The following is a 91,483-nucleotide window of genomic DNA, read 5'->3' on the forward strand; positions in this document are numbered from 1 at the left end:
CATGATCGGTGAGATGGGCGGCTTCGACGCGGTGGCGCTGCAGAAGTTCCACTTCGTGGAGAAGATCAACCACGTGCACCACGGCGGCAACAGCTCGGGCATCGTCGACGGCGCCGCGCTGGTGCTGATCGGCTCCGAGGAGGCAGGCAAGGCTTCGGGCCTGACCCCGCGTGCGCGCATCGTCGCGACCGCCACCAGCGGCGCCGACTCCACCATCATGCTGACCGGTCCCACCCCGGCCGCCAACAAGGCGCTGGCCAAGGCGGGGCTGACCCTCGACGACATCGACCTGGTCGAGATCAACGAGGCGTTCGCCTCCGTGGTGCTGAAGTTCCAGAAGGACCTGAACATCCCGGACGAGAAGCTGAACGTCAACGGCGGCGCCATCGCGATGGGCCACCCGCTGGGCGCCACCGGCGCGATGATCACCGGCACCATGGTCGACGAGCTGGAGCGCCGCAACGGCCGCTACGCGCTGATCACCCTGTGCATCGGCGGCGGCATGGGCGTCGCGACCATCATCGAGCGGGTCTGACCCCAACCGACAGCTGAGAATTCAAGGAGACACAGAGCTGTGAGCGAGACCAACATGATCGGTTGGGAGCAGGATTCGGACGGCATCGTCGTGCTGACGATGGACGACCCGAACCAGGGCGCCAACACGATGAACGAGCTGTACAAGAAGTCGATGACCGCGACCGTCGACCGACTCGAAGCCGAGAAGGACAGCATCACCGGTGTGGTGCTGACCTCGGCGAAGAAGACCTTCTTCGCGGGCGGCGACCTGAAGAACATGATGAAGGTCGGCCCGGAAGACGGCCAGGCCCTCATGGACGAGCTGGGCACCATCAAGGGTGCGCTGCGCCGCCTCGAGCAGCTGGGTAAGCCGGTCGTCGCCGCCATCAACGGCGCCGCGCTCGGCGGTGGCCTGGAGATCACCCTCGCGACCCACTACCGCATCGCGGCCGACGTGCCGGGTGTGCAGCTGGGTCTGCCCGAGGTCAGCCTGGGCCTGCTGCCCGCCGGTGGCGGTGTTACCCGCACCGTGCGCATGCTTGGCCTCCAGGGTGCGCTCATGCAGGTGCTGCTGCAGGGCCAGAAGTACCGCCCGGGCAAGGCCAAGGAGATCGGCCTGATCAACGAGGTCGTCGGCTCGATCGAGGAGCTGGTCCCCGCCGCCAAGGCGTGGATCAAGGCCAACCCCGAGGGCGGCGTGCAGCCGTGGGACAAGAAGGGCTTCAAGATCCCGGGCGGCACTCCGTCGACCCCGGCCTTCGCCGCCAACCTCCCGGCCTTCCCGGCCAACCTGCGCAAGCAGATCAAGGGCGCGAACATGCCCGCGCCGCGCGCCATCATGGCGGCCGCGGTCGAGGGTGCGCAGGTCGATATCGACAACGCCTCGCTGATCGAGTCGCGCTACTTCGTCCACCTGCTGACCGGCCCGGTCGCGAAGAACATGATCCAGGCGTTCTTCTTCGACCTGCAGTCGATCAACAACGGCGGCTCGCGTCCGAAGGACGTGCCGAAGAAGGAGATCAAGAAGGTCGGCGTGCTCGGCGCGGGCATGATGGGCGCGGGCATCGCGTACGTCTCCGCCAAGGCGGGCTACGAGGTCGTGCTGAAGGACGTCACCATCGAGGCGGCCGAGCGCGGCAAGAACTACTCCGAGAAGATCGAGGCCAAGGCCCTCTCCCGCGGCAAGACCACCGAGGAGAAGTCCAAGGCGCTGCTCGACCGGATCAAGCCGTCCGCCGATCCCAAGGACTTCGACGGCGTCGACTTCGTGATCGAGGCCGTCTTCGAGAACACCGAGCTCAAGCACAAGGTGTTCCAGGAGATCGAGGACATCGTCACCCCGGACGCGCTGCTCGGCTCGAACACCTCCACCCTGCCGATCACCGGTCTCGCGACCGGCGTGAAGCGCCAGGAGGACTTCATCGGCATCCACTTCTTCTCGCCGGTCGACAAGATGCCGCTGGTGGAGATCATCAAGGGTGAGAAGACCTCGCCCGAGGCGCTGGCCCGGGTGTTCGACTACACCCTCGCCATCAAGAAGACCCCGATCGTCGTCAACGACAGCCGCGGCTTCTTCACCTCGCGCGTGATCGGCACCTTCGTCAACGAGGCGATCGCCATGCTCGGCGAGGGCATCGACCCCTCGACCATCGAGCAGGCGGGCTCGCAGGCGGGCTACCCGGCCGCGCCGCTGCAGCTGTCGGACGAGCTGAACATGAAGCTCATGCTGAAGATCGCCAAGGAGACCGAAGAGGCCATCGCTCGCGGTGACGCCGCCATGGGCAAGACCCGGCACCCGGCCATCGACGTCATCGAGTACCTGGTGAACGAGGGTCGTCCGGGTCGCCTGGAGAAGGCCGGCTTCTACGAGTACGACGAGAACGGCAAGCGGACCGGCCTGTGGCCGGGCCTGCGCGAGCACTTCAAGTCGGTCACCGACTTCAACGTGCCGATCCAGGACCTGATCGACCGCATGCTGTTCATCGAGGCCATCGAGACCCAGAAGTGCTTCGACGAGGGTGTGCTCGAGACCACCGCCGACGCCAACATCGGCTCGATCTTCGGCATCGGCTACCCGGCCTGGACCGGTGGTGTGCACCAGTTCATCGTCGGCTACCCGGGCGGCCAGGAGGCCTTCGTGGCTCGCGCCGACGAGCTGAAGGCCAAGTACGGCGCCCGCTTCGAGGTGCCCGCCTCGCTGCGCAAGTAATCGCGCCGCGTAGGTAATCGCGCAACGGCGAAGCCCGCCACCGCTTTTCGCGGTGGCGGGCTTCCGTCGTCTCGGGCCGGTGTTCCGACTGCGTTCACCGCGCGGTTCGCGAGTGCCGCTACGGTGTGGCGCGTGGCAGTGCGCAGACGAACCGGATTCCCGCTCGCCCTCGCGATCGGCGTCGTCGCGCTGACCGCGGCGCCCGCGGCGCACGCCGAACCTGCCGTGCGGCTGCTCGGCGAGCGGATCCTGCCGCACGCGATGGACTTTCACGGCACCACGGTCGGCGGTCTGTCCGGCATCGACTATCGGCCTGGCACAGGCGAGTACGTACTGATCAGCGACGACCGCTCGGAGCGCGCAGCGGCCCGCGGTTACACCGCCCGCTTCACGGTCGACGCGAACGGCGTCGGCCCGGTGGCTTTCACCGGCACGTTTCCGCTGCGCACCGCCGCGGGCACGGTCTACCCCTCGAAATCGGTTGATCCCGAGGAGATTCGCGTCGATCCGTGGACGGGCGACTACTTCTGGACCCAGGAGGGCGAGCGCGCGGACGGCGTGCTCGCCGACCCGTCGGTGCGCGTCGCGCGGCCGGACGGGACGTTCGTCGCCGAACTGCCGATCCCGGACGACGAGCGGATGCGGCCGGACGCCGGGCCGCGCCGCAACGCCGCGCTGGAGGCGGCGACCTTCGCCGCGGGCGGTGCGCTGTTCGTGACGGCAGTCGAGGGCCCGTTGCTACAGGACGGGCCTGACGCGACGGTGACCTCGGGCGCGATATCCCGTATCACCGTGCAGGCGCGCTTCGGACCTTTGCTCGCGCAGTACGCGTATCCGATGGAGCCGGTGTTCGCCGAGTCGCGGCCGGAGCCGGGGCGCGGCGGCAACGGCGTCGCCTCGATTCTGGCCGCCGATCCGCTCGATCCGGCGAAGTTCCTGGTGCTGGAGCGCGCGTACGTCGAGGGCGTAGGCAACAAGATCCGCATCTACGAGGCCGACACCGCGGGCGCGACCAACGTGCTCGACGCTCCGATCGGCGACGCACGCCCGGTCGCCAAACGGCTGCTCGTCGACCTGGCCGATGTCGGGGTCACGGATATCGACAACCTCGAGGGCATGACCTGGGGGCCGCGGCTGCCCTCCGGTGAGCGGACGCTCGTGCTGGTGAGCGACGACAACTTCGCCGCGAATCAGATCACCCAGCTCATCGCGCTCGCGGTGCGCTGAGCTCAGTCGGCGCGAAGCTCTTCCGTCGCTTCGAAATACGCGTCGGCGGCGCGGCGGAAGTAGTCGAACAGCAGCTCGCGCTGCTCGGGCTGGTACCCGGCGATGATCTCGCCGATGCGCCGCCGGGCGGGTGCCAGCACGCGATTCAGTTCGGCGGGCGTTTCGACCAGTTCGACGGTGATCTTGCGCCGGTCGCCGGGGACCGGAACCCGCCGCACGTACCCGGCCTCCTCCAGCCGGTCGACCAGCCTGGTGGTCGGTCCGGTGGTGAGACCCGTGCGCGCGCCGAGTTCTCCCGGCGTCATCGCGCCGCTGAGTTCGAGGACGTTGAGCGCGTAGAGGTCGGTGGCGCCCAGGTCCACCGCCCGTGCTCCGGCTTGTCCGTGCAACATGAGCGCGCTCAGGTAACGGCGATAGATCGCACTCGCCTCCGATTGCGCCATCGCCTCTGAGTGCCCTGGCTCCGATGGCCCCGGGTCCGATCGCGCTGGATCCACTCGCCGTGGATCCGTTTGCGCCACGTCCGATCGCGCTGCGTTCGATCGCCCTGTTGACACGATTACCACCATTCCTTAATCTCTTCCTCAACGAAGAGAAATCTTCGACGAAGAAAGTGCTTCTAAGCAGAAATCTATCACGGAGGACGTCATGACCACCATCGATTCGGCCGCAACCAACACCGCGCACCCGCGTCGCCGCAAGGCGGTCCGCGTCCTCGCGGCGTCGGCACTCGTCCTCGGGCTCGCCGTCGGCGGCGGATACCTCTGGCTGGACAAGACCACCGAGGTGCGCAATGTTGGGAGCTCGGACTGCGCGGACGTCGTCCCGTCCGGTGCGGCCGCGACGCCGGAGGCCGTCGCGGAGATTTGCGCGGTCCTCGACCGGCTCACCGAGGCGTGGGCCGCGGGTGACGCCGACGCCTTCGGCAGCGTCTTCACCGAGGACGCCACGTACACCACCTACGTCGGCACCTACTACGAGGGCAAGGCCGATCTTGTAGAAGCGCATCGCACGCTGTTCGATGGTTTCCTGAAGGGCACCAAGCTCGCCGATTCCTACCTCGGCATCCGTTTCTACGGTCCCGACACGGCGGTGGTCACCAGCCGCGGCGACACCTACAAGGGCGAACGCAAGAGCGCCGACGAGCTGACCAAGACCCAGACCTACACCCTCGTCGAGCAGGACGGACGCTGGCTGATCGCGGCCTTCCACAACACCAAGCGCAGCAACGTCATGGAGCGGATCTCGTTCCTGTTCGCGCCCGATACCAGGCCGGCCGCCGAGCGCTGATCGCGCGGCCGTCGCGGGTGGGGAGGCTACTGCGGCAGATCTTCACCCAACCGGCCGTACACCGCGCTACGTTGGAGTATGCGCAGACGATTCGGGCACCGGGTGGTCGACGGTGCCCGACGTCGGCATGTTCCACGATCGCCGGTGACGCCGATTCGATGTGAATTCGAGGTGGTCACGTGAATCCACAGGCGGGTTCGGGCAAGGTGAGTCCCGGCGCGTCCCAGGCTGATTCGAACGCCCAGCGCGGGGTGGACCCGCGCGCCGCGGAAACGCAGCGCGTCGGGGAGACTCGACGCGGCACGGACACCCAGCGCACCGAGCCGATCGCCATCGCCGATGAGCTCGAGGTCATGGGGCTGTCCGGCGCCGTCGAGATCGGCCGGGGCGGATTCGGCGTGGTGTACCGCTGCCTGCAGACCGCGCTGGAACGGGTCGTCGCGGTGAAGGTGCTCTCCTCCGAGATCGACGTCGAGAGCCGCGAGCGCTTCCTGCGCGAGGAACAGGCCATGGGCAGGCTCTCCGGCCACCCGAACATCGTCGACATCCTGCAGGTCGACGTCACCGCCAGCGGGATGCCGATCATCGTGATGCCGTACTGCACGCACGGCTCGCTGGAACAGCTCATCCGCGAACGCGGCCCGCTCACCTGGGCCGATTCGCTGCGCGCCGGGGTGAAGCTTGCGGGCGCGATCGAGAGCGCGCACCGGGCGCAGATCCTGCATCGCGACGTCAAGCCAGCCAACGTGCTGCTCAGCGGCTACGGCGAGCCGCAGCTCACCGATTTCGGCATCGCCAGGATCCCCGGCGGCTTCCGCACCTCGAGCAGCATGATCACCGGCTCGCCCGCGTTCACCGCGCCGGAAGTGCTCAAGGGCGAGGAGCCGACCGTCCGCTCCGACATCTACGGTCTCGGCGCGACGCTGTTCGCGCTGCTCACCGGCCACGCCGCCTTCGAGAGGCAGGCGGGGGAGAAGGTGGTGGCGCAGTTCCTGCGGATCACCACCCAGCCGGTGCCGGATCTGCGCGAACAGGACATCCCGCCCGATGTGGCCGACGCGATCGAGCGGGCCATGGCGCCCGACCCGGCCGATCGGCCCGGGTCGGCGTTCGAATTCGGCATGCTGCTGCGCACGGTGCAGCGGGAGCACGAACAGCTGCCCGACGAGATGGCGTTGCTCGACACCATCGAGTCGCTCGAGGAACACGATGGCGAGCACCCCGTGGAAGCACAACCGTCCACGCGCACCCGCCACGCGGTCACGCGGCGCAGCTGGCCGCTGACGCTGCGTCCCGCCGTGTCGCGGCATCCGAGCGGGTCGGCCACCATGCCGCCGACGGCCGCGACGAAGTTCCACCCGCCCACTCCGGTTCTCGAACCGGTGCCGCGACCCCGCCTGCTGGATATTCTGCGTGGCGGCGGCCGTCGCAGGCTCGCGATGATCCATGCCCCCGCCGGGTTCGGCAAGAGCATGGTGGCCGCCCAGTGGCGCGCGGAGCTGGCGAGCGGCGGTGTGCCGGTCGCGTGGATCGGCGTCGACCAAGACGACGACAACGAGATCTGGTTCCTCGCCCACCTCATCCAGGCCATCCACCGGGTGCGTCCCGACATCGGCGCCGGTCTCGACCGAGTGCTGGAGGAACGCGCGGGCGATGCGGTCGCCTTCGTCATCACGACCCTCATCAACGAGATTCACGCGGGCGAGGAGACCATCGTGGTGGTGGTCGACGATTGGCATCGGGTCAGCGATCCAGGCACGCATCGCGTGATGGAGTCGCTGCTCGACAACGGCTGCCATCACCTGCGCTTCGTGGTGACCAGCAGGGAACAGTCCGGCCTGCCGACCAGTCGGATGCGGGTGCACGACGAACTGGTCGAGATCGGCTCGGCGGCGCTGCGGCTGACCATGGCCGAGACGAAGCAGATCCTGGTGGAGCGCAACGGTTTCGCGCTCACCGAGGCGCAGCTGGAGCAGATCCACGAGACGACCGATGGCTGGCCGGCCGCCATCCAGCTGATCAGCCTCTCGCTGCGCGGCAACGTCGACGCCGACCAGTTGATCGCAACGCTGTCGGAGGGCAGTCACGGCATCCGCGAATATCTCGCGGAGAACGTGCTCGACGCGCTCGAACCGAGAATGCTGGACTTCCTCACCGCGATCTCGGTGACCGAGCGCGTCTCGGCTCCGCTGGCCGCCGCGCTGTCCGACGACAGCGAAGCCGAGCTGCTGCTGGCCCAAGCCGAGCAACGCGAGCTGTTCCTGCGGCGCATCGAGCACGATCCGGAGTGGTACCGGATGCAGCCGCTGTTCGCCGAGCACCTGCGGGCGCGGCTGGAGCGGACCCAACCCGGCAAGCTGAAGTCGCTGCACCGCAAGGCCTCCCGCTGGTACGCCGAACATCAGCTGCTGCGCAAGTCGGTGGACCACGCGCTGGCCGCGGCGGATCTGAAGATGGCGCTCGACCTGCTCGAGGGCGGCGGCATGGATCTGATCGACGCCTCCCGGCTGGCCACCCTGCTCGGCACGGTGTCCAAACTGCCGGTGCAGCAGGTGGCTTCGCGATCGAAGCTGTTGATGGCGGTGGCAAGGGCGAACGTGAATCTGCAGCAGTCGAGCGCGGCGCGCAGTGCGCTCGGCAGGCTGTCGAACATGCTGGCCCGCGACTCGTCGGGCGACGCCGACGTAGTCCAGCAGCGGTGGGAGGCCACGGTGCTGTCCGCCGCCGACCAGGTCGCGCGGGACCACACCGAGGGCGTGCTGGAGCGGATCGAGGGATGCCTGGATCATGCCGACGAGCTGCCCGCATGGACGGTGTCCACCGCGGCGAACCTGATCTCGTTCGTGCGGCTGTGCGAGTTCGACTTCGACGGCACCCGATCGACCCAGGAGTGGGCGGCCGCGTACCACGCCGTCTCGAAGGATCCGCTCGGCGCGGTGTTCGGTCTGTGCGTGCAGGGCGCGGCGGCCTACGAGCAGCTCGATATCGCCACGGCCACCCAATGTTTCCAGCAGGCGTGGGAGACGGCCAGGCTCCGCTCGGGCCCGCGTACCGACGCGGTGCGGGTGGCCTCGGCGCTGCTCGGCGAATTGAACTATCGCCGAGGCGATCTCGACACCGCCGACCGGCTACTGGACGAAAGCCACCAGCTGGTCACTCGGGTCGGCCCGGTCGACTTCCTGATCTCGACGTTCGTCACCGGCGCCAGGGTGAAGGCGGTGCGCGGCGATCTCGCCACGGCGGCGGCCCGGCTGGACGAGGGCGCCCGCGTGGCCGCCGAGCAGCGGTTGGTCCGGCTGGCGGCGCACATTCGCGCCGAACGGCTGCGCCTCGGCCTGCCCGTCGAGGGCGGCGGCGACGGGCAGGCGGAAGCGCCCGGCGTCGTACATCACCGCTTGATCGGCTCCGCCGCGCTCACCGCCGAAGCCGAGGAGATCGCCGGTATTCGCGGCCTGCTCGCGCGCAAGGTCATGCACTCGGACGACACCGCCGTGCGCCGCGCCCGCGCCCTGCACGGCCGGATGCTCGAACAGGACCGTCCCCGTGCGGAATTGGACACCGCCCTGCTGCTCGCCGAATGCCTCGCCGCCTCCGGCTGGGTCGGCGAGGCCGCGGGCCTGCTGCTCCCCGCCGCCGCCACCTGCGCCGAATTGGGTTGGACCCGTCCGCTGCTGGACGCAGGACCGGGTGTGGTCGGCATCCTGCGCGTGCTGCGCACCGAGATGCACGCCACGCCCGATCAGCTCGAGGACGTGACGCTACCCGCCGTGTTCCTGGAAGAACTCCTGGACTGAGCGACGGGTAGCGCTACGGCGTTCCGCGCGCATCGGCAGGTACACGTCGACCGGCTGAGCGGAGCGATGCCGGTCGCGGACCAGCGTCCTACTTACGCCTCCCACCAAGGACGCAGCGGGACCGTCCACGATCCGTCGGCGGGCAGCTTGACGCCGAGCACCTGGTGCAGCTGAACCACGTTGCGCTGGAAGCCGAGCCGGCAGCCCGCCATGTACAGACCCCAGACCTTGGCGGTGCCCTCGCCGACCTCCTCGACGCAGGCGTCCCAGTTGGCGACCAGGTTCTTGCACCACTCGTGCAGGGTCAGCGCGTAGTGCTCGCGCAGGTTCTCCTCGTGCAGCACCTCGAGCCCGATGTTCTGGATCTCGGAGATGATGCGGCCGGAGCCGATCAGCTCACCGTCCGGGAACACGTACCGGTCGATGAAGTCGCCCGCCTTGGTGGTGCGGGTGTTGTCCGGCCGGGTGATGCAGTGGTTCAGGAACAGGCCGCCGTCGCGCAGCTTGCCCTTGATGAAATCGAAGTAGAACGGGTAGTTGTGCACGCCGATGTGCTCGGTGAGGCCGATGGAGGACACGGCGTCGAACTCGCCCTCCGGCACGTCGCGGTAGTCCGAGTGCCGCACCTCGGCGAGATCGGAGAGTCCTTCCTCGGCGATCTTGCGCTGCGCCCAGTCGGCCTGCTCCGCCGAGAGCGTCGCGCCGATGACCTTCACCCCGCGCCGCGCCGCGTAGCGCACCATGCCGCCCCAGCCGCAGCCGATGTCGAGCAGCCGGTCGCCTTCCTTCAGGCGCAACTTGTCGAAGACCAGGCGGTACTTGTTCTCCTGGGCCTGCTCCAGCGTCCAGTTCTCATCGCCGTAGGCCGCGCAGGTGTAGGTCATCGACGGGCCGAGGACGTGCTCGTAGAAGGCATTCGAGACGTCGTAGTGGTGGTGGATGGCCTCCGCGTCGCGAGTCTTGGAGTGACGCAGGCCCTCGAACGCGATCCGGCGCCAGCGCGGCAGCGTCTCCTGCGGCGGCGGCGCGACCGGCTTGAGTCGCTCCCAGCCGAGCGAGCGCGCGATGGTGACGAGCGCGAGTGCCGATGGCCGCCGGAACTTCAAGTCCTGTATCGCCTTCAGCAGGTCGTACGGGTCGCCGGGGTGGACGCCGGAGGCGGTCATGTCGCCCGCGATGTAGGCGCGCGCCATGCCGAGATCGCCGGGCGCGGTGGCCAGGTAGTTGATGCCGCGCGGCGTCTTGATGTCGAGGGTGTAGTCCGAATCCTCCGGCCCGGTCGCGCTGCCGTCGTAGGCGGTCAGGCGAATCGGGACCTCGCCGTCGACGAGGGTCTCGAAGATCTCGGCAATGCTCAGCTTGGTTCCCAGATCCGCGAACACGTCGGAACGGTCCTTGAAAGTCGTCATTTCCTTTGCACCGCCTTCGAATACAAATCCAGCAAGCGCTGGTCCGGGTCGTAGCGTTTCTTCAGTTCGGTGTAGGTCTCGCCGCCGTAGAGCGCCGCGAACTCGGCCTCGTCGTAAAAGGCGTCCGAGTACAGCGATTTGTGCCCGTCGAATTCGGTCACCGTGCGTTCGATGGCGCGGTTGGCCGCGCCCTCCTGCTGTCCGGGAACGGTGGGCACGGCCGACCAGAATCCCACGTTGACGTAGGTCCGGTCCGGCTCGATCGGGTAGAGCGGCCAGGCGCGTCCGCTCGTCGCGGCGGGCGCGCCCGTGTCCCGCAAACGCAGCGGGCACAGCCAGATCGGCTCGATCGGGATCTCGCGCAGGAACCACTCGACGAAATCCGCGGTGCGCTCCACCGGGACCTCGATGTCCTGCACCACCCGTTCCCGCGGCGGGTTGCCCTTGCGGGCCTCCAACTTGTCGCCGATGTCGTATTTATGGTCGAGGGCGACCAGCTTCCAGTAGAAACTGCTGCGCCGGTAGCGTTTCGGCCAGAACCGCCGGATCTTCGGGTTCTGCGTGCCGAATGCCCGCGAGCACCAGAACCAGTCGGTGTCCCAGCGCCACAGGTAGTCGTGGATAGTGAGACGATCGCGCTTGGGTTCGGCGGATCCGTGCTGGATCGAGCGGTAGTAGATGTCCATCCCGGTGTAATCGCTGACCGGGCCCGGCTCGTCGGTCTGCCTGCCGAGGGTCAGGTAGCTCTCGTCGGCGGTGAACACCACGCCGTCCAAGTAGTCGACTCGCTCGCCGTCGTAGGACTTCTCGTCCACGATCCGCGTGATCGCGGCCTCCAGCTCCCGCAGGTCGCGAAACCGCACGTGACGCAGCGCCACGTAGGGCTCGACCTGCTCGAGCTCGATCTTCAGCCGGACGGTATAGCCGAGCGTGCCGTAGGAATTGGGGAAGCCGCGGAACAGATCCGCGTGCTCGCCGTCCGGCCGCGCGGTGATCAGCTCACCCGCCCCGGTCAGCACGTCCATCTCCAGCACGGATTCGTGCGGGAGGCCGTTGCGGAACGAGGTGGACTCGATGCTGAGGCCGGTGACCGCGCCGCCGAGGGTGATGGTCTTGAGCTGCGGAACCACCAGCGGCGCCAGCCCGTACGGCAGGGTCGCGGCCACCAAGTCCTCGTAGGTGGTCATTCCCGCGACGTCGGCGGTTCGTGCGTCCCGGTCCACCGCGATGACCGAGGTCAGGCCCGAGACGTCCAGTCCGGGTGCGGTGTTCTTCGCCCTCGCCCGGAACAGGTTCGAGGTCTTCTTCGCCAGCCGCACGTTGGCGTTCGCGGGTATGGCGCGATAACTCGCCAAAAGGCGATCCACACCCGCTCGATGCGCGGCAAACCCTGATTCGCGTGCGGCCGGACCGTGACCGGCCTTCCCCAACAGACTCACTGCCACCCCTCGACGCTAGTACGCACCGTGACCTACAGCCACTGAGAATTGATCGAGCCGGGATAAATGTCACGGGAATGTTGCATCGGGAATACCCGGTGTTCGGCGCGCCAGTGGCGTGATCGAACACGGAGCGAAACGCCGTCGGGCTGGACGCCGTCCCTGCGGGGGCGCAGGGCAGGATAGGGGACGGTCGAGACACCGCACCCGGACAAGGAGCTCATTGTGGGACAGGTCAGCGCCAGCAGTTCGATTACCGTCGCCGCGGACCCGAAGCGCGCGCTGGAGGCCATCGCGGACTACGACACGGTGCGTCCGCGCATCCTGTCTCCGCACTACCGCGACTACAAGGTCGTCGAGGGCGGCAAAGGCGCGGGCACCGTGGCCGAATGGACCCTGCAGGCCACCGAAAAGCGCACGCGGAATGTGCACGCCGTCGTTTCCGTGTCGGATTCCATTGTCACCGAGCGTGATTCGAACTCCACCATGGTGAACACCTGGACCGTGACACCGGAGGGCGACAGCGCGCAAGTCACGCTGCGCACGACCTGGAAGGGCGCGGGCGGCATCTCGGGCATCTTCGAGGGCATCTTCGCACCGCTGGGCCTGAAGAAGATCCAGGCCGAGGTGCTGGAGAACCTGCGACGCGAATTGGCCTGAGCTCGAATCGCTTCGAGCGCGAGACGAGTCGAGCGTGACCGCGGCCGGTCCCAGGCGGGGCCGGCCGCGGTCGGCTGGCGGAGTCAGGGCCGATCCATCCTTCGTTCCGGCCCAGCGGCGTCCTCGGGCTCGTCGGCGTCGGCTATGCGGCACCGATATCGAAGAGGTTGCCCTCCGGGTCGGCCAGCGTTGCCCACTGCTGCCCGTATTCGTCGAAATCGGCGATGTGCTTCGCGCCGAGGGCGACCGCGCGCTCGGCCTGTTCGGGCCAATCCGGTGCGGCCAGGTCGAGGTGCACGACGTTCTTGCCCGGCGTCTTGTCCGGCACCTTGATGAACATCAGGACCGGCGAACGTCCCGAGGCTCGTCCGACGGTCGCGAAGAACTCACTGGCCTCGTCATCGACGGGCAGCTCGAGCAATTCCGCCCAGAATCCGGCGAGCGCGGCGGCGTTTTCGCAATCGAAGGTGACGTTGGCGATGGACAGCGTCATGGTCGTTCTCTCCTGTCTCAGCGTCCGCCGATGGGCCAGCAGACTTCGGTGATGTATTCGGTGGGGTCGTCGGTGTCGTTCGGGGCCACCAGGTAGAGCTCGCGCACCGGCTCGGGTAGCGCGGTGTCGTGTTCGGCGACATGGCTGCCCAGCGCGCCGTAGGTGCGGTCGAAGTCCTCGAAGGCGCCGCTGTGCACGGCGACGGCGAAGCGGCGCGCGGGAAGTTCGAGCACCGAAAATCCTTCGGGCGGTTCGATGTCCTCGCGCGTGGCGATCGGCACGAAGGCCACCACCTCGCCCGCATCGTCTTCGAAGAACTCCATCGCGTAGGTGGCGCCGCCGACTCCGGCGGGTGTCACGCCCGCGGCCGCCAAGGTCTCGTAGAGCAGCGTGAACGAACGACCGCACCACGAATCGATCCCGTCGCGCTCGACGAAGCCGGTGACGGCCAGTGCCGGAAATGCCGGAACCGAGCGGTAACTCACCGAGATCGGCGCCGCCTCGGTCAGCAGCGAACGCAGCGAGGCCACCACCGCACGCGTCCGCTGTAGTTCCGCCTCCATGCGCTCCAGATGCGCACGCAGCGCGCTGTCGCGTCCCGCGGTATCGGGCGCGGCCAGTACGGCCTTGATCTCGGGCAGCGGCATGTCGAGACGGCGCAGGCGCCGGATCAGATGAGCCTGCGCCACCTGTTCGGTGGAGTAGCGCCGGTAACCGGTGCCTTGGTCGACCGACACCGGCTCGAGCAGCGCGATGTCGTGGTAGTAGCGCAGCGTCTTCACGCTCAGATAGGTCAGCCTGGCGAACTCACCGATCGAGACGGTCGCGGTCATGCGCTCAGCGAACACCCTCCAGTGAGGGGAGAGTCAAGCGACCCGGTCAGGCCAGCGCGAAGGTCAGCAGCAAGGTGGTCTGCATCGCACCGCGCCACCACGAGTAGCCGAGCCACACGCCGGGGGTCACCTCGCGGATCTCGTCGTAGAGCGGCGGGGTCGGTGACGGGCTGTAGTTCAGCGCCCACGCCGGGCCGCCGTCCAGGATCGCGGGCGCGCGGTACACGTCGGCGCGCCAGGCTTCCACGCCCGCGCCGGTCAGCCGGTTCAGCAAGTAGCCGCCGTCGGGTCCGGTGTAGAAGGTCTTGCCGATCCACAGGCTGGGCGTGATGCCCTGGATGTACGCGGGACGGACCACCCAGCCGTTCGTGACGCCCATCGGCACCGCGCCGGGCGACGCGTCGTGGAAGATCGCGTCCTGCTGCTCGGGCGAGCAACGCAAGCGCAGCGAATCCAGGGTGGCCGCCTTGTCATCGGGATACAGCACGCAGCCGCCGCCGTAGTCGGCCGCCGCCGGGATCACCTCGGGATCCGCCGGGTCCACGCCGGAGTCCGCTGAGGCCACCGGAGGGACCGGACCGAGGAACAAGCTTGGAAAGAGGGCCGAAACCGCCATGGCGCCTGCGACAAGTACGCGGTTTGTGTTCATGCTGTCTCCAGAATCACCGAACCCGTATCCCGACCCACATCGAGGCTATGCGGGCCGGGGTTGGCTGTCTCGGCATATGCGGGAAGACTACGCTGAACCGTGACAATCTCCCCAGAGAGGACGAGCCGTGCAGCCTGAGGGTCAGTTCGACATGCAGCAGTTACTCGCCCAAGCTCAGCAGATGCAGCAGGCGGTGATGCAAGCGCAGGCCGAGATCGCGGCTTCCGAGGTGGAGGGACAGGCCGGCGGCGGTCTGGTCCAGGTGCGGATCAAGGCGACAGGCGAGGTGCTGTCGCTGACCATCGACCCGAAGGTGGTCGACCCCGACGACGTCGAGGGCCTGCAGGATCTGGTGATCGGCGCGGTCAACGACGCGATGAGCAATGCACAGCGGCTGGCGGCCGAGCGCCTCGGACCGCTCTCCGGTGGCGGTTCGCTGCCCGGGCTGCCGGATTTCTGATCGAGGACGGGACGGTTGTACGAGGGTCCGGTACAGGATCTGATCGACGAGCTGGGCAAGCTGCCCGGCGTCGGTCCGAAGAGCGCGCAGCGCATCGCATTTCATTTGCTTCAAGTGGAGCCACCGGAGATCGACCGGTTGCAGGCCGCGCTGCAGAAGGTGCGCGACGGCGTGCAGTTCTGCGTGGTGTGCGGCACCGTCTCCGACGGCGAGCTGTGCCGCATCTGCGCCGACCCTCGCCGCGATCGCAGCATGATCTGCGTGGTCGAGGAGCCCAAGGACGTCCAGGCGATCGAGCGCACCCGTGAATTCCGCGGCCGCTACCACGTGCTCGGCGGAGCGCTCGACCCGCTCAGCGGCGTCGGGCCCGACCAGCTGCGGATTCGGGAGCTGTTGGGGCGCATCGGCAATCAACAGGACGGCGTGGACGTCAGCGAGGTGATCATCGCGACCGACCCGAACACCGAGGGCGAGGCGACGGCCACCTACCTGGTGCGGATGCTGCGCGATTTCCCCGGTCTCGCGGTGACGCGGCTCGCCTCCGGTCTGCCGATGGGCGGCGATCTGGAATTCGCCGACGAATTGACCTTGGGCCGGGCCCTTTCCGGCAGGCGCGCGCTGTAAGCGCATCAGCGCCTTCTGCTCTGATCCCCTGCTTCGTCCGGTCGCGCGGATTACAGTGCGGGGGATGAGCATCGAGTTCTTGCTGACGACGCTCGTCATCGTCGCCACCCCCGGCACCGGCGTCCTGTTCACTCTCGCTGCCGGGCTTTCACGCGGGGTGCGCGCGAGCGTCGTCGCGGCCTTCGGCTGCACCCTCGGCATCATCCCGCACATGATCGCGGCGGTGACCGGTCTCGCGGCGCTGTTGAACGCCAGCGCCGTCGCCTTCCAGACGCTGAAGTACCTCGGCGTCGCCTACCTGCTGTACATGGCGTGGAACACGGTGCGGGACAAGGGTGCGCTCGCCATTCCCGACGCCGGAAACGATCGCGCCGCGCCGAGCGCCCGCCAGGTGATCACCTCGGCGGTGCTGCTCAACATCTTGAACCCGAAGCTGACGATCTTCTTCTTCGCGTTCCTGCCGCAGTTCGTGCCCGCGGGCGCGCCGAAGGCGCTGGCCCGCATGCTCGAGCTGAGCGGCATCTTCATGCTGGCCACGTTCGTGGTGTTCGCGGCTTACGGCGCGTGCGCCGCGGCGGTGCGCACGTATGTCATCGCGCGACCGATGGTGGTGACGTGGATGCGGCGGGTGTTCGGTGCGTCGTTCGTTGCGCTCGCGGGGCGGCTGGCCGTGCAGAACCAGTAGCCGGTCAGAACTCCACGCGGGTCCACGGGACGCGGGCGAGCGCGTCTCGCTCGCCGGTGGTCCACGCCCAGATCAGGTCCGCGACCGTGGCCGGGTCCTCGACGGTTGCGCCGTAGTGCCGATCGGGTCCGCCGTCGCGGTATTCGACCGTGTATTCGCCTGGCTTGCCGCGGTAGGTCTGGATGTAGTCGTGGTCGGCCCGCTCGACGATCAGGTATGGGTTCGGCGCCGTGAGCTCCGGAACCCACTGCCGCACAAGCGTTTCGGTGAGATACGGGAACGCGCCCGCGCCGCCGTGGGTGACGGCGACCGGCACGTGCCCCGCCGGGTCGATCAGCCAGGCCAGCTGCGGGTCGTAGATCGCGTAGTCCCGCGGCGTCGCGATGTCGAACAGCAGCTCGCGCACGTAGCCGATCGCGTCGTACGGGCACGCCACGTGCAGCACGGCGCCGTTCGCCGCCCCGCCCACCGACTCCTCGCTGAGGAAGCTGTCCTCCTCCGGCAGCTCCAGGTTCCGCTCGTTGATCTCCGCCGCCATCTCCGCGACCACCGCGGCCTCGGCCACCCCCTGCTGCCCGGTCAGATACGCCTCCACCTCGGTCGGGTTCGCGGCAACCCCGGACGGCAACAACACGTGGTCGTAGTTCACCCGGCCAGCGTACGGGGAGCTACCTGTCGGCTCTCCGCCCACCGGGGGACCGAGGATCGCGGGCTGACCTACGATTACTGCGACTACCAGCCTTAAGGACGGTCACCGTGTCGGAATTGTTCGACTGGTCTTCGCCGAAGACCTACATCCTGCCGGTAGATATGGACGACTACCTGGCGATGCCCGAAGAGATGGCGCGCGACGTCGAGGTCAAGGACGGGATGATCGTTCATTGTGAGTCGGCCTCGCCCAATCACAACGCGATCGCGCGCAACATCGAACGCGCATTGCTGGAAGGCCGGGCCAAACGCGATTCGGCCGAGCCCTGTCTAAGGGTGAATCGCGACATCGACATGCTCGTCTCCGAGGTCCCGCTGCACTACAAGCGCCCGGATGTCATCGTCTACCGCTGCATCGAACAGCCAAGAGGCAAGTGGAAGATGAAGCCGACCGTCGCCGATACCGTGCTGGTCGTCGAGGTCGTGTCGCCGACGACCGTCACCGCGGATCTGATCGACAAGCGCGCCGAATACGCCCGCTTCGGCATCCAGAACTACTGGATCGCCCGGATGGCGAACGACGACGGGCCAGCCCTCTCGATCGAAATGCTGACCCTGAACTCCGCGGGTGAGTACGTTTCGGCCGGGCACCGCAGCCGTGGTGGCAGCTCCGCGGCCATCGAGGCGGTCGTGCCGTTCGAAACGTATGCCACCTGGCAGGACTTGGACGACGGGATCGACTGATCCCGAGGCCGTCAGGCGCGGCGGCGGTTGGGGGTGTCGGTGGTGCAGGAGCAGCCGCCCGCTATGTCGCCGCAGTCGACGACGAAGGCGTGGCGGATGTGGGCGAAATCGGTGCAGCCGTTCTCGGTGCATTCGGGCATACGGCCCGCGTGGACGATCAGGGTTCCGTGGCAGTGGTCTACCGCGGATTCGCAGGATGTACAGGTCACGCGCATCGGACCTCCTGACGAGATCGGTTGGTGATTCGGTCTTAGCACTCGTCCGCGGCCGGTGGTGGGAGGCCGGGACGGGCGTGTCGTCGGATTTCGCGGTGTGCGGCATTGTGAAAATCGGTGCGCGCCAGACCCGGACGCCCCCGGCACGGGTCGGGCAATCGCATCGCAACCGCCGTGTCGAGAGGGGTTGACACACCGCGACTCGGGTTGATCGGGGGATTCACGTGCGAAGATGGCTGCGAGGTCGACCGGTATCTGTACGCACGGCATCCTGGATCCGCATCCTCCGGCGACCGGTCGGCGACCGGTGTGGTGCGGACCGGACGCCCGTGGGTCACGGCCGGCGCGCAACGTCTGACAGCGGAGGTGAGGTCGGCATGGTCGCCGATGCGGTGCCCCCGGCGGCGACTGCCGCCGACGTGCGAGAACAGATCGCCGAGCAGTTCGCGCGGTATCGGGCGGAGGGCGGGCACAGCGGCGGTTACGACGAATGCGGCAGGCCGACCGGCGGCTACTACGACGAACTGGTCGACGCGGACGGCGCGGTGCGGCCGATGTGGTCGGAGCTCTCGGCCGACTTCGTCGAGATCGGCATCGCCGGGCTTGGCAGGCTGGACACCCGCGTGCGCAGGCTGATCGAGGACGACGGCATCACCTACACGGAGGTGGTGCGGGCGGGCGAGGCCGCGATTCCGACGCCGTGGCGGCTCGACCCGATCCCGCTGCTGGTCTCGGCCGACGACTGGACCAGGCTGGAGGCCGGTCTCGTGCAGCGCTCCCGGGTACTGGACGAGGTGCTCACCGACGTCTACGGCTCGCGTCGCACCATCACCTCCGGTCTGCTGCCGCCCGAGGTGGTGTTCGGCAACGCGGGCTATGTCCGCGCCGCGCACGGCATCACGATTCCCGGACGGCACCAGCTGTTCCTGCATGCCTGCGACATCAGCCGGTGGAGCGACGGCGAATTCCGCGCCATCGCCGACTGGGCGCAGGCGCCGTCGGGCGCCGGTTACGCCCTGGCCGACCGGCGCGTGGTCTCGACCGCGATCCCGGAGGCGTTCGAGCACTCCAGCCCGCGCCCGCTCACGCCGTTCGCCAGGGCGATGCGGTTGCTGCTGATCGAGGCGGCGCCGGTGGCCGACGACGACCCGGTGGTGGTGGTGCTGAGCCCGGGCGTGCACTCCGAAACCGCTTTCGATCAGGCGTATCTCGCGTCGCGGCTGGGCTTTCCGCTGGTGGAGAGCGTCGACCTGGTGGTGCGCGACGGCGCGCTGTGGATGCGCTCGCTCGGCACGTTGCGGCGGGTGGACGTGGTGCTGCGGCGGGTGGACGCGGAATTCTCCGATCCGCTCGACCTGCGGCCCGATTCGCACCTCGGGGTGGTCGGCTTGGTCGAGGTGCTGCGCCGCGGCGCGGTGACCGTGGTGAACACGCTGGGCAGCGGATTGCTGGAAAACCCTGCGCTGGCGGCGTTTCTGCCGCGAATATCGCGCGCGCTGCTCGGCGAGGATCTATTGCTCGACAGCGCGCCCACGTACTGGGGCGGCGACCCGAGCGAGCGTTCGCATCTGCTCGCCAATCTGGAGAGGCTGATCATCCGGTCGACGGTGGACGGCGCCACGCTGTTCGGGCCGGATCTCACGGCCACCATGCGCGAGGAGTTGCGGCGGCGCATCGAGACGAGCGGCTGGCGATGGGTCGGTCAGGAACCGGCCCAGTTCTCGGTGGCCCCGGCCGTGCAGGGTTACGGCGGCTTGGCCGCGGCGCCGGTGGGCATGCGGCTGTTCTCGATGGCCCGCCGCGGCGGATACACCGCGATGGCGGGCGGCCTCGGTCAGCTGCGCCAGCGCACCCAGCCGGACCGGGTGGTGATCAAGATCGCGGCCAAGGATGTCTGGGTCCGCGCCGCGCCCGCCGCGACGACGGCCGTCAGCGCCGAGGCCCCGCAGGAGGCGCGCGAGCGGCGGACCGCGCCCGTCGTCGAGGCGATCAGCTCGCCCCGCGTGCTCAACGATCTGTTCTGGATGGGTCGCTACGGCGAACGGGCCGACGCGGCGGTGCGCCTGCTCATGGCGACCCACGACCGTTACCAGGACTTCCGCTACCGGCCGTGGATGGAGGGCGCGGAGGCGGTGACCGTGCTGATGTCGGCGCTGGCCGCGATCACCTGCACGAACGCGCCCGACGCGGTGGTCGACGACATGCGTCCACCGCATCCCGCGGACGCCGAATCGCACGGCGCAGCAACAGGTTTCCCTGCCGAAGCGCACCCACCCCCGGCGGAGGGCGCCGAGCACGGCAACGGCGGGGGCGCCGCGGTGGCGGGTGCGTCGCGCGAGGGACACGACTACCTCGAATCGTTGACCATCGATCGTGAACTGCCCGGATCGCTTGCGTTCGCGATCGATCGGTACGGCTCCTCGGCGCGCGCCGTTCGCGACCAGCTCTCGCAAGACACCTGGATGATCCTGAGCTCGATGGACCGTGCGCTCGCCGAATACCGTGGCAGCGGCGGCGATCAGGAGACGGCGCTCTCGGCGGTGCACGCGCAGACGCTCGCCGCCCTGCTCTCGCTGGCGGGCATCTGGTCCGAATCCGTGGTGCGCGACATCGGCTGGTACGTCACGGATATCGGCAAACGCGTCGAGCGCGGACTCGCCCTGACGGCGCTGCTGTCGGCGGCATTGATCGAGACCTACCCCGCGGAGGCTCAGCGCGTGGTCACCGAGGCGGTATTGCAGGCCGCCGAGTCCTCGGTGAGTTACCGTCGGCGGCACCGGGATTCGGTCCGTGTCTCAGCCGTGGCCGGGCTGCTGCTGTTCGACAGGAGCAACCCGCGGTCGCTGGTCTACCAACTCGAACGGCTCGAGAAGGATTTCGCCGCGCTGCCAGGCGCCTCGGGATCCTCACGGCCGCAACGATTGCTCGCCGACGCCCAGCGGATGCTGCGCCGCCTCGACCCGGACGAGCTGGAGGTCACCGACGAGAACGGAAGGCGCACCGAATTGGCCGACCTGCTCGAAGGCGTGCACCTGCGACTGTGCAAAGTCGCGGAATCCTTCGAGACGACGAAACTCTCGCTGCCGGTGGGCATTCAGCCGCTGTGGGGCAGCACCCGGGTGGTCGGATGATCGGCGGCGACGGTGCGACCAGGCGGTATCGGGTGGCGCATCGCACCACATACTCCTACTCCGAGCAGGTCACCAGCTCCTACGGGCGCGCCTATCTGACCCCGCGGGAGTTCCCTGGGCAGCGGCTGCTCGCGCACGACGTGCACATCGATCCGGCGCCGTCGGACCGGTCCATCGGCACCGACGTCTACGGCAACACCACCTGCTATTTTCACGTCACGGCCGAACATCGGGAGCTGGTCGTCAGCGCCGAGTCCACGGTCGAGGTCGATCCGCCCGCCGAACTGACGGACGGGCCGGCCCTGCTTCCGTGGGAGTCCGCCCGCCCCGGCCACGGAAACGGTCCGCTGGCCGTGGAATTCACCCTGGACCTGCACCCGCCGGAGATCGCCGACGAAGTCACGACGTACGCCGCGCAATCGCTGACGCCAGGCCGTCCGCTGCTCGCCGCGGTGAGCGAGCTGACCACCCGCATCCACCGCGACTTCGCCTACCGGTCCGGCTCGACGAACGTCTCCACCAGAGTCATCGACGTGTTCGCCGCGCGCACCGGCGTCTGCCAGGATTTCGCCAGAATCGGCGCGGCCTGCCTGCGGTCGCACGGGCTGGCCGTGCGGTACGTGTCCGGCTATCTGGCCACCGACCCGCCGCCGGGCAAGCAGCGCATGATCGGCGCGGACGCCACGCACGCCTGGGCGGCGGTGTGGATACCCGGGGAGAGCCCGGCCGAGCGCGCGGGTCGCTGGATCGGCTTCGACCCAACCAACGATCAGCTCGCCGACGAGCGCTACGTCGTCGCCGCGTGGGGTCGCGACTACGCGGACGTGCCGCCGTTGCGCGGCATCATCTACACCGAGGCCAAGGAAAGCACGATCACCGTGGCGGTGGACGTCGCTCCGGTCGAGGTGTGAAGTCCATGCCACCCCGTCCGACAGCGCGTCGATCAGGCGCGGAGGCGTTCGCGGCGCAGTTGGTCGACCTCGGGGAGGTTCAGTGTTTCCAGGGTGTCGACGCCGAGGGCTCGGGTGAGGAGCAGGTCGGCCAGCTCGGGGTTGCGGGCGAGGGCCGGGCCGTGCATGTAGGTGCCGATGACCGAGCCCTGGACCACGCCTTCGAGGCCGTCGCCGACTCCATTGCCGACGCCCCGGGTGACGCGCGCCAAGCCGCTCGCCTCGGGGCCGAGTTTCGTACCGCCACGGTGGTTTTCGAAGCCGGTGAGCGGCGCGGCGAGACCCGCGAGCATGGGGCTGGTGGTCACCTCGCCTATGGCGCGCTTGGCTTGCGGGGAAGTGGTCACATCGATGAGGCCCACGCCGTCGACACGCTCACCGGACGAGGTCTCGTACCAGTTGCCGAGCACCTGGATGGCGGCGCAGATGGCAAGCACCGGAGCGCCTTTCGCGGCCGCCTCCTGCAAGCCCGGATAGCGCTGCAGGTGCCGGGTGGCCAGCCGCTGCGCCGAATCCTCGGCGCCGCCAAGGGTGTAGATGTCCAGCGAGTTCGGAACCGGTTCGGAGAGTGTGATTTCCACGATCTCGGCGTCGTAGCCGCGCATGCGCAGGCGCTGGCGCAGCACGAGGGCGTTGCCGCCGTCGCCGTAGGTGCCCATCACATCGGGCAGTACCAGGCCGATCCGTACGGTCGAGTCACCCATGATTCTCCAAGTCGCGGTTGAGGTCGCGGAACGCGGTGTAATTGGCGAGCACCTCGACCTGGCCGGGCGGACAGGAAGCGATGGCGCGCAACGGATCCGGCACGGTGGTGTGCTCGACGCCCGCGTAGGTGAGGCGCACGGCGAGGTCGGTGGCGCGCTCGCCGGAGGCGACCACCTGCACGCCCTCGAAGTGCTCGAAACGCACGTCCCACAGCCAAGACAGGTCCTCGCCGTCGGGCACCTGCCCGTTCACCGCGATCACCAGTCCGGCCGCCGTCGGCTCGATCATCGACAGCGCTTCCTGCCAGCCCGCGGGGTTCTTGGCGAGCAGCAGTCGCGCGGAGTGCTCACCGACCTGCACGGTGCGGTAGCGCCCGGCGATCTCGCGCACCGTCCCGGCGGCCACGACGGCCTTGGCCGCTTCCGCGCCGAGCGCGACCGCGGCGGCCACCGCCTGCGCGGCATTGCCCCGGTTGGCCCGGCCGGGCAACGCCAGCTCGAGCAGGTGGCGTTCCCCGTCGGGGCCGACGAGGTCGTTTCCGTCCAGCCACCAATCCGGTTGCGGCCGTTCGAAATCCGCTCCGGTACTGCGCCAGTGCGTGCCCTCCCACACGATCGGCTCACCGGAGCGCGGACAGCTCGTCGCATCCATCGCCCAGCCGCTGCCCGCGGCGACCCACACCACGTTCGGGTGGTCGTAGGCGATGGAGGTGACCAGCACGTCGTCGCAGTTCGCGATCACCACGGTGTCCGGGTGGCTGGCCAGCCCGGCGCGCAGCTTGCGCTCGATCATGTTGATCTCGCCGACCCGGTCCAGCTGGTCGCGGCTGAGGTTCAGCAGTACCACGGCGGCCGGGTTCAGCGAATCGCTGACGTGCGGCAGATGCAGTTCGTCCACCTCGATGGCGGCCAGCGGCACACCCTGGTGCGTGCTCAGCGCGGCGACGATGCCCGCGTCCATATTGGCGCCGTCGGCCTGCGTGGCGACCTGACCGAGGGTGCTCAGCGCGGCGGTGGTCATCCGCGTCGTCGTCGACTTGCCATTGGTGCCGGTCACCAGCACCGTGCGCCTGCCGCGTCCGAGCTGATCCATGATGGTCGGATCGATCTTCAGCGCGATCAGGCCGCCGATCATCGAACCCTTGCCGCGTCCCGCCTTCTGCGAGGCCCACGACGCTGCCGCCGCGGCCCGCAGGGCGATCCGCCCACGCATCGATATCTTCGCCACGCCGAGAGTCTATGTGTGGGGTGTGGGGTGTGCGGCGACAGTGTCACCGGGGGTGTGCTCACTGTCACTTCAGGGGGTGCGAGGGGTGGTTTCGATTTTCCTGGGCGTTCGCGGGTCGGTTGTCGGTCTGCACTTCCCGCTCAGGGCATGCCTGGGTTCGTCCGGTGGGCGTTGGGGACGTGGTTCCTGGTGTGGGCTTGCTCTTCATGCGCGGTTGTCCCGGGTTTTCCTCGAACGGTGCTGGGCGCGTGGGGTGGGGTACCCGACCTACCTTCCGCTGTTGGGTGCGCGTTGCTGCGGTTCCGGCGTGGTCGACCGGCTGTGGTTGCGTTTTTGGTAGGTGGCGTCGGGTGGTTTCGTTCGGTCGGGTGTTGTGGGTGGGTTGGGGGACGGGGTTCCGGGTGTGCGCCAAGCTCTTGATGCGCGGTTGTCCCGGGTTTTCCTCGAACGGTGCTGGGCGCGTTGGGTGGGGTACCCGACCTACCTTCCGCTGTTGGGTGCGCGTTGCTGCGGTTCCGGCGTGGTCGACCGGCTGTGGTTGCGTCCTCCGGGTTGCATGGAGGATGCACGTCATTTCCGCTGCCACACACTTTTCGTACGCCTCACATAGGCACCGCCTATGTGAGGCGTGCACAGAGTGTGTGGGAACGTCATCGGTGGGGCTGTTGGGGGTCGTGGTGCTGGTGAGGCGCGGTTGGCCCTCCGCGGTGTTCGGCGCGGGGTTGGCTGGTGGCGCGGATCGACGGTAGTCAAATGGTGGTGGAAATCGACGGTAGTCAAATGGTGGCCAGTTGATCTTCAAATGCCGCTATTTGACTACCGTCGATCCGGCGCAACCACCATTTCTCTATCGACGGGAGAGAAATGGTGGTTGCGAGGTTGACAGCGGCGAGGGCCCTTTTTGAATGCCGCTCTCTAGACGCAACCACAGCCGGTCGACCGGGCTGGAATTCGACGTTGCGCTCTCAACTGCGGGAGGTAAGCCGGGTACCCCACCCAACGCGCCCAGCACCGTTCGAGGAATACCTGGGCAGGTGTACCACTGCGAACGGTGCGCACTGGGCACCGTCGACCAACCGCACGCGCCGCACGAAACCCAGCCGGGCTCAGAAAGAAACCCTGGACAGGCGCACTAACCGCGCGCTGGGCGACTAAACCGCCCCCGCCACACAACACCCCGGTAGCACACCGCCCGGAAGCCCTACTCCCGCCTCAGTCCCGGTACAACTTGGCCGCGTAATTCTCCGGCGAGTAGTACCGCTCCAACTCCTCGACCGTCTCCGTGACGTTCGCCTGCACCTCCTTGACCAGGCGCGCGGCGCTGGGCAAGGTATCGGCGGCCCACTCCTCCGGCTCCCACAGGTGGCTGCGGATGAACGCCTTGGCGCAGTGGAAGAAGATCTGCTCGACGGCGACCTCGACGGCGAGGATCGGGCGGTGGCCCTTGACAACCATGTCATCGAAGTACGCCGCATCGCGGACCAATCGGGCGCGGCCGTTGATGCGCAGGGTTTCATGTCGGCCAGGGATCAGGAACAGCAGGCCGACGTGCGAGTTCGACAGGATGTTGAGGTAGCCGTCGGCTCTGCGGTTACCCGGTCGCTCCGGGATGGCGATGGTGTGGTCGTCGAGGACCTTCACGAAACCCGCAGGGTCGCCCTTGGGGGAGGCGTCGCAGTTGCCGTCGGCGTCGCTGGTGCTCATCACCAGGAAAGGGGAGTTGGCGATCCATTCGCGGTCTCGCGGGTGCAGCGCGACGCGCTCCTTGGTCGCCGCGCGCGGCATCACCGCACCGAGCAGCGCGCGCAGGTCGGCCGGGTCGGTGATCTCCGTGGTGTCGCTCATCTTTCGATTGAAGCACCGCCGCAGCGGCCTGATCGATCGAATATCGATGTACGGCAGGGAGATCCATCACAATCCGGGTGGCCCATGGCACGGGCGTGACACGGCGGCGCCCGTGGCAAGCTCGCGCGGAGAAACGCTCAGAACTGCACGTCGAACAGGTTCGGCTGACCCGCCGCATAGCGGTCGGCGTCCATGCGCCGCAACGGTTCCAGCTCGGTGGCGCGGTACAGCGTGTACATCCGGCACCGCGGCGCGTCCGAGCCCGCCACGTCGAGCAGCGCGTTCACCGCGGCGCGCGCCGACTCGTTGGCGCCTTCCATGGTGGCCAGGTCGACGTTGGTGCGCACGTAATCGCCCGCGAGGAACAGGTTTTCCAGGTCGCCGTGCGGTTCGGGGCGGTGGTCCCACGAGCCCGCGGTGTTGATCAGCAGCGGGTCGGCGTTGGTGTTGCGGCGCAGGTCGGACTGCCAGACGATCGCTGGGTCGAGGAACCAGGAGTGCAGGTCGGCGTCGCGCAGCTCTTCGCCGTGGTCGTTGAGATGGGCCTGCAACTGCGCCCATACCTCGCGCGCGATCTCCTCGTGCGTGCACTCCTTGGCGGGTTTGCCGTACAGGATGCCGGGGGTGTTCCAGTCGGAGATGTCGACCGAGAGGCAGTCCTGCACGGTGCCGTCGCCGAATTCGGCGAGCTTCCGCGTCCACAGCTGGTTCTGGCTGATCGAGGTGAGCGACCACGGCGCGTCGATGTAGGCGGTGTGACCCTTGGATATGTCGGCCGGTCTGCGCAGGTAGAACTGCATGCCGGTCATCCAGTCCACGAACAGCCGGTCCATCGCGGCCAGCTCGGGGCGCACCGCGAGCACGTCGGGCGACCACAGCGCGCGGGCCTGCTCGGCGGCCAGCGCCACCACGAAGTAATCGGCCTCGACCGTGCGGCTGCCGCCGGCGTCGACGATGCGTGCGCCGGTGATGCGACGATCGCGCACCTCGAGCCCGCGCACCTCCGCACCCAGCGCGAACTCGACGCCGAGCTCGCGCAGGAGCGCCGTCCACGGGTCGATCCACGCCGAATTGGTCGGTCCGTTCAGCACCCGGTCCAGCGCGCCGTCGTTGCCGACCTCGAACGGATTGCCGAGGAACTGCTCGCCCATGTTGCCGATGGTGCGCACACTGGCGAGGTTGTCCTTGGCGGCGACCATGATGCTGGTCAGCGTGCGCGAGATGAGCGCGCGGAATTCGTGGGAACGCCGGTGGGCGCCGACGAAATCGCGCCAGGAGACCTGCTCCCACTGGCCGAAACGGCGTGCGTCGCAACTGGTGTTGAACACCAGCAGCCGGTTGGCGAAGAAAAGTCCTTCGGCGGGAGGCATTTTGAGCGCGGTCGCGATGGCGGCGCCGACGGTCTCGAGGAAGTCCTCCGGACTCGGACTGACAGGTTTGGCGCGGAAGCCGAGCGGAATGCGGAAGTCGTCACCGCCGCGGCGGGACATGCGCGCCTCGGGCATTCCGATCAGGTTGTTCCACACGCCATCGGCATTGCCCGCGAAGGGAATCCGGCGCATGGTGTCCGGAATGTGCTGGTAGAAGCCAGGAAAGAAGCGGAAGCCGTGCTCACCGGGCAGATCGGGACGTCCGCCGGATCCGGTGCCGGGCACCGGGATGCTGCGCGCCTTGCCGCCGAGCGCGCGTCTCTCGTAGACGGTGACCTGGAATCCGCGTTCGGCCAGCTCATGTGCCGCGGTGAGACCCGCGACCCCGCCTCCCAGCACCGCGACGCGTCTGCCGTTCGGAGCGCCCGATGCGGACCCGAGCCCACCGACCGTCAGCGCACCCGCCGTCGAAACCCCCATTGCCACCGTGCCGCGAAGCATCGTTCTTCGCGAGACGGCCCATCGCTTTTCTGCCATGCGCGAGTCTGCTGCCTAGCTTTCGGTCCCTACCTTCATCGCCGCACTCACTGTAAAGCGCCTGCTCGGGACCATCCCGCCCGCCCCTGCCGCCACCGGTATCGCACCTCGGCCGCGTCGAGTACAGCGCCCCGAGACTACCGCCGCCCGCGCGCGGTGCGAGCTACTTCCCGAAACTCGCAAACCGCAGACTCAATCCGGCGCACCCTCAGAGCGATACCGGTTCGGCGACCCGGTCCGGCGCGGCCGTCTTCCCGGCCCTCGGCGCGCGGCCGGCGGTGGTGGCGACGAACGCGCCCGCAATCACGATCGCACCGCCGATCAACTGCCATGCGGTGGGCGTCTCGTCCAGCAAAGCCCAGGCCGCGGCGATTCCGACGACCGGGACCAGCAGCGACAACGGCGCGACCGCACCCGCGGGGTAGCGGCTCATCAGGAAGGTCCACAGCCCCGAGCCCGCGACGGTGCCGAGCGCGACGATGTACGCCAAGCCGATCAGGGCGGGCCACCCGGTCGGCGACGCGATGCCGGTCAGCGCGCGCCATCCGGCCGCCGGTCCCTCGGTGAGCGCGGACAGGACGAACAGCGGCAGCGGCGGTACCACCGTCATCCACAGCGTCAGGTGCAGCGGGTTGACACCGCCGCCGGCCGCGGCCAGCCGGGAGCCGATATTGCCGAAGGCCCAGCCGAGCCCGCCCGCCAAAGTCAGCAGCAGCGGCAGCAGCGGAGCGACGTGCATGCGGTCGGCCCCGATCACCACGATCCCGGCCACCGCGACGAACAGGCCCCCCAGCTGGATCGGCCGTAGCCGCTCGCCGAGCAGCAGCGCGCCGAGCGCCACCGTGAACGGTGCGGAGGATTGCAGCACCAGCGAGGCGAGCCCGGTCGGCATGCCCGTGCGCATGGCGGTGAACAGGAACGCGAACTGAAGCACGCCGAAACCCGTCCCGTACAACAGCAACCAGCGGGGCGGCACGTTCGGGCGCGGCACGAACACGAGCACCGGCACGGCGAGCACCGCGAAGCGCAGGGCCGCGAAGAACAGCGGAGGGAAGTGGTCGAGGCCGACCCGGATGGCGATGAAGTTCAGGCCCCAGAGCAGGACGACGGTGAGGCCGAACAGGCGGTCGCGATTGGTCACGCTCACCATGGTCGAGCTCGAAAACCATCAGCACAATCGAATAAAACTGCACTGATACTGTAGAAATACTTCACTGTTCGGAAAGGGGTGCGCCGGTGCCGATCGAGCCGCAAGGGCCGCCGATGTCCGTGGACCGGCTACGGGTGCTGCGCGAATTCGCCGACCGCGGAACCATTTCGGCCGTGGCCGACGCGCTGTCCATGACGCCGTCGGCGGTCTCCCAGCAGCTCAAGACGCTGGCCAAGGAGGCGGGCGTCGCGCTGCTCGAGCCGGACGGCCGCCGCATCCGGCTCACCGACGCCGGGCAGGCGCTGGTGGTTCGCGCCGACGAGGTGCTCGCCGCCGTGGACCGGGCGGTGGCGGAGATGGCGCACTACCGCGGGTCCCCGCGCGGGCGGGTGCGCGTCGCGCTGTTTCCGTCCGGCGCCGCTCTGCTACTGCCGCTGGTGCTTCCGGCGCTGGCGGGCAGCGATGTCGACGTCGTCGCCCGCGACGAGGACGTGCCGCCGAGCGGCGTGCCCCGCCTGCTCGCCGACTACGACATCGTGCTCACCCACCGCGACGAGCGCTCCGGATCGGTCGCGGGGCCGCGCATCGCCTCGCGCTTCCTGATGCGCGAGCCCATCGACGTGGTGGTCGCGCCGACGCACCGGTTGGCCGGACAGCCCTCGGTCACCCCGGCCGAACTCGCCGAGGAGACCTGGCTGAGCGTGCGCGGCGGCTTCCCGGTGGACGATGTGCTCGAATCGATCGCCACCGTGACCGGGGTGCAGCCACGAATAGCGCAGCGGCTCAATGACTTCCGCGTCATCGAGACGCTGGTGGCGTCCGGCTACGGCGTCGCGCTGATGCCGCGCTTCGCGGTCGCGCACCCGGATCTCGTGATGCTGCGGCTCGCCGGGGTGCGAGCCGCCCGCAATTACGACCTGGTCACCCGCCCGCACGCCGAGCGTCGACCCGCCATCGCCACGGTGCTCGCGGCCTTCCGTGCCGCGGCGAAGCACGTCACCGCGGAGTAGTAGCCCGGGATTGCCGCTGACGGGTCGCGTCACCGGCCGCGCTGGTTCGCTTCGAGTTGTGCCGAGAAACGAACGCGGCCAGCGAGTCCGGTTGCCGGGCCGCGACTTTCGCTCAGTGCGCCCAACGTTCAGCGCACCCCATCGCTCGGCGCGGCCCCATCGTTCGGCGCGGCCCAACGTTCGGCGCACCCATCACTCGGCGCGGCCCCATCGTTCGGCGCGGCCCCGACGTTCAGCGCGGCCGCATCGCTCAGCGCAGACCCATCGGTCCCGGGTGCTGGTACTGCTGAGCGCCGATGTATCCGAAGTCGTCGGCGACCATCGCGGCCAGCTCCAGCAGGGCCCGCCGGGTCGGCTTGCTGACCAGCTCCAGGTCGATCTCCGCGCCCTCGGCGAGGTGATCGTCGAAGGGCACCACCTGCACCGCGCGGGTGCGGTCGAGGAACAGCTTGCGCAGCTGGTCCAGGTCGACGGTGGACGCGCCGCGCCGGGAGGCGTTGACCACCACCACGGTTCGCTCGACGAGCTTGCCGTAACCGTGGTGGTCGAGCCAGTCCAGCGTGGCCGAGGCGCTGCGCGCGCCGTCGATAGCGGGGGAGGTCACCAGCACCAGCGAGCTGGCCATGTCGAGCACGCCCGCCATCGCCGAGTGCATCAGACCGGTGCCGCAGTCGGTGAGGATGATGTTGTAGAACGACTGCAGGATGCCGATCGCCTTGCGGTAGTCGGCCTCGCTGAACGCCTCGGAGACGGCCGGATCCTGTTCGGAAGCAAGCACTTCCAGGCGGCTCGGGGCCTGCGAGGTGTGCGCCCTGACGTCGGAGTACCGCGAGATCTGCTGGTCTTCGAGCAGGTTGCGGACGGTGGAGCGGGTCTGCCGCGGTACGCGGTGCGCCAGCGTGCCGAGGTCGGGGTTGGCGTCGATCGCGATCACCCGGTCACCGCGCAGCGAGGAGAAGGTTGAGCCGAGGCCGACCGTGGTGGTGGTCTTGCCGACGCCGCCCTTGAGCGAGAGGATCGCGATCCGATAGTCGCCGCGCACCGGCTGATTCACCCGGTCGACGAGGTCGCGGAAGACGACGTCGGACGCGGATTCGCCCGGATTGATCATGCCGCCGGAGGCCTTGTGGACGGCGCGACGCCACCCGCTGCGCGGCGCCCGGCGGGCCCGCTTCAGCAGGTTGAGGTCGTTGACCGAGTGGCCGGGCTGGCCGGGTTGCGGCACGTGCTGCGGCTGGAACGGCTGATGCTGCGGCTGTTGCGGGGGCGGGCCGCCCTGCCACTGCTGGCCGGGGCCGGTCAGTCCGGTCGGCGTGTGGCCGGGACCGGGCGGTGTCTGGCCGGGGCCGGTGATCCCGGGCGGCGTCGGGCCGAGCGGGGGCTGGCCCATGGGCGCCTGCGGCTCCTGGTACATCGGCGGCTGCATCGGCTGGACCGGAGGGGGCGGCGGCGCCCAGCTGTAGATCGGGCCGTTCGGTTGATGCTGTGCCGCACCGGCTTCCGGCCCGCTGTCCTGCGGAACGCGCCGGACCAGGCCGTCCGGGCCGATCTCCTGGCGGTACTCGCCGTACGGCGCGCCCTGCTGTTCGGGACCGGGCGGCGGCGGAAGATGTTCGGGGCCGGGCTGATACGGCCCGCCCTGGTAGGGGCCTTGGCCCTGCTGCTGGAACTGGCCGGTGCTGAACGGGCCGTACGACTCCGGCGGCGCGGGTGGCGCGGGTGGCGCGAATCCCTCGACGGGACCGTAGCCGGGCGGGGCGACGGGCTGCGGATATACACCGGTGGGGTCGCTCGGCCCCACCGCGCCCGGATAGCCGGGGAGCTGCGCCGGTTCCGGCGCGGCGTCGGCCTGCTCTTCGGATTCCTTGCCCTCGGGGGCTTCCTGCGCTGCCGCGGCGCCCTTTTCGGGAGCTTCGGCGGGCATCTCGTTCGTTTCGTCTTGCGCCACATACGATCCGGTGGGTTCGGCAGTGACTGCGGCCGTATCCACCGAATGACTCTGCAGCCAGGGCGGAGAGGTCGGATTGTGGTCGTTGTGTGTCACAGTTCCCCCATCTGCTCGGGATCGAGCAGAGAGCTCGGCGCTTGAATGCAAACCAACGCTAGCAGGTGAGCAAACCTTCGCGCAGGCTGTGTCCAGCTCCCGCGGCGGCCCTACCCTGGCGCGATGATCTTCGAGGCGCCACTGCTACTGCGCTGCGACGGCAAACCTTTCGCCACGATCGTCCGGTACGGCTACGAGACGCCGTGGGCGACGGCGCAGCTGCGCGCGGACGATCCGGCCGAGCTCGACAGAGCGAACCGAGCGGCCGCGCTGGATCGGTGGGCGTGCGAGCAGGCCGAGCTGCTGACGGACGACGAGTACGACGCACAATACGAGCGAGAACGCGCCCGCCTCGAACTCTCCGACGCCGATGTGCGGCACTACGAATCGGCGGCATGGACGATCGTCACCGCGGATGGGACCGAGCGCCAGGCCTATTCCCTCGACTTCATCGACGAGCACATCCAATGGCGCTGGTGATGTGGCCGGGGCCGGTGCACCCCGGCCACATCGGACGCGTCAGCTCGCGGCGCGGTTGACCGCGGAGACGACCGCGCGCAGCGAGGCGGTGGTGATGGAGGTGGCGATGCCGACGCCCCAGACCACCTTGTCGCCGACCGCGCACTCCACGTAGGCGGCGGCCTGCGCGTCGTCGCCCGCCGACATGGCGTGCTCGGAGTAGTCCAGCACTCGCACGTCGAAGCCGATGGTGGAGATGGCGTCCACGAACGCGGCCAGCGGACCGTTACCGTTCCCGGTGACCTCGTGCTCGACGCCGTCGACCTTCACTGTCGCGGTGATGGAGTCGCCGCCGCCATCGGTCTCCGATGCGGTGACCCGCTGGCGAATCCGCTCCAGCGGCCGGATCGGGGCCAGGTACTCCTCGCTGAAGACGTCCCACATCTCCTTCGGCGTGACCTCGCCGCCCTCGCCGTCGGTGATCCGCTGGATCGCCTGGGAGAACTCGATCTGCAGGCGGCGCGGCAGCGCCAGGCCGTGATCGGTCTTCATGATGTAGGCGACGCCGCCCTTGCCGGACTGCGAGTTGACCCGGATGACCGCCTCGTACGTGCGCCCGACGTCCTTCGGGTCGATCGGCAGGTAGGGCACCTCCCACACGATGTCGGCGACATCGGCGTTCTGCGCGTCGGCCGCGGCCTTCATCGCGTCCAGGCCCTTGTTGATGGCGTCCTGGTGGCTGCCCGAGAACGCGGTGTAGACCAGGTCGCCGCCGTACGGGTGGCGCTCGTGCACCGGCAGCTGGTTGCAGTACTCGACGGTGCGGCGGATCTCGTCGATGTCGGCGAAGTTGATCTGCGGGTCGATGCCGCGGGAGAACATGTTCATGCCCAGCGTGACCAGGCAGACGTTGCCGGTGCGCTCACCGTTGCCGAACAGGCAGCCCTCGATGCGGTCGGCGCCCGCCTGGTAGCCCAGCTCGGCGGCCGCCACGGCGGTGCCGCGGTCGTTGTGCGGGTGCAGCGACAGCACGATCGACTCGCGACGGGCCAGGTTGCGGCTCATCCACTCGATCGAGTCGGCGTAGACGTTCGGCGTCGCCATCTCGACGGTGGCGGGCAGGTTGATGATCAGCGGCTTCTCGGGGGTCGGCGCGATGATCTCGGAGACCGCGTCGCACACCTCCAGCGCGTAGTCCAGCTCGGTGCCGGTGTAGGACTCCGGGCTGTACTCGTAGCGCCAGTTGGTGTCGGGGTAGCGCTGCTCGACCTCCAGGCACAGCTTCGCCGCGTCGGTGGCGATCTTCTTGACCGCGTCGCGCTCGGCGCGGAAGACCACCCTCCGCTGCAGGATGGAGGTGGAGTTGTAGAAGTGCACGATGACGTTGGTCGCGCCAGCGCATGCCTCGAAGGTGCGCTCGATCAGCTCGGGGCGACACTGCGTCAGCACCTGGATGGTGACGTCGTCCGGGATCGCGCCGTCCTCGATGATCTCGCGGACGAAGTCGAAGTCGGTCTGGCTGGCCGACGGGAAGCCGACCTCGATCTCCTTGTAGCCCATCCGCACCAGCAGGTCGAACATGCGGCGCTTGCGTGCCGGGCTCATCGGGTCGATCAGTGCCTGGTTGCCGTCCCGCAAATCGACGGCGCACCAGCCGGGCGCCCGGTCGATGATCTTGTCCGGCCAGGTGCGGTCGGGCAGCGTGATCGGCTCGACCTCCTCGGCGAAAGGACGGTACCGGAAGGACGGCATGGAGGAGTTCTTCTGCGCGTTCCACGCGGGCTGGTCGGCCGGCGCGGCCTTGCTCGGAGCGGTGATCGTGCGTGAGCCGGATACGAAGGCGTCAGCAGAGGACATGCGATTTCTCCAGGGTTTGGGGGTTCCCAGTTATGGGGCGACCGGCAGGCGAAACCCCGCGACGGGAGCCGGTCCGATCAGACCCCGTCGCGGCGGCCGAGAAGAAGTGCCCGCTGCATGATTGTCACGAGTTTACAGTCTGGCGGCGCGGCGCTGGAAGCCCGGTCCGATTGCGCGTGGTATGCGGGGATGCCGATAGCGTGCCTGACGAACTGAACGCTTGTACGGACCAGCGGGTCCGACGGGACGTAGAAGGAACGCATTCGGATGAGTTGGCTCGAACTAATTGCCGTCTTCGGGGCGGGCATCGCCGCTGGTGGGATCAACACCATCGTCGGCTCAGGCACCCTGATCACCTTCCCGGTCCTGCTGGCCTTCGGGCTGCCGCCGGTGACCGCGAACGTCTCGAACACCATCGGCCTGGTACCCGGTTCGATCAGCGGCGTGATCGGCTATCGGCGCGAGCTGGAGGGACAGCGCGCCCGGTTGCTCCAGCTCGGCACGGCCTCACTGCTCGGCGGCATCACCGGCGCTGTACTGCTGCTCGTCCTGCCCGCCGAAGCGTTCAAGACGATCGTGCCGGTGTTGATCATCATCGCGCTGATCCTGGTGGTGGTGCAGCCGCGGCTGGCGGCGTGGGTGAAGCGGCGGCGCGAGAACGGCGACGCGGCCGTGCCCGAGCACGGCGGACCGATCCTGCTGGCGGCGGTGTACGCGACCGGCATCTACGGCGGCTACTTCGGAGCCGCGCAGGGCGTGCTGCTCATCGGTCTGCTCGGCATCTTCGTGCACGATGACATCCAGCGGCTCAACGGCGTGAAGAACGTGCTCGCGCTGATCGTCAACGCGGTCTCCGCGGTGATCTTCATCGTGGTCGCCGAGGTGGACTGGCAGGCCGTGGCGATGATCGCGGTCGGCTCGATCATCGGCGGACAGCTCGGCGCGCGTGTCGGCAGACGGCTGTCGCCGAACGTGCTGCGCGCCGTCATCGTGCTGGTCGGCAGCATCGCGGTGGTGCGCTTGCTCACGTCGTGAACCATGTACACCCGCGCCCTCCGCGGCGCCGACGAACAGGAGAACCATGGCGCTGGAGATGCGGACCGCATGCGAGCGCTGTGGCGCTGCGCTCGTCGCGGACGGTCCCGCGGTGATCTGCAGCTACGAGTGCACGTTCTGCACGGCGTGCGGGCGCGCCATGGACGGCGCGTGCCCGAACTGCTCGGGTGAACTGGTGGCCAGGCCGCGGCGGACGGCCGGATGACCCGGCACCGACGGCCCGCGAGTCAGGGGGTCTCGGGGGCGAATTCGTCATTGAGGATGACGACGCGCGCACGGCTCGGGGCACAGGATGGTTGGCGTGCGTAGGTGGAAGTTCGTGCTGATCGTGCTCGCCACAGTGGCGCCGGTGCTGACCGGATGCACCGGAACCCAGCGGGCGCCTGCCGTCTCCGAGCTGGTCCAGCAGGCCGACGCGGCCCCGACGCCGCGCCTCGACTGGCAGCCGTGCGCTGACGCCGATCTGCGCGGTTTCGACTGCGCTACGGCCGCGGTGCCGCTGAACTACGCCGAGCCCGAGGGCAAGACCATCGAGCTCGCGGTGGTCAGGCAGCCCGCCACCGATCCCGAACAGCGGATCGGCACACTGTTCACCGCGGTCGGCGGACCGGGCGGATCCGGTCTCGACTGGGCGCGGCAAGGCGGGCTGCTGCCCGGCGAGCTCAGCGAGCGGTTCGACGTGGTGACCTTCGATCAGCGCGGCATCGGCCGCAGCGCGCCGGTGCGCTGCTTCGCCGACGACGAGCAACAGCGCCGTTTCTGGGACGCCACGCTGCTCCCGCCCGTGAACGCCGACGAGGAACGCAGCGCCGAGCAGGCCGCGCGGACCCTCGCGGAGGGCTGCGCGCAGCACAGCGGTGAACTGCTCGGACACCTCACCACGGTCGACGCGGCGAGGGACATGGACCTGCTGCGGCGCGCGGTCGGCGAGAAGAAGCTGACCTACACGGGCGGGTCCTACGCCAGCTATCTGGGGCAGGTGTACGGCGCGCTGTTCGGCGAGCGGGTGCGCGCACTCCAGCTGACCTCGTTGATCGACCCGAAGACCTACACCGGCGACGCCCGCGCCGAGGTCGTCGGCACGGCGGCGGGCACCGCGGAGGTGCGCGCGGAGTTTCTTCGGTTGTGCGCCGCGGCGGGAAAGGACAAGTGCGCCTTCGCCGGTAGCTCGGAGCGGTCCGACCTGACCGGGCCCGCGGCGCCGCAGGAACGGCCCGAGAAGGCGGGCAGCGCAGGCCCGGTCGACCAGTCCACCACCGCCCAGCCCGCCGAGAACGCGGCGGATCGGTTGCGCGCCAGGGACGACGCCCTGCTCGAGCGCCTGCGGCAGGGCCCGATCACGGTCGGCGCGGGCGAAAACGCATTGCCGGTGCGCTACAGCGAGGTCGTGCAGACGCACGCGATGATGCTCTACGACCCGGAGCGCGGCTGGCCCGCTCTCGCCGAGTTGCTCATCGAACTGGAACGCGGACCGGCGGGCGATCCGGCGAAGGTGCGCAAGGTCCTGAGCGCGGGAACGCCGGACTACGACTTCCTGGACTCCTTCACCGCGATCACCTGCGCCGACCAGAGCGCAGGCTGGCGGCCCGCCGACTGGCCCGCCATCGCGCGCGACGTCGCCGACGCCGCACCGCTTTTCGGCCCGTTCTGGCTGGCCATGCATCAGCCGTGCACGGCGTGGCCTGCTCCGGAAGACGGCTATCCGCAACGCCACACCGGCTCGTGGACGCTCGGCTCGGAAAAACCCGCGCTGTTGCTCAACAACCGCTTCGACCCGGTGACGCCGCTGACCTTCGCCAAGGACGCGCAGCAGGAATTGGTCAACGCCAGGTTGGTCGTGGTGGCCGACGGCTACGGTCACAACCCCGGCGGCTACTGCGTGCGGCATCTGCGCGAGCGATACCTCGTCGATCTGCAGCTGCCGGCACCGGGCGCGACCTGCACCGCCGATCGGCAGCCGTTCGTGTCCTGACCGCGCCGTCGCGCGCTGGGGCAGTGACGTTTCACAGTCGCGGGCTATCGACGGACTTCGTCCGGCAGCTCGACTGGACGTACTCCCGGTCGGGCGCGCTATTCTGCGCTCGGCCATGCGTGATGAGGGAGGTGGCCTGGTGCGCAGACGCGCCTTGTTCAAGGCGGCGGGTTTGGCAGCGCTTTTCGGCGCTGCGGGATCGACGCTCGACGCGCGGCCGGCGGCCGCGGACCCGGTCTGGCACACGATGTTCCGCGATTGGGTGCCGGAAATCTTTGCGCCCCTTCCTGATCCGCCCGAGCACTCGCCCGCGATCGTGATCGGCTCCGGCTTCGGCGCCGCCGTCACCGCGCTGCGGCTGGCCGAGGCCGGCGTCGTCAACACCGTGCTGGAGCGCGGATCGCGCTGGCCGAACGACCCCTGGCGGGAGATCTTCACCGGCGACGACCTGCCCGACGGGCGCGGCTTCTGGCACCGCACCGATTTCACGGGCGTCACCAAGGTGCCGATGCGTTTCGCCAAGTTCGGCGGCGTGCTCGACTGCACCGAGTATCCCGGCATCGACGTCTGGCGGGCCGCCGCGGTCGGCGGCGGCTCGGTGATCTTCTCCGGTGCGATGATCGCGCCGGAGCGGCGCTTCTTCGACGAGGTCTTCCGCGGCTCGGTCGCCTACGACGAGCTCGACCGGGTCTACTACCCGCGGGTGCGGCAGATGCTTCGGCTGGGCCCGATTCCGCCCGACATCTACAACTCCGCGCCGTTCGCACACTCGCGCGCCTGGGACGACCAGGTGCGCAAGGCCGGATACCAGCCCCAGCCCAATGATTCGATCTTCACCTGGGACATCCTGCGCGCCGAGCTGGCGGGCGCCATGCGGCCGTCGGCCACCATCGCGCGCAGCAACCTGGGCAACTCGAACGGCGCGAAGTTCGACCTCAACCAGAACTACCTGCGATACGCACAGGAGACCGGGAGGTCGGCGGTTTTCGCCGGGCACCGGGTCGATTCCATCGGCAAGGACGGCGGCCGCTACACGGTCGTCGTCAGCAAGCTCGCGCCGACCGGCGAGGTGCTCGGCACCCGCACGCTCACCTGCGACCGGCTGTTCCTCGGCGCTGGCTCGATCGGCACCTCCGAACTGCTGGTGCGGGCAAGGGCCACCGGCGCGCTGCCGGATCTCAACGAGCACATCGGCGAGGGCTGGGGCACCAACGGCGACGTGGTGCTCGCGCGCGGCGCCAGTTCGGTGGCCGGATTCGGCCAGGGCGTGCCGAGCGCGAGCCGCATCGTGGACGAATCGACCGTGCCGGTCACCCTGGAGAACTGGTACATCCCCGGCATCCCGTTCGAGACCGGCGCGCTCGGCTCGCTCGGCATGGTGCTCGACCCGGCGCGCTCCCGGTTCGGCTACGACCGGGCGAGCAACTCGGTCGGGCTGTCCTGGTCGACGCGCAATCGCGACGAGGTGGTCGCCGCCGCGCGCGCGGTCGATCGCCGCATCGCCGAACGCGCCGGCGCGCTCGTCGAATACGGCGCCCTCGGCTACGACGCGAACGCGCTGTTCACCGCGCACCCGTTGGGCGGTGTGGTGCTCGGGCGAGCGACCGACGGCTTCGGCCGGGTGCACGGCTGCCCGGGTCTGTACGTGATGGACGGCGCGGCGATGCCGGGCAGCGCGGGCGCGGTCAACCCCTCGCTGACCATCGCCGCGCTGGCCGAACGCAATATCGAGGAGATCATCCGTTCCGGTCGCTGATGGCGAGGATTCGCCGAGAACAGCGTCCGGTCGGCCGTTTTCGGGCGGCAAGCCGATTACGCTCGGCGGGACCGTCGGTGTCGAAGGGATGCATTCCGTGACTGTCCCCACCACCAGTTTCGAGCAGGCGCCTTACGCGGGCGAGTATCCGCGTAAACCGCCCGCGCTGTGGACCGATTTCGTGATGCTCGCGCTCGCGGTGGTCTCGGTGGCGCTGGTCGTGTGGATCACCTTTTTCACGGTGTCCGACCAGACCTACCGGGTCATCGTGCTGGTCGACTACACGATCTGCGCGGTGTTCGCCGTGGAGTTCCTGTGGCGCTGGCGCAGGGCGGGTTGGTCGTGGACGTTCCCGCTCGTCTACTGGTACGAGGTCGTCGGCATGATCCCGGTGAGCAGCCCGCTGTTCCGCGGGTTCCGGCTGCTGCGCATCGTGGTGATCGCGGTGCGGCTGGCGCGCGTCGCCGACCGTGTTTTCGGCGACCGGGTGACGGCGGCGGTGGTGAACCGTTTCGTCATGACCATCGTCGACGTGATCAAGCGGCCGATGACCGTCGCGGTGCTCGACGAGGTGGCCCACGTGCTGCGCACGGGGCACTACACCCGCAATATCGCCAGGGCGCTGGAGGAGAACCGCTCCGAGATGGACGAGATGATCTTGGAGCTGATCAAGAAGGATCCGCAGGCGGGGAAGGTTCGCTACCTCCCGTTCCACGACGACATCATCCGGCTGATCGCCGACACCAGCTTCCGCATCGTCTTCCAGGTGCTCGCCGATCCGCGCACCGACGAGCTGGTGTCGGACATGATCAGGGAGAACGTGGATCAGATTCGCCAAGCCGTGCGCGACGGCGTGCGCGTCGAGCCGACCGCCTACGGCCCGACGCCCCCCGAACGCACCCTGCGTTACCTGCTCGCCAACGACAAACCGCTGCCATGAGCGGCCGCGCGCGTCAGGCGACGTGCGCGCCGTGCCGGATCTCGTCGCGCGGCTGCGCGTAGCGGACGGTCTCCCAGAGGATCAGCCCGAGGAGCACCGTGCAGAGCAGGGCGAGCGAGGCGAGCGCGGGCAGCGCGCACGCCAACGGGGCAAGCGCGAGCAGCAGCGCCGCCGCGACCACCCGCGGCACGGTGACCGTGCGAGTCGCGTAGTGCTTGAAGCCGACCAGGGCGAGCAGATAGAGCACCACGCCGCCGTAGAGCGCGAACAACGGGATGCCGTACAGCGCGTCCGTCAGGGTGTGGTGGGAGGAGTCGCCGACGTAATAGAGCACTTTCTTCAGGCCGAGCGAGAGGGAGATGATGCCGACGACCATCGGAAAGTGCCAGTACGTATAGCAATTCCGGGCGATCTTGATCTGGCGCTCGCCGTCGGCGCGTTGCAGTTCGTGTTCCACCGAGATCGCCGTGGCGTCGAAGTAGGCCCACCACAGCAGGCCGGACACCGCGAGCCCGAGCATCGAGGCGAGCGCGATCGGCCAGGAGATCGGAAGCCCGGCCACGCCGATGCCGATGGAGACGATCGATTCGCCCAGCGCGACGATGATGATCAACCCGTGCCGTTCGGCGAAGTGGGCGGCCGAATTGACCCGCCAGTCCTCGCCGGCGAACATCGTCCACAGCATGTCGCCGACGATCGCCGCGATCCACAGCCCGATCTGTACCCGGCCGTCGGTCGTAGCCGCGATCACCAGCAGGGTGGTGCCGATGGTGATGGAGCCGAGCCCCCATTTCACCAGCTGTCCGCGCAGCTGAGAGTCCTCGGTGCTGGCCAGAAAGAACACGACGAGTTGCACCAGCCGCACCAGCAGGTAGGCGATCGCGAAGACCAGCGGGCCGAACCAGCCGCCGTCCATATCGCGGAACGCCTCCGGAATCGTCAATGCCGCGAGGAACGCGCCGCCCATCGCGACGAACATCGCGACCCTGGTGACGCCTTCGTCGGCGCGGACCACGTTGCCCAACCACGCGTAGGCGATCCACACCCACCACATGACGGCGAGCACGAGCAGTGCGCGCAGCACGTTCTTGGCGCTGGTGTCGTCGGCCACCAGGCCGGTCACCATGGTGAACGCGAAAACCAAGACAAGGTCGAAGAACAGCTCGAGCTGGGTTACCGTGGCGCCTTCGGCAACCGGTTGGAGCCGAACGCGTTTCGTACCGATCATGCTGCACATCGTCGCACTCATGCGGGTCCAGCGCGGCCCGGAAAGCGGGGGCGGGCGCGGGTTTCGCTCAGGGCGTCATCGGGTGGCGCGAATTATGCGTTATCGCTATACGCATTCATGCGCAATCGCTATATGGAATGAAAATTCTCGCGCTCTGGGTAGCTTTCCGCGAATTCGATGAAGTTCTGTACCACCGTTTCATTCCAGCGTTGCACGGTGCGCTTCATCAGCAAGCCGGGCAGCGGGATACGAGAATGCAACTCCGCGTGGTACCAGACGTTGGTGCCGTCCTCGTCCTCGGTGACCTCGAACCAGCCACCGCCGCCGATGCCGCGAGAGCTGTCCACCACCGTCCAGGACGTCCGGTTCTTCGTCCATTCGTATTCCAGCACCTGCAAATCGGAACTGCCGAGCACGTCGGCGGTCACGTAAACGCGGTGCGGCCGACCTGATTCGTCGCGGGTCGCCACGCGCGCGTCCTGGTACATCGACCATTCCGGGAGCATTTCGATTGCCGCTAGAGCGTCGAGAACGTGGGCCTTACTTGCCTCGACGGCGAAGCGGATATCGGTTTTCGTGCGCATGCAATACCTCCGCCCCCCGGTGGATCGACTCGCCGATTCTGCACAGCGCTCTTCCGATCCGTCAACAACGGGGTCTACGGTGTGAAAGCTACTGGCCAGTAGGCATTTGTGGGGCGGAAACGGGCTTTCGCGTCGGCCCGGATGACCGGCGACCGACGGGCTGCGCGGTGGTCGGCTCAGCGGCCCGCCGGGTTCGGCGGGCTGGCCCGTCGCCTCGGCGGGCGGTGTGGCTCCGGCGCCTCGACGAGACGAGGCGCCGGGCGATCACTTGATGTGCTCGATTACCGCGTCTGGGCCGGGATACACCAGGGATTCGTGTCCGTCGGTGAAGCGCACGACGTAGGGCGGCGCGCCTCCGTCTCCGCGGACCTCGACGATCTCGCCGTGGCGATCACCTTCCCCAACCACGTGTCCGTGCACGAGCAGTCGGTCTCCAACGTTCGCCTCCATCGGTCCATTATCGAATGGGCGTGACGGGAGTCACAAGGTTCCGGCGAATTCGCCAAATGTCAAGCGTTCTGAACGAGTCTTTCCACCGCCGTCTCGATCAGATGGGCGCTCTGCTCCTCGGTGAAGATGTCCGGCAGCGTCAGCCGGTCCACGATCAGCCAGTTCAGTGCCAGGTAGAGCAGGCGGACGGCGTCGGCGTCGCCTGGTTGGCCGGATTCCAGGTGGTTGCGCACGTTGAAGTCGAGGTCCTCGCGCACCCGCTCGGTGAGCACCGCGCGCAGTTCCGGCCTGCGGGTCGACTCGAGGCGCAGTTCGAGCATCGCGAGATAGCCGGTCCGGAACGCCTCGATGCGCGCGACGATCTCCTTCATCAGTTCGGTGATGTTGGCGCGGGTGCGCGGCCCTTCGGTCACCTTGGCCATCGTCTCCGCGCTCGGTTGCAGTCGCTCGTAGAACCTGCTGCCCACCTGGGTGAGCAGATCGTCGCGGCTGGCGAAGTAGTTCGAGGCCGTTCCGGCGGGTACCGCGGCCCGTTTGTCCACCGCGCGGAAGGTGAGTCCGCGGGCGCCCTCGTCGGCGAGTACCTCGATCGCCGCGTCGATGAGCGCCTGCCGCCGTTCCGGGTTCGTCCGCATCTTGACACCACTCCATTCGTAGTACTACATTTCAAATCACTACAGACAGAGTACAACGTGATTGGTGGTCTTGGAATGCGAAAGCTTGTGTACTACGTGGCCGTGTCTCTCGACGGCTACATCGCAGGCCCTGCCGGGGAGTACGACTTCTATCCGGTCGACGCCGAGATGATGGCCTCGATCAACGCGCAATATCCGGAGTTCGTCCCGTCCTTCCTGCGGTCGCAGGTGGGCATGCCGCAGGACGAACCCAACAAACGGTTCGACACCGTGCTGATGGGTCGCGGCACCTATGAGCCCGGGCTCTCCGCGGGCGTGACCAGCCCGTACGACCATCTGAAGCAGTACGTGGTGTCCACGACGCTCGGCCGCGTCGACAACCCGGCCGTCACGGTGGTCGAGTCCGATCCCGCCGGACTGGTCCGCCGCATGAAGGGCGAGCAGGGCGGCGACATCTGGCTGTGCGGCGGCGGCAAACTCGCGGCCCAGCTGGTCGACGAGATCGACGAACTGATCCTGAAGAGCTACCCGGTCGTCGCGGGCGGCGGCATCCCGGCCTTCGCCGGTCCGTTCACCCCGACGCTGTTCACCCCGACCCGGCGCATGGAATTCAGCAACAACGCCCAGGTGACTTGGTACAGCCGCGCCTGAATCGCCCGCCGACCGAACCTTCCCCCGAAAGCAGGATCCCCATGCGAAATCTCGTCTACTTCGTCGGCATGAGCCTCGACGGTTACATCGCCGGTCCGGACGGCGGCATCGAGTTCTTTCCCTTGGCGCCGGACTTCACCGGATGGCTCGCCGACGACTACCCGGAGACCCTTCCGACGCACGCGCGTCCGCATTTCGGTCTCGCGGCCGACGCGCCGTGCAAGAACTTCGACACTTTGGTGATGGGTCGCGGCACCTACGAACCCGCACTGAAGGTCGGTATCACCAGCCCCTACTCGCACATACGGCAGTACGTCGTATCCAGCACTCTCGGCCGGATCGAAGACCCCACCGTCGAGCTGGTCGACGGCGATCCGGTGGGTCTGGTCCGCCGGTTGAAGCAGGAGGACGGCATGGACATCTGGCTGGCCGGTGGCGGCAAGCTCGCGGGCGCGCTCGTCGAGGAGATCGATGAACTCGTCGTCAAGAGTTATCCGGTCACGGCCGGTGCGGGCGTCCGCGTGTTCGACGGGCCGTTCCGGCCGACGCTGTTCACCCCGACCCGGCGTCAGGAGTTCGGCAACGGCACCCAGGTCACCTGGTTGACCAAGGCGTGACGGTCAACTGGCGTCGGAAAGAAACGACAGCCGCACCTGTCGTTCCGGGTTGTCCACGTTCAGGTCGACCATGGCGATCGACTGCCAGGTGCCGAGCATCAGCTTCCCGCCGATGACCGGCACCGTGGCGTAGGGCGGGATCATCGCGGGCATCACGTGCGAGCGGCCGTGCCCGCGCGAACCGTGCGCGTGCTGCCACCGGTCGTCGGCGGGCAGCAGGTCGCCGAGCGCGGCGAGCAGGTCGTCGTCGCTGCCCGCGCCCAGCTCGATGATGGCGATACCGGCCGTCGCGTGCGGGACGAAGACGTGCAGCAGCCCGTCTCCGCCCGCCGCGGCGGCGAACTCCGCGCACTGCGGCGTGAGGTCGTGCACCACCTCGCGCCGCCCCGTCGTGACCGCGATCAGTGAGCTCTTCATGTGCCCCATCATTACCCCCTCGCGAGGGCGCGCGGACTCTCATTCGAGAGTGTCTGCGCGTGTGTGCTTTTGCACAGCTCTGGGAGGTAGCGACAAATCCCGTGGACGGCGGCCGGTAGTCTTGGTGGCTGTTACCAGCCGATTGTCGATCTTGGAGGACCCTGTCGTGGCTCTCGTTGTTCAGAAGTACGGAGGATCCTCGGTCGCTACCGCCGAGCGTATCCGGCGCGTCGCTGAACGGATCGTCGAGACCAAGAAGCAAGGCCACGACGTGGTGGTCGTCTGCTCGGCGATGGGCGACACGACCGACGAACTCCTCGACCTCGCTCAGCAGGTGGCGCCCGCGCCGCCCGCCCGCGAGATGGACATGCTGCTCACCTCCGGCGAGCGCATCTCCAACGCGCTGGTCGCCATGGCGATCCACTCGCTCGGCGCGGAGGCCCGCTCGTTCACCGGCTCGCAGGCGGGTGTCATCACCACCGGCGCGCACGGCAACGCGAAGATCATCGACGTCACCCCGAGCCGGCTGCGCGAGGCGCTCGACGCGGGCACCATCGTGCTGGTCGCCGGGTTCCAGGGCGTGAGCCAGGACAGCAAGGATGTCACCACGCTCGGTCGTGGCGGCTCCGACACCACCGCCGTCGCGCTGGCCGCGGCGCTGGAGGCCGACGTCTGCGAGATCTACACCGACGTGGACGGCGTCTTCACCGCAGACCCGCGGATCGTCTCCGACGCGCAGCGGCTCGATCAGGTCTCCTACGAGGAGATGCTGGAGATGGCGGCCTGCGGCTCCAAAGTGCTGATGCTGCGCTGCGTCGAGTACGCGCGCCGCTACAACGTGCCCGTGCATGTGCGCTCGTCCTACACCGACAAGCAGGGCACCTACGTTTACGGATCAATGGAGGACATCCCCTTGGAGAAAGCAATCCTCACTGGCGTCGCGCACGACCGCAGCGAGGCCAAGGTGACCGTGGTCGGGCTGTCGGACGAGCCGGGATTCGCCGCCAAGGTGTTCCGTGCCATCGCCGACGCCGAGATCAACATCGACATGGTCCTGCAGAACATCTCCAAGGTGGAGACCGGCAAGACCGACATCACGTTCACGCTGCCCAAGACCGAGGGCGCGCGCGCCGTCGAGATGCTGACCAAGCGCCAGGGCGAGATCGGCTTCTCTCAGGTGCTCTACGACGACCACATCGGCAAGGTGTCGCTGGTCGGCGCGGGCATGAAGAGCCACCCCGGCGTCACCGCGACGTTCTGCGAGGCGCTCGCCGACGCGGGCATCAACATCGACCTGATCTCCACCTCAGAGATCCGGATCTCGGTCCTGGTCAAGGACACCGAGTTGGACGACGCCGTGAAGGTGCTGCACCGCGCCTTCGATCTGGGCGGCGACGAGGTGGCCGTGGTGCACGCCGGAACGGGGCGATAGACATGGGTGTTCGAGTAGGAGTCGTGGGCGCGACCGGGCAGGTCGGCGCCGTCATGCGGAAGCTGCTGGAGGAGCGCGACTTCCCGGCCGACGAGGTGCGGTTCTTCGCGTCCGCGCGCTCGGCTGGCAAGACGCTGCCGTGGCGCGGCGGCGAGATCGTGGTCGAGGACACCGAGACCGCCGATCCGTCCGGACTGGACATCGCGCTGTTCTCGGCGGGCGCCACCATGTCCCGCGTGCAGGCCCCGCGATTCGCGGCGGCGGGCGTCACCGTGATCGACAATTCGTCGGCCTGGCGCAAGGACCCCGAGGTCCCGCTGGTGGTCAGCGAGGTCAACCCGGAGCAGACCCGCAACCTGGTCAAGGGCATCATCGCCAACCCCAACTGCACCACCATGGCCGCGATGCCGGTGCTCAAGCCGCTACACGACGAGGCGGGCCTGACCAGGCTGGTCGTCTCCAGCTACCAGGCGGTCTCCGGTTCCGGCCTGGCCGGCGTCGAGGAGCTGGCCTCGCAGGTGCGCGCGGTGATCGGCGACGCCGAGAAGCTGGTGCACGACGGCAGCGCCGTGGCGTTCCCCGCGCCGAACAAGTACGTCGCGCCGATCGCCTTCGACGTGATCCCGCTGGCCGGTTCGCTGGTCGACGACGAATCGGGCGAGACCGACGAGGATCAGAAGCTGCGCAACGAGAGCCGCAAGATCCTCGGCCTCCCCGAGCTGCTGGTGAGCGGCACCTGCGTGCGTGTTCCGGTCTTCACCGGGCACTCGCTGTCGATCAACGCCGAGTTCGCCAACCCGCTGTCGGTGGCGCGGGCCAAGGAACTGCTGGCCGACGCGCCCGGTGCGCGGCTGGTCGACGTGCCGACGCCGTTGCAGGCCGCTGGCGCCGACGAGTCGCTCGTCGGTCGCATCCGCCAGGATCACGGTGTGCCGGACGGTCGCGGTCTCGCGCTGTTCGTCTCCGGCGACAACCTGCGCAAGGGCGCGGCGCTGAACACCATTCAAATCGCCGAGGTGCTGCTCAGCGACCGCTGAGCCGTTTCGACGCAACCGGGCCGATCCGATCCGCCACTGGATCGGATCGGCCCGGCTGTCGTATCAGGGGCTGGCACAATCGCTTCGATAAGCGGGTTCGGCGTGGAAAGGTGTGACCGGTGGGTTCGTATGTCGCCGTGCACATCGCGGATTGGCCGCGCCTGGCGCGGACGGTGTCCGAACGGGCAACGCGGCGGTTCGCCGACCTGGAGTGGCCCGACGAGGACCACCGCCAGCAGTACCCGATCGGCCTGCGCTGGCTGGATCGCACCGAGCGCTGGATCGCCGAGTACCGTTTCCACGCCTACAGTTCCGCCGCGCTGCACTCCGAATTCGAAGCGGTGTGGCGCGATGCCCGCCTCTTCGTGCCGTGGGACGCTCCGCCCGAGACCGCCGAGCTGATCGCCGACACCGATCTGTTCCTCCGCGGCCTCTACGGCGGCGACCTCCCTGTCGAACCCGTCGCCCACCAGCCGTGGAGTGCGCACAGCGACACCATCCGGCCCACGGCATGGCTCGCCCACTCCCCGGCGCATCTGTCCACCTTGGCCAATCTGTGGGGCCGCATCGCCCTGCGTATCTCCGATCTGCACCCGCATCTCGACCGCGAAACCACCAACCGCCACCGCATCACCACCCCCGCGATCTTCGAACGCCTGCTCCGCGACTGGGGCGAGGTGGTCCACGAAGCCGACACCCGCCGCTGGGGACTGCTCATCGACATGTGGTGAGCGCGCCACAGCAGGTCCGCACCCGATATGGCGGCGGACGGTTTGTGGCCGGGGTCAGTGGATGCCCGGGGTGCGCGGATCGTGCCCGAGGCAGACGACGATGAAGCAGCCGGGGGCGATATCCGCGAACGGGGGCGCGAGCTGGTAGTTCAAGCAGGAGAAGACATTGCAGCCCGGATACGCGGCCGGGCCGATGCCGAAGACCGCGAGCAACAGGTTCGCATCCACGAATCGGCGCGGGTCCAACCGCACCGGCGGCTCGACGTACGGCCCGGGATCGGGGATGGGGTTCTCGGGCATGGCGGCGAAGAGCATGCGGAAGAACTCGTACGGCAGTTCGTCGGCGTTCTGCACGACGCCGGAGACGCCCTGGCTGCTGACGTTGCCGAAGACGCCGGTCCACATCACCATCAGATCGAGCGAGGGCAGCACGAAAACGTTCTGCAAACCGAGCCCGGACATCATGTACATGTCCGGCGGCATGAACGTGGGCGATTCCGCGCAGTCGGGGCCGAGCCAGAAGAGGTAGCCGTAGCACGGGTTCTTCGACGGGGTCAGCGCCATCCGTAGATACCGTTCGGACACGAGTTGGTCTGCGCCCCAGCGGCCTTCGTTGCTCACCAGCAGGCCGAGCTTGGCGAGATCGTTCGGCGGGATCATCAGATGCGCGTAGCCGTAGGTGTTTCCGGCGCGATCCTTGGCCCAGTAGTAGTCGCTGCGGAGAATGCCGAGCGGGTCGAACAGCTCCCGCTGCGCGAATTGCTGAAACGGCTCGCCGATGGCCAGTTCGATGACGAACGTCAGCAGGTCGACGTTGCGCTGGCTGTAGCTGAAGACGGTGCCAGGCGGATTGTCCAGCGGCACAGCGAGCGCCTGTACCGCGCTGTGTGGATCGATGGGGACGACTCCGGTGATGCCTTCGGTGAGCACGCCCACCGTCATGCCGGAGGTCTCGGTGAGCAGATCCCGGACCCGGATGGCGCGGTGCTCCGCGTTGCCGAGGCCCGGTGGCAGGTATTTGTCGATCGGGGCGTCCAGGTCGAGCAGGCCGCGGTCCCACGCGATGCCCGCGAGCAGCGAGACCACGCTCTTGGTCACGCTCCACACATTCCACGCGACGTTGCCGCTCTTCGCGTTGTTCGGTCCCTCGCCGATCAGGCAGTTGTGGCGAAAGACTTGGACGTTGAAGCGGTTTCGGTGACTGGCGAACTCCAATGCGTCGGCGAGCAGTTCGGCGTCGAATCCGGCCTGTTCCGGAGCGGCGCGCTGCGCTTCCCGGCCGGAGCTGACCTCGCAGCGAGCCTGTTGCGCGGTGGCGGCCGGGGCCGCGTGCGCGGTCGCGCCGAAGAGACTTCCCGCGACAAGCGACACCGCCGCGATTCCAGCGAGGAAACCACAGAAACGCCCCATGGGCATGAGGCTAGCGTGCCGGGCCCGTGCGCACCGGCCAACAAGCGGCGGCGCGCGGCACGAACATCGCGGCGGCTCAGCGTGCCCGACGAGTCACGGCGTAGAGCGCGGCGCCGAGCGCGAGGACCCCGGCTCCGACGAGCACCGACGCCAGCGGCAGCGCCGCCGCGACGATCACACATCCGAATGCTCCCACCACCGGAATCCAGCGGGCGGGCTGGTCCTCCGCCGCGGTGAGCGTGCCCGCCGAGACATTGGCGACGAGGTAATAGACCAGCACGGTGAACGACGAGAAGCCAATGGCCGCACGCAGATCGAAGCTCGCCGCGACCACGGCCACCACCGCGCCGACGACCAGCTCCGCCCGGTGCGGCACGCCGAAGCGTGGGTGCACGGCGGCGAGCGCGTGCGGCAGGTAGCGGTCGCGGGCCATGGCCAGCGTCGTGCGCGAGACACCGAGCACGAGCGCGAGCAGCGAGCCCGCCGCCGCGACCACCGCGCCGACCCGCACCACCGGCGCCAGCGCCGGTGCGCCCGCCTCGGCGACGACCCTGGCCAGCGGATCGGTCGCCGTGGCGAGCCCGGACGAGCCGAGCACCGCGAGCGCGGCGGCCGCGACAACGGCGTAGAGCACGAGCGCGATGGCCAGCGCGAGCATGATCGCGCGCGGAATGGTGCGTCGCGGATCGCGCACTTCCTCGCCGAGGGTGGCGATCCGCGCGTATCCGGCGAAGGCGAAGAACAGCAGCCCGGCCGCTTCCAGCACGTCGCGCGGACCGATCCGGTCCGGCAACGCCGTCGCGGCGGCATGGGTGCCGGAGAAACCGACCACCGCCACCATCACCAGCACGGCGAGCACGATCGCGACGATGATCCGGGTGGCCAGCGCGGATTTCTGCACGCCTGTGTAGTTGATCGCGGTGATCGCGAGCACCGCGGCGACCGCGACCGGGCGGGACTGCTCGGGCCACGCGTAGTGGCCGACGGTCAGCGCCATCGCGGCGCACGAGGCCGTCTTGCCCACGACGAACGCCCACCCGGCCAGATACCCCCAGAACGGGCCGAGCCGTTCCCGGCCGTACACGTACGTGCCGCCCGAGACCGGGTAGCGCGCGGCCAACCGGGCCGACGACATCGCGTTGCAGTAGGCGAGCAGCGCGGCGACGGCCAGCGCGAGCAGCAGCCACGAGCCCGCGGCCCCGGCTGCCGGTGCGAGCGCGGCGAAGATCCCGGCGCCGATCATCGAGCCGAGACCGATCAGCACCGAGTCGGTGAGTCCGAGCCTGCGGTGAAGTGCCGAACCGTGCGAGGCCGAGTCGCGCGAGGCCGAACCGTGCGAGGTCATAGCAGCATCTTGGACCGTTCAGGTGAACGGCGCCCGCTACGCGAAACGCCGCCAGGTCGGGGGGTAACCTGGCGGCGCCGCTGAGTCACCGGACGCCACGCCAGCGTCACGGCTCGGGTGCCGACGTCCCACAAGCGCCTCTCGGCGAGTGGTCGCTCGAAGCGACGAAGGGTGCGGCCCGGGGCTGTCCGGACGCCGACAGTGACCTTCAACGGGCTCCGGGATGGAACTATTCCGGCGCCGAATTGTGGTGTGCATCACGTGCGGCGCGCGGCATCGGGTGAGCGCGCGACGCGATGTTTCTGGACAGTAACCGTTTAGGATCGTCGGGGTATTCGTGTGTCGAACGGGGGACTGCCGTGACCGATGATCCGGTGCTGGTCGAAATGCTTGCCGCGCTGGACCGCAGCCCTGACGTGCTCGCTCTGCGGTTGCGGGTGATCGAACTGCTCGCCGAGCGCGGCCGCCACGTCGAGGCACTCGCCCAGTGCGGCGCCGCGCTCAGCCAGGAGCCCGGGAACGCGAGGGCAGTGGAATTGCTCCAGCAGTGCACCGCCGCGCTCGCGGGCGGCGCCGAACCCGCCACGCAGTCCGTTGCCCCGCCGCCTGCCGGAGCGTCGACCGGTGTCGGCGCACCCGGCCTCGCCGAGCCTGGCGCCCACGTGCCGGACGCATCAGCGTCAATCGCATCCGAAGGCTTTGCGCCCGACGACGTTTCGGACGCGGCGGCCGTGCCCGATGCCCGTTCACGCGCCGTCCCGGCGCCCGACGAGACCGGATCGGATGTCGAACCAGCACCGCCAGAGCCCACCGCGGCATCGGACTACGACTGGGACGCCGCAGAAGACCAGGTCTCCGACATCATCGCCCCGGCCTTTATCGACTCGGGTCCAACGGAATACGCCGCCGCCTCCGACGCCGGACTGTTCTCCCGCACTCGGGTGACGCTGGCCGATGTCGGCGGCATGGAGGAGGTCAAGCGCCAGCTCGACCTGGCCCTGCTCGGCCCGTTGCGAAACCCCGAGCTGGCCAAGGCGTTCGGCACCTCCGCGCGCGGCGGTCTGCTGCTGTACGGGCCGCCCGGCTGCGGCAAGACCTTCATCGCCTCGGCGGTGGCGGGCGAGCTCGGCGCGAATTTCTATCCGATCGAGATCGCCGACATCCTCGACATCTACACCGGCGCGAGTGAACGCAACCTGCACAGCGTGTTCGAGGTGGCCCGCCGCAACGCGCCGTGCGTGCTCTTCCTGGACGAGGTGGACGCGCTGGGCCACAAGCGCAGCCAGATGTCCGGCTCGGCGACCATGCGCACCGTGGTGAATCAGCTGCTGAACGAGATGGATTCGGCCACGGTCGACAACGAGGGTGTCTACATCCTCGGCGCGACCAACCACCCGTGGGACATCGATGTCGCGCTGCGCAGGCCGGGGCGCTTCGACCGGATGATCCTGGTCGCGCTGCCGGATCTCGCCGCGCGCAAGTCGATCCTGCACTATCACCTGCGCGAGCGTCCGGTGGCCGGCATCGACCTCGGCGCGATCGCCGCGCGCACCGAGGGTTTCTCGGGAGCCGACATGGCGCACGTCTGCACCTCGGCCACCCAGCTGGCCATGGCGGAATCGATCCGCACCGGCACCGTCCGCCCGATCGGCATGGCGGATCTGGAGGCCGCGATGGCCGAGATCAAGCCGAGCGCGGGCGCGTGGTTCGAATCCGCCCGCAACGTGGTCGAATTCGCCAACAGCGACGGCAGCTACGACGAACTCGCCCTGTACATGAAGCGAATGAAGATGCGCTGAAAAACCCGGTCGCATGACTACTTTCGCGCACGACGAGGTCGTGCGGGCCAAGGTCCTCATCGACTTCGGCAGGATCGACGCGGCGCGGGTGAAGCTGGGCGCGGTGCTCGCCGCCGATCCCGACAACGCCGACGCGCTGATGTTGATGGGGTACGCGTGGTTTCGCGTCGGTGAGTACGAGAAGTCCGTCGGCTTCAGCGCCGCCGCGCTGGCCGCCTTCCCCGACTATCAGTCCGCGCTGCGGGTGCTGGCGCTGGCCGAACAGGAACTGGCGCACCTGGCCGAGGACGATTCCGCCGAACGACAACGGCATTACGACCGCGCGCTGGCCGCGGCCACCCCGCAGCGCGGAACTGGACCCGGAGTACGTCGAGAACCTGCGCCTGCTCGCGGGGGTCCAGTCGGCGACGGACCCGGCCGCCGCGCTGGCGACCATCGACCGGGCCATCGAGATCGACCCCGCCCACGCCGATCTGCACCGCGTCCGCGGTTCGATCCTGCGGCGTGGCGGGATCTCCGTGCCGGGCGCGGAAGCGGCGCTGCGCGAGGCGCTTCGGCTGCAACCCGAGCACGTCGACGCCACCCAGGAGCTCGCGCTGCTCGACCTGGACCGCGGCGAGCGCGAAGCGGGCGAGCGCGGCTTGCGCCTTGTCGCGCAGTGGGATCCGAGCCGCGCCGACTTCGTGCGCGCGACCCTGGCCGCAGTGGAAGAGCAGGCCGAATCGCCGGCACGTCCCGAGCCCGCGTCCCAGTACATGCCACCGCCGCCGGAAGTGCGGTACCTGCCGGAGACGCCGCGTCCGAACTGGCGAGTCTGGGCGGCGTTGGTGTTCGGCGCCATTGTGGTGCTGCGCCTGATTTTCACCGCCGCGAGCATGCCGCCCGAACCGGCTCCGCCGCGCCCGTTGCCGTCGCGGCATTTTCCGACGCCGATTGTCCCGCCGTATTTGCCGTCGGCGCCCTATCTGCCGCCGACGCTGCGCCCTTGGCCTACGGATTTCCCCCGGCCTGGCCTGACACCGCCGCGTGCGCCGTTCCGCACGCCCCCGATGACAGTGCCGCCGCGGGTGACGCTGCCGCCGGAGACGCCCTGAGCGCCGCGCTGCGTCCACGTGCAGGCGCATTCACGGCGCTCGGCTCGGCCGCCCGTCAGGAAACCGCTGCCCGCACCGGCGCGAACAACGCGCCGAGCGCCGAGGTGATCTGCCCGACGGCACGCTCGACCGGGCCGAGCGGCTGGAAGAGGTGACTGAGGGTGAGCCGGATGGCGGTCTCGATACGCGCCGCGAGCTCGTCGTCCGATAGTCCGGCGAGCTCGTACCGGGCGCGCACCGCGCCGGTGACCGCGCCGAGCGCGCGGCCGAGAACGGGCTCGGGATCGGTCATCAGGGTCGGCAGCAAGGCGGTGTTGGTGGTCGAACGCCCGGACAACACGGCCCCGAGCAGTGCGTTGCCGGAGGCGGCGCGCAGCGTGTAGGTGACCGCGGCGGTAAGGCCCGCGATCACGTCCTCTGGATGCCCGGCCAGGCTGTCGTCGATGCCGACCAGGAAGGTCTCCAGCTCGTGCCGGATGACCAGGTCGGCGAGGTCCTGTTTGGTGCCGACCTCCTTGTAGAGGACCGGGCGGCTGACGCCGACCTCCTTGGCTACGCGCGACATGTTCACCGCACCCCAGCCCTCGGTGCACACGAGTTCGCGCACGGTCTCGATGACGCGCTCACGGAGCAGTAACCGCATCCGGGTGTGAAAACGCGCTTCAGGCACGTCATCCATCGTACACATTGGCCGTATTTGTCCGAGCTATTGACACTCAAGCGCAAGTTGTATTCCAATTGTACAAGCGAGCGACTTTGTAAAGTTCTCCACACCACATCGAAGGCGCGAGTGCTTACGGTCCGGGTGCCGCCAGCTGCTGCCCGGCCCGCGCGCAACCCCGAGGAGATCGAAAGTGACGACATCCCGAACCGATGCGCCCGCGCAGGCGCTGCAATGGCGCGACCAGAAGCGCTACCTGTGGCTGTTCGGCCTGGTGGCGCCCACCGCCGTGTTCCTCGCGACGTGGCTGGTGTGGGTGTTCAACGAACTCGGCTTGCCGCAGGTGTCGCCGGTGTGGTGGTGGATCGGCCCGCTGCTGGTCTACGTGCTGCTGCCGATCCTGGACCGATTCTTCGGGCCCGACGGGCAGAACCCGCCCGAAGAAGTGATGGAGCAGCTGGAGAACGACAAGTACTACCGGTACTGCACCTACGCCTATATTCCGCTGCAACTGATGAGCCTGGTGTTCGCCTGCTACCTGTGGACGGCGACGGACCTGTCCTGGCTCGGCATCGACGGCGGCCTCGGCCTGATCTCGAAGATCGGTCTCGCGCTGAGCATCGGCACGATGGGCGGCGTCGGCATCAACACCGCGCACGAACTCGGCCACAAGAAGGACGAGCTGGAACGCTGGCTGTCCAAGATCACCCTCGCCCAGACGTTCTACGGCCACTTCTACATCGAGCACAACCGCGGCCACCACGTGCGCGTCGCGACACCGGAGGACCCGGCGAGCGCGCGTTTCGCCGAGACGTTCTGGGCCTTCCTGCCGCGCAGCGTGTGGGGCAGCCTGCGCTCGTCCTGGGAGCTGGAGAAGACCCGGTTGCAGCGAATGGGCAAGAGCCCGTGGACCATTGACAACGACGTGCTCAACGCCTGGCTGATGTCGGTGGTGCTGTGGGGCGCGCTGGTCGCGGTGTTCGGCCCGGTCGTACTGCCGTACCTGATCATTCAGGCGGTCTACGGTTTCTCGCTGCTGGAGACCGTGAACTACCTGGAGCACTACGGCCTGCTGCGGCAGCGGACCGCGTCGGGCCGTTACGAGCGGTGCACGCCGGAGCACAGCTGGAACTCCGACCACATCGTCACCAATATCTTCCTGTACCACCTGCAGCGGCACAGCGATCATCACGCCAACCCGACCCGGCGCTATCAGACCCTGCGCAGCATGGACGGCGCGCCGAACCTGCCGAGCGGTTACGCCAGCATGATCGGCCTGGCCTATCTGCCGCCGTTGTGGCGCAAGGTGATGGATCACCGCGTGCTCGCGCACTACGACGGTGACATCACCCGGGTGAACATCCAGCCGAGCGAGCGGGAGCGCGTGCTGGCGAAGTACGGGGTGCGGTGATGGCCGTCTATATCCCTCACTACAGCAGGACACGAACGATGAGCACCGATTACAAACTCTTCCGATGCGCGCAGTGCGGCTTCGAATACGACGAAGCGCTCGGCTGGCCGGAGGACGGCATCGAGCCGGGCACCCGCTGGGACGACATCCCCGACGACTGGTCCTGCCCCGATTGCGGCGCGGCCACAGCGGATTTCGAGATGGTCGAGGTCAGTCGCGCATGACCGAACGGATCGTGATCGTCGGCGCGGGGGTCGCGGGCGCCACCGCAGCCAAGACCCTTCGCGCCGAGGGATATTCGGGACGCATCGTGCTGCTCGGTGCCGAAGACGGCCTGCCGTATCGGCGTCCCATGGTTTCGAAGGAAATGCTGGCGGGCGTCGCGGTCGAACGAAGGGCGCTGATCGAATCCGCGGAGTCCTGGCGTGACAAGGACATCGAGCTCCGCACCGGCGTCACGGTGGAAGAGATCGACACCGAGCGCAGGCAGGTGCGACTGGCGACTGGCGAGGCGCTCGGCTACGACCGTCTGCTGCTGGCGACCGGTGCGCGCGCCCGCAGTCTGCCCGCTCCGCAGCGCAATGTGCACACCCTGCGCGGCGTCGCCGATGTCGGGCCGCTGCGCACGGCGATCGGCGCGGGCAAATCGCTGTTGATCGTCGGCGGCGGCCTGATCGGCTGCGAGGTCGCCGCGACCGCGCGGTCACTCGGCGCCGAAGTGACCGTCGTGCACGCCGGATCGGCGCCGCTCGACCGGGTCGCCCCGCCCTCGGTCGGCTCGTTCTATCGAAAGCTGCACGCCGACAATGGCGTCGAGATCTTGGACGAGGTGACGCTGACCCGCCTGGAGGGCCACGAGGACGGCGTCACCGCGACCGCACGCGACGGCCGGACGTGGGCGGCGGGCGTAGCGCTGATCGCCATCGGCTCGGTTCCCGACACCGAGCTCGCCGAGGCGGCCGGGCTGGCCGTCGACAACGGCATCCTCGTCGACGAGCACTACCGCACCTCCGCACCGGGGGTCTACGCGGCGGGCGACGCGGCCAACCGATTCGATCCCGGCCTCGGCGTGCACGAACGCACCGAACACTGGAACAGCGCGCTGGCCCAGGGGGCGGCCGCCGCGAAAGCGATGCTCGGCAAACCGGTCGCCCGCCAAGACGTCTCGTGGGGATGGTCTACCCAGTACGGGATCAACCTGCAATTCGCGGGTCGGCTGCGGCACGACGACGATTTCGTGCTGCGCGGCACGCTCGCCGAGCCGAATTTCACCGTTCTCGCCCTGCGCTGTCGTCGCTTGGTCGGCGCGGTCGCCATCGCGAGGCCGTCGGACATTCGCGCGGCGCGCGAGCTGATCGGTCACGGCGCGGTTCTCGACCTCGTCGCGTGGTCCGACGAATCGCTGGACCTGGCCGAACTCGTCTCCCGGCACCGCGTCGGCGCCGCGCGGGGCTGAGCCATCTCCATCGCGCTGAGCTGGTCGTCCTATCAAAACTGGAAGAGATCATTTTCTTGACTAATTCAAGAAAAGCTTCCATCATGGGTTCATGCACACCGACGACGCCGACCCTTGCGCCTGGCTGCGATCGGCGGGCTTGCGGATAACCGCCCCGCGGGTCGCGGTGCTGAACGCGGTTGCCGCCCGACCGCATTCGGACGCCGATCTGGTGGCTGCCACGGTCAGGGAGACCCTGGGCTCGGTGTCCACACAGGCCGTCTACGACGTGCTGCACGCCTGTGTGCGGGCCGGGATCTTGCGGCGCATCGAACCCGCAGGCTCACCCGCGCTGTACGAGACCAGGATCGGCGACAACCACCACCACCTGGTGTGCCGGAACTGCGGCACGGTCGTCGACGTGGACTGTGTCGTCGGCAGTGCCCCGTGCCTGGAACCGCTGACCGATCACGGATTCGTGGTCGACGAAGCCGAGGTCGTGTTCTGGGGCCTGTGCCCGACCTGCCGCTCGCCCGAGCGGCGCCCGGACGGGGTGGATTGATCCCCGCTCACTTCGACAGCCCGGGTCAGCCCGTTCCCGGGGACGTTGCTCAGCCACGAAGGAGGCTTCGAATGACCAAGCCGACCACAACGAACACCGGAACGCCCGTCGAAAGCGACGACGAATCGCTCACCGCGGGTACACAGGGCCCGATCCTGCTGCACGACCACTACCTGATCGAGAAGCTCGCCCAGTTCAACAGGGAACGGGTGCCGGAGCGCATCGTGCACGCCAAGGGCGCCGGCGCCTACGGTGAACTGGTCGTCACCAACGACGTCAGCGAGTACACGAAGGCCAAGCTGTTCCAGCCCGGCGCGCGCACCGAATCGCTGGTCCGGTTCTCCACCGTCGCGGGCGAGCAGGGCAGTCCCGACACCTGGCGCGACCCGCGCGGTTTCGCGGTGAAGTTCTACACCGAGGACGGCAACTACGACCTCGTCGGCAACAACACCCCGATTTTCTTCATCAAGGACCCGATCAAGTTCCCCGACTTCATCCGCTCGCAGAAGCGGTTGCCGGGCAACGGGCTTCGCGATCACAACATGCAGTGGGACTTCTGGACCCTGCGTCCGGAGACCGCGCACCAGGTGACCTGGCTGATGGGCGATCGCGGCATCCCGAAGACGTACCGGCACATGAACGGCTACGGCTCGCACACCTACCAGTGGATCAACGCCGCCGGTGAGCGCTTCTGGGTGAAGTACCACTTCAAGACCGATCAGGGCATCGAGTACCTGACCCAGGCCGAGGCCGACCGGATCGCGGGTGCCGACGCCGATAACCACCGCAAGGACCTGTGGGAGGCGATCGAGCGCGGCGAGTTCCCGAGCTGGACGGTGTACGTGCAGGTGATGCCGGTCGCCGAGGCGGAGGGCTACCGCTTCAACCCGTTCGACCTGACCAAGGTGTGGTCGCACGAGGACTACCCGCTGATCGAGGTCGGCAAGTGGACCCTGAACCGTAACCCGGCGAACTACTTCGTCGACATCGAGCAGGCCGCCTTCGAGCCGTCGAATGTCGTTCCCGGCATCGGCTTCTCGCCGGACAAGATGCTGCTCGGCCGCGTATTCGCTTACGCGGACGCGCACCGCTACCGGATCGGGACCAACTACGCGCAGCTCCCGCCGAACCGGGCGCGGGCCGCGGAGGTGAACTCCTACTCCAAGGAGGGCGCCATGCGGTACCACTACAACGACGCGAGTGTGCCTGTGTACGCGCCCAATTCGTTCGGTGGCCCGCACGCCGACCCGGAACGTGCTGGAGACGCAGGCATCTGGGACTTCGATCCGACCATCGTGCGCGCCGGGTACGTCCAGCACGCGGAGGACGGCGACTTCACCCAGGCGGGCACCCTCGTCCGTGAGGTGCTGAACGACGACCAGCGGAACCGGTTGGTGGACAACATCGTCGGGCACGTGCTCGGCGGCGTCCGCGAGCCGGTGCTTTCCCGGGTCTTCGAGTACTGGAAGAACGTCGACGCGGAGCTCGGCAAGCGCGTCGAGGAGGGCGTGCGTGCCGGATCGAACGGTTCCACCCCGCGGGGCTGACGTTCGCGAACAGCAAAGGTGCGCACCGAAACAGGTGCGCACCTTTTGCGTTCTCTCACAGCGGTTCTCGCGATAGCCACCCTCGAACGCGTTCGCGGAACGCGGGATCCAAGCCGTCGACCCGATGGCCGTTGCGGTGCTTGCTTTCAACGGGCTCGGCGCCACCATGGCGGGCAAGCTCGGCAACCGCAGCATCACCGCCTTCGGCCTGACGGTGACCGCCGCGGGCTTCGGTCTGCTCACCCTGCTGGAACCCACCTCCGAGTTCTGGCTGCCCGCGCTCGCCATGGCCGTCATGGGCAGCGGCTTCGGTCTGGCGATGCCCGCGACGATCGGCGCGCTGATGGGCGCGGTGCCCGGCGAGCACGCCGGCGTCCGCTCCGCGCTCAACGACACCATCCAGCAGGCGGGCGCCGCCCTCGGCGTCGCGGTGCTCGGCGCGGTGCTGTCCACCACCTACTCCGACGCGATGCCCGCCGACGCACCGGAATCCGGCCGCGAGTCCATCTCCGACGCCCTCACCATCAGCACCGCCACCGGCGACACCGGCTTGGCCGCGGCCGCCAGAGACGCCTTCACCTCCGGCATGTCGACCACCTTCATCGTCGCCGCCTGCTCGGTGCTCTGCGCAGCCGCGCTGTCGTTGGTGCTGCTGCGCGAACGTAAGTCGGACACCGACGCGCCGGTTCCCGACTCGGACGAATCCGCCGAGGTCCTCGCCGAATCACGCTGAGCGACAGAAGAACCGGCATCGGTGCGCACCCGAACGGGTGCGCACCTTTCGCAACGTATTTCTGCACGGCGTCCACTTTCGGTTCGCCGCGTGTCTCACTGCCGCGTTGTTCGCACAGGAGCACCAGGCTCGGCATTACGTCGACGCTGTCACGGTGGTGTTGGCGGATAGCGACGGCCTACCGCGCCTGCCTTGTGAACGCCTGTACTTGGAGCCACAAGCACGAATCATCGTGCCGAACGGAGGACCGGCCCGGGGCACGGTTTTCGGTCTTCGGGCGGCGTGCACGGCGCGCCCGAAGCGGAGTGCAGATCGCCGCCGGGCGGCGGATCGACCCTGATGGATGGACCTGGCCGGGTGTACGGCCAGGTGCACTTCGCTACAGCAGACCCCACCAGTACAGCACTGTGGCAAGGATCCAGACCACCACGGTTTCCATCGTCGCTCCAATCATCGATCACACCGATTCCATCATCGCTCGCGCGGCGGGAAAGTGTTAGCGAACCCGAATCTACCTGCGGATTCGTCCATGCAAGGTGTTCTTAAGGGCGCGCCAAGACGCGGGCCGCATTGTTTGTGACAACACCGGATCGACCGGAACCACGGACCTGACGAAGGACGCACAGACGATGATCGGCAAGCTGACCACCGCCCTCGCTCTCTCGACGACCACCGCCGCCCTGATGTTCGGCGCCGGCGCCGCGACGGCGGACACCGGCGTCCCCGGTGTCGCCCTCACCGGCCAGGCCACCTGCACCCACAAGGACGACCGGATCGAGATCGAGATCGCCGCCCCGGTCGTCTACGCCCAGCCCGGCTACCGCCCCGGCGAACACCAGCAGATCCGCTACCGCACCGTCGTCTACGACGCCGCCCAGCACACGCTGGCCAGCGCGGGGGAGTGGGAGAAGGGCAAGGCCACCGACACCAAGCCCGCCGAGATGGACGACACCAAAGTGAAGGTGCTGCGCAACGACCCGAACGCCTATCGGGTCGTGCAGCAGGTCGAGTGGCTGGCGCCGGACGGGGAGAACCCGGTCGCCAGCACCGATCTCGCCGCCACCGGCTACCTGATCAAGGACGGCCGCACCGTACTCGGCACCTTCGAGTACTGCCAGTAACCAGGGGGAAGGGGGGGGACAAGCCACCACCGGGGGTGGGAACCGGGCGCGACCTGTCCACGAGGGGTGACAGGTCGGGCCCCGGGGATAACCCGGCCGGGTCGGTCCGACGAGGGGTGACCGACCCGGCCGGATCCCTCCGGCGGCGCCATCGACGGCTCTTCCTGGAGCTGGTGGGCGAAGGAGGATCGCCCCCTGCCGAAGGTAACCGTCCGGTCGCAGGCCAGGAGTTCCGCCCCAAGGTATGGGCGGGCCGGTTCACGAGGGGTAACCGGCCCGCCCCATCGTTGTCACCTCGGTGAATCGCGTTCACGGTAAGTTCGTTTGCGGCGTCGAACATGCGGCTGTCACGCTGGATGGATGGAACGCTCAGTCCTGCCGACCGGGCCTGCCTATCGCCTGTTGGCTCTCGATCACGAGACGCAGTTGCGCCTCGCCGAAAAGCGGCTGCTCGACGAGTTCGCCACCATGTTCGCGCCCGAAATCGTTGTCGGTTACCTCTTTTCGTCGTACGAGGCGTTCGTCGAGCGGGCCTCGGTGACGCTGTACCTGCCGACGCTCGCGGAACGATTCGCCCGCCAGCAGCTGGAAGCCAGGGCGAAGGTGGAAGGCAAAGTGGCGCAACCGCGTCCGACGGTCTTGTTCCTGTGCACCCACAACGCGGGCCGCTCTCAGATCGCGCACGGCTTCTTCGCGCACTTCGCTCGCGGCCGGGCGGTGGCCTGGTCGGGCGGCTCGGAGCCGAGCGCGCAACTCAATCCCGCTGCGATCGCCGCAATGGCCGAGATCGGCATCGATATCGCGGGCGAATATCCGAAACCCTGGACCGACGAGATCATTCGCGCCGCCGACGTGATCGTCACGATGGGCTGCGGAGACACCTGCCCGCTGGTGCCTGGCCCGCGCTATCTGGAGTGGATCATCGAGGACCCGGCCGGACTGGAGGTCGAGCAGGTGCGGCCCATCCGCGACGACATCGGGCAGCGGGTCGAGGGCCTGCTCGCGGAACTCGGTGTGCGGGTGGGCGATAGCCGCCGCGCTCAGGCGACCGGCCGCGCCGAGTAATCGGGCAGTTCGTAGGACTCGGTCGCGGTGAGCATCCGCATCATCAGTGGTTTCATCGCTTTGGTCGTCATCAAGCGGGACACCGCCTGCCCCACTCGGATGCCGAACCGGGTCTTCGGGGTCATCGCCCGCAGGCCGCCGGGCGGCAGCTCCTGTGCCTTGGCGACGAAGGGGCGAAGCACTTCCTGGTAGCGGGTCAGCGCGCGCTCCGGATCCGTTGCGTGCGCGGCGATTTCACCCGCCAGCACGTAGGCCCCCACCAGGGCCATCGCGGTGCCCTGTCCGGTCAGCGGCGAACCGCAGTATCCGGCGTCGCCGAGCAGGGCGACCCGGCCGCTGACCCAGCTCGGCATGTCGATGCGGGCCAGTTCGTCGAAGTAGAAGTCCTCGGCCTCGGTCATCGCGGCGCTGATCACGGCCGAATGCCAGCCGCCACCCGCGAGGCGCTCCCTGATGAACTGCTGCTGCGCCTCGACATCGCGGCGCAGCGCCGGATCGGCGGCGGCGCGCAGCATGACAATGGCCTTGGAGGTCACCGGATCGGCGTCCGGGCGCAGTCCGATGCCGGTCGCGCCGACCAGCGAGTGCATCGAGAACCAGTGCGGCTCGGTGCCTTTCGGGGTCGGCATGGTGAAGAAGGACATGTAGCCGCCGAGGTAGGTGGCGAAGTCCTCTTCCGGGCCGAACACCAATCGCCTTGTCGCGGAGTGCAGTCCGTCGGCGCCGATGAGGATGTCGAAGCGTTCGACGGCGCCGGAGGCGAAGGTGACCTCCACGCCCGCCGCGTCCTGTCCGACATCGGTGATCCACTCGCCGTAGCGGTAGTCGGCCCCGCCCTCCTTCGCCAGCGCGTCGAGCAGAACCTCGTTCAGATCGCCCCTGGTGATCTCGATTTCGGCGACGCCGCCCTTGCCGTCGAACAGCTCGGCGGGCATGCGCAGGGTCTCGCGACCCTCGGTGTCGACGTAGAGCATGCCGCGCTCGTCCAGCTGCCGGGCTCGGATGCCGGGCATCAGGCCCATGCGCTCGGCGACGTCCCGGCTCGGTCCGCGCAGGTCGACCGCCTGTCCGCCGGGCCGCGGCACGGCGGCGCGCTCGACGACGGTGGTCTCGATGCCCGCGCGAATCAGTTGCAGCGCGACGGCATTGCCGCCGATGCCACCACCGCTGATCAGCACGCGCGGGGAGTTCGGGGTGGGGGAGATGCTCATGACCGGTTCCTCGTTAGATCGAATGTCTAAGACAAATGTCTAACAGAAGGATTGCACGTTTGTCTAGTACAAATGTCTGAAACTGTGCTGAACAGGACTTATGCACACCGATGGCCCGGCAGTGCGGAGCTGCCGGGCCATCGGGCACGGAATCAGTTGGCGGCGTTCAGGTACGCCTTCCAGCCGCCGAATTCGGTGATATCGGCGGCGGTCAGCGCCGCGTCGTACGTGCAGGCGAAACCGACCACCGATCGGCCGTCATCGAGCTCGATGCTGGTCAATGCCATCGGCGCGGGCAGTTCCGCGAGGAAGCCGCCGAGTCCGGCGCGCGAGACGCTGAACAACTCGCCGAGGATCGGCGCGCCGAGGCCCGCGCCGTGCCGGACCAGCCCCGGCTTGGCGGGCACGGTGTCGAGAGCAGTGAGCCGATAGGCATCGCTGGTGCGGATCTCCCCGGCGAACCGTGCGCCGATCCGCTCGAGCTGCCAGTGCAGCGGCTGGCCGCGCAGATGCGCGCCGAACACGGCTAGTTCGACGCCGCCCCCGACCAGCAGCGGCGCCTGCACGAGGCCACCCATGCGGGCGGCGATATCGATTGCGACCTGATCGCCGAAGGCGGGCGTCATCACCATCACGCCGAAGGGAGCGCCCGCCGCGGTCGGCGTGCCTGGCACGGCGACCGCGGCCATGTCGAGCAGGTTGCAGAAGTTGGTGTAGGTGCCCATGCGCCGGTTGATGGCGATCGGATCCGCCTGCACCGCGGCGATACTCGGGTGCTCGGTGGTGGTCGGAAGCAGCAGCGCGTCGCAGTCCCGTAGCAGTAGCGCCGCAGCGGCGCGCGCACGGGTCAGCGCGTCGAGGTCGGCGGCGAAGGCGGGACCGGTGGTGGACGCGGCCGCGCCGATGATGGCCGCCACCGTGGGGTCCGCGCCCGCCGGACGGGTCGCCAGGAATTCGCCCACCGCCGCGTAGCGTTCCGCGACGATCGCGCCGTCGTAAAGCAGGCGGGCGGCTGCCAGCAGCGGCGAAATATCCAGCTCGACCGTCTCGATGCCGGAATCGACCACGGCGGCAACGGTTCTGGTGAAGGCGTCGCGGTAGTCGTCGGTCAGCACGGCGAGGTCGGCGGCGCGCGGCACCGCCAGCCGCGGGGTTCGCGGCGCGGCGAACCGCACGTCGGCGGGCCAGGCGCGGCTGCGCGGGTCGCCCGCATCGGCCCCCGCCATCACGGCCGCGGCGGCTACCGCCCCGTCGAGATCCTTCGCGAACACCGTGACGGCGTCGTAGTCGGCGCAGGCCGGGACGAGCCCGTGCGCGGGGATGATCCCCAGCGTGGCTTTGATGCCGACGATGCCGTGCAGCGCCGCGGGCACCCGCCCCGACCCCGCGGTGTCGGTGCCGACGCCGACGTCGACGAGTCCGAGCGCGACCGCGACCGCCGAGCCCGACGACGAGCCGCCGGAGATCAGCTCGAGACGATCGGCGTGCCGGACCGCGCCGTACGGGCTCCTGGTGCCGACCAGGCCGGTGGCGAACTGGTCCAGGTTCGTCTTGCCGAGCACGATCGCCCCGGCCGCTTGCAGCCGTGCGACGGCGGCCGCGGTAACCGTTGCCGGATAGGCGAATTCGGGACAGGCAGCGGTGGTGGGCAAGCCGGCCACGTCGATGTTGTCCTTGACCGCGACCAGCTGTCCGGCCAGCGGCAGCGTCTCGCCCGCGGCCAGCCGCCGCTCCACCTCGGCCGCGTCGGCGACGGCCTCGTGCTCCGGTCGCAGCGTGATCCACACCTCGGGGCGATCCACCTCGGCGATGCGGCGATAGGCGGCCGCGACCCGCGCGGTGGGCGAGTCCCGATGGGCGGTCGCGCCGAGAACGCCTGCGGTCATTCAGTCCACTCCGATCACTGCTAGCGGGGTACCCGGCGCCACCTTGGCGCCCGGTGCGGTCAGCACCCTGAGTACCGTGCCCGCGCCCGGGCTGTGCACCGGCAGCTCGAGTTTCATCGCCTCCAGGATGGCGACCGGCGCACCGGCATCGAGCCGCTGGCCCTCCTCGACCTCGACGCGCCACACATTGCCGATCATCGGCGCCGTCACCACGGTCGCATCGGCGGGCAGCCCGGCCAAGGGATCGGCGACGGGTTCCGGCGGGGCGGGTGCGGTCGGAGTGCGCTCGAACTCGCCCGCCGCGTGCCACGCGCGCTTCTCTGCTTCGAATGCGGCCGTCTGCCGCTTCTCGAATTCTGCTATTGCGTCCGCATTTTCGGCGAGCAAGCGCAGGTGGTCGGCCAGTGCGAAGGTGCCGTCGCCGACCTCGGCGTCGAAGCGGCCGGCGGCAGCCGCCGCACGGTGCTCGAGCAATTCCTCAGGGCTCACCGGCTCCCAGACGATCCGGTCGAAGAACCGGAACAGCCACGGGGTGCCCCGCTCGAAAGGCGCGGACTGCCGGTAACTGGACCAGATCGGCACGGTGCGGCCGATCAGCTGGTAACCGCCGGGCGAGGCCATCCCGTACACGCACAGGTACTTCCCGCCGATGCCGACCGCGTCCGATGGCGTCCAGGTGCGCGCCGGGTTGTACTTGGTGGTCACCAGGCGGTGTCGCGGATCGAGCGGAACGGCCAGCGGCGCACCGAGATACACGTCGCCGAGGCCGAGCACCAGGTATTCCGCGTCGAACACCGTGTCGCGCACTTGCTCGACGCTGTCGAGTCCGTTGATGCGCCTGATGAATTCGGTGTTCGAGGGCAGCCACGGCGCGGTGTCGCGCACGCCGCTGCGGTAGCGGTCGATCGCCTCGGCGATGGAGGGATCGTCGAACGAGAGCGGCAGGCGGATGGTCCGGCTCGGCACCACCAGGTCGTGGGTGGCGGGCAGCTCCGCCTCCAGCTCGGCAAGCGTGCCGAGCAGCCGGTGCTGGGCGAGCACGTCCGGATCGAAGTGGATGTGCAGTGAGCGCACGCCGGGAGTGACGTCGACGATGCCGGGCAGGTTTGCCGCGGCCAGCGCCTCGGCGAGCGCGTGCACCCGCATGCGCAGGCCCAGATCCAGCACCATCTCGCCGTATTCGACGAGGATGTTGTCGTCGCCGCCGCGCAGGTACGTCACCCGAGGCCGGTCGGCATCGCCGGGCGTCGCGCCGAGGACGCCGCGATCGCCGATGGCGTCGCGGGCGCGGGACACCGTCGCCTTCGCGCGCCGATCGTCGGAGCGGCGTAGCGCGGTGGCCTCGGCGTCGTCGACGGGCACGAACCGGACAGTGTCGCCTGGACGCAGCTGTCCGAGCTTCCACCGGTGCGCCGAGACCACGGTGAGCGGGCAGGCGAAACCGCCGAGGCTCGGTCCGTCCGGACCGAGCAGAATCGGGGTGTCGCCGGAGACGTTGAGCGCGCCGACGCTGTAGGGGTTGTCGTGCAGGTTGGACGGGTGCAGTCCGGCCTCGCCGCCGTCGGCCCGCGACCACGTCGGCTTGGGGCCCTCCAGCCGGATGCCGGTGCGGTTGGCGTGGCTGCCCACCCGCCACGGGTGCGCCGCGAATTGCGCCATGTCCGCGTCGGTGAAATAGGCGGGTGCGGTTTGCGGGCCGATGCCGACCGCCAGTTGCCACTCGTGGGTGAATTCGGGTCGTACCGGCGTCGCGGCGGGTTCGCCCAACGCTGTGCCGGATGCGCCCGGCGTCGTCGTGGGTTCGATCGGTGCCGCGGCGGGTTCGCAAAGTCCGGTGGCGGATTCGCCCGGCGCCGCAGCAGATTCGCCCGGTGCCGTCGCGGGTTCCATCACCTCCACGCGGTCAGTGACGACGTGCAGGACATCGCCCGCCGCAACGGCTTTGCCTGTGGTCCCGCCGAATCCGCCGAGGGTGAAGGTGGACGCGCTGCCGTGGTAGAGCGGGGCGTCGAGGCCGCCGCGCACGGCGAGGTAGGTGCGCAGGCCGGTGTCGGTGGGTGCGCCGATGTCGAGTACCGCGCCCGCGGGGACCGTGATCGGTTCCCACATCGGCGCGGGGGTGTCATCGATGGTGATCGGTGCGTCCGCGCCGGTCACGCAGACCACCGTGGTGGCGGCGAAGCGCAGACGCGGGCCCTGGAGCGTGCACTCCAGCGCGGGCAGGCGCGGCGGATTGCCGACGGCGACATTGGCGCCGGTGAACGAGAGGTCGTCCATCGGGCCGGACGGCGGAATGCCGACCTCCCACAGGCCGATTCGACCGGGAAGGTCCTGGATGGTGGTCATTGTTCCGCCGCGCAGCACGTCGATGCGCGTCGCCGCGGGGTGGATGTCGGCCAGCGTGCCGGTGTCGTGTGCCGCGTCGCGAACTCGAGGATCCGTTGCCGCAGAGCGCAATTGGGCGATATTCGTCTGAACGCCGTGGATCCGGGTCGCGGCGAGCGCGTCCGCCAGGCTGTCCAGGGCGGCGTCGCGGGTCGGCGCCGCGGCGATCACCTTGGCCAGCAGCGGGTCGTAGTACGGGCTCACCTCGGTGCCGGTGCCGACCCAGGTGTCGACGCGCACGTCGGAGGGGAACTCGGCGGCCGTGACAAGCCCGGCGCTCGGCCGGTAGTCCTGGCCGGGATCCTCGGCGTAGACCCGGGCCTCGACGGCACAGCCGGACTGTGCCGGACCGGTCTCCGGCACGCCGTCCAGCACGGTGGCGTCCCCGCCCGCCAGGCGCAGCATCCATTCGACCAGGTCGACGCCGGTGATCGCCTCGGTCACCGGGTGTTCCACCTGGAGCCGGGTGTTCATCTCGAGGAACGAGGCCGCGCCGCGCTCGGAGTCGTAGACGAATTCCACGGTGCCCGCCGAGCGGTAGCCGACCGATCTGGCCAGCTCTCTGGACGTGGTGAGCAATTGTTCGGTCAGCTCCTCGCCGAGCCCCGGCGCGGGCGCTTCCTCGATCACCTTCTGGTTGCGCCGCTGCAACGAGCAGTCCCTGGTGCCGAGGCTGACCACCCGGCCGACCCCATCGCCGAACAGCTGCACCTCGACGTGCCTGGCGCGCGCCACGAAACGCTCCAGGAAGACGCCCGCCGACGAGAAGTTCGTCGCGGCAAGGCGCTGCACCCGGAGATAAGCCGTGCGGAGTTCGTCTGCGGTGAAACAGCTCTGCATGCCGATGCCGCCACCGCCGCCGACGGCCTTGAGCATCACCGGGAAACCGATCCGCTCCGCCTCGGCCACCGCGTGCTCGGCCGAATCCAGCAGACCGCTGCCGGGAATCAGCGGAACGCCGACTCGTCTCGCGGCCTCGCGAGCGGTGTGCTTGTCACCGAAGATGCGCAGCTGCGCCGGTGTCGGGCCGACGAACGCGATGCCCGCTTCGGCCACGGCTGTCGCGAAATCAGCGTTCTCCGAGAGGAATCCGTAGCCGGGGTGGATCGCTCCCGCGCCGGTCGCCAGCGCCGCCTCGATCACCATGTCGGCGCGCAGATAAGACTCGGCGGCCTGCGCCGGGCCCAGACGCACCGCGGCATCGGCGAATTCGACGTGCGGTGCGGCGGCATCCGCATCGGAGTAGACGGCGACGGTCTTCAGGCCGAGCGCTTTCGCGGTGCGCAGCACCCGGACCGCGATCTCGCCGCGATTGGCGACGAGCACAGTATCGAACTCCACCGTGGGGCTCCCTATTCAGTTGCCAGCGACATCGCCGTGATGGCGCGGGTGACCCGCTCCAGGACGACGTCCAGTGATTCCCCGATATGGGTGTGCAGCAGGCGATAAGCCAGCGGCAGGTCCTCGGCCAGCACCGCGTCGAGGATCGCGAGGTGCTCGGTGATGGTGGTTTCGATCCGGTTGTTGACCATGAAGTCGTACATGCGCACGTGCCGGATCCGGGAGTTCACCGATTTCAGCGCGCGCACCAGTTCGGCGTTGCCCGCGGCGGTCAGCAGCGTGACGTGGAATTCCTCGTCGCGCACCACGAAACCCGGCTCCTGCTCCGGCGGATCGGCCTGCAACTCGAGCCAGCTCGAGCGCTCGGCCTCCAGCAGCTCTCGGTCGTGTCGCACCTCGGGATTGCCGATGGCACGCTGAATCCCGCCCATTTCCAAGGTGATTCGCAACTCGTAGAGGTCGCGAATCAACGGGATGCTCGGCCGCACCGGGCTGAAGCCGTACTCCTCCCTGCGCAACAGCCCGTCCGAACACAGCACGGTGAGCGCTTCGCGGATCGGCGTGCGCGAAATACCGAAGCGCGCGGACAGTTTCGGCTCGGTGAGCCGCTCCCCGAACTTGATGTCACCGTTCATCAGCTCATCGCGCAACGTCGTATACACCACGTCCCGCAACGGCCGCCCCGATGCATCGGCCAGCGTGGTCACCCGTGTCGACATGCGTGTATACGCTATGGACCTCGCGTTTCCACCATGTGTCCGCAAGTTATCAAGCGGTAAGCGTCTCCTCACCGCCCCCTTCGCCCACCCTACCGCCGCTCACCCTCGTACCAGCTCCACCCGCAACCGATCCGCCGCGATACACATCTCGAGAACCCTTGTCGGGCAGGCACACCGCATCGAGAGTGGAGTTCACCGTGTGTGGAGGTGGGGTGGGAGAAGACTGCAACAGCGGGCTACACGGGGTTTGGTTGGTCGTCATATCGGGCGGTGATGCTTGGAGGCAGCCCCGGTACCGGGACGGTGCTGTCCCTCATCGGCATGCCGGCCGTGTGCGCCTTCGGCCTGCGGTCCCGGTGTCGGGGTGCCGACCTGTTGCCGCTGGGAGGAAGCCATGGATGCCTCCGTGTTCTTCGCATTGCTGGCGCTGGTGTGCGGGCTGCTCGCGGTGATCGCCGCGACCGTCTGGTGGCCGGTGCCGGGCCGACCGCCAGACGACTCACCGGAGCGACGCGCCGATCAATCCGGACATTCCTCGGGACACGCTGTACGACAGGACGTTTGACCGATCGCATCGCTCAGTGTGTGCACACCTCCCGTCGAGGGGCGGTGGACTCAGGTCCAGACACCGCGCCCAGAAGGGAGGTGGTGGGGGAATGGCGAAGCATCGCCGGAAGAAGAGCAAGGCCCCGGTCGATTACGGCATCCTGTTGTTGGTAGTTGCCGTGACCGCCGGGGCGCTCATGCTGGTCCATCGAGTACGGGCTAGTTGACCCACCGGGTGGGGCGTCGTCGCAAGCGGCGCTCCACCCTCTCGACATCACCGAAGTGACGCCACGAACTATACCGCCTGGGCGCCGCCCCTGTCTCGAAAGCGATTCCGGCGAAATCCGTGTCACCGCCCGGTGAGCCCCGCGAGTAGATCGCGCATCAGATCCACGGCTTGCGGGCGCCCACCGTCCACTTCGGTGAGCGTGAGCGAAAGTTCGGTGAGAGCTCCGTACAGTGCGCTGGCGAGCAGTTCGGCGGGGTAGGGCTTGATCAAGTCGTCTGCGAGCAGCGTGCGGGCGGCGTCGAGGACCAGGCCGCCGAGATGCTGCCGGTCCAGCTCGCGCCAGCGCTGCCAGCCGAGCGCGATGGGGCCGTCCATCAGCACGATCTTGCGGTAGTCGGCGTCGGCGCACACATCGAGGAACTCCTCGATACCGCGCTCGGCCTGTTCCATCGGATCCGAGCCCGTCGCCGTCGCCTCGCGTATCCGTTGCGCCGCTTGGCTTTCCAGTTCGTCGAAGACCGCTTCGAACAGGCCGCGCTTGCCGTCGAAGTGGTGGTACAGCGCGCCGCGGGTGAGGCCGGCGGCCCGGACCAGCTCCTCTGCCGACAGCTTGGCGTAGTCCCGCTCGACGAATAGGCGCCGCGCGGTGTCGAGCAGCGTCTGGCGGGTGTTCTCGGCGTATTTGTCCCGCATCGTCTTGACAGTCTCCATGCAACAGGCATATCACATACGTAGTGAATCTCGCATACACGTTGTATGAAAGCAGGTCGTAATGAGTGAATCGACGGACGTCGTTGTCGTCGGCGCGGGAGTGGCGGGGTTGGTGGCCGCTCGCGAGCTGGTCCGCGCCGGAAAGGAGGTGCTGGTCCTGGAGGCGCGGAAACGAGTGGGCGGACGGCTGCTCAGCGAAGACCTGCTGGAAGGCGTGCCGATCGAGATGGGCGGACAGTGGGTCGGCCCAGGACAGGACCGAGTGCTCGGCTTGATCGCCGAACTGGGACTCTCGACGTTCCCCACATATGTCGCCGGGCAGAACATCGGTGAGTTCGGTGGGACCCGTTCCATCTACACCGGCCGAATCCCCAAGCTGAACCCGCTCGCCCTCGCCGACATCGGGCAGGCGCAACTGCGGTTGGACCGGGTGGCGCGCGCCGTCGCCGAACGCGACCCGTGGCTCGCGCGCCACGCCGACCAGCTGGACGGGCAGACCTTCGCGACCTGGATGCGGCGGCATACCTACACGCCGACCGGCCGCGCCTTCCTTCGGATGGTCACCGAGGCGGTGTTCGCCGCCGAGCCGGAGGATATGTCCGCGCTGTGGGCGGCGTTCTACGTCGGCGCGGCGGGCGGGCTGGACGCGCTGATCGACACCGAGGGCGGCGCGCAGCAGGACCGCGTGGTCGGCGGCAGCCAGCGGATCGCGCTGACGCTCGCCGAGCAGCTCGGCGAGCGCGTTCTGCTCGACGCTCCGGTGACGGAACTGACCTGGAGCGACGGCGAGCTTCACGTATCGGCCGGGCGCACGGAGGTGTCGGCGCGACGCGCGGTGATCGCGGTCCCGCCGCCGCTGGCGTCCAGGATTCGCTACCTGCCCGGCCTCCCCGGCGGGCGCGATCAGCTCGTGCAGCGCATGCCGATGGGACGCGTCATCAAGATCAATGTCGCCTACTCGGAACCGTTTTGGCGCGCGCGGGGCTTCAGCGGACAGGCCAACAGCGATCGGCGGCCGCTCGGCACGGTCTTCGACAACACTCCGCAGGACGGCGCGCCGGGCGTGCTGGTCGGCTTCTTCGAAGGCAAGCACGCCGACGCCATGTCCCGGCTGACGCCCGCGGCGCGGCGAGCGCAGGTGCTGAACGACCTCGTCGGCTATTTCGGTCCTGCGGCGGCCGAGCCGATCGCCTACCTCGAACGCGACTGGGCCGAGGAAGAGTACAGCCGCGGCTGCTACGGCGCTTTCGCGACACCGTCCACCCTCACCCGTTTCGGCTCGGCGCTGCGCGCACCGATCGGACCGCTGCACTGGGCGGGCACCGAGACCGCCACCCGCTGGGCGGGATACATCGATGGTGCGGTGGAATCCGGCGAGCGGGCCGCGCGCGAGGTGCTCGCCGCGCTGGAGGGGCGGAACCGCGCGGCAGTGGACTGACCCGGTCGCGCAGCCGACGGGACCGCGCATTCGACCGGATAAAAGAAAGGGCCCCTGACCGAAATATCGGTCAGGGGCCCTGTCGTGTCTCAACCACACGAGTCGGGGTGACAGGATTTGAACCTGCGACCTCTTCGTCCCGAACGAAGCGCGCTACCAAGCTGCGCCACACCCCGTGAAGCGAACCTGCAGTAGCTTACAACAGGGAAGGTCCAGACGTTAAACCCGCAGGTCAATCAGCTTTCAAAGGAGCGGACGCTGCGGAAGATCCGCTTCGCGGACTCCGGGTCGACCGCGTTCGGGACGCCGGTGTCGGCGGCGATAACCATGACGAAGCTGCCGATGTCGGCGGAGGTGGCGAAGGTGTACACCGAGTATTCGGTGGCGCAGCCCGGCTTGGCGTCGGTGATGGCGCCCCTGGTCTCCACGAACGTGCCGTGCTGGGCTCCGTCGAGGGATTCCAGCGGCTGCGGGGCGCCGGGAACGCCGCCGCCCGGCGAGTTGGAGTAGGCGATCTTGGCCGTCTTCGTGCCGAGTTCGGTTGCGGCGCTCGCGGTATCGGTGTTGTCGGAGCCGGTGACGAATGCCACGGTGCGCGTCGATCCCGGGCAGTAGTCCTTGCCTTCGGTGGCGTATCCCTTGCCGCCGACGGTGTTGGGCGGCTTGCCGAACCCGCCCGAGGCTCCTGAATCGCCGACGGTCCAGTCGGCGGGCACGTCGTACGCGGCGCCGCTGTCGGGCACGACCACCACCTGGTACCCCGGCACCACCGGCGGACCCGCCTGTGCCGCCTGCCGCCGCGCCGGCGCCTTCGTTCCGGCGGAGGTGGTCAACGCGCTCACCATCGACGGCGTCCCGTCCGCACTGGCCTCGTCCGTGCCTCCCGCCACCGCCACTGCCACCGCGCCCGCGATCAATACCGTCGTCGCGACTCCGATACCGAGCCACGCCCGCCCGCCCGCCGCACGGGGCGGGTCCATTAGTCGCGGTTCGATCCAGAAGTCCCCGGGCGCGCCAGCGACCGCTCCCAGCGGCTGCGCCCACTCGTTGGACGCGCTGTAGTTCTGATTCGCCGAGGCTACCCCACCGAGCTGCTGAGTGCCGTGCCCGGTCAGGTCCAGCGGGACGTGCGATCCGGTTCCGTAGCCGCCCTGCGCCATGCCTCTGACGCCGGGCGAAAGTTGTGCGGCGGCTGGGGGATTCGGTGCGGCCGTGCCGTGGAACTCCGGAGCGGCGGCGCGCACCGGTGTGCCGGGCATGCCGCTGGCGGCGGGTTCGGTGCGTGGTTCGTCGAATCCTCTGCTCAAAGCCGTCCCCTGGTCGACCGATTCAAGTTTCGGCACGCGACCCTACCGGGTCGGCGAAGCACGGTCCGCGCCCGGTAAGGGCGGACAAGCCTTGCGCCGGTTGGCGTGTGGAGCTAGGGGAGCGCCGCGGCGGCGGCGCTCAGCGAGCGACGGTCTCCGAAGTCGAAAGCCCGTGGTTGTTCTCGGCGGCCGGACGCTTCGGGGGCGCGGCGACGAGGGTCAGCAGGGTCGCTTCGGGGCGGCAGCAGAACCGGTACGGCGCCCACGGCGAGGTGCCGATGCCTGCGGAGACGTGCAGCTGGGTGTGCTCGCCCCACTTCGACGGGCCCTTCACGCGCGACTTGTCGATGCCGCAGTTGGTGACCAGAGCGCCGTAGCCGGGCAGCACCAGCTGGCCGCCATGGGTGTGACCGGCGAGCACCAGGTCGTAGCCATCGGCGGCGAAGCGGTCGAGCACCCGGGGTTCGGGGGAGTGGGTGAGGCCGACGCGCAGGTCGGCCAGCGGGTTCGGGGCGCCCGCCACCGTGTCGTACCGATCGCGCTGCAGGTGCGGGTCGTCGACACCCGCGGTGGCGATCCGCACGCCCGCCACCTCGAGATCGCGGCGCACGTGGGTGAGATCGAGCCAGCCGCGTTCGGTGAACGCCGCCCGCAGGTCCTTCCACGGCAGCGGCGCGCCGTAGACGCGGCGGTGGTCCTTCTTGAAGTACTTCATCGGGTTCTTCGGCACCGGCGCGAAGTAGTCGTTGCTGCCGAAAACGAAAAGACCCGGGCGGGAAAGCAATCCGCCGAGGGCCTGAACCACCGCGGGCACCGACTTCTGGTGCGAGAGGTTGTCGCCGGTGTTGACGACCAGATCGGGCTCCAGCCGATCCAGCTCGCGCAGCCACTGCTGCTTGAGCTTCTGGCCGGGCATCATGTGCAGATCGCTGATGTGCAGCACGCGTAGGCTCGACGCACCGGGCGGCAGCACCGGCATGGTCGCCTCGCGCAGGACGAACGCGTTGCGTTCGATCAGCGAGGCATAGCCGATTCCGGCTACCGCGGCCCCGGTGGCTCCCAGCGCGGCTCGGCGGACAGCGGAGGTCGAGATTACGGGCATTTGCCCAGCATAGGTGAGGCTGCCTCAGAACGCCGAGTGTGTTTCCGCACAGGCCATCGGGCTCGGTCGCGCCGACCGGCGCCGAATCGTCCGAGAGGGTCCGCGAGCTGCGATCTTCCCCGTTCGCCTGCGCGACGCCGCGGCGAAATGTGATGGGCCACGGGACGGCGACCGGCTACCGTGTGCCTCATGTCGGAACTCAAAGATCGGCTGCGGACGGACATGACCGCCGCGATGAAAGCCAAGGACACGCTGCGGCTCGCGACGTTGCGCATGCTGCTGGCCGCGATCCAGAACGCCGAGGTAGCGGGCGCGGAGGCGCGTGCACTCTCCGACGCCGAGGTGATCGCGGTGCTGCAGAAGGAAGCGAAGAAGCGCAACGAGTCGGCCGAGGTCTACACCCAGGCCGGTCGCGGCGAGCTCGCCGCCAATGAACACGCCGAGGCAAGGATCATCGACGAGTACCTGCCGACCCAGCTGACCGAGGCCGAGATCGCCGACCTCGCCGACACCGCCATCGCCCAGGTCGCCGAGGAACTGGGCGAACGCCCCGGCATGCGCCAGATGGGACAGGTCATGAAGATCGCCACCGCCCTCGCCGAGGGCAAGGCCGATGGCTCGCGGATCTCCGCGGCCGTGAAAGCCCGGCTCTGAACCCTGCCCGAAACCAGAACCGCCGACCGAGCGCCGTAGCGCCGGTCGGCGGTTCTTCGTTCATTGCCTAGTGCTTACCTGGGCCACCACGGCGGCAGCGGGAAGCCGGGCGGCAGCGCCGGTGGCGGCGGCAGCGGCCCCGGTCCGGCAGGCGGCGGGGCCTGGCGCTGGGTGCCGTCGCTGATGTAGATCGTGATCACCGAACCGGGGATCGCCGATCCGTTCGGCGCGGTGCTCATCACGCTGCCCTTGGGCGGCGGGCCGGATCCGTTGATGGCCGAGACCTGGAAGCCCGCGGCGATCAGCGCGGTGGTCGCCTCGCCCTGCGACATGCCGACCACGTCGGGCACCTGCGAGTTGTTCGCGCCGCGGACGTACTTGTCGTCCAGCGGCGGCAGCGCCGGTGGCGGGAAGTTGCCGACCACCGGCTTGATCGCGTTGAACCAGGTGCGGGCGGGTTCGTTACCGCCGAACAGGTTTCCGTCGCCGCAGTTGCGCAGCGGGAACGAGCAGATCTCGCCGGGGGTCGGGCTGTCGCCGTAGACGTAGACCGCGGCGGCCAGCGAGTTGGTGAACCCGAGGAAGGCCGAGGAGCGGTGGCTTTCGGTGGTCCCCGTCTTGCCCGCCATCGGCAGGTTCCAGCCGGTCGCCTGGGCCGCGCCCGTCGCGGTGCCCGCCGTGTCGTCCTTGCTCATGGCGTTGGCCAGCGTGTTGGCCAAGCCGGGATCGACGACCTGCTCGCAGGCCTGCTGGGTGAGCGGAACCTGCTTGCCGCTGCGGTCGATGACCTCCCTGATCGGGGAGGGCGGGCACCAGCGTCCGCCCGAGGCCAGCGTCGCGGCGACGTTGGAGAGCTCGAGCGGGTTGATCGCGACCGGACCGAGGGTGAACGAGCCCAGGTTCTGGTCCTTGATCATGTCGGCCAGGCTCTGGTTGCCGTGCCCGGAGCTGCCCGGGTTGGTGAACGAGCGCATGCCGAGCCGCACCGCCATGTCGACGGTCGGGGTGACGCCGACGGCCTGGATCAGCTTGACGAACGCGGTGTTCGGCGAGGTGGCCAGCGCCTCGGTCACCGACATCGGCGACTTGTAGCGGCCGGCGTTCTCGACGCAGTAGGTGGCGGGCGGGCAGCCCCGCGCGCCGCCGTTGCCCATGCCCTTCGCGTCGAAGCGGCCCGGCACGTCGAGCTCGGAGCTGATGCCGAGGCCCTTCTCCATGGCCGCGGCGGTGGTGAAGACCTTGAAGACCGAGCCGGCGCCGTCGCCGACCATCGAGAACGGCTGCGGCTGCACAGTCTCGTTGACGTCGCGGTTGAGGCCGTAGGTGCGGCTGCTCGCCATGGCGACCACGTCGTGCGATTCCTGGCCGGGCGCGACCACCGACATCACCTCGGCGATGTCGTCGAGGTTCGGGTTGGCCGCCTCGCTGACCGCGCGCTTGACCGAGTCCTGCACGGCCGGATCGAGGGTGGTCTTGATCAGGTAGCCGCCCTTGTCGATCTGCTCGCGGCTGATGCCCGATTCGGCCAGGTACTGCACCGCGTAGTCGCAGAAGAAGCCGCGGTCCTGTGCGGCGATGCAGCCGCGCGGCAGGCCCTTCGGCTCGGGCAGCACGCCGAGCGGCTCCGACTTGGCCTTGCGGAACTCCTCGGCGCGGGCCGGGATGTTCTGGATCATCGTGTCCAGCACGGTGTTCCGGCGGGCCAGCACGCCCTGTGTGTTGGTGTAGGGGTTCAGCTTGGAGCTGGACTGCACCATGCCGGCGAGCATCGCCGCCTGCGGGACGTTCAGGTCGGCGGCGTCGACGCCGAAGTAGGTCTGCGCCGCGTCCTGGATGCCGTAGGACGAATTGCCGAAGGGGACGAGGTTCAGGTACCTGGTGAGGATCTCGTCCTTGGTGAGTTCCTTGTCCAGGGTCAGCGCCATGCGGATCTCGCGGATCTTGCGCGCCGGGGTGGTCTCGATGGCCGCGCGGCGTTCGGCGTCGGTCTTGGCGACCACGAGCAGCTGGAAGTTCTTCACATACTGCTGGTCGAGGGTGGACGCGCCCTGCTGCACCTCGCCGCTGGTGGTGTTGGTGAGAAACGCACGCATCGTGCCCTGCCAGTCGACGCCGTCGTGGTCGGCGAAGCGGCGGTCCTCGATGGAGATGATCGCCAACTTCATGTTGTTGGAGATCCGCTCGCTCGGCACCTCGAACCTGCGCTGCTCGTAGAGCCAGGCGATGGGTGAACCGTTCTTGTCCACCATCGTCGAGACCGCGGGGACGGTGCCCTCGACCAGTTCCGAGGAGACGTTGTCCACCGCGTCGGCGGCTCGGTTGGAGACGAATCCGAATCCACCGGCGAGCGGGAAGAGCAGCCCGGCGACGAGTACTGCGGCCAGCGCGCAGCTGCCCGCCAGCTTCGCGAGCGTATGTGTGATCGGCACGTTCGACACGTTCCCAAGGGTACGGGGTGTGGTTCTCGCCCTCTCGGGTGTGTTTGCCGGAGCGCGAGATCCGGTGCTCGTCCCGGCTTGTTGGGCGTGTCGTTCAGGCGTGTCCGGCGTGTCGTTCATGGGCGCGTCGCGAATCGACCCGACTGCCCGGTTCTCTATCACGTTTGCATGGACGGGCGTACCAAAAAATCTCGAGACGGTCTTGCGCTCGAGCCATACCTTTACCTAGATTGAGAACCCAGTGTGATGGAGCTAACACTCAAAGTGGAATGTGGTTCAGAGCGCAGCGGGGTTCGGGTTGCTGCGATCTGGCACGCGATTCTGGAGCGCCGTTGACCCGGTGTTCGGACTGCAAAGGGGCACACCAAATGCATATGACAACCCCCATCGCTCGATTGGACGTGGAGCAGGCCGAAGCGCGAATCGCCTGGGTATCCCAGGCTCGATGCAAGGAAGTAGATCCCGATCAGTTGTTCGTCCGCGGCGCGGCGCAGCGCAAAGCGGCGACGATCTGCAGGCACTGTCCGGTGCTCATGCAATGTGGAGCCGATGCCCTCGACAATCGAGTGGAATTCGGCGTGTGGGGAGGGATGACCGAACGGCAGCGGAGGGCGCTGCTGAAACAGCATCCCGAGGTGACCTCCTGGGCCGACTTCTTCCAGGCCCAGCGTCAGCATCAGGTGGCGATGTAGTCGAACGAAAGAGAAGCCGAGCCCGCGATTGCGGGCTCGGTTTCGTTTGAGCCTATAGCGATTCCGACTCAATACCGAACGTTATGGTCTGGTTGCGAGGATCGTTCCGGTCAGTTGATCGCCCACCGCGCGCAGCGCCTCGAGGTCGGACACCTCGAACGGCAGCGCAGTGACCGAGACCATCGCCACCCGCGGGTGCGCGCCGGTGAATCGGTGCAGCAGGTGCTGCTCACGCTTGGCCGTCGCGACCCGTTCGGCGTGGATGCGCAGCACCGCGGTGGTCAGCGGGTCGGATTCGGCCAGCTGGTCTGCGGCGGTGAGGGCGTGGTCGGCGGGCAGATCGCTCAGCGCCGGATGTGTCCGGTTGAGCACGAGGCCCGAGAGCGGCATCTGCTCGGTGGAGAGCCGGTCGACGAAGAACGACGCCTCACGCAGGGCATCCGGTTCCGCCGCGGCCACCACCAGGAAATGCGTGCCCGGCTTGGACAGCAGCGCGTAAGTGCGGTCGGCGCGGTCCTGGAAACCGCCGAACAGCGATTCCAGCGACTGCAGGAAGACGGACGCGTCCTTGAGCATCTGCCCGCCGATGACGGTGGACACGCCGCGCATGGCCAGGCTCATCGCGCCGGTGACGAACCGGCCGACGCCGCGCCCCGGCGCCATGATGAGCCGGATCATCTTGCCGTTCAGGAAGTTTCCGAGACGCTTCGGCGCGTCGAGGAAATCGAGCGCGTTGCGCGACGGCGGGGTGTCGACCACGATCAGGTCCCATTCCCGCTTGTTCGCGAGCTGCCCGAGCTTCTCCATCGCCATGTACTCCTGCGTGCCGCCGAAGGAGGACGCGACCGTCTGATAGATCGGATTGGCGAAGATCTGCTCGGCCTTCTCGGTGGTGGTGTGCTCGAGCACCATGTCATCGAACGTCCGACGCATGTTCAGCATCATCGCGTACAGCTCGCCCTTGACCTCCGGGTCGAGCGCCACCCGCTGCGGATAGTTGTCCAGATCGGCGATGCCGAGTGACTGAGCCAGTCGGCGGGCAGGGTCGATCGTGAGCACCACGACCTTGCGGCCGAGCTCGGCCGCGCGCAGCGCGATCGCGGCCGCCGTGGTGGTCTTGCCGACGCCGCCGGAGCCGCAGCACACCACGACCCGCGCGGTGGGATCGGCGATGATCTTCGAAATGTCCAGCGTGTTCATCGGACTCCCTGCGCGGTCAGATGTTCGGCCAGCTCGTACAGCCCGCCGAGGTCCATGCCGTCGGCCAGTGTCGGCAGGTACAGCTGCGACACGTCGACCTTGTTCAGCTCGGCCGAACTCGCGTCCTGGGCCTGCAGCCGGGCCGAGTGTTCGAAGGTCTCGGTGATCAATCCCTCGAAATCGTCTTCGGACAAGGTGATTCCGGCGCCTTCGAGGCCGGCGCGGACGGCGTCGCGATCGATGTCGCCCGCGGCGGCGCGATTACGCACGTCGGTGGGCAGGAAGCCCTCGCCGGCGCGGTTCACGATGACGGTACCGATGCGCAGGTCGTTGGCGGTGAGCTCGGCGACGGCGTCGGCGGTCTCCTGCACCGGCAGCGCCTCCAGCAGGGTGACCAGGTGGATCATCGTCTGATCCGAATGCAGCAGCCGGGACACGCCTTCGGCCTGCGAGGCGATCGGGCCGCCCTTGGCGATCTCGACCATCGCGGTGGTGACGTCGAGGAAGCTGGCGATCCGGCCGGTCGGGGGCGCGTCGACCACGATCTCGTCGTAGACCCGCTTGCCCGTCTGGTCCACGCGGACCGCGCATTCCTTGATCTTGCCGGTCAGGATGACGTCGCGCAGACCCGGCGCGATCGTGGTGACGAACTCGATCGCGCCCATCCGGCGCATCGCCCGCCCCGCGAAGCCCAGGTTGTAGAACATGTCGAGGTATTCGAGGAAGGCGTGCTCGATGTCGAGCGCCAGTGCGACCACTTCACCGCCGCCGTCGGCGGTGGCGATCCTGGTCTCGGTCGGCGGCAGCGGCGGCAGATCGAACAGCTGCGCGATGGACTGTCTGCTCTCCACCTCGACCAGCAGTACGCGGCGCCCGCCCGCGGCAAGTGCCAGCGCCAGTGCGCCAGCGACCGTCGACTTGCCCGTTCCCCCTTTGCCGGAGACGTAGTGCAAGCGGGCCATTTCCGCGCGCTTCGGCCAACCCGTTTCGAGCCCCGGCTCCACCGAAATAGGCACTGCTGTTGGTACTCCCACGTTCGCGAGCCTATAACCCGTTCTGCGATCACGCCCTAGGGATACGGTCACACTGCCGATTTTCGGACCTTCTGTACCAGACAGTCTTGCCGATCGCTATCATCCGCCGCCGGCCGCGCGCGGAAACGCAACAAGCAAGCCCGGAACGCGCAGCGTCGGGGGCTCGCCCATAAACTCACCGCATGAGTGATGTGACCCTGTGGGAGTACGCGACCGTTCCGCTGCTGACGCATGCGACCAAGCAAATTCTCGACCAGTGGGGCAACGACGGGTGGGAGCTGGTGTCGGTGCTGCCCGGCCCGACCGGCGAGCAGCACGTCGCCTACCTGAAGCGTCCGAGGCAGTAGGCGATGGCGGTCGACGCGGCCACTCCGTGGCGGAAGAACCTGGAGCGACTCGGGCTGACCGTGCCCGCGGTGGCCGCGCCCGTCGCGGCCTACATTCCCGCGGTGCGCACCGGTTCGCTGGTCTACACCTCGGGTCAGCTGCCTTTCGTGAACGGTGAGCTGTCGGCGACCGGCAAGGTTGGCGCCGAGGTATCGCTCGAGGCAGCCGCCGAGGCGGCGCGGTTGTGTGCGCTCAACGCGCTGGCCGCAGTGCACGACCTGGTCGGCCTCGACGAGGTGGTGCGGATCGTCAAGGTGGTCGGTTTCGTCGCCTCCGCGCCGGGATTCACCGATCAGCCGCTGGTGATCAACGGCGCCTCGGACCTCCTCGGTGAGGTCTTCGGCGATGCGGGCGTGCACGCGCGTTCGGCCGTCGGCGTCTCCGAATTGCCGAAGAACACCCCGGTCGAGGTCGAACTCATCGCCGAGGTCCGTTAGACAGGTTGCCGGACAACGACTCCGAACGACCGAGGTAATGCGATGACGCTGACTCATCCCGCGTACGGGCAATTGCGCCAGGTGACGCCGACGGCGGCGGTGCTGCTCGCGGACAATCCCGGCCAGATGACCCTGGACGGCACCAACACCTGGATCCTGCGCGCGCCGGACGCCTCGGAGTACGTCGTGGTGGACCCGGGACCGAAGGACAAGAAGCACAGCGAGGCCATAGCCAGGGTCACCGAAGGCAGGATCGCGCTGACCTTGATCACGCACCGTCACCACGACCACACCGGCGGCATCGATCGGCTGGTGAAGCTGACCGGCACGCCGGTGCGCGCCACGGACCCCGAGTTCCTGCGTGGCGCGGACACACCGCTGGCCGACGGCGAGCTGATCGAGGCGGCCGGGCTGCGGATCGGCGTGCTGGCGACGCCGGGGCACACCGGTGATTCGGTGAGTTTCGTGCTCGACGACGCGGTGCTCACCGGCGACACCATTCTCGGCAGCGGGACCACCGTGCTGGATTCCAGCGACGGCACCCTCGCCGATTACCTCGCTTCGCTGGACCGGCTGGTCGAGGTCGGCGCGGGCAAGGCGCTGCTGCCCGCGCACGGCCCTGACAACCCGGATCTGGAGCCGGTCGGGCGGTACTACATCAAGCACCGGCAGGAGCGGCTCGATCAGGTGCGGGCCGCGCTCCGCGAGCTGGGCCCGAACGCGGGCGCCATGGCGGTGGTGCGCGAGGTGTACGCCGATGTGGACAAGCGGCTCTGGCCCGCCGCGCGCAGCTCGGTGCAGGCCCAGCTGGAGTACCTGCGCGCCGAGCGATAGGCCACGGAAGAACGACGGCCCGCCGAATCCAGTGGAGCGCTGGATTCGGCGGGCCTTGCCGTCTTCAGGAGCGGGTCAGCGGGCGCGCCGCGCCAGCCGCTCGGAGTCGGAGATGAGCACGCTCTTGCCCTCCAGCCGCAGCCAGCCGCGGTGCGCGAAGTCGGCGAGCGCCTTGTTGACGGTCTCGCGGGACGCGCCGACGAGCTGGGCGATCTCCTCCTGGGTCAGGTCGTGGGTGACCCGGAGGGCGCCCGCTTCCTGGGTGCCGAACCGCTGCGCGAGCTGCAGCAGCGCCTTGGCCACGCGACCGGGAACGTCGGTGAAGATCAGGTCGGCGAGGTTGTTGTTGGTGCGCCGCAGACGGCGGGCGAGCACGCGGAGCAGCTGCTCGGCGATCTCGGGCCGCTGGTCGATCCAGGACTTGAGGGCGTCGCGATCCATCGTGACGGCGCGGACCTCGGTGACCGTGGTCGCGGTCGAGGTGCGCGGGCCCGGGTCGAAGATCGACAGCTCGCCGAACATGTCCGACGGGCCCATGATGGTGAGCAGGTTCTCCCGGCCGTCCGGGGAACGTCGGCCGATCTTCACTTTGCCCGAGGTGATGATATACAGCCGATCGCCGGGTTCGCCCTCGTTGAAAATGACATGGCCGCGCGGGAAATCGACGGGCTGCAGTTGTTTGGCGAGTGCCGCCACCGCGGTGGGCTCTACGCCTTGGAAGATGCCTGCTCTGGCGAGGGCCTCGTCCACGAATGTGCTCCTTATGGGAAATGGCTCTGGGCTGGACCGAAGCGAATCGGCCAACAGCGCAGTCTACGCGGCATCGTGGCGGCGTAGTGACAGACACCACGTAACGAGTGGATTGCGCGGCGTCCAGGAAGTGGTTTCAGCTCGCTCGAGCGACGTTCAGGTCGTCGTTGCGGGACCGGCGCTTGCGCATTCGGGCCACCGCGGCGGGCAGCCCGGCTTTCGTCAACTCCTTGACCTCGGCGTTGCTTGCCCTGTCCAGGTACTGCTGAACCTCGGGGTCGGGTTCGAGAAGTTTGCGGAGCCGATTCTCGACCCGCTCCATCAGCAGTGCGAACAGCATCAACACCACTGGGAAGAGCACCACAGCGAGTCCTTGCATATCGAGGAGTAAACACGCTGAAGGTCTCAGATGGAACACGGCAGTGGATCTGAGCGGGCAACTTGTCGGAGCAGTTCCGTATGGTGGACGCGTGCGTGCCTCCCCGTCTGTGACCGATCTGAACGGCTCTTCTGCTGTCGATGGGGCGACCGGTCCGCTACCCGCCGCGGCGACCGTTCCGAAACGGAAAACCCGCGCGCGACAGGCGGAAACGAAGCTGGGGCTTGTGCGAAGGGCACGCCGCATGAACCGCACCCTCGCCGCCGCTTTCCCCGACGCGCACTGTGAGCTGGATTTCACCACGCCGCTCGAATTGGCGGTCGCGACAATCCTTTCCGCGCAGTGCACCGACGAGCGGGTGAATCTCACCACGCCCGCCATCTTCGCGAAGTACCGCAGCGCGCGCGATTACGCCGAGGCGAACCGCGCGGAGCTGGAGGAATACATCCGGCCGACGGGGTTCTACCGGAACAAGACGAACTCTCTGATCGGGCTCGGGCAAACGCTGGTGACCGAGCACGATGGTGAATTACCTCACACTCTCGAAGAACTGGTGAAGTTGCCCGGCATCGGGCGCAAGACTGCCAACGTCATCCTCGGCAACGCGTTCGACGTGCCAGGAATCACGGTCGACACCCACTTCGGCAGGCTGGTGCGCCGCTGGAAGTGGACCGCCGAGGAAGACCCGGTCAAAGTCGAGCACGCCGTCGGCGAACTCGTCGAGCGCAAGGAATGGACGATGCTGTCCCATCGCGTGATCTTTCACGGGCGACGGGTGTGTCATGCCAGGAAGCCGGCGTGCGGCGCGTGCGTGCTGGCCGGCGACTGCCCCTCGTTCGGTGCGGGGCCGACCGAGCCGGAGCTCGCGGCCAAGTTGGTGAAGGGTCCGGAGCGCGAACACCTGCTCGGGATGGTCGGCCTGTGAGATTGCGGGCCGCGGACGAGACGTCGCGGGAGGAACGACCCGGCAGGGCGAGATCTCACTCCGCGGTGCGCTGGGCGCTGGTCGGCCTGATCGTTGCGGTCGCCGCGGTGATCGCGCTGTGGCCGCGCGGTGGCGAGGACACCACGTCCGGTCCGCGCACCCCGTCCGGCGAGCGGCAGGTTCCCGCACAGGTGCGTGCGGATGCCGCGCTCGCGGCATGCCCGCGACCCGCACCGAGCGCGACGGGCGCGGGTCCGCTGGCGGGCATCACGCTGACCTGCCTCGCCGACGGCGCACCGGTCGACCTCGCCGCGGCGCTCGCGGGCAAACCCGCGTTGCTCAACCTCTGGGCTTACTGGTGCGGTCCATGCGCCGAGGAGTTGCCGTACCTGCGGCAGTTCGCGGCACGCGCGGGCGACGCCGTCACGGTGCTGACCGTGCACAGCGATCCCGACGAGACCAAGGCGCTGCTGCGCCTGACCGGTCTGGACGTGCATTTGCCCGGCGTGCTCGACGCCGAGGCGAAGGTGCGCGGCGCGGTCGGCGCGCCTGCCGTGCTGCCGATTTCGGTGCTGGTTCGCCCGGATGGTTCCCTTGCGCAAGTCGTGGTGCGTACGTTTACCGGGGTCGACGATATTGCCGATACGGTGGCCGCGGCGCTGGGCGTACGAACGTGACTGCGCGGCGGTCGTGTGAGCGGCCTCCGGAGGCGCCGTGAGAAGGTCTACACCGCAAGACATCTCGCAGCGTCTTCTGCGGGCGGACAGAACGGTTGTGGAGGTGGTGGTGCGCAGGTTCACCGGGGGAGCGGCATGACGGTTCCGCTTCCCACCGATATTCCGCATTGGCTGCGCAGGGCCGTCGAGCCCGGCCACGCCGAGGCGACCGACACGTTGACGATCGCACGCGCCCTGCGCCGAGCTATGACCATGACCGGCGAGCCGCGCCAAGCCGCGGTGCTCGTGCTGTTCAGCGGCTCGACGGAGGACGATCCGACGGCCCCCGGCGGGCTCCCCGCCGACGCCGACGTGCTGCTCACCCAGCGCGCGTCGACGCTGCGCCAGCATCGGGGACAGGTCGCATTCCCCGGCGGCGCGGTCGATCCCGAGGACGAGGGGCCGATCGACACGGCGCTGCGCGAGGCGTGTGAGGAGACCGGCGTCCTGCGCGAGCACGTCGAACCGCTCGCGGTGCTGCCGAAGCTCTTCGTGCCGCCGTCGCGTTTCGACGTGACCCCGGTGGTGGCCTACTGGCGCACGCCGGGTGAGGTGCGGGTGGTGAACCAGAGCGAGACCGAGCGGGTGGTGCGAGTGCCGCTCTCCGAGATGCTCGACCCGGCCAATCGTTTCCTCGTCCGTGGCAGCCTCGGCTACCAGAGCCCGGCCTTCCAGGTCGACGGCATGCTGGTCTGGGGACTCACCGGCGGGATACTTGCGGGCATCTTCCAGTCCGCGGGCTGGGAACTGGAATGGGATCGCGACGACGTGCGCGACCTGGAAACGGCGCTAGCCGCAGTGGGGATGACTTTATGAGTTCCTCGGCCTGGCTCGACATCATCGTGGTGCTACTCGCGTTGGCCGCTGCCGCGTCCGGGTGGCGGCAGGGCGCGGTGGCCTCGGCGCTGGCCTTCCTCGGCGTCGTGCTCGGCGCCGTGGCGGGCATCCTCATCGCGCCGCACATCCTGGTGCACGTGGACGAGGGGCGGACCAGGGTGCTCACCGGCGTGCTGCTGATCGTGCTGCTGGTGATCGTCGGCGAGGTCGCGGGTATGGTGCTCGGCCGTGCCGCGCGCAGCGGGATGCGGCATCCGTTCACCCGCAGCGTGGACAGCGTGGTGGGCGCGGTGTTGCAGGCGGTGGCGGTGCTTGTCACCGCATGGCTGCTCGCGCTGCCGTTGGCGACCTCGTCGCAGCCCGCGATCGCGACCGCGATCAACGGCTCGCGGGTGCTGGCCGACGTCAACGACGTCGCGCCGAACTGGCTGCGCAAGGTCCCGAACGAATTCTCCAAGCTGCTCAACACTTCCGGCCTGCCGGACGTGATCGGCCCGTTCGGTCGCGCGCCCATCGCCGCGGTCGAGCCGCCGGATCCGAGCGTGCTCGCCAGCCCCGTCGCGGCGTCGCTGCAGCAGAGCGTGCTGCGCATCCGCGGCGTGGCGCCGAGCTGCCAGCGCGCGCTGGAGGGTTCGGGCTTCGTCATCGCGCCGGAACGGGTGATGACCAACGCCCACGTGGTCGCGGGCACCACCAGCGTCGCGGTGGATACCGCGCGCGGCCCGCTGGACGCCACGGTGGTGCTGTTCGATCCGTCCAAGGACATCGCGGTGCTCGCGGTGCCCGGCCTGACCTCGCCGGTGGTGCCGCAGGCCCCCGCCGCCGCCCGCTCCGGCGACAGCGCGATCGTGCTCGGCTACCCGGGCGGCGGACCGTACACGGCGAGCGCGGCCCGCGTCCGGGAGACACTCGACCTCACCGGCCCGACGATCTATCGCAACGGCACAGTCGAGCGCGAGGTCTACACCGTGCGCGGCCTGGTGCGCGCGGGCAACTCGGGCGGTCCGCTGGTCGATACCGAAGGCCAGGTGCTGGGCGTCGTGTTCGGCGCCGCGGTGACCGACGACGACACCGGGTATGTGCTCACCCTCGACGAGGTCCGCTCAGACCTCGACAAGGCCACCGGCGCGCACCTCCCGGTCGACACCGGAGCCTGCGTGCTCAGCTGAGTGCGACGGCCGCCGACCGGGTCACACTGGTCGGCGGCCGTGTCGCTGTCAGGGCGGTCCGGCCCGGTGTGGGACGTCGGATGCCCAACGGAACACCGTCGCCGTCGGCTGGCCGAGCCAGGGTCGTGCGGCGCCGGGTCGATCGCGGCGTCTGCGAAGAGCTCGTCCGGCCCCACGCGCGAGCCGCATTGCTCGACTGGGTTGTGATCGGGTTGCGCGTGCGTGCGGACGTCAGCCGAGGAACTTCGCCAGTTCCGCCGTCACCACGTCCGGGTTCTCTTGGTGCGCGAAGTGTCCCGCGCTCGGGACGGTGACGAGTCTGCGGCGCGGCGACCACTGCTCGCCGCCGCGGATGGTGCTCGGCAGCAGGTAGTCGTCGAACTCGCCGCGTAGCGCGAGCACGGGGATGCCGATGGGCACACGGACGGTGGCCATGAAGCGGCGGCCGTCCGGTCGCCATTGGCTGCGGAACGCCCAGCGCTGATATTCCAGCGCGCAGTGCGCGGCGCCGGGGATCTGGATGGCCGAGCGCATGCGCCGCGCCGCGTCGACGAATTCGGCGCTGCCCGACCAGGACTCGGTGACCCGCTGGCGCAGCAGCCGCTCCACCTCGTACCCGTCGCCGGTGGTCAGCCGGTGTTCGGGATAGCGGGGCAGCTGGTAACGCAGGAAGTTCGGCAGCCAGGCGCGGCGCTGGCGCGAGTCGCGCAGCACGGCCTTCTTCAGCGCGGCCGGGTGCGGCGAGCCGACCAGCGCGATGGCGCGCACCAGCCGCGGGTGCAGCACGGCGGTGGCCCAGCAGACCAGCCCGCCCTCGGCGTGACCGACCAGGGCCGCCTCGGTGTGGCCCAGCGCGCGAATGAGTCCGGCGATATCACCCGCCAGCGTCCAGCCGTCGTAGCCGCGTGGGGGTTTGTCGCTGTCGCCGTAGCCACGCAGATCGACCGCGACCGCACGGAAACCGAGCTCGGTGAGCCCGGTCAGCTGATGCCGCCACGACCACCAGAAGTCCGCGAACCCGTGCAGCAGTACCACCAGCGGCGCTTCGGTGCGCTCGGGCTCGGCCTCGACGATGTGGAATCGAATGCCGTTGGCATGAACGTCCCGGTGCGTCCACGGACCGTCGTAACGGACGCTGGACGGATCCGGAAAGAAGTTCGACGACACGCCGACCGAGCCTAGTGGTCGCCGTGCATCGCCGCGACCACGACCCGCACGGTCAGCTGACGCGCTTCTCCAGCGCCAGGTGCTCGTCGTGCGTGCCGCCGAAGCCGCTCGGCAGTACGGCGCGGGCCTGCTTCAGCGAATCGATGGTCTTCTCGGGCGCGCGCAGCTTCTTCACCCTGCGATAACCGAGGAACGCAAGTACCGCGGTCGCGGCGACCATCAGCAGGAACACGATCAGGAAGGCGGCCCACCTGGCCAGCCACACGTCGAGCAGCTCGCCGAGGAAGAAGAAAAAGAAGAAGGTGCTGAACAGCAGTACGGTCAGCGCGAGGATGAAGTAGACGCTGCCCTGCAAGCCCTTCTTGATCTCGCCGGTAACCTCGGCCTTGGCCAGCTCGACCTCGGCGCGCACCAGCGTCGACATCTGTTCGGCCGCGTCGCGGACCAGGGTGCCGAAACTGGCGGAGCCGATCGGGTTGGCATCGGTCAGCGGAATGGACGTGACCGTGCGCCCGCTGTGCGCGTCGTTCCCGTTACCGCCCTGGGTGAAACTCACTTGGTCGACCCTTCTCCCTGTCCCGGCACTGCTTTCAGCTCCGTTCGATGCGCGGCGCTTCCGCGTCCGCCATCGTCACGCAGGCTACCGCCTGCGGGCCCGTCGCTCATGCCTGCGCCTCGCTGGCGCTCGGCTCCGGCATGCGCGAAGGCGCGCTGGCACATGATTCGCTGCGTTCGCTCATGCCTGCCTCACTCCGGTTCCAACGCACGCGCCTCGCGCCGAGCTTGGTGGACACGCCCACGTCGCAACAGTAGCGCCGAACCGGCGAGCGATGCCGCCATGGAGGTCACCAACACCGCGGCCTTCGCCAATTCGACGGACGAGCCGTCGCCGACGTCGTCCAGCGCGAGTTCTGCCACGAGAAGGCTAACCGTGAAGCCGATCGCGCCGAGCACCGACAGGGCGAACATGTCGCGGTAGCCGAGGTTCGCCGGTTTCTTGGCGACGCCGAACCGGATTGCCAGCCAGGTGATTCCGAAGATGCCGATGGTCTTGCCGAGCAGCAGCCCGAGAATGATGGCCAGCGAGAGCCGGTTCGTGAACAGCTCGCCGAAGACCTTGCTGTCCAGCGGAACTCCGGAGGCGAACAACGCGAACAGCGGCACGCACAGCCCCGCCGAGATGGGCTGGAACCGATGCTCCCACCGGGTCGCGGGCGCCTCGTCCTCGTCGGGGTCCGTGCGCACCCTGGTGAGCAGGCCGAGCGCGACACCCGCCAGCGTCGGATGGATGCCCGCCTCGTGCAGCGCGTACCAGGAGACCAGAGCCAGCGGCACGTACACCACCGGCGTGGTGACCCGCCGGTGCTGGGCCAGCGCCCATGCCGCGAAGCAGGCCGCGGCGGCGAGCAGCCACACCAGCGCGAGCCCGGTGGTGAACAGCACCGCGATCAGGATGATGGCCATCAGATCGTCCACGACGGCCAGGCTGAGGAGGAACACCCGCGCGCCTGCCGGGATGCGCGAACCGGTCATGGCGAGCACGGCCAGCGCGAAGGCGATGTCGGTGGCCACCGGGATGGCCCAGCCGCGATCCATGCCCTCGATGCCGTACCCGACGACCGCCGCGATCAGCGCGGGAGTGACCACGCCGCCGATCGCGGCGATGATCGGCAGCGCGGCGCGTTTGCGGTCGGCGAGCTCACCCACCACGAGCTCGCGTTTGAGCTCGAGCCCCGCGACGAAGAAGAAGACCGCGAGCAGACCGTCTTTGGTCCAATCGGCGAGCGTCAGCTCCAGGTGCAGCGGCTTTATCGCCAGCACCGTCTCGGTCATCGTGACGTAGCTGTCGCCCCACGGCGAGTTCACCCACAGCAATGCGATCGCGGCGGCGATGAGAAGCAGTGCGCCACCCACGGTTTCGGTCCGCAGATACCGAGTCAGCTCGGAGCGCACCTGATTCATCACGAAAAACCTCTCGGCCGGGGCGGGCAACCGCGGACCCGCGGCCCCGCCGTTCCGGCTCGAACCACTTGCCCGCACGCCGACCAGACTTCCCGGCACACCTGACGCAATTCTAACGGGTACGGCCGGCGACAAGATCGGTCACCGGCCGTATTATGCGCCAGCTCGAGTCCTCGCAGAGCTGCCACACGCTTCGCAACGAATGCACCCGCCGCGAGGCGTGCGGAGCTTCGCGAGGGACCCGTCAGGCGCGGCTGGCTCGGATAGCCTCGAAGACGTTCGGGTCGACGAGGGTGGAGGTGTCGCCGAGTTCGCGGCCTTCGGCGACGTCGCGGAGCAGGCGGCGCATGATTTTGCCGCTGCGGGTTTTGGGGAGTTCGGGGACGATGTGGATTTCGCGTGGTTTGGCGATGGGGCTGATTTCGCGGGCGACTTCGGTTTTGAGTTCGTCGATGAGTGTGTCGCCGGTGTTTTTGGTTTCGGCGGTGAGGATGACGAAGGCGACGATGCCTTGGCCGGTGGTGGTGTCGGTGGCGCCGACGACGGCGGCTTCGGCGACGCCGGAGTGTCCGACGAGGGCGGATTCGACTTCGGCGGTGGAGATGCGGTGGCCGGAGACGTTCATGACGTCGTCGACCCGGCCGAGCACCCACAGGTCGCCGTCGGTGTCGAGCTTGGCGCCGTCACCGGCGAAGTACCAGCCCTGTTCGGCGTAGCGTTCCCAGTAGGTGGCCCGGTACCGCTGCATGTCGCCCCAGATGCCGCGCAGCATGGACGGCCACGGCTGGTCGAGCACCAGGTAGCCGTTGGCCTCGGTCTCCCCGCGTTGCACGGGCTTGCCCTCTTCGTCGACGACTTGCGCGGAGATGCCGGGCAGCGGTGTCATCGCGGCGCCGGGTTTGGCGGCGGTGACTCCGGGCAGTGGGGAGATCATGATCGCGCCGGTCTCGGTCTGCCACCAGGTGTCCACGATGGGAGTGGCGTTCGTGCCGACGACCTCGCGGTACCAGCGCCACGCCTCCGGGTTGATCGGCTCACCGACCGAGCCGAGCAGCCGGATGCTGGATAGGTCGTGCGCGGCGGGGATCTCCCGGCCCCATTTCATGAATGTGCGGACGAGGGTGGGGGCGGTGTAATAGGTGGTGACGCGGTATTTTT

84 protein-coding genes and 1 tRNA gene (1 of these 85 running past the window's edge) are annotated in these 91,483 nt (G+C 68.6%); 45 read left to right on the forward strand and 40 right to left on the reverse strand.

Features of this window, described 5'->3' with window-relative positions; genetic code table 11:
- The 3 genes from AB0H50_RS10150 to AB0H50_RS10160 form a co-directional block, all read left to right on the forward strand.
- On the forward strand, positions 1-535 hold the 3' portion of the coding sequence (locus tag AB0H50_RS10150) for an acetyl-CoA C-acetyltransferase (protein WP_357449157.1). Its footprint begins 680 nt before the window's first position; only the last 535 of its 1,215 coding nucleotides appear in the window; its start codon lies off the left edge, out of view; its stop codon occupies positions 533-535.
- Between the two features lie 39 nt (positions 536-574).
- Positions 575-2,725: a 3-hydroxyacyl-CoA dehydrogenase NAD-binding domain-containing protein gene (locus AB0H50_RS10155; protein WP_357449158.1), complete on the forward strand. Its 2,151-nt coding sequence runs from the start codon at positions 575-577 to the stop codon at positions 2,723-2,725.
- Between the two features lie 132 nt (positions 2,726-2,857).
- Complete coding sequence (locus tag AB0H50_RS10160; RefSeq protein ID WP_357449160.1) at positions 2,858-3,952, forward strand: esterase-like activity of phytase family protein; 1,095 nt, start codon at positions 2,858-2,860, stop codon at positions 3,950-3,952.
- 2 nt (positions 3,953-3,954) lie between these two features.
- Here AB0H50_RS10160 and AB0H50_RS10165 read toward each other — a convergent pair whose 3' ends face one another.
- Positions 3,955-4,395: a MarR family transcriptional regulator gene (locus tag AB0H50_RS10165; RefSeq protein WP_357449162.1), complete on the reverse strand. Its 441-nt coding sequence runs from the start codon at positions 4,393-4,395 to the stop codon at positions 3,955-3,957.
- Between the two features lie 205 nt (positions 4,396-4,600).
- Between AB0H50_RS10165 and AB0H50_RS10170 the strand changes: the two genes are divergently transcribed.
- Both AB0H50_RS10170 and AB0H50_RS10175 read left to right on the forward strand, forming a co-directional pair.
- Complete coding sequence (locus tag AB0H50_RS10170; RefSeq protein WP_357449164.1) at positions 4,601-5,242, forward strand: SgcJ/EcaC family oxidoreductase; 642 nt, start codon at positions 4,601-4,603, stop codon at positions 5,240-5,242.
- Positions 5,243-5,421: 179 nt separating this feature from the next.
- Complete coding sequence (locus tag AB0H50_RS10175; protein WP_357449166.1) at positions 5,422-9,036, forward strand: protein kinase; 3,615 nt, start codon at positions 5,422-5,424, stop codon at positions 9,034-9,036.
- A gap of 92 nt (positions 9,037-9,128) precedes the next feature.
- Here the strand turns inward: AB0H50_RS10175 and AB0H50_RS10180 are convergent, their stop codons facing one another.
- Entirely contained in the window at positions 9,129-10,445 is a 1,317-nt protein-coding gene (locus tag AB0H50_RS10180; RefSeq protein ID WP_357449168.1) for a class I SAM-dependent methyltransferase, read from the reverse strand.
- Complete coding sequence (locus AB0H50_RS10185; RefSeq protein ID WP_357449426.1) at positions 10,442-11,884, reverse strand: FAD-binding oxidoreductase; 1,443 nt, start codon at positions 11,882-11,884, stop codon at positions 10,442-10,444. Before AB0H50_RS10185 ends, AB0H50_RS10180 begins: the two co-directional genes overlap by 4 nt.
- 225 nt (positions 11,885-12,109) lie before the next feature.
- Here AB0H50_RS10185 and AB0H50_RS10190 point away from each other — a divergent pair, with 225 nt between their 5' ends.
- Positions 12,110-12,544 (forward strand): SRPBCC family protein, encoded by a 435-nt coding sequence (locus AB0H50_RS10190; RefSeq protein WP_357449170.1) that lies wholly within the window; start codon positions 12,110-12,112, stop codon positions 12,542-12,544.
- Positions 12,545-12,686: 142 nt separating this feature from the next.
- On the opposite strand, the gene AB0H50_RS10195 is transcribed toward AB0H50_RS10190, so the two are convergent.
- Genes AB0H50_RS10195 through AB0H50_RS10205 form a run of 3 tightly spaced genes read right to left on the reverse strand, consistent with a single transcriptional unit; the run spans position 12,687 to position 14,435 of the window.
- Positions 12,687-13,037 carry a VOC family protein gene (locus tag AB0H50_RS10195; protein WP_357449172.1) on the reverse strand — a complete coding sequence of 117 codons (351 nt, stop codon included), beginning with the start codon at positions 13,035-13,037 and terminating at the stop codon, positions 12,687-12,689.
- 17 nt (positions 13,038-13,054) lie between these two features.
- Positions 13,055-13,870, reverse strand: a complete 816-nt coding sequence (locus AB0H50_RS10200; RefSeq protein ID WP_357449174.1) for a MerR family transcriptional regulator — start codon at positions 13,868-13,870, stop codon at positions 13,055-13,057.
- 46 nt (positions 13,871-13,916) lie between these two features.
- Positions 13,917-14,435: a hypothetical protein gene (locus tag AB0H50_RS10205; RefSeq protein WP_357449176.1), complete on the reverse strand. Its 519-nt coding sequence runs from the start codon at positions 14,433-14,435 to the stop codon at positions 13,917-13,919.
- A gap of 211 nt (positions 14,436-14,646) precedes the next feature.
- Here AB0H50_RS10205 and AB0H50_RS10210 point away from each other — a divergent pair, with 211 nt between their 5' ends.
- The 3 genes from AB0H50_RS10210 to AB0H50_RS10220 all read left to right on the forward strand — a co-directional run bounded on the left by AB0H50_RS10210 (position 14,647) and on the right by AB0H50_RS10220 (position 16,288).
- Positions 14,647-14,979: a YbaB/EbfC family nucleoid-associated protein gene (locus tag AB0H50_RS10210; RefSeq protein WP_357406837.1), complete on the forward strand. Its 333-nt coding sequence runs from the start codon at positions 14,647-14,649 to the stop codon at positions 14,977-14,979.
- A gap of 15 nt (positions 14,980-14,994) precedes the next feature.
- Positions 14,995-15,603: a recombination mediator RecR gene (gene recR, locus AB0H50_RS10215; RefSeq protein WP_068062994.1), complete on the forward strand. Its 609-nt coding sequence runs from the start codon at positions 14,995-14,997 to the stop codon at positions 15,601-15,603.
- Positions 15,604-15,667: 64 nt separating this feature from the next.
- Entirely contained in the window at positions 15,668-16,288 is a 621-nt protein-coding gene (locus tag AB0H50_RS10220) for a LysE family translocator (protein ID WP_357449178.1), read from the forward strand.
- Positions 16,289-16,292: 4 nt separating this feature from the next.
- On the opposite strand, the gene AB0H50_RS10225 is transcribed toward AB0H50_RS10220, so the two are convergent.
- Positions 16,293-16,937, reverse strand: a complete 645-nt coding sequence (locus AB0H50_RS10225) for a hypothetical protein (RefSeq protein ID WP_357449180.1) — start codon at positions 16,935-16,937, stop codon at positions 16,293-16,295.
- Between the two features lie 107 nt (positions 16,938-17,044).
- Between AB0H50_RS10225 and AB0H50_RS10230 the strand changes: the two genes are divergently transcribed.
- Positions 17,045-17,680: a Uma2 family endonuclease gene (locus tag AB0H50_RS10230; RefSeq protein ID WP_357449182.1), complete on the forward strand. Its 636-nt coding sequence runs from the start codon at positions 17,045-17,047 to the stop codon at positions 17,678-17,680.
- 11 nt (positions 17,681-17,691) lie between these two features.
- Here the strand turns inward: AB0H50_RS10230 and AB0H50_RS10235 are convergent, their stop codons facing one another.
- Positions 17,692-17,895 (reverse strand): hypothetical protein, encoded by a 204-nt coding sequence (locus tag AB0H50_RS10235; protein ID WP_357449184.1) that lies wholly within the window; start codon positions 17,893-17,895, stop codon positions 17,692-17,694.
- A 377-nt stretch (positions 17,896-18,272) separates the two neighbouring features.
- On the opposite strand from AB0H50_RS10235, the gene AB0H50_RS10240 reads away from it, so the two are divergent.
- Both AB0H50_RS10240 and AB0H50_RS10245 read left to right on the forward strand, forming a co-directional pair.
- The gene (locus tag AB0H50_RS10240) at positions 18,273-21,026 is read left to right on the forward strand and encodes a circularly permuted type 2 ATP-grasp protein (protein ID WP_357449186.1); all 2,754 of its coding nucleotides are present in this window, start codon (positions 18,273-18,275) and stop codon (positions 21,024-21,026) included.
- Positions 21,023-21,937, forward strand: a complete 915-nt coding sequence (locus AB0H50_RS10245) for a transglutaminase family protein (protein ID WP_357449188.1) — start codon at positions 21,023-21,025, stop codon at positions 21,935-21,937. Before AB0H50_RS10240 ends, AB0H50_RS10245 begins: the two co-directional genes overlap by 4 nt.
- A gap of 32 nt (positions 21,938-21,969) precedes the next feature.
- On the opposite strand, the gene AB0H50_RS10250 is transcribed toward AB0H50_RS10245, so the two are convergent.
- The 5 genes from AB0H50_RS10250 to AB0H50_RS10270 form a co-directional block, all read right to left on the reverse strand.
- A complete protein-coding gene (locus AB0H50_RS10250; protein ID WP_357449190.1) occupies positions 21,970-22,680 on the reverse strand; it encodes a glutamine amidotransferase in 711 nt (236 codons plus the stop codon).
- On the reverse strand, positions 22,673-23,893 hold the full coding sequence (locus AB0H50_RS10255) for a MurT ligase domain-containing protein (RefSeq protein ID WP_357449428.1): 1,221 nt from the start codon (positions 23,891-23,893) through the stop codon (positions 22,673-22,675). The genes AB0H50_RS10250 and AB0H50_RS10255 overlap by 8 nt, the downstream gene beginning before the upstream one ends.
- 1,227 nt (positions 23,894-25,120) lie before the next feature.
- Complete coding sequence (locus tag AB0H50_RS10260) at positions 25,121-25,753, reverse strand: pyridoxamine 5'-phosphate oxidase family protein (protein WP_357449192.1); 633 nt, start codon at positions 25,751-25,753, stop codon at positions 25,121-25,123.
- Between the two features lie 137 nt (positions 25,754-25,890).
- Positions 25,891-27,603 (reverse strand): FAD-dependent oxidoreductase, encoded by a 1,713-nt coding sequence (locus AB0H50_RS10265; protein ID WP_357449194.1) that lies wholly within the window; start codon positions 27,601-27,603, stop codon positions 25,891-25,893.
- Positions 27,604-27,868: 265 nt separating this feature from the next.
- Entirely contained in the window at positions 27,869-28,801 is a 933-nt protein-coding gene (locus AB0H50_RS10270) for an EamA family transporter (RefSeq protein WP_357449196.1), read from the reverse strand.
- 122 nt (positions 28,802-28,923) lie between these two features.
- Between AB0H50_RS10270 and AB0H50_RS10275 the strand changes: the two genes are divergently transcribed.
- On the forward strand, positions 28,924-29,820 hold the full coding sequence (locus AB0H50_RS10275; protein WP_357449430.1) for a LysR family transcriptional regulator: 897 nt from the start codon (positions 28,924-28,926) through the stop codon (positions 29,818-29,820).
- A 250-nt stretch (positions 29,821-30,070) separates the two neighbouring features.
- Here the strand turns inward: AB0H50_RS10275 and AB0H50_RS10280 are convergent, their stop codons facing one another.
- Positions 30,071-31,744, reverse strand: a complete 1,674-nt coding sequence (locus AB0H50_RS10280; protein WP_357449432.1) for a MinD/ParA family protein — start codon at positions 31,742-31,744, stop codon at positions 30,071-30,073.
- 243 nt (positions 31,745-31,987) lie between these two features.
- On the opposite strand from AB0H50_RS10280, the gene AB0H50_RS10285 reads away from it, so the two are divergent.
- Positions 31,988-32,344 carry a hypothetical protein gene (locus AB0H50_RS10285; RefSeq protein WP_357449199.1) on the forward strand — a complete coding sequence of 119 codons (357 nt, stop codon included), beginning with the start codon at positions 31,988-31,990 and terminating at the stop codon, positions 32,342-32,344.
- A gap of 39 nt (positions 32,345-32,383) precedes the next feature.
- Here AB0H50_RS10285 and leuA read toward each other — a convergent pair whose 3' ends face one another.
- Positions 32,384-34,180 carry a 2-isopropylmalate synthase gene (gene leuA / locus AB0H50_RS10290; RefSeq protein ID WP_357449201.1) on the reverse strand — a complete coding sequence of 599 codons (1,797 nt, stop codon included), beginning with the start codon at positions 34,178-34,180 and terminating at the stop codon, positions 32,384-32,386.
- A gap of 267 nt (positions 34,181-34,447) precedes the next feature.
- Between leuA and AB0H50_RS10295 the strand changes: the two genes are divergently transcribed.
- The 5 genes from AB0H50_RS10295 to AB0H50_RS10315 all read left to right on the forward strand — a co-directional run bounded on the left by AB0H50_RS10295 (position 34,448) and on the right by AB0H50_RS10315 (position 39,904).
- Positions 34,448-35,215, forward strand: a complete 768-nt coding sequence (locus AB0H50_RS10295; RefSeq protein ID WP_357449203.1) for a sulfite exporter TauE/SafE family protein — start codon at positions 34,448-34,450, stop codon at positions 35,213-35,215.
- A 58-nt stretch (positions 35,216-35,273) separates the two neighbouring features.
- Positions 35,274-35,441 (forward strand): DUF1272 domain-containing protein, encoded by a 168-nt coding sequence (locus AB0H50_RS10300; RefSeq protein WP_357449434.1) that lies wholly within the window; start codon positions 35,274-35,276, stop codon positions 35,439-35,441.
- 96 nt (positions 35,442-35,537) lie between these two features.
- On the forward strand, positions 35,538-37,208 hold the full coding sequence (locus AB0H50_RS10305) for an alpha/beta fold hydrolase (protein ID WP_357449205.1): 1,671 nt from the start codon (positions 35,538-35,540) through the stop codon (positions 37,206-37,208).
- A gap of 115 nt (positions 37,209-37,323) precedes the next feature.
- Entirely contained in the window at positions 37,324-38,964 is a 1,641-nt protein-coding gene (locus tag AB0H50_RS10310) for a GMC oxidoreductase (protein WP_357449207.1), read from the forward strand.
- Positions 38,965-39,061: 97 nt separating this feature from the next.
- On the forward strand, positions 39,062-39,904 hold the full coding sequence (locus tag AB0H50_RS10315) for an ion transporter (RefSeq protein WP_357449209.1): 843 nt from the start codon (positions 39,062-39,064) through the stop codon (positions 39,902-39,904).
- Positions 39,905-39,917: 13 nt separating this feature from the next.
- Here the strand turns inward: AB0H50_RS10315 and AB0H50_RS10320 are convergent, their stop codons facing one another.
- The 4 genes from AB0H50_RS10320 to AB0H50_RS10335 form a co-directional block, all read right to left on the reverse strand.
- Complete coding sequence (locus AB0H50_RS10320; RefSeq protein ID WP_357449211.1) at positions 39,918-41,132, reverse strand: low temperature requirement protein A; 1,215 nt, start codon at positions 41,130-41,132, stop codon at positions 39,918-39,920.
- A gap of 128 nt (positions 41,133-41,260) precedes the next feature.
- Positions 41,261-41,716, reverse strand: a complete 456-nt coding sequence (locus AB0H50_RS10325) for an SRPBCC family protein (RefSeq protein ID WP_357449213.1) — start codon at positions 41,714-41,716, stop codon at positions 41,261-41,263.
- A gap of 264 nt (positions 41,717-41,980) precedes the next feature.
- Positions 41,981-42,166, reverse strand: coding sequence for a DUF1918 domain-containing protein (locus AB0H50_RS10330; protein ID WP_357449215.1), 186 nt, complete (start codon positions 42,164-42,166; stop codon positions 41,981-41,983).
- A gap of 59 nt (positions 42,167-42,225) precedes the next feature.
- On the reverse strand, positions 42,226-42,801 hold the full coding sequence (locus AB0H50_RS10335; protein ID WP_357449217.1) for a TetR family transcriptional regulator: 576 nt from the start codon (positions 42,799-42,801) through the stop codon (positions 42,226-42,228).
- A 75-nt stretch (positions 42,802-42,876) separates the two neighbouring features.
- Here AB0H50_RS10335 and AB0H50_RS10340 point away from each other — a divergent pair, with 75 nt between their 5' ends.
- Both AB0H50_RS10340 and AB0H50_RS10345 read left to right on the forward strand, forming a co-directional pair.
- Entirely contained in the window at positions 42,877-43,452 is a 576-nt protein-coding gene (locus AB0H50_RS10340) for a dihydrofolate reductase family protein (protein ID WP_357449219.1), read from the forward strand.
- 41 nt (positions 43,453-43,493) lie between these two features.
- Positions 43,494-44,069: a dihydrofolate reductase family protein gene (locus AB0H50_RS10345; protein ID WP_357449221.1), complete on the forward strand. Its 576-nt coding sequence runs from the start codon at positions 43,494-43,496 to the stop codon at positions 44,067-44,069.
- A gap of 3 nt (positions 44,070-44,072) precedes the next feature.
- Here the strand turns inward: AB0H50_RS10345 and AB0H50_RS10350 are convergent, their stop codons facing one another.
- On the reverse strand, positions 44,073-44,486 hold the full coding sequence (locus AB0H50_RS10350; RefSeq protein WP_357449222.1) for a secondary thiamine-phosphate synthase enzyme YjbQ: 414 nt from the start codon (positions 44,484-44,486) through the stop codon (positions 44,073-44,075).
- Between the two features lie 166 nt (positions 44,487-44,652).
- Here AB0H50_RS10350 and AB0H50_RS10355 point away from each other — a divergent pair, with 166 nt between their 5' ends.
- From AB0H50_RS10355 to AB0H50_RS10365, 3 genes are all read left to right on the forward strand, one after another.
- Positions 44,653-45,918, forward strand: coding sequence for an aspartate kinase (locus tag AB0H50_RS10355; RefSeq protein WP_357449224.1), 1,266 nt, complete (start codon positions 44,653-44,655; stop codon positions 45,916-45,918).
- Between the two features lie 2 nt (positions 45,919-45,920).
- Positions 45,921-46,955, forward strand: a complete 1,035-nt coding sequence (locus AB0H50_RS10360) for an aspartate-semialdehyde dehydrogenase (RefSeq protein WP_357449226.1) — start codon at positions 45,921-45,923, stop codon at positions 46,953-46,955.
- Between the two features lie 119 nt (positions 46,956-47,074).
- Complete coding sequence (locus AB0H50_RS10365) at positions 47,075-47,686, forward strand: hypothetical protein (protein ID WP_357449228.1); 612 nt, start codon at positions 47,075-47,077, stop codon at positions 47,684-47,686.
- Between the two features lie 54 nt (positions 47,687-47,740).
- Here AB0H50_RS10365 and AB0H50_RS10370 read toward each other — a convergent pair whose 3' ends face one another.
- Entirely contained in the window at positions 47,741-49,096 is a 1,356-nt protein-coding gene (locus AB0H50_RS10370) for a serine hydrolase domain-containing protein (RefSeq protein WP_357449437.1), read from the reverse strand.
- Positions 49,097-49,172: 76 nt separating this feature from the next.
- The gene (locus AB0H50_RS10375) at positions 49,173-50,441 is read right to left on the reverse strand and encodes an APC family permease (protein WP_357449230.1); all 1,269 of its coding nucleotides are present in this window, start codon (positions 50,439-50,441) and stop codon (positions 49,173-49,175) included.
- 359 nt (positions 50,442-50,800) lie between these two features.
- Between AB0H50_RS10375 and AB0H50_RS10380 the strand changes: the two genes are divergently transcribed.
- Complete coding sequence (locus AB0H50_RS10380; RefSeq protein ID WP_357449232.1) at positions 50,801-52,240, forward strand: AAA family ATPase; 1,440 nt, start codon at positions 50,801-50,803, stop codon at positions 52,238-52,240.
- A 13-nt stretch (positions 52,241-52,253) separates the two neighbouring features.
- A complete protein-coding gene (locus AB0H50_RS10385; protein WP_357449234.1) occupies positions 52,254-53,489 on the forward strand; it encodes a tetratricopeptide repeat protein in 1,236 nt (411 codons plus the stop codon).
- On the opposite strand, the gene AB0H50_RS10390 is transcribed toward AB0H50_RS10385, so the two are convergent.
- Complete coding sequence (locus AB0H50_RS10390) at positions 53,390-54,004, reverse strand: TetR family transcriptional regulator (protein WP_357449236.1); 615 nt, start codon at positions 54,002-54,004, stop codon at positions 53,390-53,392. The two genes, AB0H50_RS10385 and AB0H50_RS10390, sit on opposite strands and share 100 nt — an antisense overlap.
- A 184-nt stretch (positions 54,005-54,188) precedes the next feature.
- Between AB0H50_RS10390 and AB0H50_RS10395 the strand changes: the two genes are divergently transcribed.
- The 8 genes from AB0H50_RS10395 (at position 54,189) to AB0H50_RS10430 (ending at position 61,869) form a co-directional block, all read left to right on the forward strand.
- Positions 54,189-55,406: an alkane 1-monooxygenase gene (locus tag AB0H50_RS10395; RefSeq protein WP_357449238.1), complete on the forward strand. Its 1,218-nt coding sequence runs from the start codon at positions 54,189-54,191 to the stop codon at positions 55,404-55,406.
- 38 nt (positions 55,407-55,444) lie between these two features.
- Entirely contained in the window at positions 55,445-55,630 is a 186-nt protein-coding gene (locus AB0H50_RS10400) for a rubredoxin (RefSeq protein WP_357449240.1), read from the forward strand.
- Entirely contained in the window at positions 55,627-56,862 is a 1,236-nt protein-coding gene (locus AB0H50_RS10405) for an FAD-dependent oxidoreductase (protein WP_357449242.1), read from the forward strand. The genes AB0H50_RS10400 and AB0H50_RS10405 overlap by 4 nt, the downstream gene beginning before the upstream one ends.
- Before the next feature lie 91 nt (positions 56,863-56,953).
- Positions 56,954-57,403: a Fur family transcriptional regulator gene (locus tag AB0H50_RS10410; protein WP_357449244.1), complete on the forward strand. Its 450-nt coding sequence runs from the start codon at positions 56,954-56,956 to the stop codon at positions 57,401-57,403.
- A gap of 71 nt (positions 57,404-57,474) precedes the next feature.
- Positions 57,475-58,950: a catalase gene (locus tag AB0H50_RS10415; RefSeq protein ID WP_357449246.1), complete on the forward strand. Its 1,476-nt coding sequence runs from the start codon at positions 57,475-57,477 to the stop codon at positions 58,948-58,950.
- Positions 58,951-59,074: 124 nt separating this feature from the next.
- Positions 59,075-59,683 carry a hypothetical protein gene (locus AB0H50_RS10420; protein ID WP_357449248.1) on the forward strand — a complete coding sequence of 203 codons (609 nt, stop codon included), beginning with the start codon at positions 59,075-59,077 and terminating at the stop codon, positions 59,681-59,683.
- Between the two features lie 629 nt (positions 59,684-60,312).
- Positions 60,313-60,804, forward strand: a complete 492-nt coding sequence (locus AB0H50_RS10425) for a hypothetical protein (RefSeq protein WP_357449250.1) — start codon at positions 60,313-60,315, stop codon at positions 60,802-60,804.
- Between the two features lie 360 nt (positions 60,805-61,164).
- Positions 61,165-61,869 carry an arsenate reductase ArsC gene (locus AB0H50_RS10430; protein ID WP_357449253.1) on the forward strand — a complete coding sequence of 235 codons (705 nt, stop codon included), beginning with the start codon at positions 61,165-61,167 and terminating at the stop codon, positions 61,867-61,869.
- On the opposite strand, the gene AB0H50_RS10435 is transcribed toward AB0H50_RS10430, so the two are convergent.
- From AB0H50_RS10435 to AB0H50_RS10450, 4 genes are all read right to left on the reverse strand, one after another.
- Positions 61,845-63,080 carry an FAD-dependent monooxygenase gene (locus tag AB0H50_RS10435; protein ID WP_357449255.1) on the reverse strand — a complete coding sequence of 412 codons (1,236 nt, stop codon included), beginning with the start codon at positions 63,078-63,080 and terminating at the stop codon, positions 61,845-61,847. The two genes, AB0H50_RS10430 and AB0H50_RS10435, sit on opposite strands and share 25 nt — an antisense overlap.
- A gap of 152 nt (positions 63,081-63,232) precedes the next feature.
- Positions 63,233-64,966, reverse strand: coding sequence for an allophanate hydrolase (gene atzF, locus AB0H50_RS10440; RefSeq protein ID WP_357449257.1), 1,734 nt, complete (start codon positions 64,964-64,966; stop codon positions 63,233-63,235).
- Positions 64,967-68,707: an urea carboxylase gene (gene uca / locus AB0H50_RS10445; protein ID WP_357449440.1), complete on the reverse strand. Its 3,741-nt coding sequence runs from the start codon at positions 68,705-68,707 to the stop codon at positions 64,967-64,969. It abuts the gene before it with no gap.
- Entirely contained in the window at positions 68,704-69,411 is a 708-nt protein-coding gene (locus AB0H50_RS10450) for a GntR family transcriptional regulator (protein ID WP_357449259.1), read from the reverse strand. The genes uca and AB0H50_RS10450 overlap by 4 nt, the downstream gene beginning before the upstream one ends.
- A 394-nt stretch (positions 69,412-69,805) precedes the next feature.
- Between AB0H50_RS10450 and AB0H50_RS10455 the strand changes: the two genes are divergently transcribed.
- A complete protein-coding gene (locus AB0H50_RS10455) occupies positions 69,806-69,976 on the forward strand; it encodes a hypothetical protein (protein ID WP_357449261.1) in 171 nt (56 codons plus the stop codon).
- Between the two features lie 330 nt (positions 69,977-70,306).
- On the opposite strand, the gene AB0H50_RS10460 is transcribed toward AB0H50_RS10455, so the two are convergent.
- A complete protein-coding gene (locus AB0H50_RS10460) occupies positions 70,307-70,897 on the reverse strand; it encodes a TetR/AcrR family transcriptional regulator (protein WP_357449263.1) in 591 nt (196 codons plus the stop codon).
- A 61-nt stretch (positions 70,898-70,958) separates the two neighbouring features.
- Here AB0H50_RS10460 and AB0H50_RS10465 point away from each other — a divergent pair, with 61 nt between their 5' ends.
- A complete protein-coding gene (locus AB0H50_RS10465; protein ID WP_357449265.1) occupies positions 70,959-72,335 on the forward strand; it encodes an FAD-dependent oxidoreductase in 1,377 nt (458 codons plus the stop codon).
- 102 nt (positions 72,336-72,437) lie between these two features.
- Here the strand turns inward: AB0H50_RS10465 and AB0H50_RS10470 are convergent.
- The 3 genes from AB0H50_RS10470 to AB0H50_RS10480 all read right to left on the reverse strand — a co-directional run bounded on the left by AB0H50_RS10470 (position 72,438) and on the right by AB0H50_RS10480 (position 74,744).
- Positions 72,438-72,511 (reverse strand) — tRNA-Pro (locus AB0H50_RS10470).
- Between the two features lie 60 nt (positions 72,512-72,571).
- Complete coding sequence (locus AB0H50_RS10475) at positions 72,572-73,642, reverse strand: hypothetical protein (RefSeq protein WP_357449267.1); 1,071 nt, start codon at positions 73,640-73,642, stop codon at positions 72,572-72,574.
- Positions 73,643-73,781: 139 nt separating this feature from the next.
- Positions 73,782-74,744, reverse strand: a complete 963-nt coding sequence (locus AB0H50_RS10480; protein ID WP_357449269.1) for a metallophosphoesterase — start codon at positions 74,742-74,744, stop codon at positions 73,782-73,784.
- A gap of 189 nt (positions 74,745-74,933) precedes the next feature.
- Here AB0H50_RS10480 and AB0H50_RS10485 point away from each other — a divergent pair, with 189 nt between their 5' ends.
- Positions 74,934-75,398, forward strand: coding sequence for a GatB/YqeY domain-containing protein (locus AB0H50_RS10485; protein ID WP_357449271.1), 465 nt, complete (start codon positions 74,934-74,936; stop codon positions 75,396-75,398).
- 74 nt (positions 75,399-75,472) lie between these two features.
- Here the strand turns inward: AB0H50_RS10485 and AB0H50_RS10490 are convergent, their stop codons facing one another.
- Positions 75,473-77,827 (reverse strand): penicillin-binding protein, encoded by a 2,355-nt coding sequence (locus AB0H50_RS10490; RefSeq protein ID WP_357449443.1) that lies wholly within the window; start codon positions 77,825-77,827, stop codon positions 75,473-75,475.
- Between the two features lie 377 nt (positions 77,828-78,204).
- On the opposite strand from AB0H50_RS10490, the gene AB0H50_RS10495 reads away from it, so the two are divergent.
- Positions 78,205-78,528: a WhiB family transcriptional regulator gene (locus AB0H50_RS10495; protein ID WP_011206869.1), complete on the forward strand. Its 324-nt coding sequence runs from the start codon at positions 78,205-78,207 to the stop codon at positions 78,526-78,528.
- Between the two features lie 81 nt (positions 78,529-78,609).
- Here AB0H50_RS10495 and AB0H50_RS10500 read toward each other — a convergent pair whose 3' ends face one another.
- Both AB0H50_RS10500 and AB0H50_RS10505 read right to left on the reverse strand, forming a co-directional pair.
- Entirely contained in the window at positions 78,610-79,728 is a 1,119-nt protein-coding gene (locus tag AB0H50_RS10500) for an ArsA family ATPase (RefSeq protein WP_357449273.1), read from the reverse strand.
- Positions 79,725-80,690 (reverse strand): ArsA-related P-loop ATPase, encoded by a 966-nt coding sequence (locus AB0H50_RS10505; RefSeq protein WP_357449446.1) that lies wholly within the window; start codon positions 80,688-80,690, stop codon positions 79,725-79,727. The genes AB0H50_RS10500 and AB0H50_RS10505 overlap by 4 nt, the downstream gene beginning before the upstream one ends.
- 254 nt (positions 80,691-80,944) lie before the next feature.
- On the opposite strand from AB0H50_RS10505, the gene AB0H50_RS10510 reads away from it, so the two are divergent.
- The 3 genes from AB0H50_RS10510 to AB0H50_RS10520 are packed head-to-tail and all read left to right on the forward strand — an operon-like array spanning position 80,945 to position 82,420.
- Positions 80,945-81,109, forward strand: a complete 165-nt coding sequence (locus tag AB0H50_RS10510) for a hypothetical protein (protein ID WP_357449275.1) — start codon at positions 80,945-80,947, stop codon at positions 81,107-81,109.
- A 3-nt stretch (positions 81,110-81,112) separates the two neighbouring features.
- A complete protein-coding gene (locus AB0H50_RS10515; protein WP_357449277.1) occupies positions 81,113-81,586 on the forward strand; it encodes a RidA family protein in 474 nt (157 codons plus the stop codon).
- 42 nt (positions 81,587-81,628) lie between these two features.
- Positions 81,629-82,420: an MBL fold metallo-hydrolase gene (locus AB0H50_RS10520; RefSeq protein ID WP_357449279.1), complete on the forward strand. Its 792-nt coding sequence runs from the start codon at positions 81,629-81,631 to the stop codon at positions 82,418-82,420.
- A 75-nt stretch (positions 82,421-82,495) separates the two neighbouring features.
- Here the strand turns inward: AB0H50_RS10520 and AB0H50_RS10525 are convergent, their stop codons facing one another.
- The gene (locus AB0H50_RS10525) at positions 82,496-83,170 is read right to left on the reverse strand and encodes a Crp/Fnr family transcriptional regulator (protein WP_011206875.1); all 675 of its coding nucleotides are present in this window, start codon (positions 83,168-83,170) and stop codon (positions 82,496-82,498) included.
- 136 nt (positions 83,171-83,306) lie between these two features.
- A complete protein-coding gene (locus tag AB0H50_RS10530) occupies positions 83,307-83,549 on the reverse strand; it encodes a hypothetical protein (protein WP_357449281.1) in 243 nt (80 codons plus the stop codon).
- A 244-nt stretch (positions 83,550-83,793) separates the two neighbouring features.
- On the opposite strand from AB0H50_RS10530, the gene nth reads away from it, so the two are divergent.
- The 4 genes from nth to AB0H50_RS10550 all read left to right on the forward strand — a co-directional run bounded on the left by nth (position 83,794) and on the right by AB0H50_RS10550 (position 87,196).
- Positions 83,794-84,474 (forward strand): endonuclease III, encoded by a 681-nt coding sequence (gene nth / locus AB0H50_RS10535; RefSeq protein ID WP_357449283.1) that lies wholly within the window; start codon positions 83,794-83,796, stop codon positions 84,472-84,474.
- A 65-nt stretch (positions 84,475-84,539) separates the two neighbouring features.
- Positions 84,540-85,151, forward strand: a complete 612-nt coding sequence (locus AB0H50_RS10540; RefSeq protein ID WP_357449449.1) for a TlpA disulfide reductase family protein — start codon at positions 84,540-84,542, stop codon at positions 85,149-85,151.
- A 135-nt stretch (positions 85,152-85,286) separates the two neighbouring features.
- Positions 85,287-86,006: a CoA pyrophosphatase gene (locus AB0H50_RS10545; RefSeq protein WP_357449285.1), complete on the forward strand. Its 720-nt coding sequence runs from the start codon at positions 85,287-85,289 to the stop codon at positions 86,004-86,006.
- Positions 86,003-87,196 carry a MarP family serine protease gene (locus AB0H50_RS10550; RefSeq protein ID WP_357449287.1) on the forward strand — a complete coding sequence of 398 codons (1,194 nt, stop codon included), beginning with the start codon at positions 86,003-86,005 and terminating at the stop codon, positions 87,194-87,196. Before AB0H50_RS10545 ends, AB0H50_RS10550 begins: the two co-directional genes overlap by 4 nt.
- Positions 87,197-87,427: 231 nt before the next feature.
- Here AB0H50_RS10550 and AB0H50_RS10555 read toward each other — a convergent pair whose 3' ends face one another.
- From AB0H50_RS10555 to AB0H50_RS10570, 4 genes are all read right to left on the reverse strand, one after another.
- Positions 87,428-88,363 (reverse strand): alpha/beta hydrolase, encoded by a 936-nt coding sequence (locus AB0H50_RS10555; RefSeq protein WP_357449290.1) that lies wholly within the window; start codon positions 88,361-88,363, stop codon positions 87,428-87,430.
- A gap of 52 nt (positions 88,364-88,415) precedes the next feature.
- On the reverse strand, positions 88,416-88,919 hold the full coding sequence (locus AB0H50_RS10560) for a phage holin family protein (RefSeq protein ID WP_357449292.1): 504 nt from the start codon (positions 88,917-88,919) through the stop codon (positions 88,416-88,418).
- Positions 88,920-89,110: 191 nt separating this feature from the next.
- Positions 89,111-90,325, reverse strand: a complete 1,215-nt coding sequence (nhaA, locus tag AB0H50_RS10565) for a Na+/H+ antiporter NhaA (RefSeq protein WP_357449294.1) — start codon at positions 90,323-90,325, stop codon at positions 89,111-89,113.
- A 244-nt stretch (positions 90,326-90,569) separates the two neighbouring features.
- Positions 90,570-91,483: AMP-binding protein (locus tag AB0H50_RS10570; RefSeq protein ID WP_357449296.1), on the reverse strand; the 914-nt coding region annotated here is incomplete at its 5' end.

Origin of the sequence: Nocardia sp. NPDC050793 (assembly GCF_040654065.1) — a bacterium.
Classification (GTDB): Bacteria; Actinomycetota; Actinomycetes; order Mycobacteriales; family Mycobacteriaceae; genus Nocardia.

Excerpts from the sequence above, each read along its gene's own strand:
- AB0H50_RS10165 (WP_357449162.1), bottom strand. The coding sequence starts at position 4,395 with ATGGCGCAATCGGAGGCGAGTGCGATCTATCGCCGTTACCTGAGCGCG.
- AB0H50_RS10170 (WP_357449164.1), top strand. The coding sequence starts at position 4,601 with ATGACCACCATCGATTCGGCCGCAACCAACACCGCGCACCCGCGTCGC.
- AB0H50_RS10180 (WP_357449168.1), bottom strand. The coding sequence starts at position 10,445 with ATGACGACTTTCAAGGACCGTTCCGACGTGTTCGCGGATCTGGGAACC.
- AB0H50_RS10195 (WP_357449172.1), bottom strand. The coding sequence starts at position 13,037 with ATGACGCTGTCCATCGCCAACGTCACCTTCGATTGCGAAAACGCCGCC.
- AB0H50_RS10200 (WP_357449174.1), bottom strand. The coding sequence starts at position 13,870 with ATGACCGCGACCGTCTCGATCGGTGAGTTCGCCAGGCTGACCTATCTG.
- AB0H50_RS10220 (WP_357449178.1), top strand. The coding sequence starts at position 15,668 with ATGAGCATCGAGTTCTTGCTGACGACGCTCGTCATCGTCGCCACCCCC.
- AB0H50_RS10235 (WP_357449184.1), bottom strand. The coding sequence starts at position 17,895 with ATGCGCGTGACCTGTACATCCTGCGAATCCGCGGTAGACCACTGCCAC.
- AB0H50_RS10240 (WP_357449186.1), top strand. The coding sequence starts at position 18,273 with ATGGTCGCCGATGCGGTGCCCCCGGCGGCGACTGCCGCCGACGTGCGA.
- AB0H50_RS10245 (WP_357449188.1), top strand. The coding sequence starts at position 21,023 with ATGATCGGCGGCGACGGTGCGACCAGGCGGTATCGGGTGGCGCATCGC.
- AB0H50_RS10250 (WP_357449190.1), bottom strand. The coding sequence starts at position 22,680 with ATGGGTGACTCGACCGTACGGATCGGCCTGGTACTGCCCGATGTGATG.
- AB0H50_RS10255 (WP_357449428.1), bottom strand. The coding sequence starts at position 23,893 with ATGCGTGGGCGGATCGCCCTGCGGGCCGCGGCGGCAGCGTCGTGGGCC.
- AB0H50_RS10260 (WP_357449192.1), bottom strand. The coding sequence starts at position 25,753 with ATGAGCGACACCACGGAGATCACCGACCCGGCCGACCTGCGCGCGCTG.
- AB0H50_RS10265 (WP_357449194.1), bottom strand. The coding sequence starts at position 27,603 with ATGGGGGTTTCGACGGCGGGTGCGCTGACGGTCGGTGGGCTCGGGTCC.
- AB0H50_RS10275 (WP_357449430.1), top strand. The coding sequence starts at position 28,924 with ATGTCCGTGGACCGGCTACGGGTGCTGCGCGAATTCGCCGACCGCGGA.
- AB0H50_RS10280 (WP_357449432.1), bottom strand. The coding sequence starts at position 31,744 with ATGCCCGCCGAAGCTCCCGAAAAGGGCGCCGCGGCAGCGCAGGAAGCC.
- AB0H50_RS10285 (WP_357449199.1), top strand. The coding sequence starts at position 31,988 with ATGATCTTCGAGGCGCCACTGCTACTGCGCTGCGACGGCAAACCTTTC.
- leuA (WP_357449201.1), bottom strand. The coding sequence starts at position 34,180 with ATGTCCTCTGCTGACGCCTTCGTATCCGGCTCACGCACGATCACCGCT.
- AB0H50_RS10295 (WP_357449203.1), top strand. The coding sequence starts at position 34,448 with ATGAGTTGGCTCGAACTAATTGCCGTCTTCGGGGCGGGCATCGCCGCT.
- AB0H50_RS10300 (WP_357449434.1), top strand. The coding sequence starts at position 35,274 with ATGCGGACCGCATGCGAGCGCTGTGGCGCTGCGCTCGTCGCGGACGGT.
- AB0H50_RS10310 (WP_357449207.1), top strand. The coding sequence starts at position 37,324 with ATGCGTGATGAGGGAGGTGGCCTGGTGCGCAGACGCGCCTTGTTCAAG.
- AB0H50_RS10320 (WP_357449211.1), bottom strand. The coding sequence starts at position 41,132 with ATGATCGGTACGAAACGCGTTCGGCTCCAACCGGTTGCCGAAGGCGCC.
- AB0H50_RS10325 (WP_357449213.1), bottom strand. The coding sequence starts at position 41,716 with ATGCGCACGAAAACCGATATCCGCTTCGCCGTCGAGGCAAGTAAGGCC.
- AB0H50_RS10330 (WP_357449215.1), bottom strand. The coding sequence starts at position 42,166 with ATGGAGGCGAACGTTGGAGACCGACTGCTCGTGCACGGACACGTGGTT.
- AB0H50_RS10335 (WP_357449217.1), bottom strand. The coding sequence starts at position 42,801 with ATGCGGACGAACCCGGAACGGCGGCAGGCGCTCATCGACGCGGCGATC.
- AB0H50_RS10340 (WP_357449219.1), top strand. The coding sequence starts at position 42,877 with ATGCGAAAGCTTGTGTACTACGTGGCCGTGTCTCTCGACGGCTACATC.
- AB0H50_RS10345 (WP_357449221.1), top strand. The coding sequence starts at position 43,494 with ATGCGAAATCTCGTCTACTTCGTCGGCATGAGCCTCGACGGTTACATC.
- AB0H50_RS10350 (WP_357449222.1), bottom strand. The coding sequence starts at position 44,486 with ATGAAGAGCTCACTGATCGCGGTCACGACGGGGCGGCGCGAGGTGGTG.
- AB0H50_RS10360 (WP_357449226.1), top strand. The coding sequence starts at position 45,921 with ATGGGTGTTCGAGTAGGAGTCGTGGGCGCGACCGGGCAGGTCGGCGCC.
- AB0H50_RS10370 (WP_357449437.1), bottom strand. The coding sequence starts at position 49,096 with ATGGGGCGTTTCTGTGGTTTCCTCGCTGGAATCGCGGCGGTGTCGCTT.
- AB0H50_RS10375 (WP_357449230.1), bottom strand. The coding sequence starts at position 50,441 with ATGACCTCGCACGGTTCGGCCTCGCGCGACTCGGCCTCGCACGGTTCG.
- AB0H50_RS10385 (WP_357449234.1), top strand. The coding sequence starts at position 52,254 with ATGACTACTTTCGCGCACGACGAGGTCGTGCGGGCCAAGGTCCTCATC.
- AB0H50_RS10400 (WP_357449240.1), top strand. The coding sequence starts at position 55,445 with ATGAGCACCGATTACAAACTCTTCCGATGCGCGCAGTGCGGCTTCGAA.
- AB0H50_RS10405 (WP_357449242.1), top strand. The coding sequence starts at position 55,627 with ATGACCGAACGGATCGTGATCGTCGGCGCGGGGGTCGCGGGCGCCACC.
- AB0H50_RS10410 (WP_357449244.1), top strand. The coding sequence starts at position 56,954 with ATGCACACCGACGACGCCGACCCTTGCGCCTGGCTGCGATCGGCGGGC.
- AB0H50_RS10415 (WP_357449246.1), top strand. The coding sequence starts at position 57,475 with ATGACCAAGCCGACCACAACGAACACCGGAACGCCCGTCGAAAGCGAC.
- AB0H50_RS10420 (WP_357449248.1), top strand. The coding sequence starts at position 59,075 with ATGGCCGTTGCGGTGCTTGCTTTCAACGGGCTCGGCGCCACCATGGCG.
- AB0H50_RS10425 (WP_357449250.1), top strand. The coding sequence starts at position 60,313 with ATGATCGGCAAGCTGACCACCGCCCTCGCTCTCTCGACGACCACCGCC.
- AB0H50_RS10430 (WP_357449253.1), top strand. The coding sequence starts at position 61,165 with ATGGAACGCTCAGTCCTGCCGACCGGGCCTGCCTATCGCCTGTTGGCT.
- AB0H50_RS10435 (WP_357449255.1), bottom strand. The coding sequence starts at position 63,080 with ATGAGCATCTCCCCCACCCCGAACTCCCCGCGCGTGCTGATCAGCGGT.
- atzF (WP_357449257.1), bottom strand. The coding sequence starts at position 64,966 with ATGACCGCAGGCGTTCTCGGCGCGACCGCCCATCGGGACTCGCCCACC.
- AB0H50_RS10450 (WP_357449259.1), bottom strand. The coding sequence starts at position 69,411 with ATGTCGACACGGGTGACCACGCTGGCCGATGCATCGGGGCGGCCGTTG.
- AB0H50_RS10455 (WP_357449261.1), top strand. The coding sequence starts at position 69,806 with ATGGATGCCTCCGTGTTCTTCGCATTGCTGGCGCTGGTGTGCGGGCTG.
- AB0H50_RS10460 (WP_357449263.1), bottom strand. The coding sequence starts at position 70,897 with ATGGAGACTGTCAAGACGATGCGGGACAAATACGCCGAGAACACCCGC.
- AB0H50_RS10465 (WP_357449265.1), top strand. The coding sequence starts at position 70,959 with ATGAGTGAATCGACGGACGTCGTTGTCGTCGGCGCGGGAGTGGCGGGG.
- AB0H50_RS10480 (WP_357449269.1), bottom strand. The coding sequence starts at position 74,744 with ATGCCCGTAATCTCGACCTCCGCTGTCCGCCGAGCCGCGCTGGGAGCC.
- AB0H50_RS10485 (WP_357449271.1), top strand. The coding sequence starts at position 74,934 with ATGTCGGAACTCAAAGATCGGCTGCGGACGGACATGACCGCCGCGATG.
- AB0H50_RS10495 (WP_011206869.1), top strand. The coding sequence starts at position 78,205 with ATGCATATGACAACCCCCATCGCTCGATTGGACGTGGAGCAGGCCGAA.
- AB0H50_RS10500 (WP_357449273.1), bottom strand. The coding sequence starts at position 79,728 with ATGAACACGCTGGACATTTCGAAGATCATCGCCGATCCCACCGCGCGG.
- AB0H50_RS10505 (WP_357449446.1), bottom strand. The coding sequence starts at position 80,690 with ATGGCCCGCTTGCACTACGTCTCCGGCAAAGGGGGAACGGGCAAGTCG.
- AB0H50_RS10510 (WP_357449275.1), top strand. The coding sequence starts at position 80,945 with ATGAGTGATGTGACCCTGTGGGAGTACGCGACCGTTCCGCTGCTGACG.
- AB0H50_RS10515 (WP_357449277.1), top strand. The coding sequence starts at position 81,113 with ATGGCGGTCGACGCGGCCACTCCGTGGCGGAAGAACCTGGAGCGACTC.
- AB0H50_RS10520 (WP_357449279.1), top strand. The coding sequence starts at position 81,629 with ATGACGCTGACTCATCCCGCGTACGGGCAATTGCGCCAGGTGACGCCG.
- AB0H50_RS10530 (WP_357449281.1), bottom strand. The coding sequence starts at position 83,549 with ATGCAAGGACTCGCTGTGGTGCTCTTCCCAGTGGTGTTGATGCTGTTC.
- nth (WP_357449283.1), top strand. The coding sequence starts at position 83,794 with ATGAACCGCACCCTCGCCGCCGCTTTCCCCGACGCGCACTGTGAGCTG.
- AB0H50_RS10545 (WP_357449285.1), top strand. The coding sequence starts at position 85,287 with ATGACGGTTCCGCTTCCCACCGATATTCCGCATTGGCTGCGCAGGGCC.
- AB0H50_RS10550 (WP_357449287.1), top strand. The coding sequence starts at position 86,003 with ATGAGTTCCTCGGCCTGGCTCGACATCATCGTGGTGCTACTCGCGTTG.
- nhaA (WP_357449294.1), bottom strand. The coding sequence starts at position 90,325 with ATGAATCAGGTGCGCTCCGAGCTGACTCGGTATCTGCGGACCGAAACC.